At 42.9% G+C, this 115,343-nt stretch carries 115 protein-coding genes and 1 riboswitch (1 of these 116 cut by a window edge); of the genes, 34 read left to right on the forward strand and 81 right to left on the reverse strand.

The features are described 5' to 3' along the window. Positions 1 to 117 precede the first annotated feature (117 nt). From JI667_RS10485 to JI667_RS10500, 4 genes are read left to right on the forward strand one after another with little or no spacing between them, the layout of a single operon-like run. Complete coding sequence (locus JI667_RS10485) at positions 118 to 1,449, forward strand: YheC/YheD family protein (RefSeq protein ID WP_206852814.1); 1,332 nt, start codon at positions 118 to 120, stop codon at positions 1,447 to 1,449. Continuing rightward, complete coding sequence (locus JI667_RS10490) at positions 1,446 to 2,537, forward strand: YheC/YheD family protein (RefSeq protein WP_206852816.1); 1,092 nt, start codon at positions 1,446 to 1,448, stop codon at positions 2,535 to 2,537. Before JI667_RS10485 ends, JI667_RS10490 begins: the two co-directional genes overlap by 4 nt. Further along, positions 2,537 to 3,910 (forward strand): YheC/YheD family protein, encoded by a 1,374-nt coding sequence (locus tag JI667_RS10495; protein ID WP_206852818.1) that lies wholly within the window; start codon positions 2,537 to 2,539, stop codon positions 3,908 to 3,910. The genes JI667_RS10490 and JI667_RS10495 overlap by 1 nt, the downstream gene beginning before the upstream one ends. Further along, positions 3,907 to 5,097 (forward strand): YheC/YheD family protein, encoded by a 1,191-nt coding sequence (locus JI667_RS10500; protein ID WP_206852820.1) that lies wholly within the window; start codon positions 3,907 to 3,909, stop codon positions 5,095 to 5,097. The genes JI667_RS10495 and JI667_RS10500 overlap by 4 nt, the downstream gene beginning before the upstream one ends. A gap of 35 nt (positions 5,098 to 5,132) precedes the next feature. Here the strand turns inward: JI667_RS10500 and JI667_RS10505 are convergent, their stop codons facing one another. Beyond that, complete coding sequence (locus tag JI667_RS10505) at positions 5,133 to 5,531, reverse strand: ferritin family protein (RefSeq protein ID WP_206852822.1); 399 nt, start codon at positions 5,529 to 5,531, stop codon at positions 5,133 to 5,135. A 126-nt stretch (positions 5,532 to 5,657) separates the two neighbouring features. Between JI667_RS10505 and JI667_RS10510 the strand changes: the two genes are divergently transcribed. Both JI667_RS10510 and JI667_RS10515 read left to right on the forward strand, forming a co-directional pair. Further along, positions 5,658 to 5,867: a YheE family protein gene (locus tag JI667_RS10510; RefSeq protein WP_206852824.1), complete on the forward strand. Its 210-nt coding sequence runs from the start codon at positions 5,658 to 5,660 to the stop codon at positions 5,865 to 5,867. Positions 5,868 to 5,947: 80 nt separating this feature from the next. Further along, positions 5,948 to 6,136 carry a hypothetical protein gene (locus JI667_RS10515; RefSeq protein WP_206852825.1) on the forward strand — a complete coding sequence of 63 codons (189 nt, stop codon included), beginning with the start codon at positions 5,948 to 5,950 and terminating at the stop codon, positions 6,134 to 6,136. 296 nt (positions 6,137 to 6,432) lie between these two features. Here the strand turns inward: JI667_RS10515 and JI667_RS10520 are convergent, their stop codons facing one another. Then, the gene (locus JI667_RS10520) at positions 6,433 to 6,693 is read right to left on the reverse strand and encodes a metal-sensitive transcriptional regulator (protein WP_206852827.1); all 261 of its coding nucleotides are present in this window, start codon (positions 6,691 to 6,693) and stop codon (positions 6,433 to 6,435) included. A gap of 148 nt (positions 6,694 to 6,841) precedes the next feature. Here JI667_RS10520 and JI667_RS10525 point away from each other — a divergent pair, with 148 nt between their 5' ends. Beyond that, the gene (locus JI667_RS10525) at positions 6,842 to 7,759 is read left to right on the forward strand and encodes a PucR family transcriptional regulator (RefSeq protein WP_206852829.1); all 918 of its coding nucleotides are present in this window, start codon (positions 6,842 to 6,844) and stop codon (positions 7,757 to 7,759) included. A gap of 97 nt (positions 7,760 to 7,856) precedes the next feature. Further along, positions 7,857 to 8,954 (forward strand): ABC transporter ATP-binding protein, encoded by a 1,098-nt coding sequence (locus tag JI667_RS10530; RefSeq protein WP_206852831.1) that lies wholly within the window; start codon positions 7,857 to 7,859, stop codon positions 8,952 to 8,954. Between the two features lie 47 nt (positions 8,955 to 9,001). Here the strand turns inward: JI667_RS10530 and JI667_RS10535 are convergent, their stop codons facing one another. Then, positions 9,002 to 9,181 (reverse strand): hypothetical protein, encoded by a 180-nt coding sequence (locus JI667_RS10535; protein ID WP_206852833.1) that lies wholly within the window; start codon positions 9,179 to 9,181, stop codon positions 9,002 to 9,004. 365 nt (positions 9,182 to 9,546) lie between these two features. On the opposite strand from JI667_RS10535, the gene JI667_RS10540 reads away from it, so the two are divergent. Continuing rightward, complete coding sequence (locus JI667_RS10540) at positions 9,547 to 9,765, forward strand: alpha/beta-type small acid-soluble spore protein (RefSeq protein WP_034763234.1); 219 nt, start codon at positions 9,547 to 9,549, stop codon at positions 9,763 to 9,765. 101 nt (positions 9,766 to 9,866) lie between these two features. Here the strand turns inward: JI667_RS10540 and fumC are convergent, their stop codons facing one another. The 4 genes from fumC to JI667_RS10560 form a co-directional block, all read right to left on the reverse strand. Continuing rightward, positions 9,867 to 11,252, reverse strand: a complete 1,386-nt coding sequence (gene fumC / locus JI667_RS10545; protein ID WP_206852841.1) for a class II fumarate hydratase — start codon at positions 11,250 to 11,252, stop codon at positions 9,867 to 9,869. Between the two features lie 147 nt (positions 11,253 to 11,399). After that, positions 11,400 to 12,134: an amino acid ABC transporter ATP-binding protein gene (locus JI667_RS10550; RefSeq protein ID WP_206852842.1), complete on the reverse strand. Its 735-nt coding sequence runs from the start codon at positions 12,132 to 12,134 to the stop codon at positions 11,400 to 11,402. Positions 12,135 to 12,152: 18 nt separating this feature from the next. Beyond that, on the reverse strand, positions 12,153 to 12,848 hold the full coding sequence (locus JI667_RS10555; RefSeq protein WP_206852843.1) for an amino acid ABC transporter permease: 696 nt from the start codon (positions 12,846 to 12,848) through the stop codon (positions 12,153 to 12,155). Then, on the reverse strand, positions 12,832 to 13,647 hold the full coding sequence (locus JI667_RS10560) for an amino acid ABC transporter substrate-binding protein (RefSeq protein WP_206852845.1): 816 nt from the start codon (positions 13,645 to 13,647) through the stop codon (positions 12,832 to 12,834). Before JI667_RS10560 ends, JI667_RS10555 begins: the two co-directional genes overlap by 17 nt. Positions 13,648 to 13,851: 204 nt before the next feature. Here JI667_RS10560 and JI667_RS10565 point away from each other — a divergent pair, with 204 nt between their 5' ends. Continuing rightward, on the forward strand, positions 13,852 to 14,463 hold the full coding sequence (locus tag JI667_RS10565) for an NAD(P)-dependent oxidoreductase (protein ID WP_206853082.1): 612 nt from the start codon (positions 13,852 to 13,854) through the stop codon (positions 14,461 to 14,463). Positions 14,464 to 14,502: 39 nt separating this feature from the next. On the opposite strand, the gene JI667_RS10570 is transcribed toward JI667_RS10565, so the two are convergent. The 11 genes from JI667_RS10570 to yfcC all read right to left on the reverse strand — a co-directional run bounded on the left by JI667_RS10570 (position 14,503) and on the right by yfcC (position 25,926). Beyond that, positions 14,503 to 14,997: a hypothetical protein gene (locus JI667_RS10570; RefSeq protein ID WP_211201273.1), complete on the reverse strand. Its 495-nt coding sequence runs from the start codon at positions 14,995 to 14,997 to the stop codon at positions 14,503 to 14,505. After that, positions 14,994 to 15,374 (reverse strand): hypothetical protein, encoded by a 381-nt coding sequence (locus JI667_RS10575; protein WP_244668285.1) that lies wholly within the window; start codon positions 15,372 to 15,374, stop codon positions 14,994 to 14,996. The genes JI667_RS10570 and JI667_RS10575 overlap by 4 nt, the downstream gene beginning before the upstream one ends. A 214-nt stretch (positions 15,375 to 15,588) precedes the next feature. Further along, entirely contained in the window at positions 15,589 to 17,607 is a 2,019-nt protein-coding gene (locus JI667_RS10580) for an ABC transporter ATP-binding protein (RefSeq protein WP_206852847.1), read from the reverse strand. After that, positions 17,604 to 19,361, reverse strand: coding sequence for an ABC transporter ATP-binding protein (locus JI667_RS10585; protein ID WP_206852849.1), 1,758 nt, complete (start codon positions 19,359 to 19,361; stop codon positions 17,604 to 17,606). Before JI667_RS10585 ends, JI667_RS10580 begins: the two co-directional genes overlap by 4 nt. A gap of 555 nt (positions 19,362 to 19,916) precedes the next feature. Continuing rightward, positions 19,917 to 20,231: a YbjQ family protein gene (locus JI667_RS10590; RefSeq protein WP_206852851.1), complete on the reverse strand. Its 315-nt coding sequence runs from the start codon at positions 20,229 to 20,231 to the stop codon at positions 19,917 to 19,919. Next, the gene (locus JI667_RS10595; protein WP_206852852.1) at positions 20,228 to 20,434 is read right to left on the reverse strand and encodes a sigmaY antisigma factor component; all 207 of its coding nucleotides are present in this window, start codon (positions 20,432 to 20,434) and stop codon (positions 20,228 to 20,230) included. Before JI667_RS10595 ends, JI667_RS10590 begins: the two co-directional genes overlap by 4 nt. Further along, entirely contained in the window at positions 20,431 to 20,748 is a 318-nt protein-coding gene (locus JI667_RS10600) for a YxlC family protein (RefSeq protein WP_206852853.1), read from the reverse strand. Before JI667_RS10600 ends, JI667_RS10595 begins: the two co-directional genes overlap by 4 nt. Continuing rightward, the gene (gene sigY / locus JI667_RS10605; RefSeq protein ID WP_206852858.1) at positions 20,732 to 21,265 is read right to left on the reverse strand and encodes an RNA polymerase sigma factor SigY; all 534 of its coding nucleotides are present in this window, start codon (positions 21,263 to 21,265) and stop codon (positions 20,732 to 20,734) included. Before sigY ends, JI667_RS10600 begins: the two co-directional genes overlap by 17 nt. A gap of 424 nt (positions 21,266 to 21,689) precedes the next feature. Beyond that, entirely contained in the window at positions 21,690 to 22,958 is a 1,269-nt protein-coding gene (locus JI667_RS10610; RefSeq protein WP_206852860.1) for an MFS transporter, read from the reverse strand. 221 nt (positions 22,959 to 23,179) lie between these two features. Beyond that, positions 23,180 to 24,355 carry a beta-aspartyl-peptidase gene (iadA, locus tag JI667_RS10615; RefSeq protein ID WP_206852861.1) on the reverse strand — a complete coding sequence of 392 codons (1,176 nt, stop codon included), beginning with the start codon at positions 24,353 to 24,355 and terminating at the stop codon, positions 23,180 to 23,182. A 68-nt stretch (positions 24,356 to 24,423) separates the two neighbouring features. Beyond that, positions 24,424 to 25,926, reverse strand: coding sequence for a putative basic amino acid antiporter YfcC (yfcC, locus tag JI667_RS10620; RefSeq protein WP_206852862.1), 1,503 nt, complete (start codon positions 25,924 to 25,926; stop codon positions 24,424 to 24,426). Positions 25,927 to 26,091: 165 nt separating this feature from the next. Here yfcC and JI667_RS10625 point away from each other — a divergent pair, with 165 nt between their 5' ends. After that, on the forward strand, positions 26,092 to 28,149 hold the full coding sequence (locus tag JI667_RS10625) for a sigma-54 interaction domain-containing protein (protein ID WP_206852865.1): 2,058 nt from the start codon (positions 26,092 to 26,094) through the stop codon (positions 28,147 to 28,149). A 347-nt stretch (positions 28,150 to 28,496) separates the two neighbouring features. Then, positions 28,497 to 29,021: a universal stress protein gene (locus JI667_RS10630; protein WP_206852866.1), complete on the forward strand. Its 525-nt coding sequence runs from the start codon at positions 28,497 to 28,499 to the stop codon at positions 29,019 to 29,021. 44 nt (positions 29,022 to 29,065) lie between these two features. Here the strand turns inward: JI667_RS10630 and JI667_RS10635 are convergent, their stop codons facing one another. Further along, the gene (locus JI667_RS10635) at positions 29,066 to 29,518 is read right to left on the reverse strand and encodes a helix-turn-helix transcriptional regulator (protein ID WP_206852868.1); all 453 of its coding nucleotides are present in this window, start codon (positions 29,516 to 29,518) and stop codon (positions 29,066 to 29,068) included. 453 nt (positions 29,519 to 29,971) lie between these two features. On the opposite strand from JI667_RS10635, the gene JI667_RS10640 reads away from it, so the two are divergent. After that, positions 29,972 to 31,378: a cryptochrome/photolyase family protein gene (locus tag JI667_RS10640; protein WP_206852870.1), complete on the forward strand. Its 1,407-nt coding sequence runs from the start codon at positions 29,972 to 29,974 to the stop codon at positions 31,376 to 31,378. A 58-nt stretch (positions 31,379 to 31,436) separates the two neighbouring features. Here JI667_RS10640 and putP read toward each other — a convergent pair whose 3' ends face one another. The 3 genes from putP to JI667_RS10655 all read right to left on the reverse strand — a co-directional run bounded on the left by putP (position 31,437) and on the right by JI667_RS10655 (position 35,301). Further along, the gene (putP, locus tag JI667_RS10645) at positions 31,437 to 32,906 is read right to left on the reverse strand and encodes a sodium/proline symporter PutP (RefSeq protein WP_211201274.1); all 1,470 of its coding nucleotides are present in this window, start codon (positions 32,904 to 32,906) and stop codon (positions 31,437 to 31,439) included. Positions 32,907 to 33,282: 376 nt separating this feature from the next. After that, on the reverse strand, positions 33,283 to 33,840 hold the full coding sequence (locus JI667_RS10650) for an NAD(P)H oxidoreductase (protein ID WP_368077900.1): 558 nt from the start codon (positions 33,838 to 33,840) through the stop codon (positions 33,283 to 33,285). 216 nt (positions 33,841 to 34,056) lie between these two features. Continuing rightward, positions 34,057 to 35,301: a dicarboxylate/amino acid:cation symporter gene (locus tag JI667_RS10655; RefSeq protein WP_206852874.1), complete on the reverse strand. Its 1,245-nt coding sequence runs from the start codon at positions 35,299 to 35,301 to the stop codon at positions 34,057 to 34,059. Positions 35,302 to 35,665: 364 nt separating this feature from the next. On the opposite strand from JI667_RS10655, the gene JI667_RS10660 reads away from it, so the two are divergent. Then, on the forward strand, positions 35,666 to 36,094 hold the full coding sequence (locus JI667_RS10660) for a hypothetical protein (protein ID WP_206852876.1): 429 nt from the start codon (positions 35,666 to 35,668) through the stop codon (positions 36,092 to 36,094). 46 nt (positions 36,095 to 36,140) lie between these two features. Here JI667_RS10660 and splB read toward each other — a convergent pair whose 3' ends face one another. The 8 genes from splB to JI667_RS10700 form a co-directional block, all read right to left on the reverse strand. Beyond that, entirely contained in the window at positions 36,141 to 37,169 is a 1,029-nt protein-coding gene (gene splB, locus JI667_RS10665; RefSeq protein WP_206852878.1) for a spore photoproduct lyase, read from the reverse strand. A 12-nt stretch (positions 37,170 to 37,181) separates the two neighbouring features. Further along, complete coding sequence (locus JI667_RS10670; protein WP_206852880.1) at positions 37,182 to 37,427, reverse strand: transcriptional regulator SplA domain-containing protein; 246 nt, start codon at positions 37,425 to 37,427, stop codon at positions 37,182 to 37,184. A 139-nt stretch (positions 37,428 to 37,566) separates the two neighbouring features. After that, positions 37,567 to 38,346 (reverse strand): TatD family hydrolase, encoded by a 780-nt coding sequence (locus JI667_RS10675; protein WP_206852882.1) that lies wholly within the window; start codon positions 38,344 to 38,346, stop codon positions 37,567 to 37,569. Then, on the reverse strand, positions 38,339 to 39,076 hold the full coding sequence (locus JI667_RS10680; protein ID WP_206852883.1) for an ABC transporter ATP-binding protein: 738 nt from the start codon (positions 39,074 to 39,076) through the stop codon (positions 38,339 to 38,341). Before JI667_RS10680 ends, JI667_RS10675 begins: the two co-directional genes overlap by 8 nt. A 1-nt stretch (position 39,077) precedes the next feature. Further along, positions 39,078 to 39,839: an ABC transporter permease gene (locus JI667_RS10685; RefSeq protein ID WP_206852885.1), complete on the reverse strand. Its 762-nt coding sequence runs from the start codon at positions 39,837 to 39,839 to the stop codon at positions 39,078 to 39,080. Further along, the gene (locus JI667_RS10690) at positions 39,836 to 40,129 is read right to left on the reverse strand and encodes a thiamine-binding protein (RefSeq protein ID WP_206852887.1); all 294 of its coding nucleotides are present in this window, start codon (positions 40,127 to 40,129) and stop codon (positions 39,836 to 39,838) included. The genes JI667_RS10685 and JI667_RS10690 overlap by 4 nt, the downstream gene beginning before the upstream one ends. A gap of 12 nt (positions 40,130 to 40,141) precedes the next feature. Then, positions 40,142 to 41,128 (reverse strand): ABC transporter substrate-binding protein, encoded by a 987-nt coding sequence (locus JI667_RS10695; RefSeq protein ID WP_206852889.1) that lies wholly within the window; start codon positions 41,126 to 41,128, stop codon positions 40,142 to 40,144. 132 nt (positions 41,129 to 41,260) lie between these two features. Continuing rightward, a riboswitch (TPP riboswitch) is annotated at positions 41,261 to 41,370 on the reverse strand. 85 nt (positions 41,371 to 41,455) lie between these two features. Beyond that, positions 41,456 to 42,343, reverse strand: a complete 888-nt coding sequence (locus JI667_RS10700) for a phosphotransferase enzyme family protein (protein ID WP_206852900.1) — start codon at positions 42,341 to 42,343, stop codon at positions 41,456 to 41,458. 87 nt (positions 42,344 to 42,430) lie between these two features. Here JI667_RS10700 and JI667_RS10705 point away from each other — a divergent pair, with 87 nt between their 5' ends. After that, positions 42,431 to 43,333 (forward strand): aldo/keto reductase, encoded by a 903-nt coding sequence (locus JI667_RS10705; protein ID WP_206852903.1) that lies wholly within the window; start codon positions 42,431 to 42,433, stop codon positions 43,331 to 43,333. A gap of 50 nt (positions 43,334 to 43,383) precedes the next feature. Here the strand turns inward: JI667_RS10705 and JI667_RS10710 are convergent, their stop codons facing one another. The 5 genes from JI667_RS10710 to JI667_RS10730 form a co-directional block, all read right to left on the reverse strand. Then, positions 43,384 to 43,569 carry a Fur-regulated basic protein FbpA gene (locus tag JI667_RS10710; protein WP_206852904.1) on the reverse strand — a complete coding sequence of 62 codons (186 nt, stop codon included), beginning with the start codon at positions 43,567 to 43,569 and terminating at the stop codon, positions 43,384 to 43,386. Between the two features lie 170 nt (positions 43,570 to 43,739). Next, positions 43,740 to 44,633 (reverse strand): cation diffusion facilitator family transporter, encoded by an 894-nt coding sequence (locus JI667_RS10715; RefSeq protein ID WP_206852905.1) that lies wholly within the window; start codon positions 44,631 to 44,633, stop codon positions 43,740 to 43,742. Positions 44,634 to 44,643: 10 nt separating this feature from the next. Beyond that, positions 44,644 to 46,752, reverse strand: coding sequence for a heavy metal translocating P-type ATPase (locus tag JI667_RS10720; RefSeq protein ID WP_206852906.1), 2,109 nt, complete (start codon positions 46,750 to 46,752; stop codon positions 44,644 to 44,646). Next, the gene (locus JI667_RS10725; RefSeq protein WP_206852908.1) at positions 46,745 to 47,113 is read right to left on the reverse strand and encodes an ArsR/SmtB family transcription factor; all 369 of its coding nucleotides are present in this window, start codon (positions 47,111 to 47,113) and stop codon (positions 46,745 to 46,747) included. The genes JI667_RS10720 and JI667_RS10725 overlap by 8 nt, the downstream gene beginning before the upstream one ends. 857 nt (positions 47,114 to 47,970) lie before the next feature. Then, entirely contained in the window at positions 47,971 to 48,300 is a 330-nt protein-coding gene (locus JI667_RS10730) for a hypothetical protein (RefSeq protein WP_206852910.1), read from the reverse strand. 281 nt (positions 48,301 to 48,581) lie between these two features. Between JI667_RS10730 and JI667_RS10735 the strand changes: the two genes are divergently transcribed. The 3 genes from JI667_RS10735 to JI667_RS10745 all read left to right on the forward strand — a co-directional run bounded on the left by JI667_RS10735 (position 48,582) and on the right by JI667_RS10745 (position 52,182). After that, complete coding sequence (locus JI667_RS10735) at positions 48,582 to 49,907, forward strand: hemolysin family protein (protein ID WP_206852912.1); 1,326 nt, start codon at positions 48,582 to 48,584, stop codon at positions 49,905 to 49,907. A gap of 193 nt (positions 49,908 to 50,100) precedes the next feature. Next, positions 50,101 to 51,387, forward strand: coding sequence for a GntP family permease (locus tag JI667_RS10740; protein WP_206852914.1), 1,287 nt, complete (start codon positions 50,101 to 50,103; stop codon positions 51,385 to 51,387). A gap of 18 nt (positions 51,388 to 51,405) precedes the next feature. Further along, a complete protein-coding gene (locus tag JI667_RS10745) occupies positions 51,406 to 52,182 on the forward strand; it encodes a 3-hydroxybutyrate dehydrogenase (protein WP_206852915.1) in 777 nt (258 codons plus the stop codon). Positions 52,183 to 52,226: 44 nt separating this feature from the next. Here the strand turns inward: JI667_RS10745 and JI667_RS10750 are convergent, their stop codons facing one another. Continuing rightward, positions 52,227 to 53,828, reverse strand: a complete 1,602-nt coding sequence (locus JI667_RS10750; RefSeq protein ID WP_206853106.1) for an SLC13 family permease — start codon at positions 53,826 to 53,828, stop codon at positions 52,227 to 52,229. A gap of 195 nt (positions 53,829 to 54,023) precedes the next feature. On the opposite strand from JI667_RS10750, the gene JI667_RS10755 reads away from it, so the two are divergent. Next, positions 54,024 to 54,653, forward strand: coding sequence for a YczE/YyaS/YitT family protein (locus JI667_RS10755; protein ID WP_206852916.1), 630 nt, complete (start codon positions 54,024 to 54,026; stop codon positions 54,651 to 54,653). A gap of 170 nt (positions 54,654 to 54,823) precedes the next feature. On the opposite strand, the gene JI667_RS10760 is transcribed toward JI667_RS10755, so the two are convergent. The 4 genes from JI667_RS10760 to JI667_RS10775 form a co-directional block, all read right to left on the reverse strand. Beyond that, on the reverse strand, positions 54,824 to 55,168 hold the full coding sequence (locus JI667_RS10760; protein ID WP_206852918.1) for a hypothetical protein: 345 nt from the start codon (positions 55,166 to 55,168) through the stop codon (positions 54,824 to 54,826). 117 nt (positions 55,169 to 55,285) lie between these two features. Beyond that, a complete protein-coding gene (locus tag JI667_RS10765; protein ID WP_206852919.1) occupies positions 55,286 to 56,698 on the reverse strand; it encodes a SpoVR family protein in 1,413 nt (470 codons plus the stop codon). A gap of 280 nt (positions 56,699 to 56,978) precedes the next feature. Beyond that, entirely contained in the window at positions 56,979 to 58,169 is a 1,191-nt protein-coding gene (locus JI667_RS10770) for an MFS transporter (RefSeq protein WP_206852921.1), read from the reverse strand. 370 nt (positions 58,170 to 58,539) lie between these two features. Continuing rightward, positions 58,540 to 58,842, reverse strand: coding sequence for a DUF3889 domain-containing protein (locus JI667_RS10775; protein ID WP_206852923.1), 303 nt, complete (start codon positions 58,840 to 58,842; stop codon positions 58,540 to 58,542). Between the two features lie 168 nt (positions 58,843 to 59,010). On the opposite strand from JI667_RS10775, the gene JI667_RS10780 reads away from it, so the two are divergent. Beyond that, a complete protein-coding gene (locus tag JI667_RS10780) occupies positions 59,011 to 59,265 on the forward strand; it encodes a YhdB family protein (RefSeq protein WP_034763164.1) in 255 nt (84 codons plus the stop codon). A 114-nt stretch (positions 59,266 to 59,379) separates the two neighbouring features. On the opposite strand, the gene JI667_RS10785 is transcribed toward JI667_RS10780, so the two are convergent. From JI667_RS10785 to JI667_RS10815, 7 genes are all read right to left on the reverse strand, one after another. Further along, entirely contained in the window at positions 59,380 to 59,919 is a 540-nt protein-coding gene (locus JI667_RS10785; RefSeq protein ID WP_206852925.1) for an NADPH-dependent FMN reductase, read from the reverse strand. Positions 59,920 to 59,941: 22 nt separating this feature from the next. Further along, positions 59,942 to 60,577, reverse strand: a complete 636-nt coding sequence (locus JI667_RS10790; RefSeq protein ID WP_206852926.1) for a response regulator — start codon at positions 60,575 to 60,577, stop codon at positions 59,942 to 59,944. 13 nt (positions 60,578 to 60,590) lie between these two features. Continuing rightward, positions 60,591 to 61,706 carry a GAF domain-containing sensor histidine kinase gene (locus JI667_RS10795; RefSeq protein ID WP_206852927.1) on the reverse strand — a complete coding sequence of 372 codons (1,116 nt, stop codon included), beginning with the start codon at positions 61,704 to 61,706 and terminating at the stop codon, positions 60,591 to 60,593. Between the two features lie 195 nt (positions 61,707 to 61,901). After that, positions 61,902 to 63,653, reverse strand: a complete 1,752-nt coding sequence (locus JI667_RS10800) for a phospho-sugar mutase (protein WP_206852928.1) — start codon at positions 63,651 to 63,653, stop codon at positions 61,902 to 61,904. A 221-nt stretch (positions 63,654 to 63,874) separates the two neighbouring features. Beyond that, positions 63,875 to 64,345 (reverse strand): hypothetical protein, encoded by a 471-nt coding sequence (locus JI667_RS10805; protein ID WP_206852929.1) that lies wholly within the window; start codon positions 64,343 to 64,345, stop codon positions 63,875 to 63,877. Positions 64,346 to 64,481: 136 nt separating this feature from the next. After that, on the reverse strand, positions 64,482 to 66,023 hold the full coding sequence (locus JI667_RS10810; protein WP_206852930.1) for a GNAT family N-acetyltransferase: 1,542 nt from the start codon (positions 66,021 to 66,023) through the stop codon (positions 64,482 to 64,484). A gap of 275 nt (positions 66,024 to 66,298) precedes the next feature. Then, positions 66,299 to 67,969 carry a glycoside hydrolase family 13 protein gene (locus JI667_RS10815; RefSeq protein ID WP_206852931.1) on the reverse strand — a complete coding sequence of 557 codons (1,671 nt, stop codon included), beginning with the start codon at positions 67,967 to 67,969 and terminating at the stop codon, positions 66,299 to 66,301. A gap of 167 nt (positions 67,970 to 68,136) precedes the next feature. Here JI667_RS10815 and JI667_RS10820 point away from each other — a divergent pair, with 167 nt between their 5' ends. After that, a complete protein-coding gene (locus tag JI667_RS10820; protein WP_206852938.1) occupies positions 68,137 to 68,562 on the forward strand; it encodes a disulfide oxidoreductase in 426 nt (141 codons plus the stop codon). A 1-nt stretch (position 68,563) separates the two neighbouring features. Next, positions 68,564 to 69,037 (forward strand): thioredoxin family protein, encoded by a 474-nt coding sequence (locus JI667_RS10825; protein WP_206852940.1) that lies wholly within the window; start codon positions 68,564 to 68,566, stop codon positions 69,035 to 69,037. Positions 69,038 to 69,215: 178 nt separating this feature from the next. Here JI667_RS10825 and JI667_RS10830 read toward each other — a convergent pair whose 3' ends face one another. Continuing rightward, positions 69,216 to 69,617 (reverse strand): DUF5365 family protein, encoded by a 402-nt coding sequence (locus JI667_RS10830; protein WP_244668287.1) that lies wholly within the window; start codon positions 69,615 to 69,617, stop codon positions 69,216 to 69,218. A 172-nt stretch (positions 69,618 to 69,789) separates the two neighbouring features. Between JI667_RS10830 and JI667_RS10835 the strand changes: the two genes are divergently transcribed. Then, a complete protein-coding gene (locus tag JI667_RS10835; protein ID WP_206852942.1) occupies positions 69,790 to 70,674 on the forward strand; it encodes an RluA family pseudouridine synthase in 885 nt (294 codons plus the stop codon). A 69-nt stretch (positions 70,675 to 70,743) separates the two neighbouring features. Here JI667_RS10835 and wrbA read toward each other — a convergent pair whose 3' ends face one another. The 3 genes from wrbA to JI667_RS10850 form a co-directional block, all read right to left on the reverse strand. After that, entirely contained in the window at positions 70,744 to 71,358 is a 615-nt protein-coding gene (gene wrbA, locus JI667_RS10840; RefSeq protein ID WP_206852944.1) for an NAD(P)H:quinone oxidoreductase, read from the reverse strand. A 78-nt stretch (positions 71,359 to 71,436) separates the two neighbouring features. Beyond that, positions 71,437 to 71,847 carry a DoxX family protein gene (locus tag JI667_RS10845; RefSeq protein ID WP_414635231.1) on the reverse strand — a complete coding sequence of 137 codons (411 nt, stop codon included), beginning with the start codon at positions 71,845 to 71,847 and terminating at the stop codon, positions 71,437 to 71,439. Between the two features lie 272 nt (positions 71,848 to 72,119). Beyond that, positions 72,120 to 72,950 (reverse strand): aldo/keto reductase, encoded by an 831-nt coding sequence (locus JI667_RS10850; protein ID WP_206852946.1) that lies wholly within the window; start codon positions 72,948 to 72,950, stop codon positions 72,120 to 72,122. Positions 72,951 to 73,373: 423 nt separating this feature from the next. Here JI667_RS10850 and JI667_RS10855 point away from each other — a divergent pair, with 423 nt between their 5' ends. Then, complete coding sequence (locus JI667_RS10855; RefSeq protein ID WP_206852948.1) at positions 73,374 to 75,911, forward strand: glycoside hydrolase family 31 protein; 2,538 nt, start codon at positions 73,374 to 73,376, stop codon at positions 75,909 to 75,911. 76 nt (positions 75,912 to 75,987) lie between these two features. After that, complete coding sequence (locus JI667_RS10860) at positions 75,988 to 77,763, forward strand: glycoside hydrolase family 66 protein (RefSeq protein ID WP_206852950.1); 1,776 nt, start codon at positions 75,988 to 75,990, stop codon at positions 77,761 to 77,763. A 52-nt stretch (positions 77,764 to 77,815) separates the two neighbouring features. Here JI667_RS10860 and helD read toward each other — a convergent pair whose 3' ends face one another. Beyond that, positions 77,816 to 80,083 (reverse strand): RNA polymerase recycling motor HelD, encoded by a 2,268-nt coding sequence (gene helD / locus JI667_RS10865; RefSeq protein ID WP_206852952.1) that lies wholly within the window; start codon positions 80,081 to 80,083, stop codon positions 77,816 to 77,818. Between the two features lie 406 nt (positions 80,084 to 80,489). On the opposite strand from helD, the gene JI667_RS10870 reads away from it, so the two are divergent. Beyond that, positions 80,490 to 81,161 carry a permease gene (locus tag JI667_RS10870; RefSeq protein ID WP_206852954.1) on the forward strand — a complete coding sequence of 224 codons (672 nt, stop codon included), beginning with the start codon at positions 80,490 to 80,492 and terminating at the stop codon, positions 81,159 to 81,161. A gap of 416 nt (positions 81,162 to 81,577) precedes the next feature. Here JI667_RS10870 and JI667_RS10875 read toward each other — a convergent pair whose 3' ends face one another. The 4 genes from JI667_RS10875 to JI667_RS10890 all read right to left on the reverse strand — a co-directional run bounded on the left by JI667_RS10875 (position 81,578) and on the right by JI667_RS10890 (position 85,640). Next, positions 81,578 to 82,759: an ATP-binding protein gene (locus JI667_RS10875; protein WP_206852955.1), complete on the reverse strand. Its 1,182-nt coding sequence runs from the start codon at positions 82,757 to 82,759 to the stop codon at positions 81,578 to 81,580. Positions 82,760 to 82,983: 224 nt separating this feature from the next. Next, a complete protein-coding gene (locus JI667_RS10880; RefSeq protein WP_206852957.1) occupies positions 82,984 to 83,916 on the reverse strand; it encodes an ATP-grasp domain-containing protein in 933 nt (310 codons plus the stop codon). Between the two features lie 94 nt (positions 83,917 to 84,010). Next, a complete protein-coding gene (mscL, locus tag JI667_RS10885; RefSeq protein WP_206852959.1) occupies positions 84,011 to 84,475 on the reverse strand; it encodes a large conductance mechanosensitive channel protein MscL in 465 nt (154 codons plus the stop codon). Between the two features lie 205 nt (positions 84,476 to 84,680). Beyond that, a complete protein-coding gene (locus tag JI667_RS10890) occupies positions 84,681 to 85,640 on the reverse strand; it encodes a LacI family DNA-binding transcriptional regulator (protein WP_206852961.1) in 960 nt (319 codons plus the stop codon). Positions 85,641 to 85,779: 139 nt separating this feature from the next. Here JI667_RS10890 and JI667_RS10895 point away from each other — a divergent pair, with 139 nt between their 5' ends. Beyond that, positions 85,780 to 85,920 carry a hypothetical protein gene (locus tag JI667_RS10895; RefSeq protein WP_206852962.1) on the forward strand — a complete coding sequence of 47 codons (141 nt, stop codon included), beginning with the start codon at positions 85,780 to 85,782 and terminating at the stop codon, positions 85,918 to 85,920. A 33-nt stretch (positions 85,921 to 85,953) separates the two neighbouring features. On the opposite strand, the gene JI667_RS10900 is transcribed toward JI667_RS10895, so the two are convergent. After that, positions 85,954 to 86,262 carry a winged helix-turn-helix transcriptional regulator gene (locus JI667_RS10900; protein WP_206852963.1) on the reverse strand — a complete coding sequence of 103 codons (309 nt, stop codon included), beginning with the start codon at positions 86,260 to 86,262 and terminating at the stop codon, positions 85,954 to 85,956. A 143-nt stretch (positions 86,263 to 86,405) separates the two neighbouring features. Between JI667_RS10900 and JI667_RS10905 the strand changes: the two genes are divergently transcribed. After that, the gene (locus JI667_RS10905; RefSeq protein ID WP_206853127.1) at positions 86,406 to 87,023 is read left to right on the forward strand and encodes a nitroreductase family protein; all 618 of its coding nucleotides are present in this window, start codon (positions 86,406 to 86,408) and stop codon (positions 87,021 to 87,023) included. 47 nt (positions 87,024 to 87,070) lie between these two features. On the opposite strand, the gene cydC is transcribed toward JI667_RS10905, so the two are convergent. The 3 genes from cydC to JI667_RS10920 form a co-directional block, all read right to left on the reverse strand. Next, positions 87,071 to 88,789, reverse strand: coding sequence for a thiol reductant ABC exporter subunit CydC (gene cydC / locus JI667_RS10910; RefSeq protein WP_206852965.1), 1,719 nt, complete (start codon positions 88,787 to 88,789; stop codon positions 87,071 to 87,073). After that, entirely contained in the window at positions 88,790 to 90,520 is a 1,731-nt protein-coding gene (gene cydD, locus JI667_RS10915) for a thiol reductant ABC exporter subunit CydD (RefSeq protein WP_206852972.1), read from the reverse strand. Positions 90,521 to 90,815: 295 nt separating this feature from the next. Next, a complete protein-coding gene (locus JI667_RS10920; protein ID WP_206852980.1) occupies positions 90,816 to 92,459 on the reverse strand; it encodes a M20/M25/M40 family metallo-hydrolase in 1,644 nt (547 codons plus the stop codon). A gap of 244 nt (positions 92,460 to 92,703) precedes the next feature. On the opposite strand from JI667_RS10920, the gene JI667_RS10925 reads away from it, so the two are divergent. Continuing rightward, entirely contained in the window at positions 92,704 to 94,005 is a 1,302-nt protein-coding gene (locus JI667_RS10925; RefSeq protein ID WP_206852981.1) for an NCS2 family permease, read from the forward strand. A 46-nt stretch (positions 94,006 to 94,051) separates the two neighbouring features. Here JI667_RS10925 and JI667_RS10930 read toward each other — a convergent pair whose 3' ends face one another. The 3 genes from JI667_RS10930 to JI667_RS10940 form a co-directional block, all read right to left on the reverse strand. Next, a complete protein-coding gene (locus JI667_RS10930) occupies positions 94,052 to 94,612 on the reverse strand; it encodes a histidine phosphatase family protein (protein ID WP_206853130.1) in 561 nt (186 codons plus the stop codon). A 63-nt stretch (positions 94,613 to 94,675) separates the two neighbouring features. Continuing rightward, complete coding sequence (locus tag JI667_RS10935; protein WP_206852982.1) at positions 94,676 to 95,161, reverse strand: tetratricopeptide repeat protein; 486 nt, start codon at positions 95,159 to 95,161, stop codon at positions 94,676 to 94,678. Positions 95,162 to 95,177: 16 nt separating this feature from the next. Further along, entirely contained in the window at positions 95,178 to 95,714 is a 537-nt protein-coding gene (locus JI667_RS10940; RefSeq protein WP_206852983.1) for a GNAT family N-acetyltransferase, read from the reverse strand. Positions 95,715 to 96,042: 328 nt separating this feature from the next. On the opposite strand from JI667_RS10940, the gene JI667_RS10945 reads away from it, so the two are divergent. From JI667_RS10945 to JI667_RS10955, 3 genes are all read left to right on the forward strand, one after another. Further along, positions 96,043 to 96,993 carry an L-lactate dehydrogenase gene (locus JI667_RS10945; protein WP_206852985.1) on the forward strand — a complete coding sequence of 317 codons (951 nt, stop codon included), beginning with the start codon at positions 96,043 to 96,045 and terminating at the stop codon, positions 96,991 to 96,993. Positions 96,994 to 97,080: 87 nt separating this feature from the next. Further along, the gene (locus JI667_RS10950) at positions 97,081 to 97,500 is read left to right on the forward strand and encodes a hypothetical protein (protein WP_206852986.1); all 420 of its coding nucleotides are present in this window, start codon (positions 97,081 to 97,083) and stop codon (positions 97,498 to 97,500) included. A gap of 8 nt (positions 97,501 to 97,508) precedes the next feature. Next, on the forward strand, positions 97,509 to 98,162 hold the full coding sequence (locus JI667_RS10955; protein ID WP_206852995.1) for an SIMPL domain-containing protein: 654 nt from the start codon (positions 97,509 to 97,511) through the stop codon (positions 98,160 to 98,162). Positions 98,163 to 98,586: 424 nt separating this feature from the next. Here the strand turns inward: JI667_RS10955 and JI667_RS10960 are convergent, their stop codons facing one another. From JI667_RS10960 to JI667_RS10990, 7 genes are all read right to left on the reverse strand, one after another. Next, complete coding sequence (locus tag JI667_RS10960) at positions 98,587 to 99,108, reverse strand: NAD(P)H-dependent oxidoreductase (protein WP_206852997.1); 522 nt, start codon at positions 99,106 to 99,108, stop codon at positions 98,587 to 98,589. A 122-nt stretch (positions 99,109 to 99,230) separates the two neighbouring features. Beyond that, positions 99,231 to 100,037 (reverse strand): pyrroline-5-carboxylate reductase, encoded by an 807-nt coding sequence (proC, locus tag JI667_RS10965; protein ID WP_206852999.1) that lies wholly within the window; start codon positions 100,035 to 100,037, stop codon positions 99,231 to 99,233. Between the two features lie 95 nt (positions 100,038 to 100,132). Then, positions 100,133 to 100,279, reverse strand: a complete 147-nt coding sequence (locus JI667_RS10970) for a hypothetical protein (protein ID WP_206853000.1) — start codon at positions 100,277 to 100,279, stop codon at positions 100,133 to 100,135. Then, on the reverse strand, positions 100,276 to 101,298 hold the full coding sequence (locus JI667_RS10975) for a phosphotransferase enzyme family protein (protein ID WP_206853005.1): 1,023 nt from the start codon (positions 101,296 to 101,298) through the stop codon (positions 100,276 to 100,278). The genes JI667_RS10970 and JI667_RS10975 overlap by 4 nt, the downstream gene beginning before the upstream one ends. A gap of 10 nt (positions 101,299 to 101,308) precedes the next feature. Further along, the gene (locus JI667_RS10980) at positions 101,309 to 101,626 is read right to left on the reverse strand and encodes a YciI family protein (RefSeq protein ID WP_244668288.1); all 318 of its coding nucleotides are present in this window, start codon (positions 101,624 to 101,626) and stop codon (positions 101,309 to 101,311) included. A gap of 107 nt (positions 101,627 to 101,733) precedes the next feature. Continuing rightward, entirely contained in the window at positions 101,734 to 102,471 is a 738-nt protein-coding gene (locus JI667_RS10985; protein ID WP_206853006.1) for an alpha/beta hydrolase, read from the reverse strand. A gap of 49 nt (positions 102,472 to 102,520) precedes the next feature. Next, a complete protein-coding gene (locus tag JI667_RS10990; protein WP_206853007.1) occupies positions 102,521 to 103,510 on the reverse strand; it encodes a Gfo/Idh/MocA family protein in 990 nt (329 codons plus the stop codon). Between the two features lie 82 nt (positions 103,511 to 103,592). Here JI667_RS10990 and rpiA point away from each other — a divergent pair, with 82 nt between their 5' ends. Then, positions 103,593 to 104,270, forward strand: coding sequence for a ribose-5-phosphate isomerase RpiA (gene rpiA / locus JI667_RS10995; protein ID WP_368077896.1), 678 nt, complete (start codon positions 103,593 to 103,595; stop codon positions 104,268 to 104,270). A 29-nt stretch (positions 104,271 to 104,299) separates the two neighbouring features. Here rpiA and JI667_RS11000 read toward each other — a convergent pair whose 3' ends face one another. The 9 genes from JI667_RS11000 to queG all read right to left on the reverse strand — a co-directional run bounded on the left by JI667_RS11000 (position 104,300) and on the right by queG (position 113,283). Next, a complete protein-coding gene (locus JI667_RS11000; RefSeq protein WP_206853008.1) occupies positions 104,300 to 104,791 on the reverse strand; it encodes an STAS domain-containing protein in 492 nt (163 codons plus the stop codon). Between the two features lie 135 nt (positions 104,792 to 104,926). Beyond that, a complete protein-coding gene (gene yhbH, locus JI667_RS11005) occupies positions 104,927 to 106,087 on the reverse strand; it encodes a sporulation protein YhbH (RefSeq protein ID WP_408015259.1) in 1,161 nt (386 codons plus the stop codon). Positions 106,088 to 106,374: 287 nt separating this feature from the next. After that, the gene (locus tag JI667_RS11010; protein WP_206853009.1) at positions 106,375 to 106,548 is read right to left on the reverse strand and encodes a hypothetical protein; all 174 of its coding nucleotides are present in this window, start codon (positions 106,546 to 106,548) and stop codon (positions 106,375 to 106,377) included. Between the two features lie 79 nt (positions 106,549 to 106,627). Then, positions 106,628 to 106,810, reverse strand: a complete 183-nt coding sequence (locus JI667_RS11015) for a hypothetical protein (protein WP_206853011.1) — start codon at positions 106,808 to 106,810, stop codon at positions 106,628 to 106,630. A 98-nt stretch (positions 106,811 to 106,908) separates the two neighbouring features. Further along, a complete protein-coding gene (locus tag JI667_RS11020; protein WP_206853013.1) occupies positions 106,909 to 108,804 on the reverse strand; it encodes a PrkA family serine protein kinase in 1,896 nt (631 codons plus the stop codon). Positions 108,805 to 109,256: 452 nt separating this feature from the next. Then, positions 109,257 to 110,006 (reverse strand): oxygen-insensitive NADPH nitroreductase, encoded by a 750-nt coding sequence (nfsA, locus tag JI667_RS11025; protein WP_206853015.1) that lies wholly within the window; start codon positions 110,004 to 110,006, stop codon positions 109,257 to 109,259. Positions 110,007 to 110,638: 632 nt separating this feature from the next. Next, on the reverse strand, positions 110,639 to 111,112 hold the full coding sequence (gene trmL / locus JI667_RS11030) for a tRNA (uridine(34)/cytosine(34)/5-carboxymethylaminomethyluridine(34)-2'-O)-methyltransferase TrmL (RefSeq protein WP_206853023.1): 474 nt from the start codon (positions 111,110 to 111,112) through the stop codon (positions 110,639 to 110,641). A 66-nt stretch (positions 111,113 to 111,178) separates the two neighbouring features. Then, entirely contained in the window at positions 111,179 to 112,054 is an 876-nt protein-coding gene (locus tag JI667_RS11035) for an amidase domain-containing protein (protein ID WP_414635233.1), read from the reverse strand. 95 nt (positions 112,055 to 112,149) lie between these two features. Beyond that, positions 112,150 to 113,283, reverse strand: coding sequence for a tRNA epoxyqueuosine(34) reductase QueG (queG, locus tag JI667_RS11040; protein WP_206853025.1), 1,134 nt, complete (start codon positions 113,281 to 113,283; stop codon positions 112,150 to 112,152). A gap of 99 nt (positions 113,284 to 113,382) precedes the next feature. On the opposite strand from queG, the gene JI667_RS11045 reads away from it, so the two are divergent. Continuing rightward, a complete protein-coding gene (locus JI667_RS11045; protein WP_206853026.1) occupies positions 113,383 to 114,054 on the forward strand; it encodes a B3/B4 domain-containing protein in 672 nt (223 codons plus the stop codon). 292 nt (positions 114,055 to 114,346) lie between these two features. Here the strand turns inward: JI667_RS11045 and JI667_RS11050 are convergent, their stop codons facing one another. Next, on the reverse strand, positions 114,347 to 115,315 hold the full coding sequence (locus JI667_RS11050; RefSeq protein WP_206853027.1) for a sugar phosphate isomerase/epimerase family protein: 969 nt from the start codon (positions 115,313 to 115,315) through the stop codon (positions 114,347 to 114,349). A gap of 12 nt (positions 115,316 to 115,327) precedes the next feature. Then, on the reverse strand, positions 115,328 to 115,343 hold the 3' portion of the coding sequence (locus JI667_RS11055) for a Gfo/Idh/MocA family protein (protein ID WP_206853028.1). The gene runs 1,025 nt beyond the window's last position; only the last 16 of its 1,041 coding nucleotides appear in the window; its start codon lies beyond the right edge, outside the window; it ends in the stop codon at positions 115,328 to 115,330.

The following is a 115,343-nucleotide window of genomic DNA, read 5'->3' on the forward strand; positions in this document are numbered from 1 at the left end:
TTCTACTTCTCTCGTTTGAACATTTTGCCCATGTTTACATAGTATGCTATATCAACAGTAGCCCAATAAATCATTATAGAATCAATCTTATGGGTTATGCAAACGGGGAATGCTCTGATGAAAATAAAATGTTCATTTATTTCGCGTCTGAATAATAATGGTTATCATCATTTATATGTACCTGAAAAAATGATGGATCGCTTATCACTTAATCGCCACATGACGTTGAAATGCGGAAATTCCATGCTTGAAGTAACATGTTTGGAAACGAAAACCGATTCTTTACAAATTATGTTGGATACCGCCGATTCATTATTCGCAGCCTTACCTATGATTGAAAATATCTGGATAGTCATTGATGCAAGGAAAGCCTGCATTCACATGGGACCCGTTGTCGCCCTCTTAATCAATCAATCCATTCAATCACACTCTTTAAAAGAATATTTTACAGAGTGTCAGAGCTGGTTTCAACGAAAAGGTGGATTTTTCTACCTGCTCCCCCTTTCCTCATTCGTAGGAAAGGGTGCAGAAGGTTATATTCAAAGCGGGAATGAATGGGAAACTTCAAAGGTCCCTCTTCCCCATGTGATTTACAATCGATGTCATTCCAGGAAAATAGAGAGGTCCCCCTCCTTTCAAAGTGCTCTTACACGCTCTCTTGACCAGGACATTCAGTTGTTCAATTCCCGCTTTCTGGCAAAAGATGAAGTCTACAATGTGTTGAAGAACAGCCCTGTCCTATCTCCTCACTTACCTAATACCGAACGGGGCTTGAATTCACTGGAGGAAATGCTTACAAAGTACCAAGATGTATTCGTGAAAGGAATCCATGGGAGTAAGGGACGTTACATTATGCGTATCCGGAAAAAAGACTCTGGCTTTCACATGAGGCAAAATTCTTTTTCACCTGAAATGAAGCTCACCTTCCCAAATTACTCTTCTCTTCACAAACAACTCCACTCCTGGTGCAGAAGTGCGTACTTGGTTCAGGAAACGATTCCCTTTCTAACAGTCGATGAACAGCCGTTAGACTTCAGATTTCTATGTCACCAGAATGGAAACGGCAAATGGGATTTGATTTCTTCTGTAGCACGGATTGCCGCACGTGAACAATTCGTGGCAAATGTCGATCAGGGAGGCCGCATTGAGAAGCCGCACTTAGCCTTGCAACGCTTTTTTTCGTCTCAAAAAAGCAGGGAGATCCTGACGGAGATGAAGGAATTATGTATCGTTTCCTCAAGGCTTCTTTCAGATAGCGTCGAAGGGTATTTCGGAGAATTCGGAATCGATGTGGGCATAGATGAAAGCGGAAAGCCATGGTTGATTGAAATCAATTCAAAGCCTTCCAAGCGAACATACTTAGAGAATGGTCGAGTCCGTCCATCTGTTAAAGCTCTATATGAATATAGTTTCGCCAAATGGACTGAAGAAGGAGGATCCTTAAGATGAATCACTCACTGGGCATCATGACCCTTGTACCACAGGTAACAAACGAATATTTTCTTGAGATCGCCAACCATTCATTCTCCTATCCCATTGACCTTTATCTGTTATCCCCACAGGGAATATCTCCTTTAACCGAGACGGTGGAAGGCCATCATTTCGACAGGGTGAAGGGAAAATGGGAAAAGGACGTCTTTGATATTCCCGAGTTTATCTATGACCGGACGTACTATCAGCATGATTTAAGGTCCCGCCAGGCGAGAGCCGTCGTTCAATGGATGAAGAATCAAAAGCATATCCGGTTCCTTGGTTATGGATTGCCGAATAAATGGCATTTGTATGAAAAGCTAAGTCAAACCTCCCTCGCGCCTTATATTCCTGAAACCTTTTTAGTAAGCGATGGCCCGCAGTTATTTAATCTCCTGTCAGAACGTAAAGATATTATTATTAAACCTGTAGACGGTGCTCACGGATTCGCTGTTTACCATCTTTCAGCTGGTTCAGGGGAAATCAAAGTCCGAACGACTAAGAAACAAGGATTGATTGAACACTCTTTTGCGAGCGAAGAACTTTTTCTAAACTGGGCTGAACATATACTTAAACAGCACACCTTCATTTGTCAAACCAGACTTTTAAACCAGACAAAGGAAGGATCACCATTTGATATGCGTGTCCTCCTGAGTAAGGATGGAAACGGAGAATGGAGGGAATTTCAACGGGCGGTACGAGTTGGTGAAGCGAATGGAATTTTGACCAATATCAGCCGAGGTGCTTCTTACCTTTCCTGTAGTGATTGGAAGTCTACCCATGATTCTGATTCATGGGACTTTATCGAACAGGAGCTCATATCCATTTTAGAGCATATTCCCATTCATCTTGAAAAACATTTCTCTCCTTTGTTTGAAATTGGTGTGGATTTGATTATCGCGCAGGATCAGTCCTTATGGATCCTGGATATGAATTCTAAACCGGGTCATAAAGTAGTGAGCAGTCTTCAACCTGATAAGCTTTCAAATTTATACAAGGCACCTTTGGAATATTGTGCATTTCTATCTTCACAATCTCTTACATCCTTAAGACGAGGTGATTTCTAATGCTTCATACGTTCAAAGTCCAGCAATTTCAAGATGAGGAATGCATCCTCTACCTCCCTTCAGGCTTCAGGATCGACGAAGATAACTTGCCTCATACCGTGATACTTGGGACAAAAAGGGAATCCATCAAATGCAAACGTCATCCGAATGGTCGTCATGTAGTCGGGATCAGCACAGCTTTGGCAGATAACATACACCTTCCATCAAAGGTGGATTCGCTCTCCCTGTTCTGTAAGGACGGATGTGTGTATGCCGGGGTCCTGATAGGAATATTCACGGCTGGATTCACCAGCTTTCGGTTAAGTCCCATCGGTCAACGCTCACAGTTCTTCCAAAAGCTTCTATCCGTTCAATCTTCTTTAGGTGTCATCCCTTTTGTGTTTGGAGAAAAACATATTGACTGGGAAAATGGACTTATAAAAGGTTTTTTCCATTTTGGAGAAGGATGGCAAATTGAAAAAATTCCGTTTCCCAATGTGATCTATGACAGACTTCCTAACAGGAGAAGTGAAAAAAGGAAAACCTATCAGAGTCTGAAGGAGAGGTTGCAGAGAGAGTACGGGATCCCTTGGTATAATCCTGGATTTTTCAATAAGCTGGACCTTTTCGAGAGATTGGAAAATGACGAGAATGTTCAATACTATCTTCCGGAAACCCGGTCATTCCAAACACTTGAAGACATAGAGCGGATGCTAAGTGCCTATCATCATATCTATCTTAAACCGAAGAATGGAAGTCTCGGCAACGGAATTCATAAAATTACGTACAGCCCCTCTTCCGAGGAATATTATTGTCGTTTCAGGGATCAGGATCACAAAAACCGATTACTTAAGTTTGATAGCCTGGAGCGGCTGTCCAATACAGTTTTCAAAAAAAGGAACCTTGATACCTTTATCGTGCAACAGGGGATTTCTTTACTGAAAGAGAATGGCAGGCCGATTGATTTCAGGGTTCATACGAATAAAGACGAAGAAGGCAACTGGCAGGTCAGCGCAATGGCCGGGAAGGTTGCAGGATCAGGAAGTGTAACGACGCATGCCAATAATGGTGGCATAGTGAAAGTCCTTTCAGAGCTTTTCCCTGATGAAAGAGAAAGGCAGATCATTGAAGATGGATTAAAAGAAGCAGCTTTATTGTTGTCACATGCAATCGAGGAAAATCTGGAAGGATATATCGGAGAAATCGGATTCGATTTCGGCGTTGATGACAACCATCATATATGGATGTTCGAAGCAAATTCAAAGCCTGGCAGATGGATATTTTCACATCCTGAATTAAAGCGTCATGACTTATTAACAAGAAAGCTTGCCTTATCATTTGGGATCTTTCTTACTCAGCAAACGCTCCATCATCCTGAGGAAATGATTCAATGAATATCCTTTATGATCGATCAAAGAGGACTTTTTTTCACGAGGAGGAAGCCATTACGACTTATGGCTTTGCAAAAAATTCCTTTCTGCTGTCTTCTAAAGATTCTAATCAATGCTATACATTTGAAGTCTCAATCGGCAAAAATACTCAGACAGTTCCCTTAATCGGTATTGTCTCGAGTAAAGAAGGCAGAAGTAAATACAGGGGGAACTTTGAATTATTCAGATCCATTCAACAAGATGTGGAAAAATCCGGTGGGATCTGTTTTGTCTTTTCACCGCAGGATGTCTTCGGGGATACCATATGGGGGATTGTTTATCATCACTCTCTGAATAAATGGGTTAGATGCCTGTTTCCGGTTCCGAACGTCATTTATAACAGAGTCCCGTCACGGCATACAGAACAAAACCAGTCTTATGAAAAGCTTCTCTATTTCATCAAAAAGCATGACATTCCTTTCTTCAACCCCCACTTCTTTAATAAATGGGAAATATATGAGCTTCTCTCCAAAAATGAAGGGCTAAAATCGTATCTGCCCGAAACCAAACTAGTCAAGGACGAAGAAGCTTTTTCGCACTTTTTGACTACCCACAAAAAAGTGTATGTGAAACACTCCCTTGCTTCACAAGGAAAAGGGATCAGACTTATTGAAATCGATCAAGAGGGAAGGGTTCTTTGTAAAAGTGTAAAGAAAATGGAGAGATTTGCATCTCTTTCACGCCTGTATCAAACATATCGGGAATGGTTTAAAGATACTCTTTGGATCATGCAGGAAGCCATTCCTTGTAAAACGCACCATGATCATCGTTTTGATTTCCGCATATTAGTCCTCCATACTGGAGAAGCTTTCAGGTTGATCGGCATCGGTGTCCGCATGTCACAACGTCAGGAAGTCACTACTCATGTGCCTGCCGGGGGAAAGATCATTTCATTGAAAGATGTGGCAGATGCAGAAACAAAAAAAGAAATTTCCCGACTCGTTCATACTTGCGGAGAGGAGCTCGCCAAAACATTCGGCTTTGTCGGGGAATTTTCCATCGACTTGGCTCCAAGGGAACAGGGAGGTTTCGTTTTATTTGAAATCAATTCAAAGCCCATGAGTTTTGATGAAAAAGAGATCGAAACCAACAGGAGGAAGCAGCTTGTCCGGACGTTCTTCACGCTCAGCGCGAAAAACATGGAAGGTTGAATCATCGTGGAGAACACTAGGTTCAACCTTTTTTTTTACCGTAATGAGTTATAGATGGTTGAAAATCTGGTGGCATGTTCCTGTTCATCGGTCATAGCAATAAAGAGAGGCTTATATGCCTGCTGATTCGGAATCTCAAGGAGCATATCCCGGTAAAACCCTGCCCCTTCGAGTTCATCCTTCAGTGCACGGAGCACACCTTCTTTAAAGGTGGTAAATCCCACCTTTTCTTTCTTATGTTCATAATACTCCCCTGTTAATAAATAATGGAGGTATTGAAACATTTCATAATGCTCTTTTTCATCTCTTTGTGCATGTTCAATAAATTCAACATATAATGGGTTATTCGTACGCGCTTTTAACTCTTTATAGAAATAATAACCTGTCCATTCATCACTTATCGCCTTCTGCAAATCACGAATAAACGAATTCATTCTTCGTCCCTCCCCTGTCTCTTCAATAAATTCTATTAGAGGAGCCATCGAATTATGATACATTTCACGGTGTATCCTACACAGCAATCAATAAAACGTTTACAATAGGAATGGAGGTGAAGAACGATGATCCAACATTTTCAGTATCAGAACATGTTCGAGAATAAGCAGCTTCCCGGCTGGACATTTTCTTTTTACTTTAGCGGGACGAAATACACAGGGGCTTACCATAAGGACGGAAGAATCGAATGGACAGGACACATTCCTCCAGGTGAACATGAAGATACACTTAAGAAGCAGCTCCATGAACTGATGCTTTTCCATGTATATGAGTAATAAGTCTACATAGATTTTCATCTCTTCAAATGTATAACTTCAGCCTCCTTTCTAAAACTAAAGAAAGGAGGCTGATGATCATGAAAAAAGACAATAAGGACAATCAATTCCTTCCTGATACGAATTATGAAGGAAAAGAAAAAGCATTCCTCGATGTTGACCGCTTCATCAACGAAGGCATGTCCGGAGGTTCCGTCCATATGAGGGAAAACACCACCAATATCGAAGAAGCCATCGAAATCACAGACTACGAAGAACCACCGAAGTAGAAAAGCGGAAGGGGCTCGCCCTGAGGCGACAAGCATAAGGCGAACTAACCGGAAAGGCGCTTTTTGCCTTTTTGGTTAGTTTGACTTATGACCTCGAGCCTCAAGCCCCTGGAGCTGGACAAATAGAAAAGCGGAGGCGGCTTGGGCAGGCACGACAAGCATAAGACGAGCCAACCGGAAAGGCGCTCTTTGCCTTTTTGGTTGGCTTGGCTTATGACCTCGAGCCTTTAAGCCCCTGGAACTTTCTAAAAAAAGCTGCCCATCGGGAACTCATCCCTTAAAGCAGCTTTTTACCTTTATCGGCTTCTGACCAGCATATTGACAGCTTCTTGAATGGCATCTTCCGCTTTGATACCCTCTTCTTCAGATTCACGAATGCAGGCTTCCAGGTTTTTCGCAACAATAAGCCCGATTGTACGGTCAACGGCTGTGCGAACAGCGGATAATTGAGTCACAACATCTTTACAATGCTTTTCATCCTCCATCATTTTCAATACACCCCGTACTTGACCTTCAAGACGTTTCATTCGATTCGTAACTTCTTTCGTATATTCCATTCAGGACACCCCATAAGAATTTATTCATTCTACAATAGTATTAAATTAAGTATGTTTTTGCAATGTTCCACTCTTTGAATACAAGAAGTATTTCAGTACAATGTCATTATAACCTTTTTTACTATAATAATGAACAAAGAGGGATCACATGTTTACTCATTTACGTAAAAAATACCCCGGTATCATTATCCAACACCATTATCCTAATAACCTCGATTCCAATAAGATTTGGTTTACGAACGAACGAAAAGATGAATATGCAGGTATAGATAAATCAGACATTTCACAGGGGGAACTGGATTTATTATATTGTCTGTTCCAAGAGGTCAAAGTCCCGGCTGTCAGTGTGAATGATTCTTCTGATTCCATGGAGTGGTATAGCTATCTGCTGGAAAATGGATCGATGCCTTCCATTAAAGGCGATGAATATCGCGTTATTCAATTCAGAATGAAGGAAAGACAGAATCAATTCGAGCTGAAAGAAGCGTTTCAGCATTTATTACCTCACGGGACCATCCTTGTTTTTCATGCCGATCGAATGGGACTGATCATTGAAGAGAAGAGCGATTGGATATTGGACGAGGAGCAGGTGCTGTCGATATCCCATGTCATTGAAGCAGACTTCTTCGTCAGCCCTTCTTTTTATATTGGTCAATTTCATGAAATGAATGCTGAATTCCCTTCTTTCTTCGCCCATGAGCGGGAGCTGTTTTCATTTTCCAAAACCATTCAAAAACAGGAATGCATTCAAACATCTGTGACGGTCCTGCCTGAATTCGTCCTCCATCACCTTCCACAGGAATGGGAAGATCATCTGTTTAAAAAAGTCTTTGACACCTTTAGGGAGGACCCCGAATTGATCCATACCGTGAAGGTTTTCCTTGAAAATCAATCCAATATCAGCCAGACGGCCAAGAAATTGTTCATGCATCGAAATAGCGTCCAATACCGGATCGATAAATTCATTGAAAAAACAACTATAGATATTAAAAGCTTTCAAGGAGGGATTCTTGCCTACTTTGCCTGTTTAAGCTTCCAATCTGACAACCTGCCCAATAATGTTTAGACAACTTTGTGCAGGTTGACTATACCCTTTTGTATCCTCTTTCTCTACAATGAACACATAGATGAAAACGATTGCAAACCAGGGAGGAGAATATAAAATGGCTGAATTAAAACTTGAACATATCCACAAAATTTATGATAGTAAGGTAACAGCTGTAAATGATTTCAATCTGCACATTCAAGATAAAGAGTTTATCGTATTTGTAGGGCCATCAGGCTGTGGGAAATCTACTACCCTTCGTATGATTGCAGGACTTGAAGAAATTTCAAAAGGGGATTTCTCCATCGATGGTAAACGCGTAAATGACGTGGCACCAAAAGATCGCGATATCGCCATGGTTTTCCAGAACTATGCCCTCTACCCACATATGAGCGTATATGACAATATGGCGTTCGGTCTTAAATTACGTAAGTTCGATAAACAGGAAATTGATCGCCGAGTACAGGAAGCAGCTAAAATCCTCGGTCTTGAAGCGTTACTGGACCGTAAACCGAAAGCATTATCAGGGGGTCAGCGTCAGCGTGTGGCCCTTGGCCGTGCGATTGTACGTGATGCGAAAGTTTTCTTGATGGATGAGCCTTTATCCAATCTTGACGCAAAGCTTCGTGTACAGATGCGTGCGGAAATTGCGAAGCTTCACCAACGCCTTCAAACAACGACGATTTACGTAACACATGACCAGACAGAAGCGATGACAATGGCTACACGAATTGTTGTCATGAAAGATGGAGTCATCCAGCAAGTCGGATCTCCTAAAGAAGTATATGATAAACCGGAGAACGTTTTCGTTGGCGGTTTCATCGGTTCCCCTGCCATGAACTTCTTCCACGGTTCACTTGAAGATGGGAAGTTCGCTGTCGGTAAGACGAAAGTCTCTGTACCGGAAGGGAAAATGAAAGTGCTTCGCGAACAAGGACATGTAGGCAAGAGCATCATTCTAGGAGTACGACCTGAAGATATTCATGATGAACCGCTTTTCCTGGATACGGCTGAAGGGGCGAAAATCACTGCTAAAATCGAAGTATCTGAATTAACAGGTGCTGAAACGATGCTTTACTCTCAGCTTGAAGGACAAGAATTTGTCGCACGTGTTGACTCTCGTACGGATATTGTTGCAGGTCAAACGATTGATCTTGCCTTCGATATGAACAAAGCTCATTTCTTTGATTCAGAATCTGAGTCAAGAATCCGATAAATAGATAAGAAATGGCGCACCCCTAAGTAAGGGATGCGCCATTTTTATTAAAACTCCGTTAGATCTATACTTTTCCCCTCTTCTTCCCCACACCTGATGCATGTAAAGAGATGAAGACAGGTATCAGAACAGCTGCTATTCGGTATGCCATCGGCTAACTGTACATGCTGTATATCCATATACGCACTGTACTCATCATAAAAATCATAATATCTTCCCTGATCCATTGTAGAGTCCCCACACTTCTTGCAAAGCCCTCTATATTCAACGATCCCGTTACATAATGCGCAAGCTTTCATGCTGTGTCACCATACTTTCAATCTAATTCATTGTATAGTGTTATCCTTTTTACATTCACAATGTTTTATGTAGAAAACTTGCAGGGATTTAACAGGAATAAATTCCCTTTCGCTACCCTGCATATAATTCTTAGGAAAAACCATAATACCTAGTAACAAGGCAGTAACAAGCCTTCTCTAAACCTCACTGGGTTACGCCATATATAGATGGTCGCTCATGGAATAGCGGGCTGGTGCAACTCCAGCTGACCCAACCAAAAAAAATCTTACACATTTTAAGGAGATGACAGATTATGCAACAGCAACAATCTCGCAGCAATTCATCTAACCAATTAGTAGCTCCAGGAGCTCAACAAGCAATCGACCAAATGAAGTACGAAATCGCTTCTGAATTTGGCGTACAATTAGGACCAGATGCAACAGCTCGCGCTAACGGTTCTGTAGGTGGAGAAATCACAAAACGCCTAGTTCAAATGGCTGAACAACAAATCGGTGGCGGGTACCAAAAATAATTAGCAATTTCATATGAATGGATTAAGCCCCCGGTCATCTTTCCGGGGGCTTTCATGTTGTCTGGCAATGAACCGCCTCTACTATGGATCAGTTCATACAGTCACTTATTATTGACCATGTCAGCAGGATTGATCCATTTATCATATTGTTCTTCCGTGAGGTAACCTGATTCAATGGCTGCTTCTTTTAAAGTGGACCCATTTAAGTGGGCCTTTTTTGCAATCTCGGCCGCCTTCTCATATCCGATGTGTGGATTTAAGGCCGTCACAAGCATCAATGATCGTTGTACAAAGTCTTCAATCACCTCGGTATTAGCCTCCAACCCCTTCACACATTTATCATGAAAGGATTTTATGCCATCGGTGAGAAGGCGCACCGATTGAAGCATATTATAGATGATGACCGGTTTAAAGACATTCAGTTCAAAGTTTCCTTGGCTGGCAGCAAATCCAATCGCAGCATCATTACCGAAGACTTGCGTAGCGACCATCGTCACGGCCTCACTCTGTGTAGGATTCACTTTTCCAGGCATGATGGAACTTCCCGGTTCATTAGCGGGGATCGAGAGTTCTCCAATACCGCTCCGGGGACCACTTGAAAGCCACCTGACATCGTTGGCCACTTTCATCAAATCAGCCGCCAACGCCTTCACTGCACCATGCACGTACACGATTTCATCATGAGATGTCAGAGCGTGAAACTTATTATCAGAGGAAACGAACTTAATCCCCGTCTGTACTTCCAATTGTTTTGCAACCTTATCACCGAATGTAGGGTCTGCATTGATACCTGTTCCTACAGCTGTCCCCCCGATGGCCAAGTTGACTAAACGCTGTACACCTTCTCTAGTCATACTATAGGATTTTTCCATCATGGAGCGCCATCCGCTGATTTCCTGACCCAGTGTCAATGGAGTGGCATCCTGGAGATGCGTACGTCCGATCTTTATAATGTCCTTAAATTGATGTTCTTTATCTTTCAATGTTGCGATGAATTCCTGAAGTACAGGGAACAGCTTTGACTCGATTTCCTGAAATGCCGCAATGTGCATGGCAGTCGGAAACGTATCATTGGAGCTTTGGGACATATTTACATCATCATTAGGGTGGACTTTCCCAACTGCTCCATTATCAGCAAGTATTTCGTTTGCACGATAGGCAACCACTTCATTGACGTTCATATTGGATTGAGTACCACTCCCCGTTTGCCAAACAACCAGTGGGAAATGTGCGTCCCACTTCCCTTCAAGAATTTCATCACAAGCTTGACCAATTGCCTTCATTTTGTCTTGTGACAGCTTTCCGAGTGAATGATTGACGACTGCAGCCGCTTTCTTCAGCTCTGCAAAGGCATATGTAACCTCGATGGGCATCTTCTCTGTACCAATTTGGAAGTTTTCCTTACTCCGCTGAGTCTGTGCACCCCAATATTTTTCCTTTGGCACTTTCATTTCTCCTATTGTGTCACGCTCTATACGATATTCCACGCTCATTCCTCCCTAAAAAATTTCATCTACTTCCATATTTCCACTAAATCGTTTCATCTAACCTTTTTCTGAAAAGTTTATTAGGGACTTCTCGATTTATTCAAAAAAAAGATGAATGGGTACAAGCCCCATCCATCTCTTACATCACTATTGTATTAAGTTTAAAAATTGTTTCGTACGTTCATTCTTCGGGTTCTCGAATACCTGTTCAGGAGAACCTTCTTCCACAATGTATCCGCCATCCATGAAGATCACTTTATCGGCAGCTTCTTTCGCGAATCTCATTTCGTGAGTGACAACCACCATGGTCATACCTTCTTCGGCAAGATCTTTCATTACTTTGAGAACCTCTCCCACAAGTTCTGGATCCAGTGCAGAAGTCGGCTCGTCGAAGAGCATTACTTCCGGCTCGATGGCAAGGGCTCTTGCAATCCCTACCCTTTGCTGTTGACCACCGGAAAGTTGGAATGGATAATAATCGATTTTGTCACCAAGACCTACTTTTTCAAGCAGCTTGACGGCCTTTTCGCGCATCTCGGATTTTTTCCGTTTCTGAACTACAGTCGGTCCTTCCATAACGTTTTCGAGTGCAGTCATGTGAGGGAACAAATTATAGTTCTGGAATACCATCCCTGTTTTTCTTCTTAAATTGATAAGCTCCTGCTTGGACACCTTCTGATTAAAATCAGCGGTGGCACCGCCTATCGAAACGGTACCGTCATTAGGGATTTCTAGGGCATTCAAGCAACGGAGAAACGTTGTCTTTCCGGAACCTGAAGGACCGATCAGGACGATGACCTGTCCTTTTTCGACCTCTACATTCATTCCTTTTAATACTTCTAACTGATCAAATCGTTTTGTAAATCCTTTAATGGAAATCATGTTCAATCTCCTTTTATATTACTTGGCAATGTACCGGTCCAGTCGGTTCTCTACACGACCTTGTATGATGGATAAAATAAAGCAGATGACCCAGTAAAGCAGTGCCGCTTCCATGTACATAAGTAAAAACTCATAGTTGGTCGCCGCTATTTCCTGTGCCTTCCTGAACATTTCCGTCACAAGAATCAAGGACGCAAGTGACGTATCTTTCACCAGACTGATGAAAGAATTTGATAAAGGTGGTATGGATACCCGAGTTGCCTGCGGCAGGATAATTCTCTTTAAGGCTTGAGAATACGTCATACCGATGGAATAGCCAGCTTCCCATTGACCTTTAGGGATCGATTGAATCGCGGCACGGACGATTTCAGACGAATAGGCACCTTTATTTAATGTGAAAGCGATGATGGCAGAAGGGAATGGATCGAACTTGATTCCCAGGGTGGGTAACCCATAGAATATGATAAATAACTGAACGAGTAAAGGTGTTCCTCTTATGGCAGATACATAAAACCTTGCAATCCCCCGTAAAATCGACACATTTGACAAACGGGCAAGAGCAGTCAGAACAGCCAGAATCATACCTAAAGCAAATGAAATGAGCGTTAGAGGGATAGAATAATACAAAGCCCCCTCTAACAACGGAAGCAGGGAGCTTTGTAAAATATCAATCATTGCTTGAGGATCCTGGTAAATGCTACTTAGGAGATACATCTTCTCCGAACCACTTATCAGAGATTTCTTTGTACGTACCGTCTTCCATCATTTCCTCTAACGCTTTATTCACTTCTTCTACCAGCTTATCATTGCCTTTACGGAACATCAGACCACTTTGACCTGCATCTTCAGCTTCTGCGACAATTTTCACATTGGCATTGGGCTGTTTCTTCAGGTAATCAAGGATGGATATCTTATCGTTCACTGTTACATCCACTCTTCCTTGCTCAAGAAGTTGGATGGCCTGGGACAATCCCTCCACACCCTGGATTTTGGCACCATTTTTCTCAGCGATATCGCGATAGTTACTAGTCAATGATTGGGCAGAAGTTAACCCCTTAATGTCTTCAAATGATGAAACATCTTTATTGTCTTTCGATACGACGACTACTGCACTTGATTCAATATATGGTTTTGAGAAATCATATTTCTTCTCACGGTCTTCTCTGATTCCTACCTGGTTTGCGATCATATCAAAGCGTTTGGAGTTCAAACCTTCAAACATCGCATCCCATTGTGTTTCCTGGAATTTCGCTTCTACTCCAAGGCGCTTCGCTACCTCACGAGCAATTTCCACGTCAAAACCTGTCAGCTTACCAGCTTCGTCATGGAATGTGAATGGTGGATATGTACCTTCCGTCCCGACGAGTAATTCGCCATCTTCCTTCACTTTATCGTAAAGGGATGTTTTTTCAGAGTCTCCATTCGACTCTTCTTTATCTTTAGATTGTCCACACGCTGCTAATACCATGGATAAGGCAATCAGCATAAGGATGGATAATTTCCATTTTTTCATTGCAAAACCCCCACTATTCTTATCGGATTTAAATTTGTTACGATTGTCATCATAAATCGTTACAGGAAATAAGTCAATATAAAAGTTTCATTTCGAGATTTTTTCATCTTGTTTTTTCTAGTATGTAACTCTGAATCCACTATCATGTAAAATTTCTCAATATGAGATACACTATCTTCTATAAGGAAACGGGAGGTCATGATGATGAAAATTGCTTTATTCGGGAGTACGGGCCGGGTTGGTTCTGTAGTCCTTCAACAAGCATTAGCAGGGTATGAGGTAAATCGATTAGTTCGGAGAAACAGTGTCCAACACGGCGGTAGGGGCAAGGAAATTGTAGGGGATGTACTGAACGAAGAAAACGTGATGAGGACCGTCGAAGGAACTGATGTGATGATCAGCTGCCTGAATACAGATAAAAATGATGTCCTGTCAAAAAGTATGCCGATATTATTAAAAGCCATGAGGTATCACGGATTGAAGCGGATCATCACCTGTGGTACAGCAGGTATCCTCCAGGCTCGGGAGGATTCGGTCCTCTACCGCTTTCAATCAGATGAATCAAAAAGGCGGAGCACAGTTGCCGCAGAGGACCACCTGAGAGCATTTTTAATGCTGCAGGCATCAGAGATGGATTGGACGGTCGTTTGTCCCACCTATTTACCCGATGGGGAGCGACTGGGGAATTACAGGGCGGAAAAGGATGTTCTCCCTGAAGGAGGCAAGAGCATTTCCATGTACGATACAGGGGATTTCATCTTTAAACAAATTGAGGACGACTCCTATATCAGGAGCCGGGTAGGGATATGTTATTAATACTAAAAAACGGGACTGAAAATCAGTCCCGTTACTCCATTATTTAAATATGGTAGAAATGATCTCGTCCGTGGTCATCCCACTTTCGACTTCGAAGGTACCTGGACGCAGGTCATTTTCCACACCCCGGTTCTCGACTTCTTTATAAAAATCCAAACCGCTCTTGATGATGTTCGCCTTCTCGAGGGCATTACCGACGTCGATGCTTGTCATACCGGTAGATACGGTAAGCATCGTTTTATATATTACCTTACCGTCGGTGTTTTCTTCTTTCTTCTCTGTTGCCTTGTCATTCTGTTTATCGTTCATGGCTTGAAGCTGCTTCTTCCACTGTTCTTCTGTATGTATGACATAGCCTTTTGAAGTCAAATTCTTTACCATGTCGTCCTCGGACAGCTTTTCTACTTTGGCAGATTCAACTTTGCCAGTACTTTTTGCTTCAGAAGGTCCGAACAGATAAACGGCCCCGATCAAAGATGTTGATATCAAGATCCCTGCAGCAAAACTACGCAACGTATTCGATGTCACTGTCATTGTGCCACTAAGCCCCTTTCACCTTTTTGAACCGTAAAAGGCAAGAGCATCTGCTCCACTTCATTAGGATTACGCTTCGTTTTACCTGCTATGCTTTCAATCGAATAACCTCTTTTATACAAGTCAAGCATCTCACGAAGCATCTCACGTTCTTCTGATTCGGCAGGTACAGCCCCTGCCTGTTGAGCAGTGATTTCCGCGTCCAGTTGAATATTCCTTAGTTGCATTTCCAGTCCATGCACCTCATTCAAAACAGAAATCGATACATGCTCTATCTGTTGCTCAAGCTTTGAGTTGGTTTGTGTCGTTTTAATAAACGATAAAATGAGCAGCACAACTGCTGACCCAAATAAAATGGCAATTGCCCATCCCATCATAGGATCCTCCCTTTATGAAACTTTTTTATCAATTAAATTATACATTGATAACGGTAAAATTTCGATTTAAAACGACAAAATACCACAAAAGTCCTGTTTTCTTAACAGGAAATTGTATGGATGATCTAATGGAAGAAGTCATTCTACAGCAATACGTCTGTTTTTATGACCAAAGAGAAAAGCATCCGACTCCAATCGTCAGATGCCTTCTCTTTTACCCGGCTATTTCCCCATTCGCCCCCTGCTGGAGTTGATACATTTGGTAATAGCGTCCCATCCGCTTCATCAATTCGTCGTGACTCCCCTGCTCTACAATTTCACCACGATCCAGTACCAATATCTGATCGGCGTCTTTAATCGTTGAGAGCCTGTGAGCAATGATGAAAGTCGTTCTTCCTTTTTTCAATACTTTCATCGCTTCCTGAATGATCGCTTCGGTCTCCGTATCGATGCTCGAAGTCGCTTCATCCAGGATCAGAATAGCCGGATTGAAGGCAAGTGCCCGGGCGAAAGATATCAGCTGGCGTTGACCGGATGAAAGGGTGCTCCCCTTCTCAATCACCGGCTCATCATACCCGTTCTCCAGATTCTTGAAAACTTTTTCAGCTCCTACGGCATTGAGTGCCGCCTCGACCTGCTCCCTCGAAATCCTTGGATCATCAAGACTGACATTCGAGGCGATCGTCCCCGTGAACAAGTAAGGATCCTGAAGGACAATTCCCATATGCTCACGAATCGTCTGATAGGGAATGTTGACAATGTCATTTCCATCGATGAGTATTTTCCCTTCATTACTATCATAGAAGCGGAATAAAAGATTCATGATCGAGCTTTTCCCTGAACCAGTGTGTCCTACCAGGGCAACGGTTTCCCCTCTGTTTGCTTTGAACGTAATATCTTTCAGCACATATTCATTTTCTTTGTACCCGAAGAATACATGCTGGAAGCTGACATTTCCTTCATACCTGCTCATTTTTTCATCTTCCACCGGCGTTCCCGTCTCTTCCAACAGTTTGAAAACCCGTTCCCCCGCCACCAGCGCCTGCTCGAGGTTCGCAAGCTGATTCACGATACCTGTTACGGGCTGGAACAAACGGTTGATGTAATCGACAAAGGCATATAGTACGCCAAGTGTAACCACCGACCCCACTCCGATCGATGATCCTCCGAAATACCATATAAATGCCACGAAGGTGAGATTCCTTAATACCCCCACAAGATTGTGAGAGGTCATTGAATTTAAGCTTAATAGTTTATTTTGATATTTGAAGTGTGTTTCATTCATCTCTTCAAATTCTGCGTTTGTTTTCTTTTCCCTGCTGAAAGCCTGTATGATGTTCATGCCCTGGATCGATTCATTGATCATGGCATTGATATCGCTCACTTTCGAGCGGATGATGTGATTGTATTTAGACGCATAAATGCGATAAAGATACGTCCACACTACCAGGATTGGAATCAGTACTAAACATATGGCCGCTAATTTAACATCAAGGATAAATAGAGCAATGTATATCCCGATAATGTAAATTGTACTGGAAAAGAAAGTCGACAGTACTGTCACATACAATTCCCTGATTGCCTCAGTGTCATTGGTGATCCTGGCGACGACCTTCCCTGCAGGCAGATTGTCAAAATAGCGGATCGGCAGCTTCTGAATGTGTTGAAATACATCATTGCGCATTTTTTGAATGACCCGGTTAGCCGCTTTCTGTAAATAGAATCGCTGACCATATTGGAAAAAGGACGAGACCACAAGCAACCCGAAATAAAAGGCGATCAATTTAATCATTTTTGGGATTTCAGGATTAAAAAATTTTAATAGCTCATCTCCTGTCAGTTTTTCGGCAGGATAAGTGGCGGTCTTATCGCCTTTCGTCACCTTCATCTTTTCTGAATTGACCGTTCGTTCACCATCAAAGGATATGGTGGCAGGAACGAAATAAAATGACCTGCCCACCTGAAGGATACGTACGTCATCTCCTTTTGCCTCTCTTTCCATGAAGTATTGTTCACGTTTATACCATTTCCCATCGTAGGAGACTGCATCTTTCCCCTCTACAGTCTCATACCAGATAGATTCAATGCCGAGGATATGGTTGTCAATCAATTTTTTCGCAATGAACGGCCCTGCGAGCTCTGCAGCAACTGATACAGTGAGCATCAATAGGGCAGCGATGATAATTTTTTTATATATAAGGGCATACTCGGTTAATTTTTTCCCGACTTTCATGCGCCCACCTCCTCAAGTGAGGAATCTTCAACTTGTTGACGGTCGAATTGTTCTTTATACCAGCCGCCATTCTCAAGGAGTCGTTCATGAACTCCTTCTTCTACTACTTTCCCGTCTTCGAATACGATGATCCAATCGGCATGCTGTACAGCCGAAAGACGGTGAGTGGTAATGATCGTTGTTTTCCCTTCACGTTCTGTTCGAATATTGTCTATGATCTTGGCTTCTGTCTTTGCATCGACAGCTGATAACGAGTCATCCAGAATCAGGATTTCCGGGTTCTTGATGAGTGCCCTCGCAATGGCTATCCGCTGTTTCTGGCCACCTGAAAGGGCTACACCTTTTTCTCCGACTAGTGTCTTTAATCCATCTGGGAGCATTTCAAGGTCTTTCTTAAAGTCAGCGAGCTCTATGGCTCTTTCGAGATCGCTCTCCGTTGCATCATGTCGTCCGAACAGAATATTTTCTCTTACGGTTCTGGAAAAAAGAACATGATCCTGCGGGACGTACCCTATCCAGTCCCGTACCTGCTGAATACTCAACTCATGGATTGGCACACCCCCGATGGAGAGGGTTCCTTTCCCCGCCGGATATTCTCTTAGAAGCTGCTTAATGAAAGTCGTCTTCCCGCTTCCGGTCTTTCCGACTATTCCAAGGGTACCACCTTTGTCGATAGTAACATTGATATGGGTCAGATTCAGAACCTGTGAGGAAGGGTACTGAAAGTCCACTTCTTTAAATCCGATCTGTTCAGGCGAGTCCATCCATTTAGGATCTTCCGGATCCCGTACATCCTGCACATAATCAAGGGTCTCTTGAACCCGGTCAAGAGAAGCATTTCCCCGCTGCATGACATTGATCAGTTCACCAATCGCAAACATCGGCCAGATCAGCATCCCGAGATATACATTAAAAGAGACCAGTTCTCCCAAGGTGATTGTCTGATGGAACACAAGGTATGCCCCATAGCCGAGTCCGATTAAGTAACTCAATCCCACCAGCACCTTGATGGTCGGTTCAAAAAGCGAATCGATCCTGGCCACACCGATATTTTTGTTGTACACATCTTCCGTCATATCGGCGAACCGCTGTTCATCCGCTCTTTCCTGTACGTACGCACGGATCACCCGGACACCTGCAATCGACTCGAGGACTTTGTCATTCAAGTCCCCGAATGAATCCTGGGCCTCAGTGAACCGTTTGTGGATTCTTGCCCCATATACCTTCATTAACAACGCCATGATCGGCAATGGTAAAATGGCAGCTATCGTAAGTTTCCAACTGATAAGAAACCCCATTGTAAAAAGGATCGTTAACATAAATACACTTGAATCGATCAGGGTCAGAACCCCAAAGCCCGCCGTCACCGAGATGGCTTTCAGATCATTGGTCGCCCTGGCCATTAAATCACCTGTACGATTCTTCTCGAAGAATGTAGGCGTCATTTTCAACAGATGGCCCATGAACTTGCTGCGCAGCTTCCGCTCGACGAGAAAAGCGCCGCCAAATAGCTGGTACATCCATACATACGTCATTCCATAAGATATTAGGGCGATACCTCCTATCATCCAGAGATACCTGCCCACCACACTCCAGGTCATGTCACCCATGTGTATGTCATCGATGGCATTTCCCACAAGTTTAGGGGGCAGCACATCCAGGATCCCGACAATCGTCAATAAAACGATCGCCACTGTATACCTTTTCCAATTCTCAATAAAAAACCAGGATAACTTCTTAAAAATACTAAACATTCCAGTCTACCTCCCCATGTTGGTTTTCTTTTCTATCCGCCTTCTGTCTCCACAGCAGACATCATCTTCTTCATTTGAACCATTAACATCATGTTTTCCTCCTTCATAAATGGATAATCTATGTGTAATCAAGGATCCCCTTGGGTCCACCGTTAAGCGTTAAAATACAAAAGACGGACGTCACAGGGCAGTCAGATTCTTATCCCAGGGCAGGGTACTTGAATCTCTTGTGCCTTATAGACGTCCGTCTTCATGAATCGGCATAAAAAAGCACAGATTATAAACATAACCTGTGCTCGTGGATTCATATGAAACCGTTAAGGAGTTACCGGTCATGTGATGATATGAAATTGATTTGAAAAGTCGCTGACTTTCCTTCAGATCGATACACTTTCATCATCACAAACCCTCCATTCGTTTACGTTTAATATTCCATTAATAACCATACTACAACACCTTAATTGTGTCAATATTATTTTTATTGATAATTTTCTATATACTATATGATTTACTTCTATCTTCGCGAACCACTTTCCCCATTTCTCATACGCATCATCATTCCACCGTGACTGCCGTACCATAGGCAATGATTTCAGAAGCATTCTGCATCACGGAAGACGTCTCGAGTCGAACTGCCACCACTGCGTTCGCACCTAATTGAGAGGCTTCTATTTTCATTCTGTCAATCGCCTGCTTTCTAGCATCCTCCATCAGTTCGCTGTATTCACTGATTTCGCCGCCGATGATGGTCTTTAGACCTGCAATGATGTCCTTTCCGATATGCTTTGCCTGTACCGTGCTTCCCCTGACGAATCCCTTTAACTCCTTGATTTCCTTTCCTGGTACTTGATCTGTCGTGACAATAATCATGAATTCCCCGCCCCTTTTCTCCTAAAAGCTTTCTTAGCGAATATGAAATAAAAAATGATGGGCATCGGGCACTGAATCAGTCCCCAGATTCCCCAGAACCAATAGTGATGCCCGTTCTTACGCGCATCGATGAATAAATATATGCTTTGAACCAGGAGAATGGGAATGACGATAGGCAAGATATAAAGCTCTTCTCTCGTCATATCCTTTTCACCTTTTTTATATACGTTACACCGATGAATAGCAAAGCTCCTGCGAAAATGAGACCCTGAAAGAGAAGAAATAGAATCGGCATTTGAAATAAGGTAAGAGAGAATACAGTCAGTAGGCAGCAAGCGAGAATAAGAAAGAGTATCATTTCTCGTTTAAACCTTGCTTTTAACTGGTCCTGCTGATCTACGACCAATTGCTCAAACCATTGCAAAGACGGAGTACTTTCATCTACTCCACGATCAATGGCACGAAAGCCTTCATCTATCAATTCCTTTAGTTCATCCTGTTCATGTTTGTTGTTCATCTATTTTCAACTCCTTTCTCATCTTGGTAATTCCGTGATGGACCCTTGATTTAACGGTTCCAGGCGGCAGTTCTGTCATTTGTCCGATTTCCTCATATGAGTATCCGTAATAGTGTTTCAAAATAATAGGAAGCCTCACCTCTACCGAAAGTCGTCCAAGCGCAGATAATACATCATTCCACTCTTCATTTCTGGATTCCATTTCCCACTTAAGCTTCCTGCCATTCATTTCTTCCCTTTGCCAATCTTTTTCTCTTTTACTTTTGCGCTGAAGATCGATATACCGATTGGTGGCGATCGTAATCAGCCAGGAGGAAAACTTGGATTTCCCGTTGTATTGGTGGATTTTCTCCACACATTTAGCCATTGTGTCTTGAGCAAGCTCTTCTGCCTGATCACGGTTCATGGTTACTTTGATCAAATATTTCACTAAAAAGGGATAATGTTCTCTAAATAGAAGAGCAAAGGCTTCATGATTCCCTTTTTTTGCTTGCTTAATCCATTTCTTCTCTTCCATTCTTTACTGTCCTTTCTATCCCCCCGGCAGGTGAGTTCATTGATAAGACGTATATGAGGAAAAAACGTTCATAAAATGATTATACTTTTATATATTTTTTTCATTCTTTTTTAATATCTATTATGAAATATGTTACTTTTAAGTAGCGAGTGGTAGTTGATTTCCGCTCCAGGTGCTCGCTTTCCGCGGGGCTGGCGGTTAGCCTCCTCAGGCTTCGCCCTGCGGGGTCTCACCTGTCCAGCTATTCCCGCAGGAGTCGAGCACCTTCCGCTCCAATCAACTATCAAAGCGATATTTAACCTCTAACTAAAGGATAAAATCAATCCCTTCCTCCAAACCACATCATTTTCAAATGAAGAAAGAGATCCATTTTTTGAAAATACCCCTCCTGAATCATCTTGCCCAATTCAGGAAGGATATTCCGTTAACTATTTAAAACGGCAGAATGTGTTTCTTCTTCTTTTACGTATTTAGGGAGAATGATGGTGTAGAATACGGCTACGATGATGAGGCAGCCCCCGACAAGCCAGTAGAGCATTTCAACTGTGATTATAGATGGGAATGTCATGGCGATGACTCCCAGGGTGATGGATTGAGAGAGCATCATAAGGGGATTGATCCACCCCTGAACCCTGCCCATCATTTTTGGATCAATAATGCTTGGCATCCAGCCCCCGATTGCTATGTTCACAAGTGGTAATCCCAGTGCCGCTACGAAAATGATCATTAAGAAAAGCCAAGTAGTCGGAGCAAACGATGCTGCTATGATAAATGTCCCCGAGATGATGAGACCTGCCACAATCAATACATGAAACTTGAATTTTTGGGTGAGCATGGAAGAGAAGATACTTCCGATCAGCACCCCTGCACCGAAGGCGACTCCTAATAGAATCGAATATTCTTCATAGGAACCAGGAGCCAATTTGTATTTCAATATGAAGATGGGGATGACGGCAAATCCCCCGTTCACAATCCCAAATACGACAAACCCTCCAATCAATGATAGGAGCAGCTTATGATTCAGAATATAGTTCATGCCTTCTGTAAAGTCTTTACTGACAGACTGAATGTTCAAATCTCTCCAGGAATGCTTACCATTCGGGAGCCTGACTTCTTCAGGAATGACACATTTTTTTATCAAGATGGCAGAAATCACAAAGGTAACGAAATCAACCGCAATGGCTCCATAAATTCCTGTCGTCCAATAGACAAAGATCGCAACCGCATTCCCGAGCAACATAAACAAGCTCATCACCATTTGATTGAGTCCGGCAGCAGTAGAATAATCATCCTTTGAGAGTACTCCCTGCAGAATCCCTTGTTCTGCAGGGAAGAAAAATTTCTGGACACCGCTCCTCAGGAAGAGAACTGTAAAGATAAGAGGAAGAGTGCCTATGAAGATGGCGCCGAATAATAATAATGTGAGAAAAGCACTGATCGTATCACAGTGGTAGGCAATTTTCTGGCGATCCATTCTGTCAGCGAACACTCCTACAAGGAAAAACACGACTAGCGTCGGAAGTGAATACATCATCTCCGTAACCGATGCATACACAGGCTGCTCAGAAAAACGATCCAGCAAATAAAACATGAACGCTGTCAGGCCAATCACACTTCCCATATGCGAAGTGAAATTCGCGAAGAACAATTTTAAAAATATTGGATTCTTAAAGATTTCAATCATTTTTTTCATAACATCCGTCCCCCTTCAATAAATAACTATCTTTATCATATTGAATTGACCTTTGGGAAAGCAGGGTCTACTGGTGGTATTTTCCTCCGTCTCGGGTCGGATGAGGGCTAGGCGCCTCTTTCAGAAAGAGCATTAATGGCCAATTCGCTGATAAAATGAGATCATTCCTATTCAATATGAACAGCCCGGAGCACCAATGCTCCGGGCTGTCCCTCTTTCAATCACTTTTCAAACGTCCCCTTCACGATCGCTTCCCCGTTCTCCACCATCAATTTCCCCCTGGCGAAAACCGTATTCACGTCAAGTGTTTCCTGATCCAATAGGACTAAATCTGCGTCCTTTTCTACTTCCACGTGACCTTTTTGCTTTAATTTCAGGATTTTTGCAGGATTCGAGGTGATGACCCTGATCGCTGTTTCCAATGGGACATTTTCCACCAGCATGGCGTCCTTCACTTCATTGTAGAGGCTTGACACCTGACCGATCTGCAGTCCAATCAGCTCTCCATCAGCATCAAAATTCGGCAGACTTGCTTGCCCATCGGAAGTATAGGTGATTTGTTCCACCGGTACGCCTGCATCGAGCATGCGTTTAAGCGCCTGACTGCATTTCACTTCCCCGTCTTCAAGAAACTGAGGGATGGTACTTGTCGTAAAGTCTACATATCCACCTTTAAGGGCATATTGAATCCCTGCTTCAAAGAGATGTGCATTCCGGTTGATATGTGTCGGATAGAACTGCTTGATCGGAATATCCGTTGTATCGACAATCTCTTCCAACAAGTTTAGGTGATCATAACTATCCCCGACGTGCACATTGACAATTCCTGCTTTCCCCGACAACATCCCTCCAATCCTGGCGGCGGAAGTAATTTTCGCCAACTCGTTTACCGTTGGCTGAGATGAACGGTGATCGGCAATCGCCACTTCACCCACACCAATGATTCTATCCACTAAGATGATATCATCCTCAATCTTTCCGGTAAGTGTTTTCAAAGGGACCTGGTATGAACCGGTTTGCACATAACAGGTAATCCCTTCTTCCTCAAGCCCCTTCGCTTTGGCTATGAGGCTTGCCATGGTCCTCGTTGTTCCGTCTGTGCCGATAACACCGACAAGAGTGGTAATTCCCGAGAGAGTGGCCTGAGTCAATTGGATTTCAGGGGTTCTTGTACGGAAGCTTCCTTCGCCCCCTCCGCCCATAATATGGACATGTGAGTCGATGAATCCTGGTACAACATACTTCCCGGTTGCATCCACAACCTTAATATCCACAAAATGACCGGGAAGCTCAATCTTATCTTCTATGAATCCTATTTTATCACCTACCAGGAGGATATCTTTTTTCCCTAGATATGCTGGAGCATAAACTTCCCCGTTTTGTATTAGTGTTAGCATGATGATTGCTCCTTCCACTATGTATTCATAATCGAGCCGGGTGTGAACTCGGCTCGAAGAATGGCTAATTAAAATCCAATAAGCGTTGCCGTAATCACAAAGATAGATGATAAAACGAATAATATAAGCATGAATTTAAAGATGAATCTAGCCCACACTCCCCAATCGACCCGTGCTGCTCCCAATGTACCCATAAGGGCCGCAGAAGTGGGAACCAGGATATTGGTTAATCCATCACCCAATTGGAATGCCAGTACCGATACTTGGCGGGTGACCCCGGCGATATCGGAAAGCGGGGCCATCAATGGCATCGTGAGCGCTGCTTGACCAGAACCGGAAACCACGAAAAAGTTGAAGACAGATTGGAATAAATACATGCACCATGCAGAGATGGCTTCCGGGAAATCACCGACAACCTGTCCTGCACCATATAATACCGTGTTCAATACAGATGGTGCGTCCGGTGCATCTCCACCAAGGATGATGACGATTCCCTTTGCCATCCCCACCACCAATGCGGCAGGCAATAGATCTTTCGCACCGTCGATGAAGCCGTTTGCTACATCATCCCAACTCATTCCATTTAATTTAAACAAAACCCCGATGATCCCTGCAACTAAACCTATTGTAAAGAATTGGCTTGCGATCTCAGGAATATAGTAGGCGTGTTCCACTACTCCCCAAATGATCCAGGCGATCCCTACTACTACTGTAAGGATGACGAGTGAGTGTCCCCAAGTGAATTTCGCATGTAAATTTCCCACTTTCCCTTCTTTACGGAAATACTCATCCGTCTTGTAAGAAAGGCTTCGTTTAGGATCCTTCTTGATTGCATTGGCATATCTCCAAGTGTAAACGATTCCAACAAGGGTGAAGATGATCCACATTACAATTCGGAAGCCTGCTCCTGATAGTACTGGAACACCGGACACCCCTTGGGCGATTGCTACCCCGAATGGATTCATCCACGATGTGGCAAACCCGATTTGAGTTGCAACATACGTGATCATGATACCCGTTATGGCATCATACCCTATGGCAATCATGATTGGAACGAGGATCATGGCAAAGGCAATGGCCTCCTCCCCCATACCAAACACGGCTCCACCTAATGAAAATAAGAAGAACATGATTGGGATGATGAGGGACTCCTTTCCTTTGGTCCGATCGATTACCTTGAGGATTCCTTCTTCAATCGCTCTTGTTTTCATGATGATTCCAAAGGCTCCCCCAATAATGAGGATAAAAGCCACTACCCCAACAGCCGATCCCCATTTATCCCCTGATACAAGACCTTCAAATACATAATTCAGGAAACCTATCCCACCACCAGGTTCAAAAACGCTTGTTCCTTCCCTGATCAAATTTCCATCTTCGTCTTTTAAATAACTAAAAGAATCCGGATTCAAGACTGTTTTCGTTTGCTCTTCTCCATCCTGCATATACGTGATCTCTTCTGTTGCAAATTGCCCCTTAGGTATGACATAGGTTAAAATGGCAGCAGCAAGTACAACGAAAAACACAATGATAAAAGTATGCGGCACCTTCCAAGCTTTTTGTTCTTTCTCCATTTCTTATCCCCCCGTTTGACAGTTTATTAATCTTCATTTCTTTACTTGCAAGTTCTGTGCCAACCTCAATTATCTGAAAATACAAACTTCAATTTCACTATTGGTTGAATTAGGTTAGAATATAGATAACCATAAAAACTTTAATTAACCATTAGGAGGAAGCAAATGAAACGTGAATTAATTCTATTAGCCGGTACCAAGGAAACAGAAAGAGCCCTGAAGGAACAGTTACAGTCCGTTTTTGGCGAGCTGATCCATATTACAAGTTATGCCTGTGATGAGGGAGTCCCAACGATTTTCGCCAATAAGCTGATTGTATACTCTTCTGCATTGATTGCCCCTGAAGTACAGGAATATATCGATTTCGATTCCTGTACCATCATTAAAGCCAGACGCACGGTTAACTATGAATACATTGACCGTATATTTGAATTACCTCCTGGAAAGAAAATCCTTTATGTAAATGACTTCATCCAGACTGCCCAAGAAGCAGTCGCCACTTTAAAACGACTGGGTATTGATCATGTTGATTATGTTCCTTACTCCCCTTCAGGAGTATATCCAGGACAAATCGATATTGCCATTTCACCTGGCGAGATGGCAAGCATCCCTTCTTCCATACCTCAAAAAATAGATATCGGTGTGAGATTGATCGATTTAAATACCATCATGAAAATCATCTATCATTTTCAATTATCCGAACAATTAACCGTTGATATTACTGATCGATACACACGGAAGATCATCGAACTCAGTCAAAAACTGGGAGCCATCAATAGGCGGGCGAAAACCTTGAATAAATTCCTGAACAAAGTAGTCGATGGAGTCAACGACGGAATCCTTGCCTTTCAGGAGGATGGAGAAATCACTGTGTTCAATGAAGTCTTGGAGAGAATGGTGGGAATTGCGGCCACCCATGCAAAAGGGAAAAAATTAAACAGAGTGTTCAAGAACATCGAACTGAATCATTTCTTAACCTCTCACCAGGATGAAGATCAAGAGTATTTCACACTCCGGCAACAAAATGTAATGGTCTACCGTTTCCGCTTGGAGGCTGAAGGCGTCATTGTAGCAACATTCAAAGATATGGAAGAAACCATTGAAATGGAGAAAGTACGAAAACGCGAACTTCAACGAAGAGGATACATCGCCAAATATACTTTTGATAGCATATTAGGAACCAGCAAACTCATCAACGAGACCAAATTGATTGCCGGGAAACTGGCACAAAGCGAACTCCCTGTTTTGATCTATGGTGAGACAGGCACAGGGAAAGAATTGTTTTCCAGTGCCATACATAACAGTTCTTCCCGTAAGAACAGCCCGTACCTGGCCGTTAACTGCAGTGCACTGCCAGAGGATTTATTAGAAAGCGAATTATTCGGTTATGAGGATGGAGCCTTTACAGGAGCTAAAAAGGGCGGAAAAAAAGGCTTGTTCGAACAAGCCGACGGCGGTACTCTGTTCCTCGATGAAATCGGAGATATCAGTCTAAAGCTACAGGCAAGGTTGTTAAGGGTCCTGCAGGAAATGGAAATCAGGAGGATTGGTGGAAACAAGAACATCCCGGTAGATGTGAGGATCCTCGCAGCGACCAACAAAGACCTGCAATTATTAATAACCGAAGGAACATTTCGGGAAGATCTATATCACCGCCTGAAAGTCTTATCACTGCAGCTTCCAAGTCTGAGGGACAGGAGCGGGGATATTCCCCTCCTCATTGAAAACTTCCTTCGCACGGAACAAAGTAAGATCACGACAATTGACGGTGATGTATTGGAAACCATGCAGAATGCCGGGTGGAGCGGAAATGTCAGGGAACTAAAAAATACTCTTCTTTACATGATGACCGTCGCGGAACACAACCGATTAACCATAAAGGAATTACCGAGAAATGATGATAATTTTCAAAGCAACGGGGAAACTAGAAATACCCTCATTCATCCGGAAATATCCATGTCAAAATTCGATGAGTATGTCAGTATCCTATCAGTATTAATGAGCTTTTACGATGAGGGAACAAGGGCAAGCAGAGAGAAGATCCATTCATCTCTTGAACATGGCCCGACACCTCTATCCGTTCAACAAATCAGAACAAGATTGAACGAACTCAAAGATTTAGGATACGTCATCATCCAACGAGGAAGGACAGGAACGGAAATTTCGCCGGCAGGAATACAGTGGTTAAACAATCAGAAGGAGAATGTTTTAACCATTAGATAACGGGGTATCTTTACTTTAACCGGTTAGTAATATTAAATATTCTTCAGGATACAATAAGTCGAGGTGATTTTTCATGGTACGTACAATCTTAATGGTCATTGGTGCAATTGTTGTCATTGGCTGGATTATCAGCATGCTTTAATTAACCAAACACTATTCTTGCTATCATTTTGAGTTATATAATTTGAAAGCGAAGGAGCAGAGTGGATCTTCCCCCACTCTGCTCTTTCTTTTTTATTCTTGGAAATTCATTTCTTTCCTATAATATCCTTCCAAAAACGAATGAAAAAGATTAACTTTTTCCCAAACGGGTAAACATGCTATATCCCAATACAGAGGTGATTGACATGTATAGACATATTCTATTAGCTTACGATGAAACAGATGGAAGCAAGAAAGCATTAGATGAAGTAACAAAATTAATGAAAAGCTCTATAGACTCAAAATTAACCGTACTCCATATTTCAGATGAGAAGACTGCAAATGAACCTCGTGACAATTACACACCCACTCACGCTATAGCTGACACGTCACCCGGCTTCGATCATCAATATATGGGGAATCTCTCCGTTTCCCCGGATAATAATGTTCGGGCAACAGAAGAAGAACATCATGAAATCAAGACACCATCATCTACCCATCCCTTTTTAGTCAATGCCCGTGAAAAGCTCTCTCCCCATGGAGTAGAAGCTAATTACATTCACCTGGCAGGCTCAGAAGCAAAACGAATATGCGAATATGCCAAAGAAATACAGGCAGATTTAGTTGTCCTCGGCAACAGCGGAAAATCCGGCTTAAAAAAATGGGTACTCGGAAGCGTCAGCGAAAAAGTCGCCCATGACTGCGAATCAAGCGTACTGGTTGTAAAATAAAATAGAGGGACGGACCTTTAAAAAGGTCCGTCCCTCTATTTTATTTATTCCCCTGTTAATTCATCAAATCGTTTATGACTGCTTTCTTCATCGAAGCTGCTGTAGATCCGATAATCCTCGGCGTCCAGTATGCGATAATGCTTGCTGAATAAATTTTGTTGCAGGATGTAGTCATCGGTTTTTTTCATATCTTTCCACCAGATCTTCCCACCGAGGGTTTTTTCTTTTCGATAATCAATCCCTTCCCTGGCAATGATTTCAATGATTTCGAGGGGTTCTCCCCCAAGACTAACCGTTAAGGTTTCACTATCCTTAAACAATGCACAGATAGCCACGGCTGCTGTCCAGCTTGCCATGACTCTGCCTTTCTCGATCTGTACCAGGGTCTTTTTCGATAACCCTATGACTGTCGCCATCTTGTCCTGTGTATAGCCGGCTTCGGTTCGTATCAGCCTTAATTTTTCAGAGATGATTAATATGATTTCTTCTTTTGTCATGGTTTCACACCTTAATTGTTTATAGTGTAATATTACACATAAAGCATCACTGTTTTCAATGTTATCATAACATTTATTGTCAAACGCATTGATTTTTGTATCAATCCCATTGATTCACTATACTTTTAGATAAGCTTGAGGAGGTAACTAACGCTCCTATCCTGTTTCCACAAGGCTGTTTTCGCAAAGATTATTGCTTTGCTATTTGCATACAAACTAAGATTTACGATGCTCTGTCATTTAGGTTGTGGTGCAGGAGGGTGAAGGGTACGGCTTCGCTTTCCACGGACGTTCGGCGGCGGAGGCTTACCGAAAGCCCCGCGGAAAGAGCACCTGAAGCTGAAATCAACCATCACTCGTCACATCCAATAGCAACTATGTTACGAAAACATCCTTCCTTAAACATAAAGGGTTTTTAATCTTTAATCATATTTCATATGAGGAGGAATCAATATGGATAAATCAATCATTGTTTTGTTCAGGGAAGATTTAAGGATCCACGATAACCCTGCCCTTTATTCAGCTTGCCAGGAAGGCAATGTGGTCCCTCTTTATATCTGGGATGAGGAAACCTCCCCTTCCACTTACGGCGAGGCAAAGAAATGGTGGCTGCATCGCAATATCGATTCTTTCCAGAAACGCATCCGTTCGATTGGCGGCAGACTCTTTCTGGATGCAGGAAAGATCGAAGAGGTTCTTCCGCAATGGGTAGAGAAAACAAAGGCTCAAGCTGTATATTGGAATCGCGTGTATGACCCCAAAGTATATGAGGAGTACCTGAAGTTGGCTCATTCATTGTCCTCTCAAGGAGTAGAGGTAAAAACGCACGAAGGATCCCTCCTTCTGCCACCGTGGAAAATAAAAAAGGATGACGACAGTCCTTATAAAGTATACTCGGCTTTCTACAAGTCTATCAGGAAAGAACGAATCCCAGAGCCATTTCCTACTCCCGACCACCTGGACGTACCAAAATTCAAGGAGGAAGGAATATGCCTTGAGGATTTAGATCTGTTGCCTTCTATTCCCTGGCATCACATTATGGAAAGCATATGGGAACCCGGTGAAGAAGCAGCATTCAAAAGATTAAATTCATTTCTGGAGAATAGCTTGCATGACTATTCAGAAGGAAGAGATTTTCCGGGCGCTGGCCATCATTCCACCCTGTCTCCTTACCTAACCCTTGGGGTGATATCTGTCCGGAAGATTTTCCATACACTGATTGAAATCCAAAACAAACCGGTGGAATCTTTTATTAAACAACTTATATGGAGAGAATTTTCATATACAGTTCTCCTCCATTTTCCCGAATCCACCACTCGTTCACTTAATGGAAAGTTCCATGACTTCAAGTGGCAAACAAACGAAGATGAATGGGAGAAATGGACAAGTGGGCAAACCGGCTATCCAATTGTGGATGCAGGGATGAGGGAATTGTGGGCAACCGGGTTCATGCACAATCGGGTGCGGATGGTCGTCGCTTCCTTCCTCACGAAGCATCTGCTCATTCCATGGCAAAGGGGCGCGGAATGGTTCCTGGATACCTTAATTGATGCCGACCTTGCCAATAACTCGATGGGATGGCAGTGGGTGGCAGGTTCAGGTTTCGATTCAGCCCCCTACTTCCGCATCTTCAATCCCACACTGCAAAGTGAAAAATTTGATGAAGACGGCACCTATATCCGAATGTGGGTTCCTGAACTAAAGAACCTTTCCAACCGATATATCCACAAGCCTTCAGACGCTCCCCCCGATATATTGGAACAGTCCCATATCACCATGGGAAAAGATTATCCTTATCCGATCGTCGATCACAAAGCAGCGCGTCAAAGGGCTTTGGACCGTTACGAAGAAATAAAATAAAAGATGAAGGTAAAATAAAAGGACCCAATCATGATGATTGGGTCCTTTCATTGTAGCCTTATTCTTTCAGGCGTAATTTAACAGTATCGAATTCTTCCTGCACTTCTTTTGATGGCGGGTTACCAACTAAGCTGAAGATGAAAATTGCAATGGTAGCAAGGATGAATCCTGGAAGAAGTTCATACACATCGAATAGTCCTCCAGACAGTTGCTTCCATACAATCACTGTTACTGCACCTGTAATCATACCTGCAAGGGCACCGTTACGAGTCATACGCTTCCAGAATAAGCTTAGGATGACAACTGGTCCAAAGGCTGAACCAAATCCTGCCCAAGCATAACTGACAAGCTCCAGTACCTTACTATCGCGATCATATCCAAGGAAGATAGCAAGAATTGCGATGACCACTACAGAAATTCGGCCAACCAATACTTCTTCCTTCTGACTTGCTTCTTTCCTGAATATTGCTTTATAGAAATCCTGAGCAAGGGCACTGGATGAAACAAGAAGCTGGGAGTCCACTGTACTCATGATCGCTGACAGAATGGCTGCCAGTAAGAAACCGGCTACCCAAGGATTAAATAATACTTGGGAGAACATGATGAACACCGTTTCTGAATTTTCTAACGGCGAATCGGCGAAGTATGCAATACCAGAGAATCCGATGAAGATGGCTCCAAACAAGGAAACAATCATCCATACCATACCGATCAGACGTGCTTTTGGAATTTCTTTTGTTGATTTGATTCCCATAAATCGAACAATAATATGAGGTTGTCCGAAATAACCCAAGCCCCATGCCAGAAGCGATACGACTGATACAAACGTCGCTCCTGTGTATACATTCAAGTAAGATGGATCAATGCTTGATACAGCACTTACCGTCGCATCCCAACCGCCAATTTCAGAAATGGCTACAATTGGAATGATAATTAAGGCCAAGAACATCAGGATACCCTGAATGAAATCCGTCCAGCTGGCTGCAAGGAATCCACCAAAGAATGTATAAGAGAGGATAACTCCTGCTCCAACCCATAAAGCTAATCGGTAATCCATATTAAATGATTCTTCAAGTAAGATTGCTCCACCCACTAAACTTGATGAAGTATAGAACGTAAAGAAGATCAGGATGATGATAGCAGAGAACACTCGAAGAATTTTGCTTGAATCGTGGAAACGGTTCTCAAAGAAATCCGGTACTGTAATGGAATCATTGGCAACTTCGGTATACACACGGAATGGCTTTGCAACAAATTGCCAATTCAAGTACGCACCTGCAGAAAGACCTATCGCTAACCATATTGACCCCATACCACTTGCATAAATGGCACCTGGCAACCCAAGCATCAACCAACCGCTCATGTCAGATGATCCCGCACTGAGGGCAGCTACACCGGCAGTTAATCTCCTTCCTCCTAAAACATAGTCGGATAAGTTACTGGTTAACTTCGCTGCCATGTAACCAATAACACCCATTCCAATTAAATAAATGATAATCGATGTTAACGTCTGAATATTAATATCCATAATCTACTCCTTTGTTTGTTCTGTAAAAAAAGTGATGATTGACAATATAATCAATGTTGGCATTGGAATTAATAACCATAACCAGGTTCCCATTGTTAATTCTTCACCCAATTTCAATTCCCTCCTTCTTATGCATGTAAGTGTATTTTTTATACACTTTCTTTTTCAATACTATTTTCCCGGTTGTTGTAGACACAAGATATATCATACCATAATACAGATTTTTTTAAAGTCATTTGCTTTATACCGGGATAATAATGTGAATAAAAATACATTAATATTCGATAATTTCGTCTTATACCAGTTATTCCTCTATATTTATTCAAAAAAAATTATTTAAATTTATTCAAAAAACAGTACTTTTTTCACACTTCTGTTAAAATAACGTACCAAGCAGGTACGCTTTATTCATAGTTTTTTCATAATCAAATTTTTTATCCCTGTCCATTGTGTCAAAAAAGATCTCTACTTCTTTATCAATGACCCTCATCCTTTCAGAAATTCCAGATATTAATTGGTGTCGCAGCGCTTCATCATGGCCATTTGACATAAACTCCTCTTTTGTTTCTCCAGCAAGTCCCACCCAAAGAACCTTCTGGTGATTGATTTGAGTAAACGCCGGATATGTAAACACTCGATCAATATACCCCTTCATAATGGCAGGCAAACCATACCACCATATTGGAAACACGAAGATCAGGGCATCATAACGCTTTAATTTCTTCCTCTCCTTCTCAACAATATAGGAAGGCTTCCCCTTCAGTGGGTTATCCCATTCTTCTTCGCCTTTCTCATCTAATACCGGTTGGAATTCCTCCCTGTATAAATCCAATATCGAGGACTTATATTCTTTCTCGTGAAGTCCTTTCTGAATATGCTTTGTGATGGAAAATGTAAGGGAGTTCGTTCGGGGATGAGCAACAATCATAAGCACTTTCAAGAATACCAACTCCTTAAATGAACTTTCGTACTGTGTGACTCTCTCTGTTCAGGATAACATACGGATTTCCTAGCAAGTCCGGCTATGTGTAATTTGCCAAATAACAGCGTGCAAAATACAGGTAAACTTCCTCTTTTTCAAATAAAAGAAGGTGAAATCATCTTGATCTCACCTTCCCGTTTGATTGACAATATGGGGTCTATCGTTTGGCTAAACTTCGCCTCTTTGTATCTTTATCGTGCGCTTTTTTTCTGTCTCTGATACAAATAGGGCACATGCAGCATCCCCTGAAATATTGATGGATGTTCGAGCCATATCAAGCAGGCGGTCTATCCCTAAAATCAAGCCGATCCCTTCAACAGGAAGATTGACGCTGCTTAGAACCATGGCAAGAAGGATTAGCCCTACTCCTGGTACTCCCGCCGTTCCAATACTGGCCAAAACAGCTGTCAGAACGACCGTAATGAGCTGTTCCATGGAAAGATCAACATTATATACCTGAGAGATGAATACTGTCGCCACACCTTGCATGATGGCCGTTCCGTCCATGTTGATCGTCGCTCCTAATGGCTGAACGAAGGAGCTCACGGATTTAGAAACACCAAGCCTTTGCTGAGCTACATCCATGGAAATCGGAAGAGTCGCATTACTGCTTGATGTACTGAATCCAACACTCATGGCAGGGCTGAAATTCTTAAAGAACCAAATTGGGTTCTTCTTGGCAAGCAAGAGAATCGTTCCACCATACGTAATGAATGCGTGAACGATGAGAGCTGCCAATACGACAACAAAATAAAGCCACATCGCTTTTAATGCACTGGAACCCTGACTTCCGATTGCAGAAGCAATCAACCCGAATGTTCCGTATGGAGCGAATTTCATTACTAAGGTGACTAGATACATCATCAGGTCATTCCCCTGCTCCACAAGCTTCAGGATGCCTTTAGTCTTTTCTCCCAAAGCCGTTAATCCGAACCCGATGAAGATGGCAAAGGCGATAATCTGAAGCATATTACCTTCCGTCATGGCCGTTAGTGGATTTTTAGGAATAATGTTCGTCAATGTCTCCCCTACCGGTGGAGCTTCTTCTGTTTTAAAGCCTTCTGTTTGGGAAGTATCGATCCCTTTTACCAGTCCTGGATCAATAATATAAGCAAGTGTCAAACCAATTACGATGGCAATGCACGTTGTCACTAAGAAGTAGACAATGGTTTTCAACCCTATTCTTCCAAGCTTCTTGGGATCCCCAAGTCCTGCGGATCCAAGAACAATGGATAGAAAGACAATCGGTACCACAAGCATGCTGATCAGGTTAAGGAATATTTTCCCTAGTGGAGTGAAGAGATATGGATCTAATATATCGAATAAGTCTTTTGCAAAAATGTTAAGTAGTAAACCGACTACCGCCCCCAGTATTAAAGCAGTAATAATCTTCGTTGTTAAGTTAAATTTCATAGATGTACCTCCCTATAATTTTCCAATAATATAAAGGTCTTTACCCCCATACTTTTTTTACAAAACCAAAATTTTTAGAACTTTCAGCAAGCGAATCATCTTCACCTGGATGCTTAGTCCAATCAGAGTGCTGCATTCTCTTTCTACTATTATACTGATTTTTTAATAATGAAAGAAGAATTAGGGTGAATCGCATCCATTTTCCTATAATGGAATACTGCAACTTCATAATTTAAGGCAGTTTATTGCATCTATTCTACTAAAAAGATACTACCAGACATTTCTTTTCTTGATTAAGTGATTAAATGCTACGTGATTGGGTAAATAGTAATAACAGCATGAAAATAGAAAGGAACATACTTTTATGAATAAAACAGTGTATTTTCTTTCCAGTAGTCAACAGCGCAGCTTGATAGCTGAAGGATGGGCTGAGAAACTCAATGTGTCAGACTGGTCCTTTAAAAGTGCCGGATGGGTTGCTGAAAGCCGTGCTGAATTCAGCGTTTTAGCAATGAAAGAATTATGTATTGATATTAGTTCATTTCCTCTTACACGCATTGAGATGAAAGAGCTCGGTGATGCTTCGGTAATCGTTGCGATCAGGGATGCAGATTATGATGATAACATTGAACTCCCAGCTGAATTAGAAGAAAAGGTTATCCATTGGAACTTACCGAATCCACAGAAGCGTTCGGCCAGCTTGATTGAAGAATGGGTTCATTACCAGGAAGTTTGCGATGAAATTGCAATGCGAGTGAAAGATTTAGAAAATATCCTTCCACAATTACATTAAATGGACTGATTACAACTAATGCTCCTTTGTAATCAGTCCTTTTTTTTTAGGTGAAATACTCAAGCTTTGCTTTTGGAAAATGCTTCTCCATATAAGCATATAGATGATCTTTGATTTCCTGCTCTTCATCCTTTTGATAAATGTACTTTCCTATGCCGTATTTGCCCCATTTATAGCGGCGTTCTTCTTCATTTAATTCTAGCTTCGTCATCGGATAATTCTTCTCAATCACTCTCTTCGCCGGCTTCGTAAAACGATGCTGGATAAATTCGAATGTTAGATCCTTTTTTGCTTCTTCGGGCAAATGGGCTTCCAGATGTTCAAACATCTTCTTGTACCCTTCTTGCCATCCTTCATGGATATAGATCGGAGCCACGATGAATCCCAACGGGTAGCCAGCCCTGGCAACCTTACCAGCTGCCTCCAACCTTTTATCCAATGGGGAAGTTCCCGGTTCAAAATTCTTAATGACATAGTCTGCATTAATACTGAAACGGAACCTTGTCTTCCCATTATGCTTTGCATCCAGCAGATGATCCACATGATGGAATTTGGTAACAAACCGCAGCTTGCCATACTCCGATTCACCAAAATGTTCAATTGCCCGTTTAAGGGTATGCGTGAGATGGTCCACACCGACGATATCGGAAGTACAAGCAGCTTCAAAACGCGTGAATTCCGGTGCCCTTTCTTCGATATACTTATCCGCCGCCTCAAATATTTCATCTACATTGACATACGTGCGGATATAGGGTTTGCTCCCCATCGTTGTCTGCAGGTAGCAATAATGGCAGTGCCCCATACATCCGGTGGCAAACGGGATGGCATACTCCGCTGAAGGCTTGGATGTATCAAACTTTAGGGTCTTACGGATTCCTACAACCAAGGTAGATTTAGCGATCCTATATTTCTGAAAATGATTATCCCCTGGAAGATTTCGAACCTGATTATGGGATGTGGTATAACGGATTTCCACGTCCATTTTCTCAAACTTTTCTTTTAACTGCTTTCCCAATGGATAATCCAGTGCATTCGGTTCGAAATAGACCAATTGAGGCACGAACGGTTTCACCATATTAATTCCCTCCTAAAGGTCTCCAAATGATTGTGTGTAAGCCTCTTCTGCATCTGCTTCTGTACTGTAGACGGCAACTTCATGGGTTAAAGGATAATAAGTCTCATATAGAAATAATGCAAGCCCATCCGGATTTTCAGGATCGTGTACTACAGCAGCTTCCTGTACATTGGCTACACTTTGTGTATGAGGGTTTCTGTAAATTACATACACAACATCTCCAGCCTGATAGGGTGTATAAAGATTATTCAATTCCATTTTCTCACCTTTTTTCATGATGTCATTGTTATCATTTTTTGTTAAAAGGAGAAGAAATATGATGGTAAAAGATGTTTAATTATTTTCAAGGCAGAAGAAATCGGCTCCCCATGCAAACGTTGCAGGAGGAGCCTGTCTTCTATATCCTATAGAATCCCTTGGTATTTCTGAATAAATGATTATATACCGTAAGTTCTGACAACCCTTTTATTTGGGCGATTTTCTCCACTGATCGGTGCATCAAACCGGGGTGGGTCATTCTCTCAAGGAAGACTCCTCCAAACCGCCATGGACCGTCCGTTTCCACCATCAGTCCATCCAAAGGATACATCTTTACAAGTTCTTGAATTTCCTCTTCATACAGGACATCTGGTGTAACGGAAATCATATACCCATTATTAATCATTCGTTCTGTGGTTGCCATATCCCCTTTGTACCAGTGAAAGTGTGCTTTTTCTATTGAATGTTTTTCCAATAGATCACAGATGATCGGGGCATGCTCATAAATCCCATGAAGAATAATGGGTTTATCCAGCTGTTTCGATTGAATGATAAAGCGTTCCAGTAATTCTACATATGGCTCAAGAGGGAGTGAAGGTTCTTCTTTCATTTTGTAATAAGGTAACCCTACTTCCCCGATTGCCACAATCTCTTGATGATGTGCCCCGATGAAATCCAAGAGTTGTTGGACATCTATCTCTCCAGGAAGATCTTGTTCTGGATGATAGCCAGCTGCAGGTTTCACCCGTGGGTCCTCCCTCGCGACCTCTATATTGAACTGAGATGATTCGATATGGAATGATACAGATATTACAGCTTTCACAGAATAAAGCTCAAGCTCCCTCAGGATTTTTTCTCGTTCTGCCTGCTTATATAAATCCAGGTGAATGTGGGAATCAATGAGTGAGGTTTTAGACATATTGGGATAACTCCTCAAAGATATCCGTTTTCCACTTAAGGAATTCCTCCGTCAACAAAATCCCTTTGTCACGGGGACGTGGAAACGGTACCTTGAATTCCTTCTGTACCCTGGCAGGCCTTGTCGATAGTACAATGATGCGGTCAGACAAGAAAAGGGCCTCGTCGATATTATGAGTGACAAAAAGAACAGAACTTAAATCCTCTTCCCAAATGGAAAGGAGCCATTTCTGCATATCCAGTCGTGTAAATTCATCCAGGGCTGAAAAGGGTTCATCCAAACATAAAAAGGATTGAGGGCTCACAAGGGCCCGAATAAATGCCACCCGCTGCTTCATCCCTCCAGAAAGATCATCAGGATAGGCGTTCTCATATCCCTTCAATCCTGCCCGGTGAATCATTCTGATCGCCATGTCCCTGTCTCTCTTACCGCGCAGCTCCTGACCAAGCATCACATTCTCCATAACAGTGCGCCACGGCAGAAGGGACGGACTTTGGGGCATATAGCTGATGGATCCCCTCCGGCCACTAATGGACTGACCATCCAGCCGGATATCCCCTTTGTCAGGGGTGAATAATCCACCTATCACATGAAACAATGTACTCTTCCCACTCCCTGAAGGACCAAGAATTGAAACAAACTCACCTTCTCCGACCGAAATGGACAGATCATCAAGAATCAGCTCTCCATCAAAGGATTTGGACATCTTTTCAATTGTTAAGGTCGTCATATTATTTGTCCCCCTTTCGATTCCACTTCACCATGAATTTCTCCAGTAGAAGGATGATACCGAAAAACACCAGACTGAGGAGCATAATCATGAAGATCGCCACAAAAACCCGGTCGGTCCTGAATGAAGACGATGCGAGTGTCATATAAACACCAATACCATTTTGGGCACCCAACCATTCAGAGATGACCGCCCCCATCACGCTGTAAGTAGCTGATATTTTTAACCCCGAGAAGATGGACGGCAGTGCATGTGGCCACTCCACTTTCCTGAAGATCTGCCCTTTTGATGCTCCCGACATTTTCATATAGAGGATGTATTCTGCATTCGTCTGTCTGAAACCATCCAGGGCAGAAACCGCTACCGGAAAGAAGCAGATCAACGTAATGACGATGATTTTCGGTAACAGTCCAAACCCGAACCAAATGACAAGAAGCGGTGCCAGTACAATAATGGGTATGTTCTGAGACAGAATCATCAGTGGATAGATTGCTTCCTTGACCTTTGGAAGGAGATGAAGTCCGACAGCTGTCCCAATTCCAATCGTACAGCCAATTACAAACCCTGCAATCGTAAGAATCGTCGTCGAAGCAAGATGTCCCTTGAATACAGGCCACGAAACAACACCTTCTGCCCAGATGTCTGAAGGAGAAGGCATCAGCCACGCGGGCACGTGGAATACTCTGATGGATACCTCCCAGATGATGAATAAAAGGATGAGGACCAAGAAGGGTCTCCATCCTTTTGAAATCCAAGTTTTCATCCTCTATACTTCTCCGTTAGTTGGTTCATTTCAATACCCCCAGGCTGATACAATACTTTGATTTGTGAAATAACGTTCTTGCTTCCTATTTCAACCATCCGTTCATTCATTTGTTCAATCACCTTAAATAACTCTGATAGATTTCCTTCCATCGTCGTTTCTAAGGGATGAACTTCATATTTGACACCCGATTGTTCAATGATGGCAATTGCCTCATCAACATATGGAATGACATCTTCCCCGTTCTTTGTCTTCGGAATGATTTGTATACTAACAAGTGCGTTCCCCATTTTATTCACCTCTTATTTCGGTAAGAATTCGTTCGTGAATGCTTTCTTGCTCTCCAGTTTCTTATCTAATAACTCATTATCATACATCCATGATGCATAGTTCTCCCACACTTCAAGCTTCTGCTCTCCCCATCTTTGAGCATCATCCTTGTACTTTGGTGCTAACCATTCCTGACTCTTCATGACAAGTTCTTTATCAAGATCGGGTGCTGCTTCCAGAAGAATGTTACCAGCTTCTTTCGGGTTATCGATGGCATATTGATACCCTTTGGATGTGGCTGCCAAGAACGCTTTGACCGTAACAGGATCTGATTTGATCATGCTTTCATTCGTGGTGAGGACGGGTGTGTAATAATCCAATTTATCCGAATAGTCCTTCACATACATCATGTTCAGATCTTCACCGCGAAGCTCAGCCTCGATTCCCGTCCAACCATAGTAAATCCAGGCGAAATCAACATCCCGCTTTACGGCAGTAAAGAAATCGGTATCTCCCATGTTGATGAAATTCACTTTCTCCACATGGGCATTCTCTTGTTTCATGATGGAATCCATAACGGCTTTTTCAACAGGTGATCCCCATCCTCCATAGCTTTTCCCTTCGAAATCCTTTGGTTTTTCTATACCCTTACTCTTCGGTGAAGCAAACCCGGATGTATTATGCTGAATAACAGCAGCGATGGATACGAGTGGAACATCCTGGACTCTCGCTTGTGTGACACTTTCCTGGTATCCTACTCCGAATTCGGCCTTCCCTGAAGCAACGAGCTGATCGGCACCCGCTTCTCCTGGTAGGATGATATCAACATCAAGTCCCTGATCTTTGAAGTAGCCTTGTTCTTTCGCTACGTATAAGCCTGTATGATTGGTATTCGGGGTCCAATCGAGTACAACCGAAACCTTTTTGAGATTCTCTTTCTTCTCATCGGCTGTGTCTTCCCCCGCACCGCAGGCCGTTAATAAAAATACTGAGCAGATAATGAACATCCATTTTTTCATCGTGTTTCCCCCTTATAACATCAGAGTACCAACGTTTATTCCATTATTCTTCGCTTTAGAGAGTAAATGAATGTAAAACAAAAAAAGCGCCCTGGCTGAAAGCCTTGGACGCATCATTAAACTTGGTTATGTATCGTTTAAGAGAATGTTTCCTACGCTGGTATCAGCCAGTTCAGGTTCAAAGGGTCAGCATCTACAGGATGCAATCTCAACCGGCCATTCCGGTCCCCCTACACATGGAATATGAAATTAAACGTTATCTTCTTTCCTACTGTGCCATAGAACGGATCGTTATTCAAGTATTTACTTTTCAATTCGATAGAATCCTTAAATTTGAAACCCGTCAATGAGCTTATTGCTATGGAAAATACAGGAAAGTCCTTTTTCAGCATATCCCTTTTGATCATATAAAAAGGCATATTGCAAGAGGAAGAGAATGATCACTATAGGCAGTATCCTTTGCTCCAAGCTGGTCAAATGTCTTTCAACCTCATATCCACCTACGAACGATTGTTTAAATCTGAAATAATTCTCCCTATCCACCTTTTCCATATCTTTAAGAGAACTTGCCAGAAAGTAAGCGATGTCTGTAACGCACGGGGCGGTTCTGATCCGGGCAAAATCAATGATCCCACTGACATCTTTCCCCCTCATCAATATGTTCCCTCGATGGTAATCACTATGAACAAGCTGAACCGGCAACCTGTCATAGTACGACTCCCACCCTTCCATTCTTGATAGTAAATCCTTCCCTCGCTTCCCGATCTGAGTTGATGCAAACTCTTTTACCCATTCCTTCACGTGACGTGCAATATCCCAAGCTTGTATTTCATAATGGCTGCGATATTCTTTCAGGAGAAGGTGAAGGGTCGAGAGGTTTGCCCCCGCACTTCCAAATGAGGTGATAGAACAATGGGTCAATGGCGTTCCTTCAAGTTCTTCATAGAGTGAATAGATTTGATCTCCCTTTTTCACAAATGGCCGCTCTGAAGAAGTTAATACCGGGGATTCGACATGGAAGCGGTTATTCAGTAGATATGAGGTCAAATGGTACTCTTCCATGCAACTCTCAATAGATGCATCCGCTCTCCTCTTTAAATAAAAGGTTCTCATTTCATCCTTCACTTTCATGACATTTGGATAAAGTCGAAGTGTCTTCATGTCAGTTGGATCGACATTCCACTGGCGTAATATTTCCAAAAGGGGTCCAATCATTTCTTTTTCCTTTCAAATCGTAGTAATATACTTACTAGTATGACTTTGAAAGAATGTCTACATACCAAATGAAGAGAGGTTACAACTATGCAAAGAATCCAAATGACTGAAGATTTATCGTTCTCCAGGATCGTTCATGGTTTGTGGAGGCTTGCGGATTGGAAGCAATCGAAGGAAGATACACTTTCTCTTATCCAACATAATATTGAAAACGGCATCACAACCTTTGACCATGCTGACATCTATGGCTCATACACATGTGAAGCTTTATTCGGTGAAGCCCTTTCCCTTGAACCTTCCTTGCGGAAAAAGATGGAAATTGTGACGAAATGCGGTATCGTTCTGCCTTCGGACCATCGACCTGAACATAAAACACACCATTACAACACGAGTAAGAAGCACATTCTCACCTCAGTCGAGAACTCCCTACAAAATTTAAAAACGGACTATATCGATTTATTATTAATTCACCGACCAGATCCATTCATGAATGGTGAGGAAGTGGCCGAAGCGTTCACTCAGTTAAGGGAAGAGGGAAAAGTACGCCATTTCGGTGTTTCAAACTTCAAAGATCATCAATGGAATATGCTTCAATCGTATTTACCTTTTCCATTGATTACAAACCAAATTGAGCTGTCGGCTTATCATTTAGAAAACTTTGAAGATGGTACTTTAAATCTTTGTCAGGAAAAGCGCGTGGCACCCATGGCATGGTCACCACTCGCAGGAGGGGCAATCTTTAAAGGTGAAGATGAGAAAGCTCTCCGACTACAACACACATTAAAGAAAATCCAAAAGGAAACGGGTGCAAAAGGAATTGACGAAGTTCTATACGCATGGCTTCTCAATCATCCGGCTAACATCATGCCAATCGTTGGTTCAGGGAAAAAACAGCGGATTCAAAACGCGATTGATTCCCTATCCATTACATTGAATCATGATCAGTGGTTTGAGATCCTTCAAACATCTATGGGGCATGATGTGCCATAATACCTTCACACATAAAGAAAGACGATCCTTTTTCTAAAGGGTCGTCTTTTTTAACGTAGTAGATCTCCACCAACATAATACTCAAGATAAACATCCTGTAATTCATTCATCGACAGTTCATAAAGCTGCTTGTCGAAGGATTTATAGACGCCAATCCTCAATAATTGCTGTATATAAAAGTCCTTTTTAAATTCGGGTGTTTTTTTGGATTGTAATTTCGTTTCTTGATGTAGCATGTTCATCCCTCCAGTTGAGGATATACCCCAATTGGTGAGGGAGTTAAACATCCTGGTGATGATTTCCTGAAATCACCATAACTCCGTTAATGTTGTAGTCGATTTCCTTTAATAAAGCTATTCTAAGGGTTAATCCAGCCGAAACACTTCATGGTGAGGACCGCGATTGATCATGTACAGGTGTGATGATGTCCTTCCAATATGTGTTTCCCTTCCACTTGAAGAGTGGCGTGATGGATGCCATATTCTTCTTCGAGGAACTCGGAAAGGTGCCGGATGACTTCATCTCTGTCCATACCATCCTCCACGACCACATGGCAACTTAGAGCCGTAAACTCCGAAGTGATGCACCACACATGAAGATCATGCACTTCTATCACTCCATGTACGGCCGACATGCCTTTTTTCACTTGATCTGTATCCACGTTCCTCGGGGAGCCTTCCATTAGGATGTGAATGGACTCCTTCGTCACTCTCCAGCCGGAGATGATGATGAGAATTGCCACGATGACAGAAGCAATCGGATCGGCCAGGTTCCAACCGAAGAAATAGATCAGAAGACCGGCAATGATGGCTCCGACTGAGCCCAGCATATCCCCAAGAACATGAAGGAAAGCACTCCGGACATTCAAGTTATGTTCTGTATCTCCCCTCATAAGGATCCAGGCTACCAGGATATTCACCACTAATCCAATTACAGCGATGATCATCATGTTAGCTGAAACATGAGGAGTATCGATGAAGCGGCGGTAAGCTTCCCAGAAGATATAAAGGGATACGAGAATCAGGGTGATCCCATTCAGAAAGGCAGCTACGATTTCAAAACGCCTGTAGCCGTATGTCTTCCCTTTGTTGGACGCCTTCTCTCCTATATAAAAAGCAGCGAGGCTCAAGCCAAGTGCCGCAGCATCGCTGAGCATATGTCCTGCATCGGAAAGAAGTGCCAGACTATTAGTCACTATTCCCCCGATCACTTCGACGATCATAAAGGTAAATATGAATAGAAAACTGATTAATAATGCTTTTTTATTTTGGGTGTGGCCATGACTGTGATCGTGACCCATGGTATATCCCTCACTTTCTATCTTTTATTTTGAGTAATCTGAGACCATTCAATGTTACAAGCAGTGTCGCTCCCATATCAGCAAAGATGGCAATCCATAATGTAAGCATTCCAGGGATGACAAGCAATAAAGCAAGAAGCTTAATTCCGATAGCGAAGGAAATATTTTGTTTAATGACAGTAAGCGTTCTCCTGCTTAAACGAATGATGTAGGGCAACTTTTTCAAGTCATCATTCATTAATGCAATGTCTGCAGTTTCTAATGCTGTATCTGTTCCTGCCCCGCCCATGGCAATGCCGACGTTTGAAGCGGCAAGTGCTGGAGCATCATTGATTCCATCTCCAATCATGGCGACTTTACCATAGGTGTTCATATATCCCTTAACGAAACTCAGTTTTTCTTCAGGAAGAAGACCGGCTTTTATCTCCTTGACCCCTACCCGATTTCCAATCGAACTTGCCGTTCTTTCATGATCCCCTGTCAGCATCACGGTATGCTCAATCCCCATCTCGTGAAGAAGACGAATCACTTCCTTACTCGTTTCCCTCACTTCATCCGCAACGGCTATAAGTGCTAAAGGGGTATCAGCTGTTCCGAACAGCATGACGGTTTTTCCTTCCTTTTGAAGGTTTTCAATTTCAGTAGGTGTCCCGTCAAAGAGACTCTCGGAACCAAGAAAATATCTTTCACCCTCAATGAGACCACTGATTCCTTTACCCGTATGGGATTGAAACTCAAACACTTCATAACTTCTATAGTCTATGTTCCGTTCTTCCGCTTTTTTAATGAACGCGTGGGCGAGGGGATGTTGTGAATGAAATTCAAGAGCGGACATCCATTTCCATAATTGATCTTCTTCAACATTCCCTAAGGGAATCATATCCGTAACCTCAGGCTCACCTTTTGTAAGAGTGCCTGTTTTATCAAAGGCAATCGCCTTCAAACGGCCTAATTCTTCCAGATATACTCCACCTTTGATAAGTATGCCATTTTTCGCGGCATTTCCAATCGCTGTGACAATGGCCACGGGAGTAGAAATCACCAATGCACACGGGCAGCCGACAACCAGCACGGAAAGCCCCTGATACACCCAAGTGGACCATTCTCCATCCAATAGTAGTGGTGGTATAACTGCTACCAGGAACGCAACGACCATAATGATCGGTGTATAATATTTTGCAAACATATCGATAAATGCCTGGGAAGGGGCTTTTTCTCCCTGAGCTTCCTCGACAAGATGAACGATCTTGGCAAGGGTCGTATCTTCTATCCGTTTTGTAACCAGCACTTTAAGATAGCCTTCTTCATTTAACGTACCGGCAAATACGGCATCGCCATGAACTTTCTCCACCGGAACAGACTCGCCTGTAATGGCTGCCTGATTGACGTATGAAGAACCTTCGATAATATCCCCATCCATGGCTATCTTCTGACCGGGTTTCACAAGCATGATATCACCGATTTCTATATCCTCTGCATCGATCATCATCTCTGTACCTTTTCGAATAATGAGTGCCTGCGGAGGAGCTATATCCATAAGTGAACGAATCGATTCCCTTGCCTTATCCATTGAATAAGCTTCCAGTACTTCACTGATGGCAAAAAGGATGACAACGATCGCTCCCTCACCCCACTCACCTATAAAAGCGGCACCAATTATCGCGATGGTCATCAGCGTTCTCATATCGAACTCAAGCTTCATCAGGTTCTTAATACCCGTTCCAAACAAGCGATACCCACCCGTTACGATTGCTGCGGCAAAGGAAAAAGTAGAAAAGAATTCATTATTTTCCACGCCGGTCAATGGGAATAAATAGGCAACCAGAATAAAAAAGACTGAAAGGAAAAGATGCTTATATTTCCTATAAAAAGGTTCCTTCTCTTCTTGAACCTTCCTCAGTCCGTCTTCTGTTAAGCGAAGCCCTTCGAAGGCCCCTGCTTTTTCTACAGATTCCTTTGTGGTATCTCCATAGACAGTAATCTTGGCAGCACCGAAGTTCACCTTAGCATCTACCACTCCTTCGAGATGCTGGACATTCTTTTCGAACTTGGCTGCACAACCTGCACATGTAAATCCTTCTACCCTGTATGTTTGTTTATGGGCTGGTTTACTAGTCACGTTCCTCCACCTCCAACTGATGGGTCACTGCGATCTCGATCAACTGTTTTACGTGATGATCATCCAGGGAATAATAGACAAGCTTTCCTTTTTTTCTGAATTTAGCCAGCCCCTGCTTTTTCAGTAAACGCAAATGGTGGGACGCGGTTGCTGTGGAAGACCCTACAATATTAGCCACATCACATACACAAAGTTCGTCTTCTATCGTAAGTGCATACGCTATTTTCATTCTCGTTTGATCGGAAAGTGCTTTGAAAATATCTGCGACTTTAGACGTATTTTGTGTTATAATAATCGATTTTAAGCGATTGACCTTTTCATCCTCTACACAAGTTACCTCGCATACATCAGTTTCTTTCATATTGACACCTCTCCTCATTCAAATACCCGTTTGAATATAGTATAAAAGAATGCATAAAAATGTTCAAATATTCTTTTGAGTGTTTTCTATTTCTCTCTAAATTATTCAAAATAAGCGTTGACTGGTTGGGTTTTTTCTCCAAAGAATTAAAAAAAAGCCCCGAAATCAGTAAAGGGTTCCGTTTTCGAGTACAAAAACTTGATTGCACGTAAATCAGCAGTCCAATTCGCAACTGAATTCGACTGCTGATTTTTGTTGATATATCCAGATTTTTAATCAGTGTACAGGAGTATGTACCCGAATTCGCATTCCTTTTAGCAAGGTGACAGAAGTTATTGTCAGCATGCTGATGTGAGTGCGAATGGCTATGCGAGGTATCTTAAAAATGGCATACAGATTTCCGGAAATTTTTGTTATATTGGCAGCGAGACTTATTTAACTAACAGGACATTTTTTTAAATCATTATGTTTTTAGATTTTGGAGGAAATGATGTTTGTTAAAGTAAACCTGCAATGAAGCATACTGCTTAGTTAATCCCATTTTGGGGCAGATTAATAAGCGGAGAAATTCCGTCTAAGGCAGCTGGAGGAGGGTTAAAACGCTTAAATAAGCGGAGAAGTTCCGCTTAACGGCTCAATATGGAACAATATTCAACGGATATTTTTCAATAAGCGGAAAAACTCCGGCTAATATTCGTGAAATAGCTGCAATTTCTGATTTAAGCGGAATTATTCCGCTAATTTTTAAACGCCAGGGAAACGGCTCTCCTTATTCAACATAAGGGTGCTGATCTTTAATAAAGAATGATAAAAAAAGGCTCAAAGCATAATGGCTGAGAGCTTTTTTAGAAAACATATTAATTTTGTTGAAGCTTTTTACGACTGCGCTTCATGGAGAGGTCGAGGGTAATCCAGAATACCACTGATATAATGGCGAAGATGGCGATGGCAAAGTAGATCTCTTCTGTTTTCCATTCTAATCGCGGAATAAAGAGGCCCAATACACCTGATACTATGTAGTAGCCGCCAATCAGCTGAAGGTAAAACCGCCCGGTATGCGACTGTACATTTTCAAGATAGCCTTTTCCTGCTTTTCCGAAGAAAATGGCTATTCCTCTTATAATGATATATACCGAAAAGGCAATGATAAGGGCTACTACAAACTGTTGATTGAAGACGTCTGCCATAATCGTTCTCCTTTCCAATTATCAAACGATAACAAATCCAAAATAATTGTATTGTTCGTTCTTTTTCTCTATGATGAAATCATGAAACGGATGTCCTGATCATTCATTATATTTTAGAATAACCGAATGACCGCCACATTGCAATTGCTATAGTAGCTGATCAAACTAAGCATCAAAAGGCTGATCAGGGTCAAAACCCTTCACCCTTTAAATTTACCCTTTATTCAGGAGGTGACTGAAGCAGAAGAAAGGAATTCCTCTTTCTTTATGACTTCTATCCATTGGACATTTTATTTAATTTATTCCTTGTTGCATTACTCATCGGGCTGACTGCATTCTTCGTGGCTTCTGAATTTGCCATCGTCAAGGTGAGAAGTTCGAGAATTGATCAGTTGGTCGCGGAAGGAAATCAAACAGCCGTTGCGGCGAAAAAGGTCATTTCCCACCTGGACGAGTATCTGTCTGCCTGTCAGCTGGGGATTACCATTACCTCCCTTGGACTTGGGTGGTTAGGGGAACCGACCATTGAAACCCTGCTTCACCCGGTATTTGAAAAAATTGATTTAAATCCATCCATCGCCAGCATCATTTCATTCGCATTGGCTTTTTCTGTCATTACCTTCTTGCATGTGGTTATAGGTGAATTGGCTCCGAAGACATTTGCCATTCAGAAGGCAGAAAAAGTCACCTTGTTATTTGCCAAACCGTTGATCTGGTTTTACAGGATAGCTTATCCATTTATTTGGACCTTGAACAGTTCGGCACGCGTGTTTACCGGGATGTTCGGATTAAAACCGGCTTCAGAGCATGAAATCGCCCATTCCGAAGAAGAACTCAGAATCATTCTTTCCGACAGCTACAAAAGCGGTGAAATTAATTCATCCGAATTCAAGTATGTGAATAAGATATTTGAATTTGACGAGCGGATTGCGAAGGAAATCATGGTCCCCCGTACAAACATTGTGACTCTTTCCGCAGAATCATCCATTGACGAAGTATTATCAGTCATTAAAGAGGAACGGTATACGAGGTACCCTGTCGTGGACGGAGATAAAGATAATATCCTCGGGATCGTGAATGTGAAAGAACTGTTGACGACACTCGTGAATCACAAAAGTGAACATGAAAATATCACTTCTTTCATCAAACCTGTCATCCGTGTGATTGAAACGATTCCCATTCAGGCACTGCTCGTCAAGTTGCAAAAGGAGCGTGCCCCCATGGCTGTTCTCCTTGATGAATATGGCGGGACGGCCGGCCTCGTTACAGTTGAAGACATCATTGAGGAAATTGTCGGCGAAATCAGGGATGAATTTGATATCGACGAGATACCTGAAGTCCAAAAAGTGAAAGATGACCACTATATTTTTGATGCCGTCATGCTTATCGAGGATGTGAATGACCTTCTTGGGATCTCAATTGAAGAAGAAGAAGTCGATACCATCGGGGGCTGGTTCCTAACCCAGAAGTATGAAGTCAAGCCGGAAGATAAGATTGAGGAACAGGGCTATTGCTTTAAGGTCAAGGAAATCGATGGACATCATATTCAATATCTGGAAGTAGCAAAAATGAATAGCACCAAAAATAAAACGAACGGGTCGGATTAACGCCCGTTCGTTTTTTACATAGAAATTGGACAACTCCATCACTCTTTAATAAAAGCACGCGCATAGTCAATGCGGCTGCCTTTTCATTTCCCCCCCTTTCCATCCACTGGTCCATATGGTTAATACAATTTCACATAGAATAAATCCTTTCGTTATTGGAAAAATAACTGCAAACATGTATAAGAGGTGAATTATGACTAGCATCATCATTGGATTAATCCTGCTTATGGTTTTAGCGTATCTCGGCTGGTCGATCATCTGGATCGCTCCTTTAGTTGCAGGTATAGTGGCGCTAATGAGTGGTCTCGATCTGCTCCCGGCCTATACAGAAACCTATATGACCGGATTTGTAAACTTTGCTAAAGAATGGTTCCCTGTCTTCCTCTTCGGGGCCATTTTCGGAAAATTGATGGAGGATGTAGGAGCCGCTCAGTCCGTCGCTTATACAATCACCAATATCATCGGAAAAGACAGGGCCATCCTCGGTGTTCTCATTGCAGCTGCTGTATTGACTTACGGCGGTGTAAGCTTATTCGTAGTGGTATTTGCCATCTATCCATTAGCGATTGCCATGTTCAGAGAAGCAGACATCACTCGCAAACTGCTTCCTCCCACCTTTGTGTTAGGGGCATTTACCTTTACGATGACAGCCATTCCGGGAACACCCCAGATCCAGAACCTGATTCCCATCGATTATTTCAAAACATCCCCAACCGCAGCCCCCATTATTGGGACCGTAGCTGGATTAATCATGGCGGTCGGGGGGTACTTTTACTTAAGATGGCGTCAAAAGCAATTTACAAGTAAGGAGGATCGGTTCACTGAGCCGAAAGGCGGTAATGACGTGAAGGAGATCAAAGAATCTGAACTACCTAACTTCTATCTATCGTTTCTCCCCCTTGTCATTGTCGTCGTGACATTGAATGTATTTAAGTGGAACATTTTGACTTCCCTGCTGGTCGGAATACTTTCGATCCTGATCATTAATTTGAAGCACTTCAAAAAATTCATCCCTGCCATTAATGGAGGTGCAAAAGGATCCGTTATGGCCGTAATCAACACTAGTGCCGCAGTAGGATTCGGAGCAGTCGTTACGGCCGCTCCCGGTTTCAAGACATTAACGAAACTGATACTCGGGATCAAAGGCAATCCGGTCATATCAGAAGCCATTGCAGTACAGACGTTGGCCGCCATTACTGGTTCGGCATCTGGAGGAATGGGTATTGCCCTGGAAGCATTGGGTGATAAATATTATGAGTTATCCCAAACAAGTGGTATAAGTGCCGAGGCATTCCATAGAATTGCTTCCGTCTCTTCCGGAGCATCCATCCTTCCTCATAATGGTGCTCTCCTGACACTATTTGCGGTAACTGGGCTTACTCACAAGGATTCATATTTAGATGTTGCCGTTGTCGGACTCCTGATTCCGACAATTGCTGAAGTCGTCTCAATCATTCTAGCCAACATGGGAATTTATTAATTAGAGGAGGAAAATGAAATGGTCAATGACAAAGTAGTCTTTATTACAGGAGCTGCAAGAGGGATCGGATATGAAATCGGGGAACATTTCGCACAAAATGGCGCAAAGGTTGTCCTTTCAGATATCAACCAGGAAGGACTCGATGAAGCGGTAGATGAACTAAAGAGCCGGGGGTTCGACTGCCTTGGAGTGAAATGTGACGTAACCAGTGAAGAAGAAGTAAAGGCAGGAATCGATAAAACGGTTGAACATTACGGAAGAATCGATGTTCTAATCAACAATGCGGGACTTCAACATGTTGCTCCCATTGAAGATTTCCCTATTGAAAAATTTGAGCTATTAATCAAAATTATGCTGATCGCTCCTTTCATCGCAACAAAATTTGCTTTTCCACATATGAAAAAACAAAAATTCGGGCGCATCATCAATATGGCTTCCATTAACGGGTTAATCGGTTTTGCAGGAAAAGCTGCTTACAACAGTGCCAAACATGGAGTCATCGGGTTGACGAAAGTCTCCGCTCTCGAAGGTGCAGAACATGGGATCACGGTGAACGCCATGTGTCCGGGATACGTGGATACTCCCCTTGTCCGTAACCAGTTGAAGGATATTTCAACTACCCGCGGAGTAGAACTTGAAAAAGTATTGGAGGACGTCATTTACCCACTCGTACCTCAAAAAAGATTACTCTCAGTAGAAGAAATTGCGGATTATACCATCTTCCTTTCCAGTGACAAAGCGAAGGGTGTAACCGGTCAAGCCGTGGTCCTTGATGGAGGGTATACGGCTCAATAAAACATCATAAAGAATCGGATCAGGATCCTGATCCGATTCTTTATTTACTTCAAATTATCAGGAAAGACGCCCAGGTCCACTCCCCACACAACTGGCATGAAAACATAAATCAAGAGAGTGATAAACACAATACTGATAAGATTCAACCATACTCCCGCTTTGACCATGTCCCCCATCTTTATATAACCCGATCCGAATACCACTGCATTCGGCGGTGTGGCAACCGGCAGCATGAATGCACAGGAAGCAGCGAGACCTGCGGCCACCATCAGACTATACGGATGAACATCCAAGGCACCAGCCAGGGCTGCCATAATGGGAAACATCATCGTGGCTGTCGCCGTATTGGACGTGATTTCAGTCAAGAAAATAACAAATGCCGTTACAGCAACAAGGATGATGATAAACGATATTCCGTCAAGTACCGTCAATTGCTTCCCAATCCATTCAGCGAGGCCCGTCTCCTTAAAGCCTTTGGCAATGGCAAGGCCTCCGCCAAATAAAAGCAGGATACCCCAGGGGAGCTTCTTGGCATCTTCCCAATTCATCAGCCTTGACTGCTTTCTTCCAGGAAGCAGGAAAAGGATGAGTGCCCCTGTAATGGCAATGATCGTATCATCCAGGGATGGAATCCATTCATTCAGTAGAAACGAGCGTGTGATCCAGCATAATGCTGTGGCAACAAAGACTGTCAAAACAAGCTTTTCTTCGAAAGAAATCCTTCCAAGAGAGTGATTTTCCTTCTCCACGATCTCCCTGCCTCCAGGAAGCTCCTTTATTTTCAGCGGGAAGGCTACTTTGATGAGATACCACCAAGTAATCATGAGAAGGATGGCCGCTAGAGGGACCCCGAAGAGCATCCACTTCGCAAATGAAAAATCAATTCCATACAGCTGTTTGATCACTGCAGCAAATATCGTATTGGGAGGCGTCCCGATTAGGGTTCCCAATCCTCCGATCGATGCACTATAGGCAATCCCGAGCATGATGACTTTACTGAAATGTCCCGTCCTTTTCGCTCCTTCCTTCTGTAAACTTTCATTCACTTGGTAAACTACGGCAGTTCCGATCGGCAGCATCATCATGGCCGTTGCCGTGTTGGAGATCCACATGGAAAGGAATCCTGTCGCGAGCATAAACCCAAGGACAATCCGTTCTGTACTTGTGCCGATCAATAAGATGATGTTCATGGCGATTCGCTTATGTAAATTCCACTTTTCCATGGCGATAGCAATAATGAATCCACCCATAAACAAAAAGATCGTTCCATCTCCATATGCAGACGTCACCTCTTGGGACTCGAGAGCACCGGTAACCGGGAACAAAATGATTGGCAGAAGAGATGTAGCCGGTATCGGTATTGCCTCCGTAATCCACCATACCGCTATCCAAACTGTTCCAGCAAGGACAGCCACGGCTTCACCCGAAAGCCCTTCCGGAGAAAAAAACATCAGGATGAGTAAGAATAATAGCGGTCCTAAAACAAACCCGATCTTTTGTCTCGGATTCGCAGCGGGCTCAGGTTTTCGTTCCGTTTGCATAGTGCCCTGTACTGGAATGGATGTATGACCCGAGCTGAAGAATTGGAGAGTATCCTTTACATCACGGTTCCATCCCCAAAGCGTTCCCCATACACTTTTCATCATTTGCATATACCATTCCCCCTTGCATGTCATACAAGACCATACCCATTGACGAAAGTGTCATAAACAATAGCGAACCATAATCTGTAAGAATTTTCGAGAAAAGATCACAAATGAAAAAAGCACCATTTCATCATGGAACATTTCATTGTAAAATAATGTTAGATGAATACGGCGGTTTTTATAAAAGGAGAAACGATGAAAATCTACTGGCAAATAAACTATTTTGTAATCGGTTTACTCATTTTCAGCTATGGGATCAGCATGTCCATTAAAGTGAAATACTTAGGTATCCATCCATGGGACGTATTAAATATCGCCATGTTCCAAAAGTTCGGGTTAACCATCGGAACGTGGAATATTATCGTAGGGGCCATGCTCGTTTCAGCCACGTTTATATTAAAAGGAAAATATATTCAAATTGGTACAATCCTAAATGGAATACTTGTCGGGATGCTGGTGGACTTTTTTCTCTTTTACGATCTTCTTCCTCCACAAACAGGTCTCGTTACGGATATCGCTATTTTACTATCAGCCATTTTATTAATGGGGATTGGGGGAGGTCTATATTCTGCTGTTCATCTTGGAACCGGCCCACGGGACGGATTTATGCTCACCATTTCAGATTTAACCGGTCTTTCCATCAGCAGGGTCCGGATCATCTGCGAGTGTTCCGTATTACTGATCGGCCTCTTCCTTTCTGGACCGGTCTTCATTTTTACCTTTATCTATACATTCATTCAAAGCCCTATCTTTCAAAAATCTTTTTTATTTTTCACAGACAGACTTCATACTCGATTTCCTAACCGAAGTAATATTACTATGTAACCTGGAAAAGCGGAGGCGGCTGGCTCTGTGGCGACAAGCATAAGCCAAGTCACCCGGAATGGAGCGTTTTGCTGGTTGGGGGACTTACTTTATAACCAGCCCCAAGCCGCCGGAGACGGATTAAAAAAGGACAGCCTGCCCTGGTGCAGGTTGTCCTCTCCTTTTTTGAATTATGACATCTCACATGCCACCAGTCCGTATCGCTGTTCAGGGTCCAGTTGTTTTATAAATTGAAATAATTGCTGTACTTGTTCATCTTCCATTTCTTTTTTATAATATCCTTCCAACATTGAGAGCATTTCTCCCGGATACATCAGGCAGGTATGACTTCCCCAGTCTGTCTGCCGCCCCTCTAACCGTTTATAATAGATATCATCCAATAGAGAGAAAAAGAGTTCATACCCCTTGGGAAAGAAAGGACTGATCCGTTTCGGGTAATTATGATTCCAGTCTCCCCCTTCATAATGAAACGACCGGTCCGTTAAATCTCCGATAAAGACTTCCACATCCGCCATCCTATCTCCTCCTCATATTTCCTTATTATTATGTATAAACCCGTCCACCTTTTTTAGAACCTTTTAAAAAAAAGAAAGAGCCCCATCAGATTTCCACCTAATGAGGCTCTTTCACTGTTATAGATATTTGCGTTGTACACTTCTGCCATCATACGTAAATAACATATCGCGGTTCTCCACATATGTTTCAATATGGACCGGTCTTCCCCAGAGCTGATGCAGGTATGGTAATACCTTCTCTAAGTATTTTATATCAAGTTCAACATCTTCGAACCAGTGCTTGAGATAGAGCTCACCACTCTTCATATAATCCCCGTCATTCACGGTAATGTAAGGAAAGCCGCCATTCACCCTCATGCCGACGAGCTGATCCCGCACATGAGTCCATTCCTTATCGACAATTTTATAATCCTTCCCCTGTTTTTGGAACAAATACATATCTTCCCTCATCACCAGATCCTTTGTTAGGTAATTTCGCAAGAAGGAAATATCCGATTCGATTTCACGCACCTCGAACATTTTTTCACGACCGGAATTCGGTTTCACCCCACGTTTTTTCATCTCATCTGTAGGGTTATCAAAACGATCTTCAATATCTTCAAAAATTTTGAGCCCCAGATAATATGGATTAATCTGAGTACGGGAAGGCTGTACAACACCGGCATTCAGCTTAGCAAATTCGATTGACTCCCCGCTCGTCAAATCCATTTCCCGTATGATCCTCTGATGCCAATACGAAGCCCATCCCTCGTTCATGATCTTCGTTTCAAGCTGAGGCCAGAAGTACAACATCTCTTCCCGCATCATGGTCAAAATATCCCGCTGCCAATCCGACAGTTCTCTGCTGTATTGTTCAATGAAGAGAAGGATATCTTTCTCCGGCTGCGGCGGAAACTTCTTCTTCACCTTTTTCTTTTCCCTGCTCTTAGGCTTTTCGTCCAGAGACCATAGATCATCATAAGGGGATGCATGGCTCACTTCTTCCTCTTCCCACTCTACATCATCCATTGTCCATGAAAGCTTCGGACGCATCAGGGATGGATCAATATGCTCATCCACGGCAAGAACCGCATCAAGGAAATTCTCGACTTCCTGTTTTCCATGTTCGATCTCATATCTGCGTACCCGTTCAGCAGTCGCCGCCATGCTTTCCACCATATCACGTTTCGTATTCTGGAAACGGACATTATTCTTAAAGAAATCACAATGAGCCAGCACGTGAGCCACAATCAACTTATTTTGAATAAGTGAATTTGAATCCAGCAAAAACGCATAACAAGGATCTGAATTGATCACAAGCTCATAAATCTTACTCAATCCCAAATCATATTGAAGCTTCATCTTATGGAACTGTTTCCCAAAACTCCAATGAGAAAACCGGGTCGGCATTCCATAAGCACCGAATGTATAAATAATTTCAGCAGGACAAATCTCATATCGCATAGGATAAAAATCAAGACCAAACCCGACTGCAATCTCCGTAATCTCACCTATCGCATTCTGTAACTGCTTCTGTTCCTCTAAATTCATTTTCATCCCCCTCTGTATACTCTTATCTAAATGTATGAAGAGAAAGGGGATTTGATGAGAAAGAAAAGCGGAGCCGGGTTGGGCAGGCCCGACAAGCATAAGACGAATCCGCATAAAAGGCGCCCTTTGCCTTTTGTGCGGATTTGACTTATGACCTCGAGGGACTACCCGGCGGAGCTGGACAACAAGAAAAGCGGAGCCGGGTTGGGCAGGTCCGACAAGCATAAAGGAATACATACTAAAAGGACTGTTCCCCCTCCAAGGAACAGCCCTTCCATTATTACGCCTTCAAATCCTTTAGCAAATACCACACAGGAATAAGGGTACCTAGTAACAATAGTGCAGACAAAGTAAAGATCGTGGAAATACTCAACACTTCCAAGAGCAGCCCGACCCCAACCGACGATAAACCGAACAGCAGTGTGGTCAATGCTCCTTGTGCCGCATAAATCTTTCCCAGTTCTTCAGGAGGCGCACTCTCCTGCAAAAATGTCTGTAACACCACATTTTTAATCTGATCAAACAATCCGAACACAAAAGACAGGACAAGTGCCAAGAGGGCCACCTTGTTCCAGGCAAAGATAAAGGTGACCCCTGAAGTGACGATCATACAGAATGGGAGCCACATATGCCGATGCTCCGAGAAGATGCCATGCAGCTTAAATATTGCATAGGAGGCAAGAACCACCCCGATAAAAAAGCTGGAGTTTATGAACCCCCACCACTCATCTCCGCGCTGAAGCAAGAGATCCACATATAAATAAAGAACAGCCGCAATCCAGACGGTCCCTGAAATCGACTCCAATCCGTAAATCCAAAAAACGGGAACCAGACCTTTGCGTCTTTTCACTGCTGACCAGCCTTCCCCAAGCTGTTGCCACCAAACCCTGCGAACTTCCATCGTGGTAGTTGGAATGACTGGCAGCTTCAGCATAAAAAAGGTACTTGCCAAAAACAAGACAATCACCACAATAAAAAGATTCGTTTCACCAAGGAGCGCTAATAGGATTCCTCCCAATGCCCAGCTTGAAAATTGAATCGTCTGATCGACGGTAGAAAGAAACCCATTCGCCCCCATTAACTCTTCCCGCTTCACAAGAAACGGCACGTAGGAATTTCGGGCAGGGAGTGCCCACCCATCCAAAAAAGAAATGATACTGGCACATGCCAGATAGAACCACACATTTCCCATCTGGAGAACCATCAACAATAGAAAGACACACAGGAAAAAGGTCTTTCCCATTTGAGAGTACGAAATCAAACTCCTCATCTGAGTCCGATTCAACAGTAACGGTGCTGCCATACTGCTGATAAACCGAGAAAACGTAATGACTAAAGGAACTGCCGTCATATACACAGCGGATCCTGTCAGAGTGTACACAAAGGAGATCAGCCCTATGATATAGAACACATCCCCCATATTGGCCAGCGCCTGGCCGAACCATAAATTTCTAAATGCATTGGAATGCATATCTCTTCCTCCCTCTATTCAGTTCGTATAGGTAAGAAAAGAATGGCATCACATTGGAAAAAGATCCCCTTTCGGAATAAATACGAATTATGTATGTATATATTTTAGCAAATTGGTGTTTATCTTGCAGGAATAATTTATCGTAACGTCACATCGGTTGGGGGATGCAAATTTCATGACACAAATCCTTATACCCCATTGTGTATTACCATTTGTACTAGTGCCATTATTAGCTGAACTCCTGCCACTTTTGGAAAAACTTGTGACACATTGCGAACATCTATCAGGATTATTCTGGAAAAACCCTTTTTTAACCAGTTTCCCTCAAACAAAAAAGCCCTCTTTTTAAAAGAAGACTTTATCTGCTATACTATTCCTTCACTGAAATATTCAGTACCTTCTCGTTGTCCAGATGATGCACAACGATGACAACGACTTTTTTCTCAGCATCGTTTTCCTGAACAGTAAATTCAAATGCATCTGATACTTTGTTCTCTGACATTTTTTTTCGGCCCTGATACTGATAATCCTTTACAGGCTGGCCTGGATAGTCCTCTTTGATCACCGCTGTCGCAATCCGTCCAAACTTCTTATAGTCGCCCTGTTCGGCATTGACCTGACTTGAAAACAGTAGTAAAAATACAGTTGAAAATATCACGATTGTTTTCTTCATTTTCATCACCTCTGTTAACGTTACATTACATAGGATGAATTAAATGCACATTTTTATTCACCCAATACAAGGAAAACCAGCATTTGCAACAGTACCAACTTTTACAGAGAAATGAATGCGGTTTTCTGGTGCACAATAAGAGTACCCCTTCAGAAGGAGGGAAACCAAGTGAACAAAGTCGATTACGACCGGGCCTTGTATTACACTCACCGATCAGAATGGGATAATCTCTTGATCCTCATGGTGAGAACGAAGGATGACCTTCTTTCGAAAAGAATTGAACATTTCTTACACGCGTATCACTTTTCAAACGATTACACGGTTGTAGAGCGTAATCTCTATACGCTTTTACGATATATTGAACATGCAAATTTCACCTATAGTGTCGAGCAACCACTCCAGGAAACCTTTGCAGAGATGTAACACAAAAGAGAATTCCACCTATGGCTGATCCAATTAGCATGCGCTATTGGATCGGCTTTTATGTGATTTTAAGGTACAATACAAAAAAAACCGGCCCAATGCCAGTTTTTTCAGTTAAGAAGATATTTCGCTTTTGACAAGTGCTGCAGCCTTCGCATAGAGCCTCAATTCTTTCATCAAATCATCCACCATTTCAGCAGGTTCTACCAGGAGTCCGTCCCCCTCATAGTCGAAACAGTGTGGATCAAGGATCAGCTGCTTCGGAATCACATTTGCATATACGCCGCGGCCGACGATGCGAAGATTGTTCAAGCAGTTGATTCCACCTTTTCCTCCACCTGCACAAGCGAGGAGGGCAACTGGCTTGTGAGCGAATTGTTCACTGCTCAAGAAATCCATGGCGTTTTTAAGTGCCCCGCTCATACCGCTGTGATATTCGGGAGAAGCTAAAATGACGGCATCCGCCTTTTTCACCTTTTGTTTGAGTGATTGAACCGCATCAAGTTCCCATTGTTCCTGTTCTCCCGTATACAATGGAAGTGTTCCATCACTTAAATCAATAAGTTCACAGTCGTATTTACGCGCAATGAACCTTGCAGCAATTCCCGTACGACCATGTTTCCTGGGGCTTCCGTTAATAATGACGATACTCATGATATAAAAATCCTTTCTTCTTTTAATTGATTGTCAACTTATGTTTTACGGCATAGAGAGCAGCTTGTGTCCGATCTGAAACCTCCAGCTTGGAAAAGATGTTCGAAATATGGGTTTTTACAGTTTTCTCCGTTATATAGAGGCTTGTAGCGATCTCTTTATTACTCTTCCCCTTGGTAAGCTCAATCAAAACATCCTTTTCCCGTTTGGTCAGCTCATGGATTTTATGGGGAGGTTCCTGTTTCGATATCCTCGTCAGTAGATGATTGGTTGCTTTCGGATGAAGAGAATTTTCTCCTGATAACAGCTTTCTGATGCTGAGTACTAATTCATCGGGTTCAATGTCCTTTAGCTGGTACCCTGCCGCACCCGCTTCTATAGCAGGAATGACGTGATTCTGATCAGAGAAGCTTGTCAGCATGAGTATTTGTATATGGGGATGATTCTTTTTAATTTCCCTGGTCGCCTGGATTCCGTCCATGACGGGCATCATCAGATCCATTAGTATAATGTCTGGTTTTACGTCTGATGCCATTCGAACGGCTTCCGCTCCATCCTTCGCTTCTCCGACAATATCCAGGTCCTTTTGGGTTTTCAAAAAGAACACTAATCCCCTGCGTACGACGTGATGATCGTCTGCTATCAATACTCTAATCATTGTCCGGCACCTCCTAATACGGTATTTGAACTGATATGATGGTCCCTCTTCCAAGCTGACTTTCGATGGATAATGTACCACCGATGCTTTTCACGCGTTCTCTCATGCTTTGGATGCCTACAGAGGGCAGGGATTGCTTCCTGTCATATTGAAATCCGTTTCCTTTATCTTCTATCGTTAGCAGAATGGATTGTGCACCGCTTTTCATGGTGTAGAGGATATTTTTCTCTCCTGAATGCTTTTTACAATTATTCAATGCTTCCTGACTGACACGCCACAAGACTTCTTCTATTTTAGAGCTTAAGGAAATGACTCCTTCCACTTTCGTCTCCAAGGTAAGCCCAAGCATTTCTGCGTATCCTTTGGCCGCTTCCACCACTCCATTTTCCAGGCCATGAGGTCTCAATTGCCAAATGAGGGCCCTCATTTCCGTTAATGCCTCCTGTGCAAGACCTTGAATCGTTTTGAATGTATCCTTTACATCCTCTTCTTCCGTCATTTCAGCCCCTCCCCTGGCAGTTAAAGTGAGGGAAAACAACAATTGATTGACCGAATCATGAAGGTCTCTTGCCAACCGGTTCCTCTCACCGATCAACGCGACTTCCTGTTCCTTCTTCGTCAACAAGATGCGTTTAATCGCTGAACCGATTTGGAAGGCAACCGATTCAAGAAGAGCCAGTTCATCCGTAGAAAAGTGAGTTTTATTCGGTGCTGCTACATTCAATAATCCGAAAGACTCATTCCCCGACTGCAGGGGGACCGTTGCGTGGTATATAATATCATCGGTATCACCCCTGTTCTCTTCAATAGCCTGCTCGATCCGCTGACATTCGATAATATTGGAGGCTTTGGTGAGCTTTCCTTTGCGGAAACGGTTCACACACCAGCACCCCCCTTTATTCATCAGTTCGCATTTTCGATCTGAGAGGGATGCTGGGAGATTTTCATATGAAACAAGCTCATGGCTTCTTTCATTATTAATAAAGAAGATCCACCCGGTTGTGAAGCTTGAACCTCTGATCAGCTTCTTCAATGCACCTGAAAGCATGGAAGAAAGCTCTGTTTCGTTGTTCAACAATTCAGCTATTTCTTTCAAGAGTTCAATATTTGAAAGAGATTCCTGTTTCATTTCCATCTTCCTCTCCGATCCTTCAGTTATTATTATATCGTTTTCACACAAAATCGGTATTACCAGAAAGAATGAATGTTTCTACGACCTTTGACTGAAAACATACGTTCCGTTTCCATCCTGAAAAAAACAAGAGATGCGTCAAAGCATCTCTTGCTTTCAGTACATTGCATTGCTGGTGATTTCAGTACCATATTACGCCTCTCCTACAGATGAACTGATTATCGTTTCCACTTTCTCCATGACGGCTTCTTGCAATGCCTGTAATTTTCGATCACTGTCACGTTGCGTTTCACCAATAACGCTGAAATAAAATTTGATCTTCGGCTCTGTTCCAGATGGTCGTAAACAAATCCAGGATCCGTCCTCAAGGAAATATTTCAATACATTTGAAGAAGGAAGGTGTATGGACGATTCTTCACCAGAAACTAAATCAACTTTCTTGCTTATCTTATAGTCCTCCGAGGAAACAACACGTAAGCCGGCCACTTCTTTCAAAGGTTCTTTCCTGAAGTCTTTCAGTATTCCCTGAATTTGTTCAGCTCCTTCTTTTCCTTTCAGGGTTAAACTCTTCAGCCCTTCCTGGTAGAAGCCGTGTCTTTCAAATAATTCATTTAATACATCGTATAGCGTTTTGCCTTCTTTTTTGTAATATGCTGCTGCTTCAGCCGCCATCAATACTGCTTGTATAGCATCCTTATCACGGGCGAAGTCGCCGATCAAATAACCGTAGCTTTCTTCATAGCCGAATAAGAATGAATATTCACCGGTTTGTTCGTACTTCTTGATTTTTTCACCGATGAATTTAAAGCCTGTCAGCACATCCTCGACTGAAGCTCCATAATGCTCAGCGACTTTACGGCCCAATTCAGATGTGACGATGGTTTTGAATACTCGTCCGTTTTCAGGAATCATATTCTTCTCATGTTTGCGGGCTAGAATATAATCGAGCAGGATAGCTCCTGTCTGGTTTCCGGTAAGAAGGATATAGTCTCCGGTTCCCCCTTTAACAGCAACTCCTAAACGGTCTGCATCGGGATCGGTGGCTATCAGTATATCTGCGTCGATTTCCTTTCCGTCACGGATGGCATATTCAAAGGCCGCTTTGTCTTCAGGGTTCGGAGACTTTACTGTCGTAAATTCAGGATCAGGGACCGCCTGGCTTTTTACAATATGAACATGCTCATATCCTAAAGCTTTCAGACCTTTTTCAGACATTTTCAGTGCTGTGCCATGCAGTGGTGAGAACACAATTTTCAAATCCGTTTCCTTGGCGATCTGCGGCTTTTCAGAAATCGATATCAAATGCTCGAGGTAGGATTGATCGATCTCTTCCCCAATCATCTTAATGAGTCCGGCTGATTTTAATTCTTCTTCCTTTTTCACATGGATCTCTAATTCATTTTCGACGGCATTCACTTTCCCTATCACTTCATCCGCTACATGCGGGGGAAGCTGTGCTCCATCTTCTCCGTAGACCTTATATCCATTATATTCCGGAGGGTTATGGCTTGCCGTTACCACGATGCCCGAGAATGCCTTTAGCTGTCTTAAGGCAAAAGAAAGCTCAGGTGTGGGTTTCAATTCGTCAAAGACATAGGTTTGAATGCCGTGGGTTGCCAGTGTTTTCGCTGACTCCATGGCGAATTCAGGCGATTTATAACGGGAGTCATAAGCGATCACAACACCGCGATTTTTCGCCTCTTGACCTTGTTCTTCTATGTATCGTGCTAATCCTTCAGAGGCCTTTCTGACTGTATAGATGTTCATTCGATTAGTGCCGGGACCGATTTCTCCCCTCATTCCACCCGTACCGAATTCAAGGTTTTTGTAAAATGCGTCTTCTAAGGTTTTTTCGTCGTCTTTCATTGACTCTAAGAGTTCTACGATTTCTTCATCCAGATGTAAATAGCTGCTCCATTTTTCCCATGTTGTTATCCAAGTCAAAACGATCCCCTCCTAATGCTGTATAATAATGAATTCTATCAAATATTGTAGAATTCCTTCTAAAACAATCCGTCACATGTCGACAGGATTCGCTCGTCTTTATTTTAGCATAATTGTTAGAATGTTGGCCGTAGAGAAATAACTTGTCTAATAAAAAAGGAACCGCCTTTGTTTAGGCAGTTCAATCTTCGCATAATTCTTTTATTCTTCAATACCCCACCCTAATTTCCAGGATAGAGAACTTCTTCTTGCCAAAGCTGATAACCATATATGAATACTGACAAAATAACGAACAAACACCATCTTCCCAGGGAGGAAATTCCTATTAACTGATAAACCCCAAGTACATCCTGAAGTATGTAATGAAAAGGATATACTGCGAATATAAAGTCAGCGATCACATTCACCAATAAATATTTCCAGAAATGTCCGAATGTGTATGTGAATATCCAAATAGTAACGACCAAAAATGCGCCTAAAACACCCGATACAAAGGCAGGATTTAGGGCTGGAATGATGGAAACATTTATAACCCAATGCTCAAGATTGTAAGCTATGAGATTATATAACACCATTAAAAATGATGCGAAAATGCCCACAGGCATAAACCGCTTCACATTTTTCCTGTTCAAGAGAAATAAGCTGAGCCAGGGAATAATCAGGATTAACCACAAGATGATTTTTACAGACACTCACTTCACTCCTTCAAATTCATCTCATGATTGTAGCATTTCCAAAACATTCTATTTTACTCCTTTCCACTATTGAAAAGACATTGAAGAACTCACCGGAATTGGTTATCCCGATGAGTTCTTTTAGGCAAGTCATCTATTTTTTATAATTAACCCCATAAACATCATGCCTGCGGTCTTTCAGCTGACGGACTGTACCTGATTGGCGCTGGCGGCGAAGGACTTCAAGGTCGACGTCACCAATCATGACCATTTCGATGTTCGGGTTGGTTTCCCCGACGATTCCGTCACGGGCAAACTCAAAGTCAGACGGAGCAAAGATGCCCGATTGAGCGTACTGAATATCCATATTTTCCGTTTGGGGAAGATTTCCGACCGTACCGGAAATGACCGTATAAATCTGGTTCTCAACAGCGCGTGCCTGTGCACAATACCTTACGCGAAGGTAGCCTTGTCGGTCTTCTGTACAGAATGGGGTGAAGATGATTTTTGCACCCTTGTCTGTAGCAATGCGTGCAAGTTCAGGGAATTCAATGTCATAGCAGATCTGTATCGCGATTTTTCCGCAATCCGTATCGAATACCCTTACAGAATCCCCTGGGCTGATTCCCCACCATTTTCGTTCGTTTGGAGTGATATGGACTTTGTATTGCTTTTCTATCGTTCCATCACGGCGGAACAGGTAAGCAATATTGTAAATTTCATCGTTCTCTTCTTTAACGAAGTGTGAACCTCCAATAATGTTGACATTGTAACGAACCGCTAAATCAGTGAACAATTCAATATAGTCTTCTGTAAAATCAGTCAACCTTCTAACAGCAAGGCTCGGTGACTGAATGTTAAGGAAAGACATCAGTTGTGTTGTAAAGATCTCTGGAAATACGACGAAATCTGATTTCGCATCCGAAGCAACATCCGTGAAGTATTCAACCTGATTCGCAAATTCCTCAAAGGAGTTGATTTTACGCATCATATACTGTACGACGCAGATCCGTACCGGATAACTGGTTTTGAAGTGACGCTTGCTGGATGGGCGGTAGTCGACATTATTCCATTCCATCAGTGTCGCATATTTATGGGACCGTTTGTCATCAGGCAAATAGTTCGGATTGATCCGCATCAGGGTGAAGCCATTCAGGAGCTGGAATGATAATACGGGATCATAAATCTTATGGCGCCCCACTGAATCCACGTACTCTCTTGGGGACATTTCTTCAGAGTGCTTGTAATAATTCGGTATCCTTCCCCCGATGATGATACTCTTTAAATTCCACTGCCTCGCAAGATCTTTCCTTGCCTCGTATAATCGGTGCCCTACTTTCATGCGGCGGTATTCAGGGTGCACCATGACCTCAATTCCATATAGATTGTAACCATCTGGATTGTGATTCGTTATGTACCCATTATCCGTTACATCGTCCCAGGTATGACGGTCGTCATATTCATCGAAGTTAATAATGAGGCTTGAGCAGGAACCAATGATTTCCCCGTCTAATTCAGCCACCAATTGCCCTTCTTGAAAGACTTCCAGGTGACTTTCCAGATGATCCACTTTCCATGGATCCATCCCTGGAAAGCAGACAGACTGCATATTGATAATATCTTTAATGTCCTTATGTTCCATTGGACGGATGATCATTTTCTTCTCGAACTGTGATAAGTCTAGTTTTTCTGCCATCTATGATCGACTCCTTCATAAAATACGTGAATTATATACCCTTATAGTGCACTGTTGAAACGAAGTTCATGACAGTGCATTTCTTTTATTTTAGCAAAGGGGTATGGATGATTGAAGAAATTTGATTTACTTGCTTCGTTCATAAATTTGACTGTAGTCTCTGATTTCCGCTCCAATCAACTTGGTTACCATTGAATTCATAATTGTTAAATCTAAATATGTCTTACAAAAACCCTAAAAATAGAAGCACCCTTATCCTGGGTGCTTCCTTTCCATTACCCTTTGAAATAGTAAGCAGTTGCTTCCCATGGGTTTAGAGTGAACGGTTCTTCTATTTCAATTTCATTAGTGATCAGTACATCGGCCTGCTTGATATCAAATGATGCGACGTTATCAATGACTTGCTTTTCTCCGGATACATTGCAAAGGACCAGGATCTTTTCGTTTTCATATGTTCTCGTATAGGCGTATACGTAAGGATGATCTGCATAGTGGAGCTCGAAGGATCCGTATGGGATAATGTCATGCTGCTTACGAAGAGCGATCAATTTTTGGTAGTGGAAAAAGATGGACCCGGAATCATTCAGTGCACTTTCTGCATTGATTTCTGTGTAGTTCGGATTTATGGAGATCCATGGTTCTCCTTCAGTGAAACCACCCTGACTCCTGCTGTTCCATTGCATAGGGGTCCTGGCGTTGTCTCTCCCCTTAATGTAAATGGACTTCATGATTTCATCCGGATTCATGCCCTGGGCTATTTTTTCACGATACATGTTCAGGGTTTCGATATCCCTGTATTCATCAATGGATGAGAAACGGACATTGGTCATCCCTAGCTCCTCCCCCTGATAAATGTAAGGAGTCCCCTGCATCAAATGAAGGAGGGTTGAAAGCATCTTCGCTGACTTCACACGATATTCCCCATCATCGCCGAGCCTTGACACGATCCTTGGCTGATCATGGTTGTTCCAATACAGGCTGTTCCAGCCCTTACCGTGAAGCTCTGTCTGCCACTTCGTTAAAATCATTTTCAATTTTACAAGGTCGAAGGGAATGACGTCCCATTTGCCTCCAGGACCCGAGTCAACGTCCATATGCTCGAATTGGAACACCATATTCACTTCATCCCGGTCCTCCCCGGTGTAAAGGACGGCTTCTTCGGGAGTCACCCCCGGCATTTCACCAACGGTCATGACGTCATAACGAGAGAGGATCTTTTGATTCATTTCGTTCAAGAACTCATGGATGCGGGGACCATTCATAAAATACTCGTGACCGGAAGCATACCTGCTTCCATCCGGATTAAGTGCATCTGGCAGTCCCGGTACCTTTGAAATGAAGTTGATGACGTCCATACGGAAACCATCGATGCCTTTATCCAGCCAGAATTTCATCATGTCATATATTTCGGCGCGCAGTGTTGGATTCTCCCAGTTCAGGTCCGGCTGCTTTTTCGAGAAGATATGCAGGAAATATTCGTCTGTCGCTTCATCATATTCCCAAGCGGAACCGCTGAAAACGGACTCCCAGTTATTTGGCTCCCCTCCATCTTTTCCTTCACGCCAAATATAATAATCACGATATGGATTGTCCTTGGATTTCCTTGATTCCACGAACCAGCCATGCTCATCGGAAGAGTGATTCACCACTAAATCCATGACAAGCTTCATATCACGCTTATGGATTTCCTGAAGCATCTTTTCCCAATCGGCCATTGTGCCGAATTCATCCAAAACCTTTTTATAATTGCTTATATCATACCCATTATCATCATTAGGTGATTCATATACGGGAGATAACCAGACTACATCGATACCCAGTTTATTTAAATAATCCAATTTAGAAATAATTCCTTGAATATCACCAATACCGTCGCCATTGGAATCCATGAAGCTGCGAGGGTAAATTTGGTAAACGACCGATTCTTTCCACCATTGTTTTGTCATATGTGCTTTCCTCCTGTACGATCCATTGGAATCAAGCAAACCGTTTCTGCAACCGTTTGCATAAATCGTAAAAAAAATTTCATATTTCCTCGAAAAGTTTTCTCATTTTACTTTTATAATCATAACATACTATAATTTGATAGAATATACGAAGAAAGGAATTCTCTATGAATAAAAAAGCAGATTCTCTGTTATTCCTTGCATGGGCTTCCTCCCTTATCGCAACTCTCGGGAGCTTATATTTCTCTGAAATCATGAAATACGAGCCCTGTGAATTATGCTGGTATCAGCGTATTTTAATGTATCCGATGGTCATTCTATTAGGAGTGGCTTATGTACGAAAAGATTTTCAGGCGGCATTATATTCTACCATCCTATCCGGTATCGGGCTTATCGTTTCCATTTATCACTATTCCATCCAAAAAGTTTCGTTCTTATCAGAAAGCGCACCTGCCTGCGGACGAGTCCCTTGCACAGGTGAATACATCAACCTGTTTGGTTTTGTTACGATCCCGTTTTTGGCTATGACCGGTTTCATTATCATTTTCATCACAAGTGTGTTGGTTTTAAAAGCAGTAAAGGAGGACAAATAGATTGAAGAAAATCATCATATTCCTGGTGGCGATCGTCGGATTATTTGCAGCCATCGCCATTGTCACAAGTGTCCAGAACAATCAGGAAGCGGAAGGAAATAAGTTCAAGAAAGCCAAACTGAACCCCGCTACCGTTGAGCTTCTAGACGATCCAAACTACCAGAATGTCATTCTTCCAGAAGAGCTGGAAGAAAAGATAAAGAATAAAGAGGAAGCCACCATATACTTCTACAGTTCGACTTGCATACATTGTAAAAGAACGACCCCTACACTTGCACCTCTTGCCGAAGACATGGGAATCGATATGGAACAGTACAATCTGCTTGAATTCGAACAAGGCTGGGATCAATACGGAATTGAAGCTACTCCAACCCTCGTTCATTATGAAGATGGGAAAGAAGTGGCAAGGATCGTAGGAGAGCATCCTGAGGAAGACTTTAAGAGATTTCTTGAAGAGAACGTGAAATCCGAATAAAAAAAGAGGGGCTGACCTTTCCACGGGTCAGCCCCTTTCAAGTGAGGAGGAATTTCAAGATGAAGATACATTGTATCTTCGAGATTAACTTATTAACAAGTATTTTCCCCACAAAAGAATCTTCTAAACATTATTATCAGAATTTCACCAAAAATCTAACTTCTTTAGTCATGTTCCGTTACACAAGCAGCTGATTATCCGCTCTGGAATAAATACTTAAATTTTGCTTGCAGTCAGATTCCTCACTGAATTGTTCATACGATAAAGGAAAGAACATGCCAAAACTTTGGAGGATTCCTGCATTGTGATAAAACATTTCTTCATATACTTCTTCGCTTGAGCCGCTTTCAACGATTGAAATCAATGTTTGTAAACTTGAAATCACTTGGAATGCTTCCTTTAGGGTTCCAAAATATTCAAAGTTTCTCGTCGTCGTATGTAATACTTGCATATCATCGAATTGTTCGATTTCATCATCTGTGAAATAATCAGGGAAAATAGTACAATACATGTACTGTATAAGCTCTTGAATTTTGTCTTCTTGTTCATGTGTTGATGCTAGTAAAACTTTCACCATCATAACCCACCTTTGTAATGGTTGTAATCTCTCTGTAATAGATATATTAAGGATAACATAGAAGTAGAACCAACAGCGTGGTAATTATACCCATGGATTTGGGTTGAATAGGGGTTGAGGTAGGATTAAATACCCACAACAGTATGAGATTTTTGTCATTTAAAGGAGTTTTTTGATGAAAACAAGGAAAATAGGCGAGCGATTCGACCTAGTCATTCCAGTTAATTGGAAAAATGTAACGATTGAAACAATTCTTAGAAACCACTGGCAGGCTCCTAAGAAAATGGTTCATTCCATGAGGATGGAAGGTGATGTCAAAGTGAACGGAGAGATGATTTCATGGACTGCTCCACTTTCACAAGGGGATATTCTACAGATCCGATTATTCAAGGAAGTCGAATACGATGTTCCCCCAACCTACGGGGAACTGGACGTGTTGTTTGAAGATGAACATATGATTGTCGTCAATAAACCCGCCGGGATAGATACTCATCCGAATACTCCTGATGAAACGGATACCCTGGCCAATCTTGTCGCTTTCCATCATCAGGCCCAAGGGGAAAGCTGTCGTGTCTTGCATATCCATCGATTGGATCGAGATACCTCCGGCGCGATCATCTTCGCCAAGCATGCATTAAGTAAAGCGATACTTGACCGGCTTCTTGCCGAGCGGCAGATCAAACGTACCTATCATGCCCTGGTTCACGGTCGATTGAAACAGAAAAAAGGCACCATTTCCGAACCGATCGGGAGAGATCGTCATCACAACACGAGAAGAAGGGTTTCGCCTTCCGGTCAGGATGCAGTCACTCACTATAAAGTATTGGAAGTCAGGAATCCGTATACACTTATCGAAGTACAGCTTGATACCGGCCGTACGCACCAAATCCGTGTACATATGAGCCACATCGGTCACCCGCTGGTAGGCGACACATTATATGGGGGAAAGCCGGTATTCACGAGGCAGGCACTCCATGCAGCACGAATTTCGTTCCCTCATCCGCTGACGGGTGAAAGGATTGAATGTGAAGCGGACTGCAGTGATGATATAGGGCTGTAATAGATTCCATCAATTAAGCACAAAAAAAGCCTGGTCACTCCATATCACGAGTGATCAGGTCTTTAATATTTATTTCAATCCATTTTTAACAGCTTCAGCGATTTGGATCGTACGACGGGTTTGGTGTTTCACGGCAGGTTCAACGGACTCAACCATATTGCCTTCCTGATCAACCGTTACACTCGTACCGTATGGATTTCCTCCAGTTGCAAAGCTTGATTGGTCTGTGTATCCAGGTGCTGCGATGATGGCACCCCAGTGCATCATTGTTGTGTACAGAGCCAGAACCGTTTGCTCCTGCCCACCGTGTGAGTTACTTGCAGATGATGTGGCGCTCACTACTTTGTTGGCAAGTTTCCCATTGAACCAAAGGCCTCCAGTCGTATCAAGAAACGCTTTGACCTGAGAAGGTACATTTCCGAATCTGGTTGGAACGTTGAATAGATAAGCGTCTGCCCATTCCAGATCATCCAGGGTTGCTACCGGGACCGTATCTTTTGTTTCTTTATAGTGCTTTTCCCATGCCGGATTGGAAGCAATCGCGCCTTCTGGTGCAGTCTCTTCGAAGCGAAGCAATTTCACTTCTGCCCCTGCTTCTTTCGCAGCCTCTTCTGCCCATTTCGCCATCTGATAGTTGGTTCCTGTTGAACTGTAATACATGATTGCCATTTTTACGTTAGACATAATCAAAATCTCTCCTTTTAATATGTTTTTATTTATAGTAATTGGGTAAAACACAGAATCAGGTTGCATGTAAATCCATTAAGAAAATAATAATGCATCTATTGAAAAGCTCCCTGCTCCGACAAGGGCTACCCCTAGTGCCACAACAATGAGCAGCACATTATATTCTGTACCATTTTGCGTTGCCCAATAACCGTTTGCACCGTGAACCTTCACGATGGCCACGATCATTGTGCCGATGATGAGCAGTGCACCTAATGGCGTAAGGAAGCCTGCGGCAAACAATAATCCACCCGCTACTTCGGATATCCCTGCAAGTAACGCCATCGTTCTTCCCGGCTTGATTCCAATCGATTCAAAGAAACCTCCCGTTCCCTGTATCCCATGCCCTCCGAACCACCCAAATAATTTCTGTGTTCCGTGAGCAGCGAATGTTAAACCTACTACCAAACGAATAACCAATAAACCTAACGCAGCCAATGCTGTCATCTTTTTTCCTCCTTCATGTTTTCCCTTCGAGATTTAGCTTCAAACATTTCAAATTCAATTATTCTTATGTCAACTATCTTGAATTTGAGATATATAATTAAAAAAAGAGACAAGTTATCTCGAATATGATTATTTTGATTTCGAGATAATTGTATAATACTCTTCTCCCCTCTGTCAATAACAATTTGCAACATTCACTAAAAAGGGTTGGAGGGATAAAAAAAGAGGTCCGTCCCTCTTCTCTGGAGGGACGGGCCTCTTCGTATCATCGATTAAAAATCGAAGTTATCCGGATCTGGACCAAAGCGTTCATCCATGTTCAGCTGGTTGATTTGATTCATCTCTTCAAGTGATAATTCGAAGTTGAACAGATCGGCGTTCTCTTTAATACGGCTTTCGTGAACAGACTTTGGAATGATAATGACATCATTTTGAAGATGCCAGCGCAGAATGACCTGTGCTGAGGACTTACCATGCTTCTCTGCGATATGGCTTAAGGTAGGTTCATCCAAAACTCTTCCCTGAGCGATCGGAGACCATGCTTCTACTGCGATATTCTGTGATGCACAGAACTCCCTTACCTTTTCCTGATTCAGACGAGGGTGTAATTCGATTTGGTTTAAAACGGGCTTTTCATTGCCGTTTTTCATCAGATCCTCAAGATGGTGCTGATGGAAGTTACTTACACCGATTGATTTGATCAATCCTTCACCGTGCAGCCTCTCCATCGCTTTCCATGTATCATTGTACTTTCCTTCCACCGGCCAGTGAATGAGGTACATGTCCAGGTAATCCATTTCAAGCTTTTTAAGGCTGGTTTCAAATGCCTTCAATGTCGTATCGTAGCCTTGATCACTATTCCACACTTTCGATGTGATGAACAGTTCTTCTCTCGCTACTCCACCTTCCTTCACGCCACGTCCTACGCTTTCCTCATTATCGTAGATCGCCGCGGTATCGATGGAACGGTACCCTGACTCGATCGCAGAGCGCACTGCCTGTACCGTTTCAGACGGATCTTTCATTTGGTAAACTCCTAAACCGACATAAGGAATTTCAATTCCATTATGTAACTTTTTCGTGCTTTGTAAGTTTTTCAACATATTGCATCCCTCCTGATTTATTATTTTACAAACTTCATTGGCATTATGCTAATTTTATGATTGTAAAAGTTTCTTTAACTTATCCACCCCTGTCGGTATCCATTCATGGCATCCTGATGCTTTCGCCCCGCCATTTCACTCCTGTTTTTTAGGTCCTTCCCTTATATTTTCTTTTCTTTATTACAAAAGACCATCCTTTTGGCACCGTTTGTATGACATTTTGTAAAAAACTAGTCATTCGTGTTCATTTTGAAATTTTTGTGAAATCATTTACATTTTCTGTTGTTGCGCTTACAAACGTTGATATAGCTAACACGAAGGACTTTAGACTAAAGAGGTATACTTGTCTATACAAGTATTGACGGTGATATACGTCCTTAGTATAGTAACGTAGCACGTAAAAAAATGATGTGAGGTGTTATCATGGCACAAGCCAAACAGTCTTTAAGAGTTATCTTTATTGTATCGATTGCAATCATGATTACTCTATCCGCTTCAATGACATCCGCTCTGGCTGTCACTCAGCCCGAGGCAGACACTCCTTTAAATAAGGAAAATCTCCAAACCCTGTCTGCACAAAATGTTAAGAAACTCGATAACGGAGTTCAATTCGATCTGGGGGAATATAATGCATTCATTCGTATCTTCTCAAAAGATCTAGTGAAAGTTTCAGTCTTAAAAGATGGACAGAAAGAAGAGTATTCTCAAGCCATCGCCAAAAAAGATTGGAAAACACCAAATTTCAAGACGAAAGATAGGAAAGACGTTTATACGATTGAAACAGAAGAACTTACGATTAAAATCAGCAAATCACCATTCGGTGTTAAGTTCTTAGATAAAGAAGGAAATGTAATCAATGAAGATTACATGAAAAACGGAGCTTCACCCGGTTACGAAGATGGAAAGCCTTACGTGTTCAAGAAAACCGAAAAAGGTGAAAACTTCTACGGTTTCGGTGAACAAGCCGGGTTAAATTTCAACCAGCGCGGTGAAAGTATCGGAATGTGGAACACCGATGCATACGCGTATACGAAAGACACGAAGTATGTTTATACATCCATCCCATTCTTCATGGGTTTAAAAAATGAAAAAGCATATGGAATTATGTTCGATAACTCCTACCGTTCTTACTATGAAATGGCAAGTGAATCGGATGATTACTACTATTTCTACGCAAACGGCGGCCCCCTTACATACTACTTCATGTACGGACCAGACATTTCGAACGTATTGGATGTTTACACAGAATTGACTGGAAAAATGAATATGCCTGCAAAATGGACACTTGGTTTACATCAAAGTAAATGGGAGTACACAGCAGATGAAATCGTCGATGTGGCGAAAACGTATCGCGAAAAAGAAATTCCATTGGACACGATGCACTTTGATATCGATTATATGGATGGTTACCGTGTATTCACATGGAATCAGAAATATAAAGATGCCCTTCAGCAGCTGAAATCAATGAAAGGCCTCCATGCGATTGCCATCAATGACCCTGCTGTGAAGCAAGATGAAAACTATGATATGTATAACGAAGGCGTTAAGAATGACTATTTCGCTAAAAATGCAGACGGATCTATGTTCATCGGTCCTGTCTGGCCTGGGGATTCTGCATTCCCTGACTTTTCAAAAGAAGAAGTCCGCGACTGGTGGGCTTCAAAGCATAGTATTCTATTCGATGCAGGTATCGATGGAATTTGGAACGACATGAATGAACCTGCCGTATTCCTGGATGGACCTGAATTCAATCACACGATGCCACTGGACAGCTATTTCGGCACAGAAGACCACAAAATCCTTCAAACCGAGTATCATAACCTGTATGGGCATGATGAAGCAGAAGCAACATTCAACGCTTGGGAAATGTACAAGCCAAATGAACGCCCATTCGTTCTGACACGTGATATGTTCTCAGGCTCTCAGCGTTATGCTGCATTGTGGACAGGAGATTCAGTCAGTAACTGGGAGCACCTGCAAATGTCCATTCCTATGAATACAAACATCGGACTTTCAGGAGTAGCAAATGTAGGGAACGATATCGGTGGATTCGCCCAGCGTCCTGATGCAGAACTATTCGCACGCTGGATCGAGGTTGGTGCATTCTTACCATTCTCCCGTATCCATTATGATTCAGACGCCAAAGCGACTGTGAAACAAGGGCAGGAACCTTGGTCATTCGGACCTGAAGTAGAAGAAATCAGTAAGAAATATATCGAAATGCGTTACAAGCTTATGCCTTACCTGTACAATGCATTCCAAGATTCAGTTGAATCCGGAAAACCGGTTCAGCAACCGCTTGTCTACCAATTCCAAAAAGATGAAAACACCTATGACATCAACGATCAGTTCATGTTCGGAGATCCCATGATGCTTGCACCGGTAGTGGAGCAAGGAAAAACAAACCGTGACGTTTACCTTCCTGAAGGTGAAACATGGGTAAACTTTTGGACGCAGGAAGAATACAAGGGCGGACAAACGATCAATGTCGATGCCCCACTTGCCCACCTTCCGATTTTCGTGAAGAAAGAATCGATCATTCCGACACGGGAAGTACAGCAATACACAGGTGAAAACGAGCTTACCAACCTGGTTCTGGACACTTATGTAGACGGAGAAGCATCCTACAGCTTTTATGAAGATGATGGCGAATCACTTGACCATAAAGATGGCGAATTTGACATCACAAACTTCAACGTTAAAGAGAAAAAGAATAAAATCGAATTCTCTCAATCTCTGGAAGCTGACAACTATGACTCTGGCCTTGAACAGTACACTCTGAAGCTGAACAACGAAGAAGCTCCTAAAAAAGTTCAAGCCGGCAAGAGCAAATACAAAGCCGTTACAACAATGGATCAAATGACAGAAACAAAACGTTCTTACTTCTATGACAAAGAAACAAAAACGATTTACGTGAACATTCCTGTAGAAGAAAGTAAAAAGGTACAAATAAAATTCTAAGAAATTCATGATTTCACAAGGGGCTGATCTTTACGATTGGTCCCTTGTTTTCAGTTAAAAGAAGGTGAAGAAGATCGTGACCATATATAAAAACAAACAATTCATCCTCCTGTTGGCATGTATATTATGTTCAGGAGTCATTTTATTCGTCAAGGTTCACTCTCCAGCTGTTGAAAAGCCTCTGCACCAAGAAACTGATTCTCTAATCTTGGCATTACAAACCGACAAAGCACGCTATCATCCAGGTGACCAGGTAACTTTAACTCTCAAGACACCTGTCAAAGCCGGCAAACTGAACATTGAGTATTATCATCTGGATGAAAAGATTGGAGAAGACATTCTCCCCATCCGGAAAGATGGGAAACAGTCATGGAGATGGTCTCCCCCACAAAATGACTATCAAGGATATTTGGTGAAAATTGAACTGGAATCAGAGACTCATGTCGCGTCAAAGACGATTGCAGTAGATGTGTCTGGGGATTGGGACAGGTTCCCCCGATACGGATTCCTGTCAACATTTGGTACCGAAAACGAATCGCATATGAAAGGCGTGATTAACCGCCTGAACCGCTATCACATAAATGGGATTCAGTTTTATGATTGGCATTATGAGCATCAGGATCCAATGAAAACGATAGACGGAAATCCCGCCCTGCACTGGGAGGATATTAGTAATCGGCGGATCCATTTTGATACGATCGAGACCTATATTTCCCTATCCCATGAGCGGAATATGACCGCAATGGCTTACAACCTTCTCTATGGATCTTTTGAAAATCGTAATCTGCCAAAAGAATGGCATCTCTTTAAAGATCAAGAACAGCGCGAGAAGGACCGGCATCCCCTTCCGGAAGACTGGAAGAGCAATGTGGAAATCATGAACCCGACCAATCCCTGGTGGCAGGATTACTTGATTGAGAAGCAGCAAGAAGTATATCAATCCCTTCCGTTTGATGGATGGCATATTGATCAACTCGGTGACCGGGGGAAAGTATACAATGAGTGGGGAAATCTCATTTCCCTCAATGAAAGCTTCGAACCCTTCCTGAACAAAATCCAGGAGCGCATCCCAGGCAAACAAATCGTCATGAATGCGGTGAATCAATACGGTCAGGAATCTATCAGCAGATCCCCTGTCCCCTTCCTTTACACAGAGGTGTGGGATCCAAATACCACGTACAATGATATTGTCAGGATATTGGATGAAAATCATCGTCGTGAAGGAAATAAAAATACCGTCCTGGCGGCTTATATGGATTATGAACATGCAAATGAGGAAGGAGTGTTCAATGAAGGGGGTATCCTTCTCGCCAACAGCGTGATTTTTGCTAACGGTGGTGCACACCTGGAATTGGGTGAACACATGTTATCGAAGGAATATTTCCCTCATGACGCATTATCGATGAATGAGTCATTACAGCACAAACTCATTCAGTATTATGATTTTTTAACGGCATATGAGAACATTCTTCGGGATGGTGGTATGAGGAAGTCCGATGTCCAGATAGAATCTTCTGATGGCATTCACATGAGTGAGATAGCCGAACAGGGCTCTCTTTGGTACACAGCCAAAGAAAAAGGAAGCAGGCAGATGGTCCATCTTATCAATCTATTGGATGCCGACTCCATTGACTGGAGGGATACATTTGCGACACAACCGATACCCACAGAACGAAACCGTATCGGAATCACAATGAAAACCGACCGTGAAGTCGAAAAAGTCTGGCTCGCCTCCCCCGACATAGACGGCGGTGCACCGCACACCCTTTCCCATAACGTAAGCGCCGGATCCATTTCCTTCACCCTCCCCTCCATCACTTACTGGGACATGGTCGTGATCGAATACAAATAAAAAAGAAGGTCCGTCCCTCGATTTGGGAGGGACGGACCTATTTTTATATATCCTACTGCCCTATAAATTGATGTCTGCATTTACCAATAAACGCGAGCTTATGAAGGGGACGGGTCATGGATACGTATTGGAGCTTGATGTCGAGTTCGTTTTCCGGGTTGAATGCTTCATCGACCGCTGCGATGAGGACCACATCAAACTCGAGTCCTTTGGAGAGGTAGGACGGGACCACGACGATTTGGTCTTTCGGGATCGATTCCTGTTCTTCCAACAGCTTTACTTTCCCCGGCTGCCGTGCTTGCAGGATTTCGCTGATCGTCACACAATCCTTCATGCTTTTTCCGATGACAGCAAAGGTTTGAAAGCCATCATTCCTTCCTGCCTTCACTTTCTCCTCAATCAGAGAAACCAATTCATCTGCTTCCACATATTCATCAAAGCTTGGGGAATCCCCATGCCTCACCACTGGATTCACTTTCGGAAAATCATAGGGTAAGAGACTGAGCAGCTTATTAGCTTCCTCCATGATTTCAATCGTGGTACGATAGCTTTTCTGAAGCTCGGTATACGTCGCCCTTGGAAAGATGTCCCGATAGACCGGCTCCCATGACTGAAGACCCCGGTACGAGTGAATACCTTGAGCGAGATCCCCCACCAGTGTGAACATGTCGGTTTCCAGTGCCCTCTTCAATGAATAGAGCTGCATATAGCTATAATCCTGTGCTTCATCTATCACGATGTTTTTTGCTTTGTGAAATTTATCGATTCCAAACAAATGGGAGTGCAAGTATAGGAGAATCGCCAAATCTTCCACTTCATACTGCTTTTTCTTTGCGTATTTCAAGGTGTACTCACAGAGACGTTTCGCCTGGGAACGATTCAGCTCTCCCTTCGAGTAGGAGGCAAGCCGTTCCGGATCAGAGAATAGCTCCATGAAGTATTGATGCAGATTCTTCTTTTCGAACTGCCTCATATATCCGTTCACGCTTGTTCGGATCGCTTTCTTGATCTCATTCACACGCTCGCTTTTTTTGTCCAATGCTTTCGACACATATTCCTTCCGATTCCCTGCCTTCGAACGCTCAAAAAGAGCCGTTTCAATCCGCTCATCAAAAAACGTCTCTACCTTATCAATCATTTGCTTTTTATTGGAACGGACGTAGCTTTGCAGGAGTGACTTCAGCTTTTCAATCCGGCGATAGATTGGCATATACGTATATTCTTCTTTGAACAGATGGGTGAATTTCTTCGCTGTATATAGCTTATATTTATCCACATAAAAATCTTTCGATGTATAAAAGCGTTGTTCGATTTCTTCCAGATAATCATCAAGGATCCTCCTGAATGCTTTGGACCCTTTGAAGCCTGAAATCCAGGATGCGGTCTCCATCTCTTCATCATGGGTTTCGATCAGCTTTATGAGCTTGTGGTCTTCAACCAGGGAAAGTTCTTTCTCCAAGCAAGTCATGACATAATCCGTGAATGTGGTCTGCCTTACCCGTTCAACGCCAAGTTCCGGCAGGGCTTCTGATATATAGTCGATGAACAAATTACTGGGTGCGAGGATCATGAGCTGATGTGGATCAAAGTGTTGTTTGTAATTATAAATAAAGTACGATATCCTGTGAAGGGCTATTGTGGTCTTCCCACTTCCAGCCGCTCCCTGGACAATGATGGGCTTGTTCAAATCGGCCCTGATAATCCGGTTCTGTTCCTCCTGGATCGTGGAAATGATCTCAGTCAAACGATTGCTGGAGCTTTTGGCTAAAGAGTCCTGAAGTAGTTCATCCGTTGTGGTTAAGTCAATATCGCGTATTTCTTCCAGTAATCCCTCCTCAATCATATACTGACGCTTGAGTGACAAATCTCCTTCATACGTTTCACCTTCTGCCTCGTATGAAACATCTCCGATCCTCCCCTCGTAATACAGATTTGCGATGGGAGATCTCCAGTCGACGATGATTTGCTCCTGATTTTCACGCTGATAAAGGGAAGTCTTCCCGATATAATGCTTCTCCACCTTACCGGATCCTTCATGCTGAAAATCAATCCGGGCAAAATAAGGCTTTGTTTTAGCTTTCGTAAGAGACTCCAATTCTTCTTTGGACATCTCAAAAAAGCTTGAGTTCGTCAGGATATCGATATAGGCAGCACTTGACTCGCCCCAATCAATATCTCCAAAAGCTTTTTCCATGTTTTCCTTATACTTTTCTTTACTCGTCTGGGATGTACTGATGACAACATCAATGTAGCGCTTCGTAAACTCTAAGCGTTCTGATTCATTTGAAAAATCGGGATGGATAATCGATTCCTTCGTCATACATTTCTCCTTCCAAATGTTTTAGCCGCAATGGAGAAAAAAACGTCCTGCTACTTCCACTGAGGTAACGAGGCTCATGTGGATGAACAAGATAAGATAGACAAATCGAAATCTGTAAAAATTATGTAGGCGTTTGGGAGCAGAGATATATATTATCAGATAATTCAAGGGGATTCAAGTACAATAACTATTGTTCTTATTTAAAAATGAGGTGCTAATTAGTTTAAGACCAGTTCTTGGAAAGATAAGACTCTTGTAAGGAATTGTGTGATATAATTGTAAATAATGGAAAAATGATTAGCGGAGTGTTGATGACCTCTGTAATGACGGATAGAGATAAACATGAAAACCAGAACGTAAATAGACGTTCAAGAATGACAAATTATATTTGCTGGGTGAGAAGTCGATGATAGGAATAAGTATCGCAACCAAGTGGGAATATGAAGCGACATTGGAATATTTCGGCATTATCGATCATGAACGGATCGGTTATCCTTATGGCGAGTATTTCTTAAGAACTATTTATAATGCCGAACTTGTTTTTTATTGTACCGGTGTAAGAAAAGTAAATGGTGTTGGTGGTAATCAGTATATGATTTCTACATTTCATTTAACCAAAGTAATTGTTGCTGGAACCTGTGCAGGCATAGATGATACGTTCAGTATTTTGGATGTCTTTGTTCCCGAAAAAGCCGTTCAATATGATTGCACGGTAAAAGAAGTCGAGCCTCTTATTAAACAATCCTTCATAGTCGATATTAATCTATCTAAATATGGAAATGATTTTTATACTGGAACAATCGGCACCGCTGACAAAGCAGTTGTGATGTGGAAGGACTATTTAGAACTTAAAGAAAATGAAATAACAATAGCCGATACAGAAGCGGGTGCAATTGCTTATATCTGTAAGAAGAATGATATTGAATGTATTATTATTAAAGGCATATCGGATTTTCCAACAGATGAAAGAAACTCTGATACATTAGAATCAAACATGGAACAAATCAATGTTTATTTAGAAAACACACCCAAAGTGATGAACAAAATATTTGACGAATATTTAAAAAGATTTATTTAAATACATAGTACATGGGACAAACTAAATCTATACACTCTAAAGACGAACAATGAGATTACGTGGTACACCGCTTTTGATTTCCGTGCAAGACCTCGCTTTCCTCGGGGCGGAAGGCGAGCCTCCTCACAGCTTTCGCTCCTGCGGGGTCTCACCTATTCCGCTTTTCCCGCAGGAGTCTACGTCTTGCACTAGAATCAAAAGCTAGAACTTGCTTAGTACATGGACCGAGCTTTAGCACTCAAAATCAAAAATCCGAACGAGTTAGATTTACATCAAATCACTCGTTCGGATTTTTCTTATCTGAAACCCTTTTGTCCCAGCCTCTTTTTACTGCTAAATATCATGTTATTCACATGGCTATTTCTGCTGCTGAATTTGGTGGGATAAGGTGTTCCCTCCCTGAACGGAACACCTTTCTAATTAAATGAAGGGTTCTTTCTTTGATCCACCGGAAACACAATTTGAAAGCTCGTCCCCCTACCAACTCGACTCTCAACCGTAATAACGCCCCTCATCGCTTCGATGATCCTGTAAGACACCATCAGTCCAAGGCCCGTTCCTTTTTCTTTCGTTGAGAAATAAGGTTCTCCGAGTCTCGCTTGTTGCAGGGGCGTCATTCCGGTTCCTGTGTCCGTGATGGTAATGCTCACGTCCCCTTTTTGAACCATTGAATGGATCGTAAGGGTGCCCCCTTTAGGCATGGATTCAATTGCGTTTTTAATAATATTGAGAAATGCCTGTTGAAAGTTCCGGGTGCTGCCGACAATCATGGCGTCCTGGATATCTTTGTGTACAAGCACAGATTGTTGATTGCTCAATGGCTCGACCATATCAGCAAGCTTATGCAGCTGTTCAGCAATGGAGACTTCCTCCACTTGTTCCGGATCCGGCCTGGCAAATGTAAGATAATCATTGATGATGTCTTCTGCCCTGTTCAATTCCGAAGTTGCAATGGATAAATACTGCTCTTTTTTTACTATTGGCAGATTTTCCTGTTGGAGAAGCCTTAGGAAGCCCTTGATCACGGTCAAGGGATTTTTCACCTCATGAGAGATGCTGGCAGCGAGCTGTGCCAATACTTCCATCTTTTCTATTTTGACCAGTGCCTGTTTGATTTGAATCTGTTTTAGCAGCGTCTCACATATATATGTCAAGATCAGCATTCCCAAAGAAGGAAGTAGAATGAAATTGATTAAGTAACTTTCATCGATTACAAACACCGTCATTGCCTTTGCAATCAGGGCAGCAACGATGGAATGGAAGGTAAAAAGGATCACTGAGAATATGATTTTTTTGCGACTGGATAGCCGGTCGAATTTGAACCAGTTCATTCCGATAACTGTCGTCAAGAAGATGACCACATAAATCACAAATGCTACGATACTCCAACTATACATCATGGTCCTTGATACAAGTAAGACCCCCAGCAGCGCTAAACCAGTATATGGGCCACCATACAATGTTCCAAGAACAAAGGGGATCATCCTCAGATCATGGACACAATACGGATTATGGTATATGGGTGAAAGCATGCACATGATAATGGCAATGCTAAAAGAAACAAAGGTTGCTACCCTTGTATACCAACCATGTATCATCTTTTTTTCAACAAGGAAAAAAACTAAAAAAATACTTAAAATAATATAAAAGAAATTATTAATAACATCCTGATTAAAAATAATCATCCTTACCCTTTGACCTTTCACAGATATAGTATTCTTTATAAAATTCTATCATACTGCCACTATATTCGTTACACTTATCTTTTTATCCTGTATTTCATAAAAGAACTCCCCTGAAAAGAACAGGAGAGTCATTTCACTTACAGATTCTTCAATTGTTCACCAAGGTACTTCGCCAACTCCAGCATGCCGTATTGCCCATACTTCGCCTCGGCATCTTTATTGTAATTGGTATTGGTGTTCACATCATACGTATAGACCGTTCCTTCTTTGTCTTGAATGAATTCAATCCCTGCTATATCAATTCTATTCTCTACTAAAAAGGATTCATAAGATGATAGGATATCATGTGCGAAATTTTCCCGGATTTCGAATTTAGACTTCTCCCCCTGCTCTCCTCCAGGACAAAATAAATCATCGACTTGGCAGACATCGGCAGGACATAGTTCAAATCCCTTTGATGTGTCCACCTTTACAGCATACATGAATTTCCCTCCGATGAATTCACATCGTGTAATGGAAGCATCGGGAGCTTCAATGTACTCCTGGATGAGCGTCGTCCCATCCAACGGTTCTTCAAACGAATCACTGTATACATAGTTTTTTAATGCATCGACCGAATGAAACAGTTGGACACCCAGTCCTTTTCCAGCGCGATTATGCTTAGTGATGAAAGAAGGCTTATTGAGATTCTCTGCGGCTTCTATTATTTCCTCTTTTCCGACAGCGGCAATCGTCTTGGGCGTCTTAATCCCTGCAGCATTGAGTGACATATACTGATTTACTTTACTCACTTCCAACCGGAGGGCACGGTTTCCGTTCAGTACCTTTTTTCCATGTCTCTCTAACCAAGCAAGAACGCTCTCGGTCAACTCAGGTGCAAAACGATGATTTCGAGTGTGGGAAGATGCACTGATGCGATTATAAAACACACCTTCCGGAGGCTCTTTGGATAAATCGACGAGACCGCGATCCAGGAACCACTCCTCATAAGGCAATTGAAGTTCATCGAGACGATTTGTTAAATGAGTGGTCCAATCACGATTTTCATGAATAATATAAATTTTTCTCACGATCATTACCCCATTTGTTCGTAGGATTTTTAATAAGTCTACAACACAAAGTAATCCTACTATAAAAGTAGGATTTAGGTCAACGATCAGGAATTCACTTTGGCTTACGGTCCTTTCTCTTCATTTGGATTTTCATCCCGCTTTTTGGTAAGAGTTCTCGGGCCATTGACGGCCTCTCTAATTTTGTACTCCGTTGATCGTCCTTAAGGATGTCTCTGATTTCCTGAAGGACTTCGAGGTTGGTCGTCTGTTTCACCTTATACGGATGATCTCCGCCTTTAAGCCTGTTTACCACTTTGATCATTAAAAACACACACATGGATATAAGAAGGAAATCAACCAATGAGCCCAGGAATTTCCCCAATTCTATCACCTCTGCCCCTATACGAAAATGCACCCCTTCAAAATTGATCCCGCCAAATAAGATGCCAATCGCAGGCATCATCATGTCATGAACAAGAGACTCCACAATTTGTCCGAATGCGGATCCAATGATGACGGCTACTGCCAAATCGAACACATTCCCCCTTGCAATGAACTGCTTGAACTCTGCCCACATAATTAAGCTCACCTACCGCTTCATTACTCCTAACATATGGGAAGAAAAAGCGAGATATGAAGACAAGGGGATAATTCTTTATAGAAGATACTTTCCTACGATGACGGCCAACATAATGAAAGCGACGACTCCCATTAAGATGACGAGTTTTTTTTCATCCTTTTCCCCTGACATGTTCTTTGCCTCCTCTCATGATGGGTGACTCTTATACGGTTCCCCTTTCAAATAATTTCGTGTCAAGTATCACCGGCTCAGGATGTTCTTCCTCGAGGAAAAGTTTAAACGCCTCTTCCCCCACTTTTCGTATCGGGACTTCAAAGGATGTGATATTAAGTGCATCTGCAAGGGGATGGTTATCAAAGCTCAGAATGGCAAGATCCTCCGGTATCCTGATGGACTTTTTCCCCGCTTCAGCCACCATGCCTGCGGATACTTGATCGCTCGTTACAATCAGGGCAGTGGGCTTATCCTCTAGACGCTCCCACTTATCCATGACATCCCTTCCATCCTGAAGATCATAGCAGTCGTTGAAGATCCAGTCGGCACAGACTGGATTGATAGCGGCTTCCGAGCTGTCGTAGAAACCCCTGATCCGCTCTTCGCTATTCGTTCCAAACGTACGGTGCAGGCACAGACCGATCCGGGAATGTCCCTTTGAATGGAGATATTCCACTCCACTCCTGATTCCATGATAGTGATGAATGTACACCTTTTTATACCTTGCATCAGATACATTCTCACAGAAAACGACATTGGGGCTGATGAACGGTGCTAAAACATCGAGGGAATTGGAACGTGAGGTCAGGATCAATCCATCGACTTCCTTCATCTGCAGGCGATGAAAGGCCTCAAGTTCTGCTCCCCTATCATAATTCGTCTGGAAGAGTTGAAGGTGATATCCATGTTTTAACGCTTCCCCTGCGATGCCTTGAAGGATCTCTCCGAAGTAAGGAAGATTTAAGTAAGGTAAGATCACTCCTATACTATAGGTTTTCCCCTTTGATAAGTGGACGGCATTTGCATTCTTTATATAATTCAACCTCTCCACAGCCTCTAGGACCTTCCGTCGTTTTTCTTCTTTCACATACGGATGGTCATTCAAGACCCTTGATACCGTCGAAACGGAAACCCCTGCAAGCTTTGCAATACTCCTGATATTTGTCATACCCATTCCCCTTACTAGCTATATGTGAAAAAACATGTAAAAACGCTTGCTCTGAAACGCGTTTCACACTTTACAGTTAGTCATGTAAGGAATCGATTACTGAATCGAGATCCCAAAACATGACAAGGAGGCTATTCTTATGCTCGGTTTTCTATATTTACCCCTTCTTTGTATCATCATCATAGGGGGAAGCTACGCCGCATTAAAGCCGATCCACTTTCATACTCCCAATGATCAAGGAGATCCATTAGAAAATATATACAACAAGAACCTGAATTAACTCAGGATGCCTGCTTAAAAATAAAGCAGGCTTTTATTTCAACCATTTCACCGCCCATACCTGGACCGCATCCATGACAGGTTCCAATGCTTTTCCTTTATTGGTCAAGCTGTATAGGACTTTCACCGGCTTTTCATCAAGCACTTCCCGGCACACGATTCCATTCTCTTCCAATTCCTTCAATCTTTCCGTCAATACCTTTTGACTGATATTTGGTATTCTTTCATTTATATCTTTAAAACGGCACGTTCCATCAAATAATACCTTTATGATCATCCCGATCCACCGCTTACCCAGTAACTCGAAGGCAGCGGCATATTTCGGACATAATTTGGATTCCATTTCATACACACATCCTACATCTTTTTCCCTTGACGCAACAAACATCGTCGGTTATATTGTTCATAATGCTTATTCACTTACAAAAAGTAAGTAACATACAAATATATACCATATTATAACACTTTTTTAAACATCAAGGAGGCATTATCATGGATAATTTCTTTCAAATCGTCGACGAACGCCGCTCAACGAAAGTGTACGACCCTCAGGTGGAGATCCCACGCGAGGAATTAGTCAGCCTGCTCGAAACAGCAGGGAAAGCTCCATCAGCCTGGAACCTTCAACAGTGGAAGTTCCTTGTATTTGATCAAAAAGAAGTTCAGGAACGCTTACTTCCTATAGCTTATCATCAGCAGCAAATACAGGATGCTTCTGCAGTAGTAGCCATTCTGGGTGACCTGGAAGCCAACCAAAACATCGACCCTGTCTTTGATCCAGCCATAGAAAAAGGAGAAATGACGGCTGAGATCAAAGACGTTTTGAAAAAACAAATCGATGGGGCTTACAGCCGGGAAGAATATCCCCGGGATGCTGCATTCAGTAACGCTTCCCTTGCAGCCATGCAGTTCATGCTTGCTGCGAAAGCGAAAGGCTGGGACACTTGCCCGATCGGTGGCTTTAATCCTGAAGCACTCGTTTCGGAATTCAATGTATCTGATCGTTATATCCCGATTATGTTGATTACAATCGGAAAACCTCTTCAAAAAGCACGTAAATCCGATCGTTTAGATATCCGTAACTTAATCGATTGGGCTGAATAAACTCATGGTAAAGCCACATCCTGTCCGGATGTGGCTTTTTCTATATGCTAAAACAATACGCTATGCTCAATCTGCTTCATTTCATAGAAGTACCCTTTTTCCCTCATAAGCTCCTCATAGCTTCCAGATTCCACAATGCTTCCATAATCCATGACGATGATCTGGTCCATCTCTTCTAGCCCGGTCAACTTATGACTAATGAGGATCAATGTGTCATCCTTCGCTACTGTATATAGATGATGAAAGAGTTCTATATCCATTAACGCGTCAACGGAGGATGTCGGCTCATCGAGCATCCAAAGCCGTGACCCATTCAGCAGGGCCCTCGCAATCGCTAATCGCTGCCTTTCTCCACCAGAGAGATTTTCTCCTTTTTCTAATACCTCATCCTCTAATGAAAAGTGATTCAGCTGCACGATGCGTAATACCGATTCCAATTCGCCGTCTGTCAGATCGTCACTGACCAGCATAAGATTATCTTTCACGGTTCCGTAGAAGAAATGGTTTTCTTGCAGAACCACATTAGCATGTTCCCACAACGACTCTTGATCAGTATCTTTCAAGGAAACATCATTCACGTAAATGGCACCCAGATCCGGTGAGTAAAAGTTTAATAACAATTGAAGTAATGTTGACTTCCCTGATCCTGAAGGCCCTACAATCGCTGTTTTCGAGCCTGCCGGCAGGTCGAGGCTCACTCCATCCAATGTCTTTCTTTCCTCTCCATGAAAGGTAAAGCTCACATCCTTCAAGCTGAAAGAAGGAGGTTCCCCCTCTAGGCGTATGCCGGATGAAGGTCCGTCCCTCTTAATTTCACCCCCATTATGAATGGCAGACAGCCGATCTGCAGCTCGGCGCGAATCTTCATAATGCGTAGGAAGGACCGCCATAGGTGTCGCATTTTCAAATACAGTCAAGGAAATCATGACGAGCATCGCGAGGAAGATCCCATCCAGTTGATCCGCTGCCACGGAATAAGCCCCTATTGCCAGAACCGTCCATGAGATGAACAGGGAAATCAGGGTGTTGATTGAATGGCTAAAAAGTGAAAAAATGCTCTCCCGTTCTTGCTCGTTCACATAAGTGGAAGCGACCCGGGCGAGATTACTCTCTTTTCCCTCCAATCTCTGATATATTTTCAAATCCCTGAAACCGTAGAGGAATTCCGTCACCTCTGTGGATAAATCCCCCCGCCTTTCACGGACGTTACTTTTAATACTTCTCTGTTTCCATGCGAAAAAGGATGGTACAATCAGCCCTGTCAATAATAGACCCCCGAGAAGGATCATAGCAACGAACACCGAATAATACATTGTAAACAATATGGTACTTAAGAACACCATCACCAGTATGATGGGTGGGTAAAAAACGCGAAGAAAGAAATTCTGCAGGCTTTCTACATCCCCTACGATACGTGAAAGTAAATCTCCGCTTCGATATCTGGAGAATATTTCAGGTGTAAGCGGCTCTATTTTTTCATAGATGGATACCCTCAAGTTCTCAAGAATCGTAAACGTAGCCCGGTGGGAGAAATAGCGTTCCCCATACCGGGTCAATGCCTTTGTAAAACCGAACAATTTCAAAAGAGCGATCATTACGGTCAAGGCATAAAGAGGGACCTCCAAAGCCGCTTTAGAGATTAGATAACCACTGGAAGCAAACAGGCCGACCGAGGTAAGTCCAGCCAGAAAACCCAATAGTACGGAATACACAATATCCTTTTTTTCCTTCATCATCAACTTTACGATAAACCCTAATTCCTTCATCTACACTCTCACCCCTTGCTGTACCGTCACCATATCACGATAGTGAGGGACGGACCTCATGAGTTCTGCATGATTCCCGAACCCCTCTGGTTTTCCTTTATCCAACAACAATATATGTTCCGCTTTCCGTATCGTATGAAGCCGGTGCGCTACCGTAATGACCGTTGAACCCTTGGACAATTCCTCCAACGAGGACTGTAGAATTTGCTCAGTCCGCAAATCCAGTCCGGTTGTCGGTTCATCAAACAAGATGAGGGACGGACCTTTGAGAAATGCCCTTGCAATGGCAATGCGCTGTTTTTCCCCACCGGAAAGACCTCTGCCGGCTTCACCGATGGGTGTTTCATATCCCTTCTCAAGTCCTGCTATCATTTCAGAAATCCCTGCCTTTTCAGCCGCGGATTCAATCTCTTCACGTGTAACCCCATCTCTTCCGCCGATGGCAATATTCTCAGCTATCGTCCCTGAGAATATATATGGGTTCTGAGAAATGTAACTGAATTGATCAAACCAGTCTTTTTCTCTATATTCACTTCTCCGGCGTCCATTTACGAGAAGATCTCCTTCAGATGGCTCAAGAAGACCCGTGATCAGATGAAGGAGAGTTGTCTTTCCCGCACCACTTTGACCCACTACAGCCACATGGCTCCCTGAAGGAAAGACCGCCATAATCCCATCCAGGGCATATCCTTTTTCGTCATAGGAGAATCCAAGATTACGCAATTCGATTGATGGGGGCTTCCCATTTGGTACGATTCCCTCCTCTCCCCATCTGACCGGTTGATCCTTTTCTTTCAACTCTTCCAAGACCTTCTTCGCTGCACCCATGCTTCCACGTCCGGTATGAAAGGCGTTACCGAGCTCTTTTAATGAAAGATAGAATTCAGGTGCCAGGACAAGAACAAAGAAAGCCGTGAAAAAGGAGATGCTTTCAAATACCACTAATCTAAGACCCACCTCCAGGGCAATCAGGCCGATACTTAACATGGAAATGAATTCAAGCATCAACGATGATAAGAAAGCCGTCTTCAGTACGGCCATGGTGGCTTCCCTAAAGTCCAGACTGCTCGATCGGATCACCTCTTTCTGCTGAGTACCCCTCCCCAATAGCTTCAAAGTAACCAACCCTTGAAGGATATCGAGGAACTTCCCCGAAAAAGCCGTCAACTTGTCCATCTGCTCCTCAGATTTCTTCTTAGTCATGACGCCGATGATCGCCATGAACAATGGAATGAATGGAGCCGTTACCACCATGATCAAACCTGTGTAAACATGCTCCGTGAAAATCGTGATCAGAAGAATCAATGGAACAATCGTCGTTTGGATTCTTTGAGGTATATACTGACTGTAATATCCGTCCAACCCATCGACGGCATCCATCATCGTACTGACCTTTTGACCTGATTGGCCCTGAATCGATGCTTGAAGAGGATTTTTAGACCATTTCATTAAGAGCCTGTTCCTTAAATCCCTCCTGACCTTTGAGGACATCCTGATTCCTGTCCGTCCATTGATATAGGAAAGGATAGCTCTTCCCGTTAGAATAAGAAACAAAGCCCCAAGCATCGGTAAGGTTGCTTGAAACTCAAGCTCCTCTATAAACATTTTATTGACAATGCTAACGATCAAATAAGCCTGCCCGACTACGACTCCCCCCATCAATAGGGATGTCGCATAAAGTGACATCATGGATGATCTTTGCAGTTTAGCCAATTGATTAAGCTCTTTCATCGTTGCTCTCAACTCCAAAAGTTAAAAGTTAGTGAAACACTTCACAAATTAATATCTCCATTATAATAAACTTGCTCCCATCATGCATCATGCAGGATTGACCTTTTTGTGACAATTCCAGGGAAGTTACCGTTAAGTATGGAAAAAGGGTGAATATTTTGTAACCTTCACAATTTTATCAGTGTCATAATGACTTCATCCGAATGACAATAATTGTAGAAATCTACTAGCCGTCCCTCAAAAAAAAAGAGGCAAATCGCTAATCCGAATCACCTCCCACTTTTATTCGGTTCCATTATATTTTCAATAAATCCCTCGTCACGCGCTGAATGATCTCCGGGAGAACTGAGAACGTATATGGTTTATACACTCTCTCTGTCCATTGATGACCATCTTTCCCGTATACTCCTATGTTGATGGAGGGGATATTCAGCTTTCTGATCATGTCGATGGGTACCGGATACAGCTGGTCGATCAAAGGCAGATTCTTCTTGAACACTTCGATATCCTCATCTTCTTCATGAAGAGAAAGGAAGCTGCCATCTGCAAGATAAGGAAAGAATCGCTTAATAACAAATTCTTCTCCGGTTTCATTTGATATTTCATTCAAGCATGTTCCCAGTACCTCTCTCACCTTTTTACCGTATTCATTTTCTTCATTGACGAAGTTATGGGGTAAAAAGGGAGGGGCGAAGAAAAGGATGACTCTTGGAGTCCGGTCGGGATCTAAGTGCTGAAGGGCTTCCACCATGGCATAAGCGATCGTGCGACGGTCTTCCCCGTTCATATCATGAAAGATTTTTTTCAAAACAGGGTCCGGATCGATTCCTCTTTCTTTCAACCAGAACAAATACTCCCTCAAGGTCAGGACTTCAACTTCCCACGAAAATTCCCTTTCAGGAAAACCGTGATATTTCCGATACTGTTCAAATTTCTTTTGGCTCCGCTCTTCCATTTCACTTACTACTTTTAAAGCTACCTTCTTCATATCATAGAGCACTTCTCTCGCGGTTCTTTCATATACAAAGTAGTTGAAGTAAAGGGACGCACTGAGAGGCGTCTGAACATTATACGTATGCTTATCATCTTTGAAATAAAGGCATGATGGAGGAAGGGTGAACTCTCCCGGGATGTCCTCCAAATAATCAAGATTTTGGTTGATTTCAAGATTGATTTTCGATGCGATCACGGTCGGATCTATTGATGTCAGCACATCACCAACATGCGCTTCCCTTCCATATATATAAAAACTGGGCAGAAGCTTACCCGCAGCTCCCGTGTAAATATATCGTTTGCAATCTCCGTCATAAATAGGCGAGATGAAATCCGTATTGATGGCAGCCAAGTAGTCGAAACCTTCTTCTTTCAATCGATAAAGGTCCCTTAAAGCCGCAATCATTCCGGCATGTTCACTCTCTTCGTCTCCATTGAACAGAAAGAGCAGATTGCCTTCCGGCGCTTTTTCACCAGTGTGAAACAATAGGTTGGCTAAGTGGACGGCGATCCCGCTTTGCATATCCAAAGCGCCTCTTCCAAACAGCCAATTTCCCGAGAGTGCATCTTCCTTCACTTTTTCCTCTCCTTCATAATCCATAAAGAACTTCTGAAGAAAGTCGGGATCATGGGCCATATCCTGAAGTGCACCATAATCATCAGTACCCACCGTATCGTAGTGAGCATGGAATAATACCGTTTTAGAAGAATTTCCTTTCACAAGGGCAAATACATTTTGCCTTCCGATTGAATCATTCGGGACCTCCTGGAGCCAGACTTGCTCAGGATGTTCCTGGAAATAAGGAAATGAAGAAATTAACTCATATATAAACCGGGCTTTTTCACTTTCCCCTGTCGTTCCATTATAACTTCTGATAGCGACCAGGGATCGTGTGATGAGTTCAATCTGTTCAGAAATAGGCTTGTTTTTCAGTTGAGCATACATGTTAGCACCGCCCCTTTCTTTGAGAAATATAAGCTATTGGGTAGTAAATCAATCAGTGCAAGGGCATTATAGAAACTGATTCCTCTATAATTGATAACATCTTATCGAAAATGAATGTGGTTTGGAAGGGGTTTCAAGATTTTTTCTTAAAATTTTTTCGGCCTTTTCTATTGAAATCCATTCTATTACCGAATATTATAGAAGTTGCGTGTTTTTAATGTTCGTTTTTATTGGAGGTTTTACGATGTTTAAATTAAAGGAACACGGCACGAACCCAAAAACGGAAATACTGGCAGGAATCACTACATTCCTGACGATGGTGTACATTGTGATTGTCAATCCCATTATTTTATCCGATGCGGGCGTCCCGTTTGATCAAGTATTCTTAGCCACCATCATTTCTGCTGTTGCCGGAACGCTATGGATGGCACTGTTCGCCAATTACCCAATCGCCATCGCGCCTGGTATGGGATTGAATGCTTATTTCACTTACTCGGTAGTTGGTGCACATGATGATATATCGTATATCGTTGCTTTCTCTGCGGTATTTGTGGCCGGTATCGTCTTCATTCTTCTTTCTTTAACACCTTTGCGAAAAAAATTGATTGAAGCCATTCCTCAAAATCTGAAGCACGGAATTACGGCAGGAATCGGTCTGTTCATTGCTTTCATCGGTCTGCGTCTAACAGGATTGATACAGGCGCATCCGACGAATTTAGTGCAACTGGGTGATCTGCATTCCCATTCAGCACTACTTGCCCTGACCGGATTGGCAGTGACCCTGGTCCTCATGGTCCTGAATGTCCATGGTGCCCTGTTTATCGGAATGATCGTCACTGGAGTGATTGCATACTTCACAGGGGACCTCTCCTTTAAAGAAGGCTTTGTGGCTATCCCCCATCTACCTGAAGGACTGATCGTAGCAAATCCAGTTTCTGCCTTTGCTGATGTCTTTCAATATGGGTTATATGCAGTAGTCTTCTCTTTCTTACTTGTCACAATCTTTGACACAACGGGAACGATGGTGGGAGTCGCCCAGCAGGCCGGCCTCATGAAGGGGAATACACTTCCAAGAGCCCGCCAGGCACTTCTTGCAGATTCCATCGCAACTACAATTGGGGCGATGTTCGGTACAAGCCCGACATCCGCATACATTGAATCTTCAGCTGGTGTTTCTGCAGGGGGTAGAACGGGATTAACGACCTTGACGGTTTCGATTCTGTTTATCGTTTCAGCCTTCTTTGGACCACTCGTCAGTGCGGTTTCGGGAATCTCGGCCATTACGGCTCCAGCACTCATCATTGTCGGCAGTTTGATGATGGGAAGCATTGCCCAAATTAATTGGGACGAATTGGATGAAGCATTCCCTGCATTCCTGATCATCCTGAGTATGCCTTTAACATCCAGCATCGCGACAGGAATTGCTCTTGGATTCATTTCTTATCCATTGCTTAAAGTAGTGAAGGGACAATGGAGACAAGTACATCCGCTTGTTTATATCTTTGCAGTCCTTTTCTTCTACCAGCTGGCATTCCTTCCTCATTGAGTTGATACTGATACTTGAAAGACCGTTCACAGTGAACGGTCTTTTTTTACACAGGCTGTGCCCATATTCTCGATACATCTCTAAGGTATTCATCTTCAAAGGTTAGGCAGAATATGTCCGGCATCTCAAGACCCTTCCAGAACTCAATATCATACGATTTATCAAAGTAATTCATGATCAGAACCATTATATTGCCATGGGTGCCAATGACTACGTTTTTCCCATTATATTCTTCCACTATATTCATTATCCCTTGTACGCCCCTATTTTGAGCAGTAAGGTTTGACTCTCCCCCCTCCAATGAAAACTCTGGATCCGCCCATACCATTGATATGGCTTCCTCAAAGTTTTCAACAGGAAAATCGGTTAATGTACGTTCTCTCATCTCATCAACCACCCTGATCTTTTGACCGATGTAAAGTGCTATCCCTTCAACCGTCTCCATCGCTCTCTTGTAAGGACTGGAACACACCACGTCGATTTCTTCCCCCATTAATTGTTCCGTAACATAGGACGCATCCCGTTTTCCTCTTTCAGACAAGGGCCTCGTCAACTCTTCCGGCGTATAAATCGAGTGTGCATGCCGGACCAGATACAGTTTAGTCATGGCCATATTCATTCACTCCTTTATCTTTCTCCATGATAAAAAGCTGTCCATGGGAACAGCTCCTTACTTCCACACCTTATCCAAACGCTCGGAATAAAATAGAATCGCCTTCTTATAAGGAGCGATACCGGAATCCTCTGACGTTTCACCAATGCATGTCAAGAGGAGTTCCATGGCCCGGCTGTGCTCATTCAAATTGTACAGGACCATGGAATAAAACACCTTCAGAGCTTGATTATCGGGAAATCTTTCGACTCCTTCCCCCAATATCCTCTTGCTTTCCTCATAGTTTCCTAGTGTCCTATATGTACTTCCTAATCCAAGATATGCTCCTTGTAAATGACCATCATCAAGACCCAGCCTGAGCGCTTCTTCATAATAAGGTACAGCTTCTTCTTCAGAACTCATTGCGTCATGGCTCCACGCACATTGATAATGCAGATACCCAGATCCAGGTTCCTGTTTGATCAGTTCCTTCCATTTAACTATGGAAGCTTCGTGTTTACCAGTCTCTCTTAAGAGGATGGCTTCTTCTATTAATGTTTTCATCTCATACTCTCCCAGTTTACTCGGGAATGAACTCCATCAACCAGGCATCATGGTATTTCCCTTCATGAAGCTCATGCTCCCGTAAAATTCTTGCCTTACTGTATCCACATTTCTCATAACAGCGAATAGCTCTCGTGTTCCACGTCATCGGATCCATCACCAGGCGGTGGACCCCCTCCTTCTGAAGCAAATACTCCACCACTGTACGTATAAGCTGAGTTCCGACTCCCTTGTTCCAATACTCCGGTTCACCAATGAATTGATCTGTACCGTAAATCACTTCATCGAGATTTGTATATCCGTAGCGGATCATCGTCTCATGATCAAGCTGATAATACTGAAGATAACCGACTTCAATCCCTTCATACTCAACAAGACAGCTCACGACACCCCTTTCTGAAAAGAATTTCTCCTCCACCAACTGTACAGTGAAAGAACGGTCCCTGCCTTCATAAAATTCCAACACCTGCGGATTCGATAACCACCTCGAAAGCGTGTACTTATCCTTATCTTCCAACGGCCGTACATGAAAAGCCCCACTTATCACATTCATACACACACCTCCATTCACACACCTATCCCCTATACATTCATCACCAACAAGAAAAAACCCTTCTTTTTGAGAGGGACGGACCTTGATTCCTAGGACCAGGTCCTAGGAATCAAGGTCCGTCCCTCTCCATATGTCATATTTGTGAATTATTTCACATCAATGTGTGATAAGATCCATTTAGGAATAGAATATTTATGAGGATCATGTTATGATCAAATTGTGAAGTATTTCACAATATAAATGCTACTATAGCTTTAGGTTCATCTTTTATCCGGCAGGTGAATTCTTTCCGGATAAGACAAAATAATTAATGGATAGGTGATGACGTATGACAATTAAATGCACTAATAAAGTGGCTTTAATCGGTACAGGTTTTGTTGGCTCAAGCTATGCCTTCTCTCTTCTTAACCAGGGAATTGCCCACGAGCTCGTCATGATCGATTTGAATAAAGAGAAGGCCGACGGGGATGCACGGGATTTAAATCACGGTCTTGCTTTTGCTTCTCCTATGAAGATTTCAGCCGGGGATTACAGTGATTGCAAAGATGCTGATTTGGTCGTCATCACTGCCGGGGCAAACCAGCAGCCCGGTGAAACCCGTCTGGACCTTGTAGAAAAGAATATAAAGATCTTTAAAAACATTGTAGACTCTGTCATGAATAGTGGTTTCGACGGGATTTTCCTGGTGGCGACTAACCCTGTAGACATCTTGACGTACGCCACATGGAAGTTTTCCGGGTTGCCGAAAGAAAGGGTGATCGGATCCGGGACAATCCTTGATACCGCGAGACTCCGCTACTTAGTGGGAGAGCACTTTGATATTGACACACGAAACATCCATGCCTATATCATGGGAGAACACGGTGACACGGAATTCCCCGTATGGAGTCATACAACCGTAGGCGCAAGCCAGTTAAGTGAATTGATTGATATGAATCAGGAGACTGTCCAACAAGAACTCGATGACATCTTTGTGAATGTCAGGGACGCGGCCTACCATATCATTGAACGAAAAGGGGCTACCTATTATGGCATCGCCATGGGGCTTGCCCGGATCACTAAAGCGATCTTTAATAATGAAAACAGCATCCTTACCGTATCAGCACTACTCGAAGGAGAGTACGATCATGAGGATATTTTCATAGGTGTTCCTGCGATCATTAATCGGGAGGGGATCCGTAAAGTCGTCGAACTTCCCTTGAACGAAAAAGAAAAAGCTCAATTCACCCATTCAGCAGAAACGTTAAAGAACGTTATGAAAAAAGCGGTCGACTCCTGATCCACACCCTGCCTATATGAATCAGACACGCACGCCCATACCTCCTCCTCATAATATAAAGAGAATTCTTTATGAGGAGGTTCTTCTATGTACGATCACAGACAATTATTCCCCGGTTTTCCTGGTGGAGGACAGGGATCCGGTGGAGGTGGTTTCCCTGGCATCCCCGGCTTTCCTGGCGGAGGACAGGGTGTGCCAAGCTCACCACCCCCTTCTGGCGGACAAGGCGGACAAAACCAACCACCACCCGGCCCGCCACCGAACTTCCAACCGCAAAAGACTTCACTTCAAGGGACGCAGGGTGGACCGAGTACCTTCGCAGTCGATGCAGGTGCCATTAGAAGATGTTTATTCCGATACACGTATATATGGCTGAGAAGAGATTCCTTCTGGTTCTATCCCGTCTTTGTAGGACGCCGCTCCATTGCTGGATGGAGATGGATCGGATTTACCTGGGTTTACTTCGGCATCGATTTGGATAAAATTGAATCCTTTACGTGTGTGTAGGTTCCGAGATGCATTCCTGCCCATACTATAGAACCTATCCATCGAATGGCATCATAACCGTAAGCGGGGAACATACACTATATGTGGATCCTGACCAAGCCGTCGTATCAATAGGTATTGTAACCAATGATAAAGCGCTTGAGGTTGCGCAAAATGAGAATCAGCAACTATCCAGCCATGTCGTTCAATCCCTATTAAACAACGGTGTACTGCAACAGGATATCCAGACCTCCAGCTATCAAGTATTTCCACAATACCAATTTGAGGATGGGAAACAGACGTTCACCGGTTATGAGGTCCGACAGGTATTCAAGGTCACTGTTAAATCGATCGAAAAAGTCGGGACGGTCATTGATGATGCTATCAAGAGCGGAGCCAATCGTGTAGAGAACATTCAATTCGTCCAGTCGAATCCCTTAGAATCCTACCAGCAGGCTCTCGCTTTAGCCTATCAAGAGGCATATCAAAAGGCACTCACATTATCAGGCCAATCAAATCAGCAGCTTTATCCACAACCAAAATCCATTACGGAACAATCCCGTCCCGCTACCGTACCCTTTATGAACGCCGCCTACCTAAAAGCAGCCGACGAAAGTACAGCCATCCAACCCGGCCAGATAGCCGTCACAGCCATCATCACGGTAGAATACAGAACCCATTAAAAAAACTGCCAAAGTAGAATTGCTACTGAGGCAGTTTTTTTGAGGGACGGACCTCTAGAATAAGTGTGGAGGACTCTCAAAGACTTCTAAAAGAATATTTTTTCTCATTACGTTTCATTAGCGCGCCAATTCATGGACTTTTAAGGGAGTACGGACCTTTATAGCACTTATGATTCTTGGAGAATGCCATTTTCATGATATTCATCTTGTATAGTCCTATCATTCATTCTTAAAGAAAGATATGTTCAGAACGATTTGCGTCATTTTGGCTGATGATTGCGTCATTTTTTTTATAATTGCGTCCTTATAATATTTATTGCGTCATTTCTTGTGTTAATTGCGTCATTTTCCTAGTCAACGCCTCTTTTTTCACTAAATACCACTTCACTCCCAACCTAATATCCTCCGTCCTATCGCACTCTCTTCAATCCCCCACCACATAACCTGCCACTTTTTCTGCAGAAGCTGCGACTTCTTCATCACTCAACACCCTGACGCCATGCTCCACAAAAGCAGGCAAGAATCTCATCCCCGTCAGATTAGACGTTGCCTGTAATGGTTTCAGAAGTTCACTCATGGAATAATGATTATAGCCACCTGATTGGTAAGCACCAGAAGGACCTCCAGTTGATGTCACCACCAGAAATTCCTTCCCGTGCAGCTTAGTCCCGGCAGAACCGTATGCCCAACCGAATTCAAGCACTTTATCCTGCCACTCTTTTAAAATCGCCGGTGTGCTGTACCAGAAAAAAGGAAATTGGAATACGATGCGGTCATGATCCAACAATAGAGTTTGTTCTCTCTCTACATCGATTTTCATGTCCGGATATTTTTTATATAAATGACGGACTGTCACGTTTTCTTCCTTTTCAAGCCGATCTGCCCAAGCTCTATTCATTCTGGATTGTTCAATGTTTGGGTGTCCAACCAACACTAATATTTTCATTTTGTCTCACTCCTTATTTGTATATGCAAATAATAACACATGTTCATTTGCATATACAAATATCAAGTTAAAAATTTTTTGTTTTTTTACCAATATGAAATTAAATGCTCCTCAGTACGGCCTTATTCCCCCAACGATTTCGATTTTCGTCCACATGCTTCCATGGCCGATAATACAGCTCCTTTGAATCGATTTTTCTCAAGTTCAGCCACTGCTTCAATGGTTGCTCCACCAGGTGAACATACGGCATCCTTCAGTTCTCCGGGATGTGTACCGGTTTCAAGGACCATCTTCGCAGCACCCAGCACGGCCTGTGATGCCAGCTGATACGCAAGACTCCTTGGAATTCCCTGTAGGACGGCCCCATCGGCAAGTGCCTCGATGAACATAAATACGTATGCTGGGGATGACCCACTTACGGCAGGGATCGCATCCATCAAACTTTCGTCCACTTTTTCTGCTTTACCGAAGCTCTCAAGAATCGCTTGCACAGCTTCAAGATCATTATCGGTCACATTCCCATTCACACAGAATGCCGTCATTCCTTCCCCTACTAGAGACGGGGTATTCGGCATCGTCCGTATGATTTTGGCAGAAGGGGAAATCTGCTCTTCCATCCAATTGATCGTGATTCCGGCTGCAATCGTAATGATGATGGCATTTTTTTTCAGGGAGTCGCTGATTTCTTCGATCAGCACCCTGTATTGATCGGGTTTCACTGCCAGGAATAAGATATCTGAAAAGGCCGCTACACTCTGATTATCTTTCGTCGTCTTCACGCCGAATTGTGCTGCCACTTTCTTAATGGTATCTTGTGTCCGGGCGCTTGCAAGAACCGATCGTTCATCTACGAGACCTGATTGCAGTATGCCTCCCATGATGGCCTGTGCCATATTTCCGCAACCAATAAATCCTATGGTTTTATCCATTTCAATCACCTCTTATATGTATGTAAACAGTCTTTAGCATCATACCAAACTTTCTTCCTCAAAGAAATGTTTCCCCCTTCTAGACACAAAAAGACTTAAAGGTCGTAACCTTTAAGTCTTTCCTCATTCCACCAGAGGGACTTTGAATAAGTCTTTGTACTAACATACCGTATCCACTCTTGAATATCAGCTTCATCCAGTCCCCCGATGATCGCCCCGGCAATCAATAAAGCCCAGATCATCTTGCCCTTACGAGAGTAAGGATCTTTTCATAATCCAAGTCGACAATCGGTTCATCGTGGTGCAATCGATCCCTGATTTGAGACAACAATGACTCTTCACCTTCAGACATATTCAATAGATCCCATTTCTTATGGAAGACTGAGTAAAGGGTCAGATCCCTCAGCAGCAGGAAATGGGGGATACGCTTGATCCATTCATCCCCGACTTCAGACTCTGTCATATACCCTTTAAGAAACGCAGTTAGAAATCTTTCACCAAATTCACTGCGGGTTTCAAGCGTTTCATTCCTAAACTTCCACCATACCGAATAATACAGCGGAATCGCCACATCACTTACAAAATAGAACTGTGTACTGTCATCAAAGTCGAATACATGAATCTCCCCATCATGATAGAAGAAGTTTCCCGGATGGATATCCGAATGGATGAGTCCAAAGGTATCAGATGCCTCTTCGAAGCCCCTGATCGTTTCTTTGTTGTGATTACCTTTTTCAATGATCTCCCTGTCTTCCACCGACACAAGATATTTCTCGTAATCCAGCACGTCATCCTGATCCCATCGCTTACGGCTGTTTTCATCCTGATTGTATCCTTTGGTAACCCTATGCATATGCCCTGTGAGTTTCCCCCATTTGTAGAATAGTTGATCATCAAATAAAGGGTCATCCATTTTCACAGGAACACCCGGAGCTTTATCGAATAAACATACAAAGAAATGAGTATCCCCCGTTTCCAGGACTTCCACCAGGTTTCCTGCTTCTGAATCATTCACGAGTGACACATTTACCCCATGTTTATGTAAGTAATTGATCCATTGCAACTCAGCTTCCACTTCCCCCTTGGAACGATGGGAACTGTGAGTCAGGCGGAGGATATAGGAGACCTCTCGTCTGTGCACCTCATACACATAGTTTTCGAAATCACCTAGCTTTTTCGCGTGACTTGTGTCGCAGCCGAAACGTGAAGCTGCATCCTTTAAAATTTCCTCTGTAAATAGTTCTTCAATCCACTTTTCCATCTTATATCTCCTAGTCTATGACATATTGACTTTTTCTAAGAAGAGCCACCCGGTAAGGGAACAGTTCGGCTGTCATGATGCCTTCTACGACAGTCGGATCCTCTTTCATGAAAGCTATTGCCTGTTCCTCGTCATCTGCTTCAAACACTACGATTCCAAAGGCATTTTCCTCTTCATTTAATGTTCTGCCTGCAAGAATCACTGTCCCACTGTCCATCCATTCGTTCAACCGTTCGAAATGACGTTGCACAATTTCTTCATCCCCGACCGTCCAATTTGCTTCTTGATACAAGCGTGGAATCAACTTTAATACATAGATAAATTCCATCTCCATCTCTCCCTTTACCATGACATATACGACCTGATCCGTCCATAATCCTTTATTCAGGAATCAAAAAAGGCCGCTTGAGCTTGACTCAAAGGGCACTAAAAGAGTTAGTTCTCCTTCATCCACTCGTCCATCACGTGAATGATTTCATTCTGCTGTTCCCACACGGAAATACTCGCTTTCTTGTCACCTTTTTGTGGACCATACACTCCGAATCCTGCATGGTTACCCCCGTCAATCTTATGGAAGACGGTATCAGACGGCAGCAGCTTCTTACTGTTTTCAATGTCATCCCCTCTTGTAAGACCATCGTTCTCGGCGTAGATGCTGAGGACCGGCATATCACTAGTGGAGAAGTCCGCTGACTTTGTTGGATAGGAAGCCAGGAATATGACACCTTTCACCTCATCTTGATGATCAAAGGAATACGATGCCGCAGCTACACCCCCCAATGAGTGACCGGACAGATACCAATCAAGCTTTTTATCGGCATCACTAATAATCTTTTCAGCTTCATTAATGCCGAAGAAAGCGATATGAAGCGGCATCTTGGGGATGACCACGGTGTACCCCTTATCGGATAGAGCCTTACCTATATACCCATAAGCCTCCACTTCCACCTTTGCTCCGGGATAAAGTATCACGCCTTTCCCATTTGAATCTTCACTTTTAAAAATAAGCCAGTCTTTTTTTTCCTCTATTATTTGGTCATCCTCAAAATTGACTGTTTTCGTCAATTTCTCCTTGGCTGAATATGTTTGCTCTGACCAGATATAGAATCCGAGAAAACCTAGAACAATCATCGCCAGCAGAACAATCCCGGTCCATTTAAATACCTTTTTCATTGGGTCTCTCCCCTTACTTAGTCATTCAATGAGCATCATTTCCAAAGCATCACATACGATCTGCCGGAAATACCAATCCCATCTGCTTTCTTGCGTCATCCATCACCCTGGAGTTAATTAATGAATGCTCGTAAGAATTAATGACAGATTCGTATTCCCCACCTTTTTTGATGATGGAAACGAATTCATTTATTTCATAATACATGTATGGAAAGTCCTCTTTTTGAGTATAAACACATTTTTCTCCGCTATGGTAATAAAACGTCAGTGTACTGAATTCACCTATATGGTCGATCGTAACGGTTCCTTCTTCCCCTTGGATTTCAGTCGGTATGAGTGTATTCGAAATCTTCGAGAAAGTGGACACCACTTCCATTTCTTCGTATTTCATGATGACTGTGCCGGAACCATCGATACCTGAATCCAGCATGATGCCAGTAGCCTTTATTTCCTTTGGTTCTCCGAATAAAACGATCATAGGGTAAAGGCAATATACACCCAAATCCATCAGGGCTCCATTGGAAAAATCCGGATTGAACGCATTTAAGACCCTGCCTTCTTTATAGGCATCGTATCTCGAAGAGTATTTACAGCAGCTTACATTGACTTTCCTTATGACGCCAAGTGTGGGAAGCTTCTCTCTCAAAACGTGAAAGTTAGGCAGGAAAGTGGTCCTGACCGCTTCCATCAGAAGGACATTGTTGTCCTTTGCAGCCGCGATCATTTGCTGAACTTCCCTTTCATTGGATGCCAAAGGCTTTTCACACAGTACGTGAATACCCTTATTCATAAACGTGATCGCCTGGCTTGCATGAAAGGAATTTGGACTTGCTATGTAGACGGCATCAATATATTCTTTACTGGCCATCTTCTCTATATCCGTAAAACATCGGTTGATGCTATACGTTTCAGCAAATGCTTTCGCCCGTTCTTCCTTCCTTGAATAAACGGCCTCTAAATGAAATCCCGCCACTCCTTCTGCCGCTTGAATAAAACGGTCAGTAATCCAATTCGTTCCAATGACACCAAATCTTATCATACGATCTCTCCTTCTTTCATTCATGTTTATTCTAGTATAGAATGCTTAGTAAAACCATTATCTTATGCGAAAGGGCGATTATGTGGATAACCTGGAAAAGAAACGGGCCGGAGAAAAAGCTGCGGAATATGTACAGGCCGGGATGACTGTCGGGCTCGGGTCCGGATCGACCGTATACTACACGATTCAGAAATTAGGGGAGCTTGTATCCCAAGGATTACAAATAAAGGCCATTCCCTCTTCCACGGAAACAGAGAACTTGGCAAGAAAAGCCGGAATTCCCTTGACCACCTTCACTGAAGTCAGTGAGTTGGACATTTCCATTGATGGTGCAGATGAAGTTGATCCTGAGTTCAATTTGATAAAAGGGGGAGGAGGCGCCCTTGTAAGGGAAAAATTCGTTGATTCCTTCACAAAGAAGTTCATCGTCGTCGTCGACGAATTGAAGTTGGTCTCTACGCTCGGGTCCTTTCCCCTCCCGGTGGAAGTGATTCCATTTGGATGGGAAGTGTCGGTTAAAGCCCTCGAAGAATTGGGATGTAAGCCTATCTTACGAAAAAAAGAGGGGGAAACCTTCGTTTCCGATAACGGAAACTATATTGTAGATTGCCATTTTTCAACCATTCACCAACCTGCATCCCTCCACACTCATATAAAACAACTATTAGGAGTGGTGGAAACCGGCCTTTTCACCGATATGACAGACCTTTTAATTATTGGAAAGACGGATGGTGCGGAAGTCATTACAGTTAAAGAATAAAATAAAAAACCAACCATTCAGGTTGGTTTTTATTGATCGACTTTCTGAAATTCCATATCTTTCTCCCTCATCAAATACTGAAGGGCTTTACGGAAGGTTTGGAACGTTTTAATTCCCTGAAGCTCTTTAATCCCTGAATTGATCATCACTTGAGTGAGGGATGGTGTAAACCCGACGAAGAGGGTCTCAATTCCCATTAAGTTGTTGGCCTTGACCATGTTATCAATATAGGTACCGAAGATGTCAATTTCACCAACTTCCTTCTCTGATACAGCCGAGAAGTCCACAATGATCGTATTGATGTCACCCCCATATGACTCGTCCAAAATCTTTGAGATGATCATTTCGAAACGCTCGGGACTGAGCCTACCAGTAATAGGGACTAAGATTGTTTCTGGAACGATGGACGGGATAATGGGAGCTGAGATGTCCATGATCAACTGCTCTGATTGAGCCAGCTTTTCTTTCAATTCTTTAATCTCTTGCTTTAACAGTTGAATTTCTTTACTTTCACTAGTCATGTTAAACCTCACCATTTATAGATTGATTTAGAAGTATCTCTGTTTAGTTTAACACTTTTATGCTAATATCACCTACTATTATTCAATCTTCATTGTAGATGGAAATGAAAAACCAGCCTCGTCGGCTGGTTTTTCTCACGCGAATGCCTTTTCCTGCTCCTTGTGGAAAAAACTTTTCATGGCATGGAATACATCGGCTTTTTGTTTCAGGATATAGTAACGGAAATCGTCATTTTTAATATTTTTGTAGGCCGACATCAACGTAGAGTGACGGTTATACTGATTCACTTCACCGTATCCAAACATACTGGAAACTTTCATTAATTCTTCTACAAGCTTGACGCATCTCACATTGTCGGATGTGAGGTTATCGCCGTCCGAGAAATGGAATGGATAAATGTTATAACGGCTTGGAGGATACTTGCCATCTATGAGCTCCAGCGCTTTGCGGTAAGCTGATGAGCAGATGGTTCCCCCGCTCTCCCCTTTCGAGAAGAAATGTTCTTCGGATACAACTTTGGCTTCGGTATGATGTGCGATAAATTCAATTTCAACAGTTTCATATTTTGTACGTAAGAAACGGGTCATCCAGAAGAAGAAACTCCTGGCCATATACTTCTCCCAAACTCCCATACTTCCACTTGTATCCATCATCGCTAATACGACAGCTTTTGATTCCGGCTTTAAGACTTCATTCCATGTTCTGAACTTCAGGTCCTCAGTGAAGATCGGATGGAAGCTTGGTGCTCCTTTCATAGCATTTCTCTTAAAGGCAGACATCATCGTCTTCTTCTTATCTATATTCCCCATTAGGCCAGTTTTACGGATATCGTTAAATTCAATATGCTCGACGGTTTGAACATCCTGTTCTTTCTTTTTCAGGTTGGGTAGCTCCAATTGGCTGAATAAGGCTTCTTCAATTTCAAGCATTGATACTTCTGCTTCATAATAATCTTCACCGGCTTTATCTCCAGCCCCTTGACCTTTCCCAGGACCCTGCTGTTGCTGCGAGCCATCCCTTGCAATGACGTCCCCTACCTGACTCTCGCCGTCTCCCTGCCCGACATGTTTATTCTTATCGTAGTTGTAACGAATTTTATATTCATCTAACGAACGAATCGGGATTTTGACAACGTCTCGGCCATTGGACATGACAATGTTTTCTTCCGTGATCAAGTCTGGTAGATTATTGCGGATGGCATCCTGAACTTTTTCCTGATGTCTTTGTTGATCATCGTGACCTTTGCGGTGGAGGGCCCAATCTTCCTTGGAAATGACAAACTGATGATTATCCATTTGACTCAAATTATTCCCCTCCTTAATTTTTTCACATATTCTCATTTTCCTGCATACACTATGTTGACTGTCTAATCTGCACGTATCCCATGAAGTGAAACGGGGATTACTCTATCCTATGCAGAAGTATTAATAAATTTACAAATAATTTCGACAATTAATCGTTCTTTTATGTTTGGACAAGCCTATTTTTTACAGGGGTTGTCTTTAGGTTCCCCCCCCTGTCCTCATGAAGCATTAAACGCAGCTATTCTTAACAAAAAAAATAACCAGGCCGTTACACCTGATTAAGCTTCTTCTTCATATTGAGCTGGATCTGACACTCGATTGTTCAACTTCAATTCACCACTGGAACGTAACTTCTCCATTTGCTTCCCAAGCTTAATGACTTCCTCCATATTAGAGGCCATGCTTCCGTTAAGAGGTTCCGCTTCTACACGGGGTTTAGGTTCGAAAGACATCTTATCAACCCGCCTTCATTTAATAAAAGGGCCCAGCTCTATCTCTCTCTAGGTTAATATATTCAGACTTTTCCGTCAACTATTCCTTATCTTGATTCTTATACTGAACAGGATCCGGCTGCTTTTTATCCTCTTTCAGTTCTTCATTCGTCCTCAGCTTGTCCATTTGCTTTCCCAACTGTTTCATCTCTTCCATATCATGTGCCATGGAGCCATTTTCCGGTTCGAAATTTTTATCCAGTTCATGTTTATTCTTACTCATATCTGTTCACCTCTTGGATACTACTTTTCCCTTTTGGCAAGGATTTAAACTGCAATAGAAAATCGGGAAATGCATGGCACCTCCCGATCATTCTTCTATTAGCGATTTAACAGGCTGCCCACATAGCGGAGTAATTCATTTGCCGATGTTGAGTTGTAGCCATGTTCATCGATGAGGCGGGCAACCACTTCGTTGACTTTCTTCAGCTGCTGTTCGTCTGGTGTTTTTGAAGAGGTCGTGATCTTCACAACATCCTTCAAATCAGCGAACAACTTCTTCTGAATGGCTTCTCTCAAGCGATCATGTGAATTGTAATCAAAACGCTTCCCTTTACGTGCATAGGCTGAGATACGGATGAGGATTTCTTCACGGAATGCCTTCTTCGCATTTTCCGAAATACCGATCTGTTCTTCAATCGAACGCATCAGCTTTTCATCCGGGTTGATTTCTTCACCCGTCAACGGATCATGAAGCTTTGCTTTATTACAGTACGCTTCCACATTATCAAGATAGTTATCCATAAGCGTTTTCGCAGACTCTTCATATGAATACACGAATGCTTTTTGAACTTCTTTCTTGGCGATATCATCATACTCTTTCCGTGCAAGTGATATGAAATTTAAATACTTGTCACGAAGTTCATTTGTAATCGATGGATGCTGATCCAGTCCTTCTTTCAAGGCACGCAGGACATCCAGTGCGTTGATGGTCGGTACCTCTTTCCGGATAATCGTAGAGGAGATACGGTTGATCACATAACGCGGATCGATTCCGCTCATGCCCTCATCCTGGTATTCCTTCTTCATTTCATCGACGTCCGCGGAGTTGAAGCCTTCCACATTTTCCCCGTCGTACAGGCGCATCTTCTTAATCAGATCAATGTCCCCACGTTTCGGTTCTTTTAAGCGAGTGAGAATTGTGAACATCGCGGCCACCCTTAACGTATGAGGTGCCACATGCACATTCGAGACATCACTTTCATTGATCATTTTTTCATAGATTTTCTCTTCCTGAGTGACTTTCAAGTTATAAGGAACCGGCATGACGATGATACGTGAATGCAAGGCTTCATTCTTTTTATTCGAAATGAAGGATCGGTACTCGGTTTCATTGGTATGAGCCACAATCAGCTCATCCGCTGAAATCAGGGCAAATCTGCCAGCTTTGAAGTTCCCTTCCTGTGTAAGAGATAATAAGTGCCATAAGAACTTTTCATCGCACTTCAGCATTTCCTGGAATTCCATTAAACCACGGTTCGCTTTATTTAATTCCCCGTCAAATCTGTAGGCACGCGGATCCGATTCAGAACCAAATTCGGCAATCGTCGAGAAGTCGATGCTTCCCGTTAAATCGGCGATATCCTGTGACTTTGGATCGGATGGACTGAATGTACCAATTCCCACTCTTTTATCTTCTGAGAAAAAGACTCTTTCCACTTGGACGTCTTCAATGCGTCCATGATATTCTTTCTCCAACCGCATCGTATTCAACGGGGAGAGATTCCCTTCTATGCGGATCCCATACTCATCGTAAAAATCTTCACGTAAGTGCTGAGGGATCAGATGCAGTGGATCTTCATGCATCGGACAGCCTTTAATGGAGAATACGCCTCCTCTTTCAGTTCGGGAATAGTGCTCCAAGCCCCGTTTCAACATGGAAACGAGAGTTGATTTCCCTCCACTCACCGGACCCATCAATAATAAGATCCTCTTTCTCACGTCTAACCGTTTCGCAGCAGGATGAAAGTATTCTTCAACGAGTCTCTCAAGCGCCTCTTCTAAGCCAAATAATTGATTGCTGAAGAATTTGTACTTCCGTTTTCCCTCGACCTCCTCAACCCCGGCATCTTTAATCATATTAAAGACTCTTGAATGAGCGGATTGCCCAATCCAAGGCTTCTCTTTCAGCAGGTCTAAATACTGAGCAAACGTCCCTTCCCATTTCAGTTTCTCTTCTTCTTCTCGGTAATGTTCAATTTTCTTTAAAATATCCATAAGGACCTCCCCCTGTCGCTTAATGAGAGACGATTAATATACTTTATGCGCTTGTTCACCCGAACATGTTAAGAAGATATATTAAATAAAGACAAAGAGTCCACATCCGCTGCAAACAGAGGGAAAGGGCAATCAAAATAAAACGTTTTGTTTTCCTGACTTCAATCTTTCACAAAACAGCAAAAAAAATCCATCTTTGATTCACATCAATTTAAAAATAGGCTATACTAAAGACAGACTGTGGAATATGTAAACTGGGAGGTTACCAAACATGGGTACTGTCATCATCGTAGGTGTATCTTTAACGTTCTTAGTAGCGATTTTCACTGCTGGGTATAACGATAAACCAGGCTCAAACTAAAGCGCAGGCGGCTCGTTCAGAGGCGACCCGCTACAGCGAAAAAGAACTGATCTCCGATGAGGTCAGTTCTTTTTGTTTAGGTCAGATAAGCTTATTTTCTGTTAAACCCTTTCCTCTCCACAAATTCCTTCATATACATCCGCTTTTTCCCCGACAGCATCTTCGCCATCTGCCCGGACCACCTATCCGACCGTTTCCCCGAGGTGCGTGCGTGATAATAAGCAGAAATCGTTTCATCATAGCGGTCAAGTCCTTCTTTCATCTGTTCCTCATCACCTTGATAAGAATCCTCATGGTAAATGGATTCCATCGGCAGCCTCGGCTTCACATCCGAATGATCTTCCGGGATGCCGACAGCCAGTCCAAACAAAGGAATGACCCTGTCCGGCAATCCGAGCAGCTCACTCACCGCTTCCAAATCATTTCGGATTCCGCCTATATAACAAATACCAAGCCCCATTGATTCTGCGGCGATCGATGCATTTTGGGCAGCCAGGGACGCATCAATGACTGCCACCATGAATTTTTCCGTGCTTTCCAATGATGGGATGACGTCTGCTCCTTCCCATTCCCCGATCTTTTCATGGCGGTATAAATCAGCGCAGAACACGAAGAAATGACCGTTTGCTTCGACGTAGCTTTGATTTCCAGCAAGCTCTGAAAGCTTCTTCTTTTTCTCCTGGTCCTTCACCCCTATGATCGTGTAGGCTTGAATATAGCTTGATGTACTTGCAGCCTGGGCACTGGAAACAATCGTCCGGATTTGCTCCTCCCTTAATGGCTCATTTTTAAATTGTCGTATGGATCGATGCTTAAGAATCGTTTCAATGGTTTCATTCATTATGTACTCTCTCCCTTTCGTTTCTTCCCCTTAGTATAAGCCAAATAAAAAAAGGAATGAAAATCATATGATTTTCATTCCTTTTTATAAGTTGTTTTCGTATACATTGTTGCTTTCGGATGTAGCGAGTAGCGGTTGATTTCCGCTACAGGTGCTCGCTTTCCGCGGGGCTGGCGGTGAGCCTCCTCGGCTGCGCCTGTGGGGTCTCACCTGTCCAGCGTTTCCCGCAGGAGTCGAGCACCTTCCGCTCCAATCAACTTGACAGACGAAACGTTTTACGATCAGAAAGGAAAAGTAAAGATTGCGTATGCCACTGCTTTTTAATTCGTTGCAGGCACTGATTTTATTTAATCGTCCTTTAGTCTTTTTAAACTAAAGGTCACAAACCATTTTTCTCTGTCAACTACTTACTACTCTAGAGGGTGAAGGGAACTGCGTAGACTCCTACGGAAAACGGGCGTGCCGAGACCCCGGAAGCGGTTTTTGCTGAGGAGGCTCGGCCGGACGTCCGTGGAAAGCGAAGCAGTTCCCTTCACCCTCCTGCACCTCAACCTAAATGACAGAGCATTCACAAATCTTAGCAAATCTTAGTCTGTATATGACTAGCAACAATCTTTGCGAAAACACCCTTTTTATAAGAGTCCTGGATAATTTCTTTGTCTTAACGCTTCATAAATCAAAATCGCCGCTGTATTGGACAGGTTCAATGAACGTACATTCTCGTTCATCGGAATGCGCAGGGCACGATCCAGATTGTTCTGTATGACCTCATCCGGAAGTCCGGAAGTTTCGCGTCCGAAGATAAAGAAATAATTCTTGTCTTCCTCGCTGTAATCAAAATTCGTGTGAGGGATCTTTCCGTATTTTGTTAAGTAAAAGAATTCGCCGCCTTCGTTTTTCTCAAAGAATTCTTCAAGGGAATCATAATAAACGATGTTTACAAACTGCCAGTAATCAAGTCCGGCACGCTTTAACATTTTATCATCCGTCGAGAATCCAAGTGGACGGATCAGGTGCAGTGTCGTATCCGTAGCTGCACACGTTCTTGCAATATTCCCCGTATTTGCAGGAATTTCTGGTTGATATAATACAACATGTACTCCCATGTCTATGTCACCTCATTCATAAAACTCTAAGTGACATTATACCATTTCTTCTACATAGAACAATACTTAGCCATCATCTACTATGGTAAAAAATCGATATTTCATATTGGGCGTATATGCCGTTGAATCTTCGTATTTCCAATATCTCATCCGGCTGTTGAACGTGTGGGCATTCACGAGGGGTTCTCCGGCAGCATCCTTCCCTGTTACGATTGTCGTATGATCGAAACGGCCATCCCCTTCGAAGTCATAGCAAATCACATCACCGAGCTTCAATTCTTTGGGGTCTTCTACAAGCCTGCCTCTAAGCCCAATCGTCGAATTCGGAATATACCATCTTAAGGAATTCGCCACTGTCCAGCTATAGCTCCAGCTTTGATTTCTCATCCACCAGCCCTTTCCTTGAGTCGGGTATCCCCGCATGGGTGCATCTCCTGCATGCAGGCATTGTGAAATATAATTCGTACAATCATTCTCAAACTTCTTGTAAGCAGGATTGTAGCTGTTCCACCAGCGTTCGGCATATTGAACGGCACTGAGTCGGTCATACCTGTATGTCACTCTGCCGATTTCTCCGTAACCCATATTCTCTTCCTTCTCTTGGGGTCCATCATTTCTTTTGACAACGATCTCTCCATCATCATAAATCTTATTTTTGTAAAAAACGCCGCTCCGATTCTCTACTTCTTCTTCCAAATAGAGCAGGTCTCCCTGTTTGATGAGATATTTATAGTGAACATCATATAAAATGCTTTGCGTTTCGTCTCTTTGATGTGTGATACGCTGAATCTTTCCCGTTGCATCCACCTTCACAATTTCTGCGTGTCGCTGCCTGCACGACTCTTTTTTCCTTCTCACTTTGTCATTGTGATAATCTGACTGATTACGAGAGGTATATTCAGCGATTACATGATGGACCTTTTCCATTAACAGCTTTCTGATCATCGTCTTCCCTCCTCCCTAATTGTTATGCTCCCGCTTCTCTGTTCAAAACAAAAAAGGATGAACTCCGGTAAGTTGGAATTCATCCTTTTGAGCTATAGTATGAGTAAATCTAGGCCTTTTTGAATTTCAGTCAATACTTCTTCGTTTTTTTCCTCTGTTTTATGTTTCTGCAGTACTTCCTCTGCTCTTTCCCCTCCGATTTTGCCAAGGGCCCATGCTGCCGTGCCTCTCATGACTGGTCGTACATCCTTCTCTAAAACCTCGATTAAATCCTCTATCGCTGTTGTATCTTTAAAATGGGCCAGGGCAATGATGGCGTTTCGCTGAATGGGTTTCTTCCCTCTCCATGACCCTGAAATATGTCCGTATTTCTCTTTGAAGTCACGGTTGCTGATCGTTAATAAAGGCTTAAGTAACGGCTTGGCGATTTCGGGATCCGGCTCCATCTCTTCATGAAAATGAAAGTCCATCCCTTTATTCTCGGGGCATACGGTTTGGCAGGTGTCGCATCCATACAGACGGTTGCCGAGCTTCACACGGTACTCATCCGCAAGAAAGCCCTTGGTTTGGGTTAAAAAGGCAATGCATTTCTGTGCATCCAACTGACCTCCCTCAATGAGTGCCCCCGTTGGGCAGACGTCCACACATTTATTGCATGTCCCGCACTGATCCTCCATGGGTGTATCCGGGGCAAAGGGAAGATTCGTCACCATTTCCCCCAAATACACGTAGGATCCGAATTCAGGTGTGATGATGGAACAGTTCTTTCCGCTCCATCCAATTCCTGCACGTTCTGCCACGGCACGGTCCACCAGCTCTCCCGTGTCGACCATTGATTTAAAACGTGCCTCGGGAATCCTGGATACGATATATTCCTCGAGCTTCGAAAGGCGGTCCCTCAGCACATGGTGATAATCCGTCCCCCATGACGCCCTGCAGAAGATCCCCCGTCTTTCCCCCCGCTTACTTTGAGGAGCATCCTTCATTTTAGAAGGATAGGCAAGAGCAATGGCAATGATCGATTTCGGCTTATCAAAAATCAAAGCAGGTTCCACCCGCTTCTCAATATCCTTTTCCTCAAAGCCTGATTGATATCCGAGCATTTCCTGACGGAGAAGCCTGTTTTTCATTTCCGAGAACGTATCGGCAGTGGTAAATCCAATCTTATCTATTCCAATCTCCTTACTATACGCAATGATATCCTGCTTTAACTGATCTATATCCATTGCACCTACCTCCTTCCTGATTTTTTAGCGACGCACACACGTGAATTAGCAATGTGTATTATGATAAACTATTTTAAAACAAATGTGGAGGGAAAATAAGTGGAAATCACAATAGATTCATCCATTTCAAGTAAAATACCCGATTTCAAAGTCGGATTCATTCACTATCATCATATCGAAGTCGGCTCTTCTCCTCAAATGCTGAAGGGAAGGCTCCAGCTTTTCCAGGAATCGATCTTCTTTGATCTTCATGATAAAAGCGTTACTGAGCTGGAAGGGATTGCCGCGTGGCGTGATATCTTCAAGAAGACCGGTAAAGATCCGAATCGGTACCGCCATTCAGCAGAAGCACTTTTTCGCCGGGTCAAAAAACAAAACTATCTGACGACGATCAACTCTGCCATCGACCTTAACAACTTCTTCTCCCTTCAATATGAAGTTCCTATCGGCATCTACGATAAGGATCGACTATCCGGAGAACAAGTAGCATTGAAAGTCGGGGATCCCGGTCAAACGTACACCGGACTCAACGGTCGGGAGAATTCACTGGAAAACCTCATCGTCGCCTGTGACGGGAACGGACCTTTCGGAAGTCCCTTCGTCGACTCTGATCGTGCACCGGTTGGAGAGGAAACAAAGAATGCCGTACAGATCATATTTTTAAAGCCATCCCTTTCCAGAGAAGAAAACGAGAAACTGACGAAATCATTGATGGATATGTTTATCAGCATTCACGGTGGCGAAGGATCGTTTGAAGTGGTTGGTGGATAGTTCAGAGAGGATCCCTTTTTACAGGGATCTTTTTTGATTTCCCTCAAGGGGATTTGTAGCGGATCCTTCCATTTTATGTTTGGGCTTTTACCGTGGCGGGGTGAATTCAGCCATAATGGTTCATCATCCGGCGGGTTCCACACATAATCGAGCGGAAATCGTGATTAATCCGGCCGTTTCTAATAAAAAAAAGCCGCTTTCACTAATAATCCAGCCATTTTACAATAAAAGGTAAACTCAACATGCCTCACACAAAAAAGAGAGCCCCATAATAGGACCCTCCGCTTCAACCCTACACCCACCACATATCCGACGGCTGCTCTTCAATCAAGATAGATTTCAAATTCTTCACGGCACGCCCGAAGCCTTCTTCGATCGACATGATCGGATCCTCATGCTCGATGCTGACGACATAGTCGTATCCGAATGTGCGAAGCGCACTCATCATATCGGACCATTCCTGCAAGCTGTGCCCACAGCCCACCGAACGGAATGACCACGCTCTTGTCTGGATGCTGCCGTATGGCTGCATATCAGTGAGGCCATACATGTTGACATTGTCTTGATCGATATACGTATCTTTCGCATGGAAATGGTGAATCGCATTTTCTTTACCGAGGATCTTAATCGCCGCAACCGGATCGATTCCCTGCCACCACAGGTGACTCGGATCAAGGTTTGCACCGATTGCCTCACACGTTTCTTCACGAAGCTTCAATAACGTATATGGAGTATGTACAAGGAATCCCCCGTGGAGCTCGAGACCGATTTTTACGTTGTTTTCCTCAGCAAGCTTCCCTATCTCTTTCCAATAAGGAATCAACTTTTCTTCCCACTGCCATTTAAGGATATCTCCATATTCATTCGGCCAAGGGGAAACCGGCCAGTTCGGATGCTTTGCCCCTTCATGGTCACCTGCTGTCCCTGAAAAGCAGTTCACGACCGGTACGTTCATCAATCCGGCAAGCTTAATCGTTTTCTGAAGGGCCGCATGGGATTCTTCAGCGAAGGCAGCGTCGGGTGAAATCGGGTTCCCGTGACAGCTGAAGGCGCTGATCTGAAGCCCTCTTGATGTGACTTTCTCTAAGTATTCATTTCTTTTTTCTTCGCTCTCCAAAAGGGCATCCAGGTCACAATGGGCATTCCCGGGATATCCTCCCGTGCCGATTTCCACAACATGCAGTCCCGCTTCTTTTACATAATCAAGCATTTCTTCAAAATTCTTTTGTGAGAATAATACGGTAAATACACCAAGTTTCATTTATGCTTCCTCCTATTTCAATGTGATG

It is taken from the genome of Bacillus sp. NTK074B (assembly GCF_017303375.1).
Lineage (GTDB): Bacteria > Bacillota > Bacilli > Bacillales > Bacillaceae_B > Rossellomorea.

Coding starts and splice junctions, on each gene's coding strand:
- JI667_RS10485 (WP_206852814.1), top strand. CDS start 118: ATGAAAATAAAATGTTCATTTATTTCGCGTCTGAATAATAATGGTTAT.
- JI667_RS10490 (WP_206852816.1), top strand. CDS start 1,446: ATGAATCACTCACTGGGCATCATGACCCTTGTACCACAGGTAACAAAC.
- JI667_RS10495 (WP_206852818.1), top strand. CDS start 2,537: ATGCTTCATACGTTCAAAGTCCAGCAATTTCAAGATGAGGAATGCATC.
- JI667_RS10500 (WP_206852820.1), top strand. CDS start 3,907: ATGAATATCCTTTATGATCGATCAAAGAGGACTTTTTTTCACGAGGAG.
- JI667_RS10505 (WP_206852822.1), bottom strand. CDS start 5,531: ATGAATTCGTTTATTCGTGATTTGCAGAAGGCGATAAGTGATGAATGG.
- JI667_RS10510 (WP_206852824.1), top strand. CDS start 5,658: ATGATCCAACATTTTCAGTATCAGAACATGTTCGAGAATAAGCAGCTT.
- JI667_RS10515 (WP_206852825.1), top strand. CDS start 5,948: ATGAAAAAAGACAATAAGGACAATCAATTCCTTCCTGATACGAATTAT.
- JI667_RS10520 (WP_206852827.1), bottom strand. CDS start 6,693: ATGGAATATACGAAAGAAGTTACGAATCGAATGAAACGTCTTGAAGGT.
- JI667_RS10525 (WP_206852829.1), top strand. CDS start 6,842: ATGTTTACTCATTTACGTAAAAAATACCCCGGTATCATTATCCAACAC.
- JI667_RS10530 (WP_206852831.1), top strand. CDS start 7,857: ATGGCTGAATTAAAACTTGAACATATCCACAAAATTTATGATAGTAAG.
- JI667_RS10535 (WP_206852833.1), bottom strand. CDS start 9,181: ATGGATCAGGGAAGATATTATGATTTTTATGATGAGTACAGTGCGTAT.
- JI667_RS10540 (WP_034763234.1), top strand. CDS start 9,547: ATGCAACAGCAACAATCTCGCAGCAATTCATCTAACCAATTAGTAGCT.
- JI667_RS10550 (WP_206852842.1), bottom strand. CDS start 12,134: ATGATTTCCATTAAAGGATTTACAAAACGATTTGATCAGTTAGAAGTA.
- JI667_RS10555 (WP_206852843.1), bottom strand. CDS start 12,848: ATGTATCTCCTAAGTAGCATTTACCAGGATCCTCAAGCAATGATTGAT.
- JI667_RS10560 (WP_206852845.1), bottom strand. CDS start 13,647: ATGAAAAAATGGAAATTATCCATCCTTATGCTGATTGCCTTATCCATG.
- JI667_RS10565 (WP_206853082.1), top strand. CDS start 13,852: ATGAAAATTGCTTTATTCGGGAGTACGGGCCGGGTTGGTTCTGTAGTC.
- JI667_RS10570 (WP_211201273.1), bottom strand. CDS start 14,997: ATGACAGTGACATCGAATACGTTGCGTAGTTTTGCTGCAGGGATCTTG.
- JI667_RS10575 (WP_244668285.1), bottom strand. CDS start 15,374: ATGATGGGATGGGCAATTGCCATTTTATTTGGGTCAGCAGTTGTGCTG.
- JI667_RS10580 (WP_206852847.1), bottom strand. CDS start 17,607: ATGAAAGTCGGGAAAAAATTAACCGAGTATGCCCTTATATATAAAAAA.
- JI667_RS10585 (WP_206852849.1), bottom strand. CDS start 19,361: ATGTTTAGTATTTTTAAGAAGTTATCCTGGTTTTTTATTGAGAATTGG.
- JI667_RS10590 (WP_206852851.1), bottom strand. CDS start 20,231: ATGATTATTGTCACGACAGATCAAGTACCAGGAAAGGAAATCAAGGAG.
- JI667_RS10595 (WP_206852852.1), bottom strand. CDS start 20,434: ATGACGAGAGAAGAGCTTTATATCTTGCCTATCGTCATTCCCATTCTC.
- JI667_RS10600 (WP_206852853.1), bottom strand. CDS start 20,748: ATGAACAACAAACATGAACAGGATGAACTAAAGGAATTGATAGATGAA.
- sigY (WP_206852858.1), bottom strand. CDS start 21,265: ATGGAAGAGAAGAAATGGATTAAGCAAGCAAAAAAAGGGAATCATGAA.
- JI667_RS10610 (WP_206852860.1), bottom strand. CDS start 22,958: ATGAAAAAAATGATTGAAATCTTTAAGAATCCAATATTTTTAAAATTG.
- iadA (WP_206852861.1), bottom strand. CDS start 24,355: ATGCTAACACTAATACAAAACGGGGAAGTTTATGCTCCAGCATATCTA.
- yfcC (WP_206852862.1), bottom strand. CDS start 25,926: ATGGAGAAAGAACAAAAAGCTTGGAAGGTGCCGCATACTTTTATCATT.
- JI667_RS10625 (WP_206852865.1), top strand. CDS start 26,092: ATGAAACGTGAATTAATTCTATTAGCCGGTACCAAGGAAACAGAAAGA.
- JI667_RS10630 (WP_206852866.1), top strand. CDS start 28,497: ATGTATAGACATATTCTATTAGCTTACGATGAAACAGATGGAAGCAAG.
- JI667_RS10635 (WP_206852868.1), bottom strand. CDS start 29,518: ATGACAAAAGAAGAAATCATATTAATCATCTCTGAAAAATTAAGGCTG.
- JI667_RS10640 (WP_206852870.1), top strand. CDS start 29,972: ATGGATAAATCAATCATTGTTTTGTTCAGGGAAGATTTAAGGATCCAC.
- putP (WP_211201274.1), bottom strand. CDS start 32,906: ATGGATATTAATATTCAGACGTTAACATCGATTATCATTTATTTAATT.
- JI667_RS10655 (WP_206852874.1), bottom strand. CDS start 35,301: ATGAAATTTAACTTAACAACGAAGATTATTACTGCTTTAATACTGGGG.
- JI667_RS10660 (WP_206852876.1), top strand. CDS start 35,666: ATGAATAAAACAGTGTATTTTCTTTCCAGTAGTCAACAGCGCAGCTTG.
- splB (WP_206852878.1), bottom strand. CDS start 37,169: ATGGTGAAACCGTTCGTGCCTCAATTGGTCTATTTCGAACCGAATGCA.
- JI667_RS10670 (WP_206852880.1), bottom strand. CDS start 37,427: ATGGAATTGAATAATCTTTATACACCCTATCAGGCTGGAGATGTTGTG.
- JI667_RS10675 (WP_206852882.1), bottom strand. CDS start 38,346: ATGTCTAAAACCTCACTCATTGATTCCCACATTCACCTGGATTTATAT.
- JI667_RS10680 (WP_206852883.1), bottom strand. CDS start 39,076: ATGACGACCTTAACAATTGAAAAGATGTCCAAATCCTTTGATGGAGAG.
- JI667_RS10685 (WP_206852885.1), bottom strand. CDS start 39,839: ATGAAAACTTGGATTTCAAAAGGATGGAGACCCTTCTTGGTCCTCATC.
- JI667_RS10690 (WP_206852887.1), bottom strand. CDS start 40,129: ATGGGGAACGCACTTGTTAGTATACAAATCATTCCGAAGACAAAGAAC.
- JI667_RS10695 (WP_206852889.1), bottom strand. CDS start 41,128: ATGAAAAAATGGATGTTCATTATCTGCTCAGTATTTTTATTAACGGCC.
- JI667_RS10700 (WP_206852900.1), bottom strand. CDS start 42,343: ATGATTGGACCCCTTTTGGAAATATTACGCCAGTGGAATGTCGATCCA.
- JI667_RS10705 (WP_206852903.1), top strand. CDS start 42,431: ATGCAAAGAATCCAAATGACTGAAGATTTATCGTTCTCCAGGATCGTT.
- JI667_RS10710 (WP_206852904.1), bottom strand. CDS start 43,569: ATGCTACATCAAGAAACGAAATTACAATCCAAAAAAACACCCGAATTT.
- JI667_RS10715 (WP_206852905.1), bottom strand. CDS start 44,633: ATGGGTCACGATCACAGTCATGGCCACACCCAAAATAAAAAAGCATTA.
- JI667_RS10725 (WP_206852908.1), bottom strand. CDS start 47,113: ATGAAAGAAACTGATGTATGCGAGGTAACTTGTGTAGAGGATGAAAAG.
- JI667_RS10730 (WP_206852910.1), bottom strand. CDS start 48,300: ATGGCAGACGTCTTCAATCAACAGTTTGTAGTAGCCCTTATCATTGCC.
- JI667_RS10740 (WP_206852914.1), top strand. CDS start 50,101: ATGACTAGCATCATCATTGGATTAATCCTGCTTATGGTTTTAGCGTAT.
- JI667_RS10745 (WP_206852915.1), top strand. CDS start 51,406: ATGGTCAATGACAAAGTAGTCTTTATTACAGGAGCTGCAAGAGGGATC.
- JI667_RS10750 (WP_206853106.1), bottom strand. CDS start 53,828: ATGATGAAAAGTGTATGGGGAACGCTTTGGGGATGGAACCGTGATGTA.
- JI667_RS10755 (WP_206852916.1), top strand. CDS start 54,024: ATGAAAATCTACTGGCAAATAAACTATTTTGTAATCGGTTTACTCATT.
- JI667_RS10760 (WP_206852918.1), bottom strand. CDS start 55,168: ATGGCGGATGTGGAAGTCTTTATCGGAGATTTAACGGACCGGTCGTTT.
- JI667_RS10765 (WP_206852919.1), bottom strand. CDS start 56,698: ATGAATTTAGAGGAACAGAAGCAGTTACAGAATGCGATAGGTGAGATT.
- JI667_RS10770 (WP_206852921.1), bottom strand. CDS start 58,169: ATGCATTCCAATGCATTTAGAAATTTATGGTTCGGCCAGGCGCTGGCC.
- JI667_RS10775 (WP_206852923.1), bottom strand. CDS start 58,842: ATGAAGAAAACAATCGTGATATTTTCAACTGTATTTTTACTACTGTTT.
- JI667_RS10785 (WP_206852925.1), bottom strand. CDS start 59,919: ATGAGTATCGTCATTATTAACGGAAGCCCCAGGAAACATGGTCGTACG.
- JI667_RS10790 (WP_206852926.1), bottom strand. CDS start 60,577: ATGATTAGAGTATTGATAGCAGACGATCATCACGTCGTACGCAGGGGA.
- JI667_RS10795 (WP_206852927.1), bottom strand. CDS start 61,706: ATGAAACAGGAATCTCTTTCAAATATTGAACTCTTGAAAGAAATAGCT.
- JI667_RS10810 (WP_206852930.1), bottom strand. CDS start 66,023: ATGGCAGAAAAACTAGACTTATCACAGTTCGAGAAGAAAATGATCATC.
- JI667_RS10815 (WP_206852931.1), bottom strand. CDS start 67,969: ATGACAAAACAATGGTGGAAAGAATCGGTCGTTTACCAAATTTACCCT.
- JI667_RS10820 (WP_206852938.1), top strand. CDS start 68,137: ATGAATAAAAAAGCAGATTCTCTGTTATTCCTTGCATGGGCTTCCTCC.
- JI667_RS10830 (WP_244668287.1), bottom strand. CDS start 69,617: ATGATGGTGAAAGTTTTACTAGCATCAACACATGAACAAGAAGACAAA.
- JI667_RS10835 (WP_206852942.1), top strand. CDS start 69,790: ATGAAAACAAGGAAAATAGGCGAGCGATTCGACCTAGTCATTCCAGTT.
- wrbA (WP_206852944.1), bottom strand. CDS start 71,358: ATGTCTAACGTAAAAATGGCAATCATGTATTACAGTTCAACAGGAACC.
- JI667_RS10845 (WP_414635231.1), bottom strand. CDS start 71,847: ATGACAGCATTGGCTGCGTTAGGTTTATTGGTTATTCGTTTGGTAGTA.
- JI667_RS10850 (WP_206852946.1), bottom strand. CDS start 72,950: ATGTTGAAAAACTTACAAAGCACGAAAAAGTTACATAATGGAATTGAA.
- JI667_RS10855 (WP_206852948.1), top strand. CDS start 73,374: ATGGCACAAGCCAAACAGTCTTTAAGAGTTATCTTTATTGTATCGATT.
- helD (WP_206852952.1), bottom strand. CDS start 80,083: ATGACGAAGGAATCGATTATCCATCCCGATTTTTCAAATGAATCAGAA.
- JI667_RS10870 (WP_206852954.1), top strand. CDS start 80,490: ATGATAGGAATAAGTATCGCAACCAAGTGGGAATATGAAGCGACATTG.
- JI667_RS10875 (WP_206852955.1), bottom strand. CDS start 82,759: ATGATACATGGTTGGTATACAAGGGTAGCAACCTTTGTTTCTTTTAGC.
- mscL (WP_206852959.1), bottom strand. CDS start 84,475: ATGTGGGCAGAGTTCAAGCAGTTCATTGCAAGGGGGAATGTGTTCGAT.
- JI667_RS10890 (WP_206852961.1), bottom strand. CDS start 85,640: ATGACAAATATCAGGAGTATTGCAAAGCTTGCAGGGGTTTCCGTTTCG.
- JI667_RS10895 (WP_206852962.1), top strand. CDS start 85,780: ATGCTCGGTTTTCTATATTTACCCCTTCTTTGTATCATCATCATAGGG.
- JI667_RS10900 (WP_206852963.1), bottom strand. CDS start 86,262: ATGGAATCCAAATTATGTCCGAAATATGCCGCTGCCTTCGAGTTACTG.
- cydC (WP_206852965.1), bottom strand. CDS start 88,789: ATGAAGGAATTAGGGTTTATCGTAAAGTTGATGATGAAGGAAAAAAAG.
- cydD (WP_206852972.1), bottom strand. CDS start 90,520: ATGAAAGAGCTTAATCAATTGGCTAAACTGCAAAGATCATCCATGATG.
- JI667_RS10920 (WP_206852980.1), bottom strand. CDS start 92,459: ATGTATGCTCAACTGAAAAACAAGCCTATTTCTGAACAGATTGAACTC.
- JI667_RS10925 (WP_206852981.1), top strand. CDS start 92,704: ATGTTTAAATTAAAGGAACACGGCACGAACCCAAAAACGGAAATACTG.
- JI667_RS10930 (WP_206853130.1), bottom strand. CDS start 94,612: ATGACTAAACTGTATCTGGTCCGGCATGCACACTCGATTTATACGCCG.
- JI667_RS10935 (WP_206852982.1), bottom strand. CDS start 95,161: ATGAAAACATTAATAGAAGAAGCCATCCTCTTAAGAGAGACTGGTAAA.
- JI667_RS10940 (WP_206852983.1), bottom strand. CDS start 95,714: ATGAATGTGATAAGTGGGGCTTTTCATGTACGGCCGTTGGAAGATAAG.
- JI667_RS10945 (WP_206852985.1), top strand. CDS start 96,043: ATGACAATTAAATGCACTAATAAAGTGGCTTTAATCGGTACAGGTTTT.
- JI667_RS10950 (WP_206852986.1), top strand. CDS start 97,081: ATGTACGATCACAGACAATTATTCCCCGGTTTTCCTGGTGGAGGACAG.
- JI667_RS10955 (WP_206852995.1), top strand. CDS start 97,509: ATGCATTCCTGCCCATACTATAGAACCTATCCATCGAATGGCATCATA.
- JI667_RS10960 (WP_206852997.1), bottom strand. CDS start 99,108: ATGAAAATATTAGTGTTGGTTGGACACCCAAACATTGAACAATCCAGA.
- proC (WP_206852999.1), bottom strand. CDS start 100,037: ATGGATAAAACCATAGGATTTATTGGTTGCGGAAATATGGCACAGGCC.
- JI667_RS10970 (WP_206853000.1), bottom strand. CDS start 100,279: ATGATCTGGGCTTTATTGATTGCCGGGGCGATCATCGGGGGACTGGAT.
- JI667_RS10975 (WP_206853005.1), bottom strand. CDS start 101,298: ATGGAAAAGTGGATTGAAGAACTATTTACAGAGGAAATTTTAAAGGAT.
- JI667_RS10980 (WP_244668288.1), bottom strand. CDS start 101,626: ATGGAATTTATCTATGTATTAAAGTTGATTCCACGCTTGTATCAAGAA.
- JI667_RS10985 (WP_206853006.1), bottom strand. CDS start 102,471: ATGAAAAAGGTATTTAAATGGACCGGGATTGTTCTGCTGGCGATGATT.
- JI667_RS10990 (WP_206853007.1), bottom strand. CDS start 103,510: ATGATAAGATTTGGTGTCATTGGAACGAATTGGATTACTGACCGTTTT.
- JI667_RS11000 (WP_206853008.1), bottom strand. CDS start 104,791: ATGACTAGTGAAAGTAAAGAAATTCAACTGTTAAAGCAAGAGATTAAA.
- yhbH (WP_408015259.1), bottom strand. CDS start 106,087: ATGGATAATCATCAGTTTGTCATTTCCAAGGAAGATTGGGCCCTCCAC.
- JI667_RS11010 (WP_206853009.1), bottom strand. CDS start 106,548: ATGTCTTTCGAACCTAAACCCCGTGTAGAAGCGGAACCTCTTAACGGA.
- JI667_RS11015 (WP_206853011.1), bottom strand. CDS start 106,810: ATGAGTAAGAATAAACATGAACTGGATAAAAATTTCGAACCGGAAAAT.
- JI667_RS11020 (WP_206853013.1), bottom strand. CDS start 108,804: ATGGATATTTTAAAGAAAATTGAACATTACCGAGAAGAAGAAGAGAAA.
- nfsA (WP_206853015.1), bottom strand. CDS start 110,006: ATGAATGAAACCATTGAAACGATTCTTAAGCATCGATCCATACGACAA.
- trmL (WP_206853023.1), bottom strand. CDS start 111,112: ATGGGAGTACATGTTGTATTATATCAACCAGAAATTCCTGCAAATACG.
- queG (WP_206853025.1), bottom strand. CDS start 113,283: ATGGATATAGATCAGTTAAAGCAGGATATCATTGCGTATAGTAAGGAG.
- JI667_RS11050 (WP_206853027.1), bottom strand. CDS start 115,315: ATGAAACTTGGTGTATTTACCGTATTATTCTCACAAAAGAATTTTGAA.